Here is a 92,437-nt window from a genome sequence, read left to right as displayed (position 1 = left end):
GTGCCTGTGGTTCCGGCGCGGCGGGGGCCTCCGCCTGGCGCTGGCTCGGGCGCACGAACCGGGGAGCCGGACCGTCGGGTGCGGGGGCCTGCGCCGGCGGTGCCGACGGTGCCGGGGACGCCGCCGCCTGCGGAGCGGGCGCGGCCGGGGCGGCGCCGGCCGGGCGGCTCTCCAGAGCCTCGATGCGCTGCAGCAGCGCGGCCTGGGACTCGTCCGCGGCGGGCAGCAGCATGCGGGCGCACATGACCTCGAGCAACAGGCGCGGCGAGGTGGCGCCGCGCATCTCCGCGAGGGAGGCGTGCGTGACCTCGGCGCACCGGGTCAGGGTGGCGAGGCCCAGGCGGGAGGCCTCCCCACGCATCGTCTCCAGGACGTCGATCGGCACGTCTACGAGTCCGCGATCCGCGGCGTCGGGAACCGTGTGCAACAGGATCAGGTCGCGCAGGCGCTCGAGCAGGTCCGTGGCGAAGCGGCGCGGATCGTGGCCCGCCTCCATGACCCGCTCCACGGCCCCGAACAGGGCCGCACCGTCGGACGCCGCGAGGGCGTCGACCGCCGCGTCGATGAGTGCGGTGTCCGTGACGCCGAGCAGGCCGAGCGCGCGCTGGTAGGTGACGCCCTCCGCCCCGGCGCCCGCGAGCAACTGGTCCATGATCGACAGCGAGTCACGCGGTGACCCGCCGCCCGCCCGGATGACCAGCGGGTAGACCTGCGGTTCCACGGTGACGTGCTCCGCGCCCGTGATCTTCTCCAGCAGCGGGCGCATCACGTTGGGGGCGAGCAGCCGGAACGGGTAGTGGTGGGTGCGGGAGCGGATGGTGGTGAGCACCTTCTCCGGCTCCGTGGTGGCGAAGATGAAGATGAGGTGCTCCGGCGGCTCCTCGACGATCTTCAGCAGCGCGTTGAAGCCCTGCGGGGTGACCATGTGCGCCTCATCCACGATGAAGACGCGGTACCGCGATTCCGCCGGGGCGTAGAAGGCGCGGTCGCGGAGCTCGCGCGCATCGTCCACGCCGCCGTGGCTGGCCGCGTCCATCTCCGTGACGTCCAGGTTGCCCGGGCCGCCGGGCGCCAGGGCCAGGCACGAGTTGCACACGCCGCAGGGCGTGGAGGTGGGGCCCTGCTCGCAGTTGAGCGAACGGGCCAGGATGCGCGCCGACGACGTTTTACCGCAGCCGCGGGGGCCGGAGAACAGGTACGCGTGGTTGATCCTGCCCGAATCGAGCGCGGTGCTCAGCGGCTCGGTGACGTGCTCCTGCCCCACGACCTCGGCGAACGTCGCTGGACGGTACTTGCGGTAGAGAGCCACGGTCTCAGGCTACCGGTGCCCTGTGACACGTCCGCGAGACGGCCGTGTCCGTCATGAGCCGCTCGGCTGCTGCGGGAACGAGCCGGTGTCGTGCCCCTGCGCCGGGGGCTCGGCCGGGAACCGGCCCGCGGGGAATCCGCCGGGTCCGACGGTGCCTCCGGGCGGGGGAGGCACCGTCGGCGCCCCGCGCCCGACGGACAGCCGGTCCGCCAGCGCGAGGGCGAGGAGCATGCACAGGGCGACGAACAGCACCAGCACGTACGCGGGATGGACCTGCACCGCCACCAGGCCGACGGCCATGAGGACCGCCCACACGCAGCAGCTCGCGACGCGGGCCCCGAGCGACCCGCGGGCCACGAACACCGCGAGGCCCACCAGGGCGACGAGGGCGATCACCAGCATCACCGCGAGCGGCGCCAGCAGGTAGACGCCGATGAAATCGGTGTACGTGCCGCGGTACGCGTCCGCGGAGCCCTCGTAGGAGGCGTTGGCCATCCAGTAGATGACCGCACCCAGCAGCGTGAGGGCGGCGATCATCGCCTGGACGAGCGCGAGCGCCCGGTACAGGCGCGGGACGGGTGGCGCGTACGGGTACATGGCTTCCCCCAGAGTTTGCGATGTCGACGTCCACGCTAGCGGGCGGAACGTCGCCGGAGAAGGGGCGCGGCACCGCCCTACTGCTTCGCGCGATCCAGGCCCAGGGCGTCCTGATGGACGAACGGCCACACCGCCCTACTGCTTCGCGCGATCCAGGCCCAGGGCATCCGTGATGTAAAAGAACGGGTCCGTCTGGTCGGTGAGGCCGGTGACATTGGCGGCGCCGGGACCGTACGCGGCGATGCGCACCTGGCCTCCGGTGTGCTGCTCCTCGCCCGGCTCGAGCGACGTGCCGTAGTTGACGGTGAGCAGGCCGCCGTCCTTGGTGTTCAGCGTTCGGGTGAGACCCGGTGTCACGGAACCGGTCTCGACGATCTGACTGGTGTGGGCGTGATCGCCCGTGACGATCACCAGGGTGTCCTTGTCCTGCTTGGCGAACTCCAGCGCGGCGGTGACGGCGTCGGAGAGCTGCACGGTCTCGCCGATCTGGCCGCACGGATCGGCGTCGTGGTTGGCCTTGTCCACCGAGCCGGATTCGACCTGCAGGAAGAAGCCCTTGTCGCCCTTGAGCAGGTCGATCGCCTTCGTGGTGAGCGACTGGAGCTTCGGGGTGGCGCCGAACGCGGGGTTCGGCGCGCAGGTGACGGCCGGCTCCGCGCCGCCCTCCTTGGTGGCGGTGGCCTTGTCCCACAGGCGCGGCAGGTTGCCGTCGGCGAACACGCCCAGCACCGGCTTGTCCTGATTCGCCTCGGTGACCCCGTCGAGCTCGCCGCCCGACCGGACGATCTGGTAGCCGCGCTCCTTGGCCTGCACCTCGAGGGTCTTGCCGTTGTACTCGCCGGCGTCGGCCGTCTGCTGGAAGGTCTTCCAGCCGCCGCCCAGGGTCACGTCGGCGCGGGCGGCCAGGAGTTGCTCGGTGATCGAGCCGGGGCCGCCGTTGGACAGCGCGTCCGAGGCGCACTTCTCCTTGGTCTCGACGGGGCCGTAGCACTTGCGCTGGGCGACGTGCGCCACCTGCACGGCGGGGGTGGCGTCCTGCAGTTCGGTGGTGGTGACGTTGCCGGTATTGCGGCCGTTGGCCTTGGCGATCTCCAGGATCGAGCGCTGGGCCTTGCCGTTCACGTCGACGCCGACGGCGCCGTTGTAGGTCTTCGTGCCGGTGGCCCACGCGGAACCGGAGGCCGCCGAATCGGTGGTGTAGTCCGGCTTCTTGGTGTCCTTGTTCAGCGAGTAGGTGGTGTAGTCGCCGGAGAGCGGCAGCTGGTCGATGCCGGGGATCTGGCCGCCCGCGCCCCACTGGTAGTCGCGGGCCAGGGTGAGCTCCTGGTTGGCGGTGCCGTCGCCGATCACGAGGATGACGTTCTTCGCCTTCGACCGCTGGATCGAATCGGCGATCGCCCGCGTCTGATCGCCGTCCAGTCGGCGGGCGCCGCCGTTCGCGGTGATGTCGCCGGCCGCGTCGCGGTTGATCTCCACCTTCGCGGCGGTGTCGCCGTTCACGCCCGGGCCAGTGTCGTCGCCGCCGCACGCTGCCGCCAGGGCCAGCACGGACACCATGCTCAGGGCCGCCGCGACCCGCGTCTTCCTACCGTCGATTCCAGTCATTCATGCATGACAGCATATGTGTTTGAACATCTATCATTAGCCAGATGAACTTTTGATGCGGCGACGGAGATGCCGGTCACACCGGTCATTCCCGACGGGGGAGCCTGGTCGCGAGGGCCTGCGCCAGTGCCGACCCGAACAGCAGCCCCAGCGCCAGCGCGGAGATCACCGCGGCCACCTCCACCGCGGTCCGCGCGCCCTGCCCCGGATCGATCCCCAGCGAGGTGACCGACAGCAGGCCCAGGCTGCCCGGCACCAGCACCCAGAAGGCGGGCAGGAACACCACGAGTCGCGGGAGCGTGGGCCACACGTACGCGACCACCGAGGCGCCGAGGCTGCCGGCGATCGCGCCGAGGAAGCCGCCCAGCACGGGGCCGGACATCGCCTGCCCCGCGACCTGCGCCCCGAACGCCGCGGCCACGACGAACGAGATCGCGGGCAGCATGCGGAACGAGGCGCCCTCGTTGAAGCAGAGGCCCACGCAGATCAGCGCGAGCCCGACGGGCGGCCCCCACCAGCCGAGCTGGTTCACCCGCTCGTTCACCAGCAGGTCCGCGCCGACTCCGAGCAGCGTGGTCGCGGTGAGCACGCCGAGCGAGAAGAGCAGCAGCTGCACCACGCCGAAGGTGAGCCGCGCGGCACCCGCGACCATGGCGCCCGCTGCGAGCTCGGACATCCCGGTCACCATCAGCGCGCCGGGCAGCAGCACCGCCAGGGGCGCGAGGAGGGTGCGCAGCGGACCGTCGAGCCAGCCCGCCTGGGCGGCGGCGAAGACGCCCGTGGCCACGACGAACGCGGCGATCGTGGGCAGCAGCGTGGCCGCGAGGCGCACCCGCCCGGCCAGCGAGACCAGGAGCATCACGGCGACGCCGCCGACCGCGGCCGCGGCGATGTTCGGCCAGCCCGGCTGCAGCACCATCGCGATGCCCACCGCGATGATCGACCACGACGCGTCCTGCATCCAGCGCGGGAACCTGTGCGGCAGGGACCGCAACGAGCCGAGCGCGCCGAACGCCTCGTCGGGCGTGACGCGGCCGGAGACGAGGCCCCGTCGCACGTCGTTGACCACGGCCGACTGCTCGAGCCGCAGCGGACCGTCGACCGATTCGAACGTGGCGGGCCCGCCCGGCGTGAGCCCGAGCGTGAGGCCCGTGGGGGTGGCGCCGACCTGCGTCAGCGGGTGCCCGAGCGCGGTGGCGACGGACCGGACCTCGGACTCCACCTCGTGCACGGGCTGGCCGCCGGCGATCAGTGCGGCGCCGAGGTAGGCGAGCAGCCGGCGGTGCTCGGCCGCGGGATCGGACCCGGCGTCAGGCAGCACGGCGCGACCGGTCCGACCGCGCGAGGAAGGCCGCGCTCCCGACCAGGGTGGCCACGAAGATCCACACGTACACGCCGCTCGCGAGGACCTTGAGCACGGGATCGTCGACGGGCCGCAGGAAGATGCCGATGGCGTAGGTGTCGTGGACGTCGTCGACGCCGAGGGGCTGCAGGGTGGGGAAATAGGTGACCCAGATGAACGTCGCGGCCACGAGGGCCAGCGGCGCGATCATGCCGAGGAGGCGCCCCTGGAAGTCGGTGGCCACCAGTGCCGGCGTGAGCAGGACGAGGAGCAGCAGCACGATCCACACCCAGTGGTGCCCCCAGGAGAACGGGGAGACCGCGCACGCCGTCATGCCCACCACGGTGATCGCGAGGAGGACGTGTCCGCGGCGGTACGCCCAGGTGGCGATGCCGAGGCCCGCGAGCGCCGCGGGCACGGCCGCGAGCAGCCACAGCGCCGTCGACGGGTGCTCGGCGTGGGTGAGGAACGCGATGAGGCCGTTGATCGACTGGTTGCCCACCTGGTTCGGTTCGCCCACCCGGTTGGCGTCGAGGAAGGTGCCGGACCAGTACTGCCAGGACTGCTTCGGGATCACGATGAACCCGATCGCGACGGTCCCGGCCAGCGTGAGGAGGGCGTTGCGCGCCTCCCGCCACTGCCGCGTGGCCACGAGGTAGAAGAGGAAGAACGCCGGGGTCAGTTTGATGCCGGCCGCGATGCCGATGCTGAACCCCTTGAACCGGGCGCCCTTGGGCCGCCCCAGGTCCCACAGCAGGATCAGCATGAGGAACACGTTGATCTGGCCGAACCAGATGGTGGTGCGCACGGGCTCGAGGACGGTGGCGACGAGCGTCAGGCACACCGCGGCGAACCACACCCGCCCGTCGCGGGCGAACCCCAGCAGGCGGAAGCCGATCAGGAAGCAGGCCAGCAGGGCCAGCATGATCGCGATGGTCCACACCCACCGCAGCACGTCGGTGGACATCCAGCTCAGCGGCACGAACAGCACGCCCGCGAACGGGGTGTACGTGAACGGCAGGATGTCGTTGAGCAGCGGACCGTCGTACAGTCCGGCCCCGCCGTGCGCCACGATGTCGCCGCCCTTGCGGTACACCTCGGCGTCGATCTGGTTGTGGAACAGCCCGTACATGGGCGTGGAGAACGGGATGCGCACGAACTGCTGCCACACCGCGACGCCCGCCGCGAGCGCGAAGAGGCCCAGCACCCACCACTGGCGGGGGAACCGCCGGCTGATTTCGTCCGCCACCGGCGCGATCCTCCTGTTCGGACCTACTGCATCAGTTTTTCAGCAGAAGCCAAGAGTACACAGGTCGCAACACCGTCCATAGCCGTCTCCAGCTCGTCGATGCTGGGGAACGTGGGCGCGAGGCGGATGTTCCGGTCGTGCGGGTCCACCTTGTTCGGGAAGGTGGCGCCGGCGGCGGTGAGGGCGATGCCCGCCTCCTTGGCGAGTTCGACGGTGCGCTTGGCCGTCCCGTCGAGCACGTCGAGGCTGATGAAGTAGCCGCCGGCGGGTTCGCTCCACGACGCCACCTTCGCGCCGCCGAGGCGCTCCTCGAGGATCTCCAGGACGCGCGCGAACTTGGGCGCGATCAGGTCGCGGTGCTTGCGCATGTGGGCGCGCACGCCCTCGGCGTCGCCGAAGAAGCGGGCGTGCCGCAGCTGGTTCACCTTGTCCGGGCCGATCGAGGTGAGGCTCGCGTACTTGCCGTACCAGCCCAGGTTCTCGGTGGACGCGCCGAAGAAGCTCACGCGCGCCGGCGAAGGTGATCTTCGACGTGCTGGCCAGCACGTAGGGCCGGTTCGGGTGGCCGGCCTCGGCGGCCATGCCCAGGATGTCGTGGTCCGACGGTGCGTCGCCCACCAGGGGGTGCACGGCGTACGCGTCGTCCCAGAAGATGCGGAAGTCCGTCGCCGCGGTGGGCATCGACGCCAGCTCGCGGGTGACCTCCTCGGAGTACACCGACCCGGTGGGGTTGGAGTACTTCGGGACGGTCCAGATGCCCTTGATCGACGGGTCGTTCGCCACGAGCTCCTTGGCCACGGCCATGTCCGGCCCGTCGGGGTTGAGCGGCACCACGATCATCTCGATGCCCAGTTCCTCGGTGATCGCGAAGTGCCGGTCGTAGCCGGGCGCGGGGCAGAGGAACTTCACCCTCTCCTCGTCGCCCCAGGGACGCTCACCGTCGACGGTGCCGTGCAGCCAGGCGATGGTGATCAGGCGGTGCATGATCTCCAGGCTGGAGTTGTTCTGCGCGTAGAGGTTGTCGACGGGGATCCCCAGCAGCTCGGCGAAGATGCCGCGGAGCTCGGGCAGGCCGGCGAGGCCGCCGTAATTGCGGGTGTCTGTGCCGTCGGCGGCGCGGTAGTCGTCCTCGCCGGGCAGCGCGAGCAGCCCGTTGGACAGGTCCAGCTGGTCGGGCGCGGGCTTCCCCCGGGTGAGGTCCAGCTTCAGTCCCTTGGCCTTGAGCGTCTCGAACAGCTCCGTGAGCTTCGCGTGCACGTCGGCGAGCTCGGACGGACTCAGGGAGACATAGGGGGACATGGGGTGCGCCTTCCGGCAGGAAACGGGTCCGGACATAAAGGGGACTCCGCGCACCCGCCAGAGCCCGTTGACCCTTGCTGCGTTCCCGCCCTGGGGGAGTTCACAGGATGGACGCCGCGCGGAGTCCATCGACCACTATACGTGCTCGGCCGATTTCGGGTCGACGGGGGCCGTCGTCTACGATGGTCCACGGAGGATTCGCCTAGTGGCCTATGGCGCTCGCCTGGAACGCGGGTTGGGTTAATAGCCCTCAGGGGTTCAAATCCCCTATCCTCCGCCACGGCAACGGCCCGTGACCAGCACAGTTGGTCACGGGCCGTTGTCGTTCGACGGGTGGGTAGGCTTCGGACATCGATCCCGAGGACAGGAGTCACCGTGGCCAAGGGCTACTGGGTCAGCGTCTACCGCACGATCAACGATCCGGCGAAGGTCGCCGCGTACGACGCCCTCGCCGGCCCCGCCGTCCGGGACGCGGGCGGGCGGCTGCTCTCCCGCGGGAGCCGCGTCGAGGCGTACGACGCCGGGATCGCCGAGCGGACGATCCTCATCGAGTTCGACAGCTTCGAGCAGGCCGTCGCCGCCCGGGAGAGCGCCGCCTATCAGGAGGCGCTGGCGGTGCTGGGCGACGGCGTCGAGCGCGACTTCCGGATCGTCGAGGGCCTCGGCTGAGAGCCTGAGGCGCCTGCCGCGACGAGGGCGCCCTCGGATTCCGTCCGGTGCGGACAGCCCGCCCGCAGTGCCCGACGGTGCCCGCCGCCCGGGCTTCTCCCCCACGCACGGCCGTCTCCCCCCACGCACGGCCGTCTCCCCCACGCACGGTTTCGCCCCCACGAGAAGTCGTCCCTCTGGTCCGGTGCGCGGGTAGGCGTCACATGCGCGGCGAACACGGCGGATCGGCGCGGGACGGGGACAGAGCGGGTGGATTCGGTGAGAATGCGGTACATGGGAGAAGGAGTTGGGCAGGCAGTGGCATCGCCACGGCGGGACGCGGCACACCGAGGCAGTGCGGAGCACCGGGAGGGGATCGCATGACGCAGCCTCCGGAGCAGCCGTCCGGCCAGCCGCAACCGGGAGAATCGGGCACGCCCCCACAGCCCGCGCAACAGCCGCCGCACCCGGGCGCGGCCGGGCCGATGCCGATGGGGCCGACCCCGCAGTACGGCGCCCCGGGGTGGGCGCCCGCACAGGCGGCGCCGACGCGAGGCGCGGCGCCCGTGTCCAGCCGGGTATCGCTGGCCGTGGCCGCCGTGGCGATCGTGGTCGCGATCGTGGCGCTGGCCGTGGCCTTCACCCGCGCTCCCGCCGCGCCCGCGACCGAGGCCGCACCGACGTCGACGGAGTCCGCCTCCACCTCCCTCCCCGAAACCCTTTCCGTTGCACCGACTCCCACGGAAACCCCGGAGCAGGCGAAAGCCGCCCTCTGCGACGGCCCCTTCTTCGACCTTGTCGGTGAGCTCATCCGCGCGTGGCGAAGCGCGCCAACCGACGATCCACAGATTCGAATGACGATCTATAACGCAATCGAATCCGCCACGCAGAGACATTCGTCAGCTCCGCCCGAAGTGATCGATGCGCTGAGGTCGTACGCCGCGGGCGTGATCAACCCGAAGCGCACTGAATCGCAAGCATCTAGCGATCGGGTGAACCGCGCCTGTGGGCGCTGAGAACGCGTCGATCAGGGGAGCTGGATGCGGGCGGTGGCGGTCGCGGTGGCAAGGAGGGCGCCGGACGGATCGCGCAACTCACCGGCGAGGAAGGCGAGGGACCGGGTGCGGTGAACCACGCGGCCGGTGCCGACGAGACGCCCCGGCGACGCCGGCCGCAGGTACTGCACGTGCAGGTCCACGGTCGGCGCGAACCCGCCGGCGGGCAGCGTCGCCACGACGCAGGGCCCGAGAGTGTCGTCGAGCATCGCCGCGAGGAATCCGCCCTGCACGTTTCCCGCGGGGTTGAGCATGGACTCGTCCGCCGTGAACCGCACCTCGATCGTCCCGGCGTCGGGGTCCACGGCGATCAGGTCGAACCCCAGCGTGGCCGCCGCGGGCGGCGCCGGTACCCGCCCCTCCACGAAGTCCCAGAAGTGTCCGCCGCGCTCGCTCATGCCGGCAGTCGACCACGGACCACTGACAGGAACGCCGCCGGCGACCCGGCGACATGTCCGAAATGTGCGTTCGCTCACACGGGGTTGCCGCCGCCGTGCGGGGCCGTGGAACCCTCGCTAGCCTCGGGAGGCACCCGCCCCGACCGACGCACCGGAGGCAGAGATGCGCCGCACCGTGACCGGCTTCGCCGACGCCGTCGTGATGGCCCGCGGGTTGGGGACGACATGGTCCACGGCGCACGAACTCGTGGAAGTGGTTGCCGCGCACCGCGATCGGACCATCGAGATCGCCGAAGCGGATCTCACCGGGACCGGCATCACGGGGACGGTACTCAGCGGCGGGGACCGGGACACCATCGTCCACGCGACGGGCCTGCCGCCGTTCTTCGCCGAGCACGTGATCTTCCACGAGGTGAGCCACCTTCTGTGCGGACACCTCGACGGGGCACCCGCCACCGTCGGGCCGATGACGCACCGGCACCACGAGAACGCGCCCCACGAGCAGGAGGCGGAACTCCTCGCGACGGCGTTCGCGCACCTGCGTTCGGAGCGGGGGCGCACACCTCCCGGCGGCGCCGTCGCGGACGACGGGGGCCTCGCCGCGACGCTCGCACCGCACCTCCTGACGCGCTGACCCGCCATGACGCCGCCCATCGTCCTCGCGCTGAACGACGCGCTCTTCTCCACCGCGGCGGTCACCTGCGCGATCGCCGCGGCACTCATCGCGGTGACGTGCTTCGCCCCGGGGAGGACGGCGCGGGTGCGGCGGTGGGTGGCACTCTCTTTCGCGCTCAAGGCGATCGCCTTCGCCGCCGCCGCGCCGTGGATCGTGCGGCGGGTCAACGCGGCGTTCGCCGACTCGGTGTCGCTCCTCGTCGCGTACAGCACGTCGCCCCTGTGGTGCGCCTCGATGATCGTGGTCGCCCGCACGTGGCGAGGCGGCGCGATCACCCCCGCCTACGGGGCGGCGCTCGCCGCCGCGGCACTCGGCAGCGTCACCGCGATGGCCGTCCTGTGGTCCTCGACGTCCGGCACCGAGCTCACCGGGGCGATCAGCGCCGAGCTCGCCGAGCATCCGGCGGGGACCGCCCTGGTGCTCACCTACGCGGGCTCGCTGGCGGTGGGTCTCGTCGCGCTGTACGACGCCTGCCGTTTCCACATCGACCGCGACGCCCGCGGCCCCGATCCCACCATCCGCCGTGCCACGACGGTCATCTCCTGCGGAGTGGCGTTGTACCTGTGCTTCGCCGGCGTCCAGGGCGCCAAGGCGATGTCCAGCGCCGGCGGCACCCCGCTCATCGTCCTCGAATACCTCACGGCGCCCGTGGCCATCGCCGGGGCGGTGCTGCTCGCAGCGGGATTCGCGTATCCCGAGGCACGGCACCGGTGGGACGGGGCCACCCGGGCGACGACGGCCCGCCGCAGCTGCCGGACCCTGACCCCGCTCTGGGCGGACCTCAACGCCGCCCGCGGGGCCGCCGCGCCGCCGTGGCTCGCGGGCGCGGACCCCGAGATCCGGCTGTACCGCATGATGGTGGACATCCACGACGGCCTGCTGCACCTCGCCCCGCACCTCCCCGGCGCCGACGGGCGCGACGAGCAGTCGAGCGCCGATTTCGCCCGGGAGATCCACGGCGCGTTACGGAGACATGAATCCGCGGCGTCCCCGGAGGGCGAGTGCGGGTTCGGCGGGATCAGCCGCCGTCCGGACCTCCCCTTCGACCAGCAGATCTCCTGGCTCCGCGCGGTGGCCCGCGACTATCGGGCGTTAACGGTGCGTGAATAAGCCGCCGAAGTGATTCGCATCACTACCTAATTCTACTGTCAGTAGATTACGGTCGAATCAGACGGTCGCCGACGACGCCGAGCGTCGGCAGACGTCCGACCGAGGACATCCCCGACGACCGCGAGGTACTCGCCATGAACGAGAAGTCCGCAGCGCCCACCCGAACCGACACCTTCCGCCGCCCCGACGGCCGCCGCGTCGCCTACCGGTACACCCCGGCCCGGAGCTGCGTGGATCGCACGCCGATCATCCTGCTGCACGGCACCTTCCAGTCCGGCGCGGTCTGGCGATCGATCGGCGTCGCCGACGCGATGCACGGAGAGCGGCCCCTGGTCGAGGTCGATATGCTGGGTCACGGTGACAGCGATAAGCCCCGGGATCCGCACTCCTACCTCATCGACCGGATGGCCGGCGACGTACTCGGGATCGCCGACGACCTCGGCTTCGACCGCTTCCACACCGTCGGCTTCTCGCTGGGCGCCCGCACCTCCCTGCGGATCCCGTTCCTCGCGCCAGGACGCCTGGAATCCATGGTGTGCGTGGGCGGTTCGCACCGGCCCCAGCCGTCGATGGCCGACCGCGTCTTCTTCCCCGGCGCCCGCGCCGCCCTCGACGGCGGTTCGATGGAGGCGTTCATGGATCACTGGGACGCGCTTCGCGAGCGACCGCTCAGCGCCGCCGCCCGGGACCGACTCGGCCGCAACGACGCCCACGCACTCGCGGCGTTCTTCGATTCGCAAGAGCTGGATCCCGGACGCGAGATCGACGACTACGCAGCGGTGTTCACGCCCGCCCTGTTCATCGCGGGCGAGCACGACACCGATCGGCTGGCCGATTCCTGGCTACTGGCCGGGACCATGCCCGCCGCCTACTTCTCGGTGATCACCGGCGCGGGGCACTCGGCCTCGCTGCGCGAGGCGGCGCCGGAGATCCTGCGCCACTTCGATGCGATGGAGCTGCACGCAGCCGCGTGACGAGACGGCCGCGGCCATCCCCGGCGGAGCGGCGCTACGGCGCGGCATCCCCCGGTTCGGCGCCGTGGCCCCGAGCCGGCGCCGGGCCGGGCGGCTCGCCCGCGGCGGGAAGCCCCTCCAGCCTGCGCGCGTTGTCGATGATCGCCGCGATGCTCGCCAGGCTGGCCTCGCCGAGCCCGTGCGCGCGCAATGCGAGCGCACGGATCCCCTCCTCGCGCATCACCAGTTCAGCGGCGAGGGCGGCCTCTTCGTCCGTGTTCGGCGCCGTGAAGTGATCGACGGGGACCTCGAAGTACCCGGACAGGGCGCGCAGCAGTTCGATCGACGGATGCGCCCGGCCGCCGTTCCGCAGCGCGGACAGGTATCCGCCGGACACCCGCAGGCCGGGATTGCGATCCCGGAGTTCCTGTGCCAGCGCGTTGTTGGTGCGCGGCCTACCCGCGTGCGCCTCTCGCTCGATCAGCGCGTTGAGGCGCTGCGCGAGCAGCAGCTGCGCGCCCTCTGCTCCCCCGTCGGACATGGCAGGAATTCTACTACCAGTCGCTTTCCCGTACGAATCATTAATCGAATCCATGCCACTCCTCCTTCCTGCGCGGGGAGGCCCCGTCGGGCTCAGCGGGACCCGCGCGGGGCACCGGACCGCCGCCACCGCAGCACCTCGCGGACCGCGAGGAAGGCCATGAACGCGCCCAGCACCGCGGCGAGGCCCCGCTCGGGCAGCGCCAGCGCCAGGCTGACGCCCACCAGGGAGCCGGGCAGTGCAGCGGCTGCCAGCGGCCGGCCGACGCGGAGGTCGGCGCTGCCGTGCCGCACGTGGGTGACCGCGGCGACGATCGCGTTGGGCAGCATCACCAGCAGTGAGGTGCCGGCGGCGGTATGCAGGTTCGCACCGAACAGGACGGCCATGACGGGCACCACCAGCAGGCCGCCGCCCAGCCCCATGGCGGCCGAGTAGGCACCGACCAGGAGACCGGTCACCGTCGCGACCGAGACGATCGTCGCGGTCCCGTGGAACAGGTTCGCCGATCCCACTTGGACACCGACGGCCTGCAGCAGGAACTTGGCCGACGACAGCGCGAGGACCAAGACGAACAACGACCGCAGCACCGCCTCCGGAACTCTGGAGACCCACCGCGCGCCGACGTACGCGCCCACGACGCCGCCGATCATCAGGCCGATCCCGGGCACCGCGTCGACGTGCCCACCGCGGAGCGCGTACACGATCGATCCGACCAGGGCGGCGGAGACGTTCGCGAGCGTCGAGGTGCCGTGGACGACGTGCCGCGGCAGCGTCGAGTGCTTGTCCAGCGCCGGCACCGTCACCACGCCCGTCCCGCCGCCCAGCAGACCGCCGGAAACGCCGCCGAGGAAGCCGATGGAGGCGGACCGCCGGGTGCCCGGGATGCTCACGCCGGCGGGCGTTCCGCCACTCACCCGGTCGCGTGCCGAGGTCTGGGACATGACGCCTCCTCTGTAGCCGTACGAATCATCTCCAGTGTCATTCGCGATAGTCACGCAGCACAATGGCCACTTACGCAGGGTTATGATGCGAATATGCAGCAGTCGACGACCGCTCGGCTCTACGCCCTGGCCCCCGGTCTCACGGAGCTCGCGGCCGTCGTCCGCACCGGCAGCTTCGCCGGCGCGGCCGCCGACCTCGGCGTCACGCCCACGACGGTGAGCCGCGCGATCCACCGCCTCGAGGCGCGCCTCCGGCTCCCCCTGTTCCGGCCCGAGGGCCGCGGCGTGGTCCCCACGGGCGCTGCGCTCGAGCTCGCCCGGTACGGCGGGGAGGCGCTCGACCGGATCACGCTCGGCCTGCAGCGGGCCGATCTCGCGGCGACACCCGAACCCCTGCTCCGCCTCGGCTTCATCCGCACCCTGGGGGCCTCGTTCGTGCCCCGCGTCGTGGCCGGCTACCGGCGGCTCCGTCCCGACGTGCGGTTCGTGTTCGAGCAGGGCGCCACGGACGACCTACTCGACGCGGTGGAATCCGGCGCGGTCGACGCCGCCCTCGTCTCGCCGCCGCCGGACCGCGCCGGGCTCGCGGTCACGCCGCTGTTCAGCCAGCCCCTCGTGGCGGTCCCGCCGCCGGATTCGCCGCTCGCCTCCCGCGGCGAGGTGGACCTCCGGGAACTGGCAGACGCCGGTTTCATCCTGGCCCGCACCGGCTTGGGCACCCGTGCCGCGACCGACGAGCTGTTCGCGCACGCGGGATTCGAACCGCGCGTGCTGCTGGAGACCGAGGACATGACGATGGCGCGCGCGATGGCGCTGGAGGGCCTCGGCGTCGCGCTCGTCCCGGGCCCGGCGCCCGGCGACCCGGCGTTCCCGCACCCCGTCGTCCGGCTCACCGACGCCGCGGCCACCCGCTCGGTCGTCGTCGTCACCTCCCCGAGCGGGCCGGAGGGCGCGCCCGCGCCGGAGTTCGCCCACTTCCTCGCCGAGGAGTACGGCCCGCGGATGTGACGGTCGCGCGAGAAGTCGGTGAACTCTTCACGATTCGTCCGCGAACGCCGTGTGCGATCGTGAATGATGTGCAAGGCTACCGGTGATTTCGTTTCCTTCTCGCCGAAAGCTGAACGGACCATGCCCGAGTTCGTGTCGAAGATCCGCCTCCCGCGCCGCACGGCCACCGCACTGATCGCCCTCCTGGGTGCCATCGCCCTCGCCTTCACCTCGGCGGTCGCCTGGGCCGCGACGACGGTGCTCGTCGTCCCCGGCACCGGGACCAAGAACCCGTCGCTGGTGCCCGGGTACCAGGAGAACTCGATCGGCTACTACGTCCAGCCGACCGGCGCGTGCGACGCCGGCGGCTGCACCGCGACCCCGGTCCCCTACATCGCCGAGTTCTGGCCGATCCCGCTCGAGGGCTGGGGCGGTCTCGAGGGCGCGAAGTGGGACGACTCCGTGGCCAGCGGCGTCACGAGCCTGAACACCGCCTACGCGGACGCCGACAAGGATTCGCCGATCGTCATCTTCGGCTACTCGCAGGGCGGCACGGTGGTCAGCGCCGTGAAGAAGCAGCTCTCCGAGCAGCCCGGCGGGGTCCCGGACACCGTCTCGTTCGTGCTGATCGGCAACGCGAGCCGCCCGAACGGCGGCCTCTTCACCCGCCCCTCCTTCCTCGGGCACATCCCGATCCTCGACGTGACCTTCGGGCCCGGTACGCCGACGAACACGTCGACCACCGTGAACACGACCGACGTCGCCTTCCAGTACGACGGGGTCACGGACTTCCCGCGCTACCCGCTGAACCCGCTCGCCACAGCCAACGCGCTCGCCGGCTTCTGGTACGTGCACGGGAAGTACCTGGCGCCCAAGGGCGACGACCCCGCGACGGCGACACCGATCGGCTACACGCCGGACGAGATGCGGGCGGCCGTTGAGGCGGCCACCGCGAACTGCACCGCCGACACCTACTGCCAGGTGAGCGGCGACACCCGGTACGTGACGCTGCCGGCGAAGATCCTGCCGCTCGCCCTGCCACTGCTCGACCTCGGCGCGCAGACCGGCACCACGCCGCTGATCCGGCCGCTCATCGACCTCGCCTCCCCGGTCGCCCGGGTGCTCATCGAGACCGGCTACACCCGTGACGATTACGGCCGGCCCACGCCGTTCGGCATCGCCCCCGTGCTGAATCCGTTCACCCTGGGCCTGAACCTGATCGGCGCGACGGTGCAGGGCGTGCAGGCGGCCGTCACCGGCACGGGCGACGCGTCGAAGTACCTGGAGTCCACGAAGCCCGCTGCCACACCGACCACCACGAGCGGCGCCCCGACGGAGGCCGCCTCCACCGCGCCCGCGGCCGCGCTCGCGGTGGCCCGGTCGGCGCGGGAGTCCGTGGCGGCCAGCACCTCCACGAACGCGCCGACGGGCAGCGCGCCCACCGGGACGACCACCGCGGGGAGCACATCGACCGGCACGAGTACCGGCACGAGCACCGCGGGCACGAGCTCGGCCGGCGCGGCCGCCACCGGGACGTCGGGCGCACCGTCGGGCACCTCGGAGCCGGAGACGACCGCACCCGCGGGCACGAGTGAGGCGTCGGAGCCGTCGGGCACGGCGAGCGAGGAGAAGACGTCGGCCCCGACCACCGGGGACGCGACCGCCACGGCCACCGCGGACGCCCCGCCGGCAGCGGAGTCCGCCGCGGATTCGAGTGAGCCCGTGGAGGTCCCCGCCGCGGCGTGACGCGGATCGGGGGTCCGGTCAGCCCTCGGTGAAGAAGCGCGCGGACCGCTCGCTCTGCGCCCGCGCCCGTTCCTCCGGGACGCCCGTGGCGATCGACGCCTCGGCCCAGTCCCGCGCGGCCGAGGTGAGCAGCGTGCGGATCAGCGGGGACACGAAGAAGGGGTCCTCGTCGTCGGGCTTGATCCAGTCGGCGGTCAGGGATGCGGCGAGGCCGAAGAGGCCGAGGTCCCATCCCAAACCCGTTGCGCTGACGCCGAACTGCTCGTAGAAGTCCCGCGCATTCTCCCCCGAGTGGGTCAGCGTGAGCCGGGCGCCGTCGCCCTCCCGCTCGACGACGACCTCGACGTGGGACGTCGATCCGTCGTGCTCCCAGGTGGTCCGGTATCGCCGCGGCGGCTCGCACTCGAGGATCGTCCCGGCGGTGTAGCCGGCGAGGTCGAACCGGCCGCCGAGCGCGAGATCGCCGGTGACCTCGCCGAACCAGCGGGCGAGCCGCGACGGATCCGTGACCGCCTGCCACAGGTCGGCGACGTCGGTGCGGTACACCTGGCTCAGCGTCGCGGCGACGTACACGTCGCCCTCGCCGGGGTCCCGGACCTCGGCGCGACGGGTCACGGCGCCGGGCTGCGCCGCCGCGACGGCGTCGATGTCGTCGTTCATGACTTCTCCTGTCTCCGCGAGCGCCGCCCGCGAGCGATCTCGGTGTCCAGCGCCGCCAGCCGCGGCTGCCAGAACCGGCGGAAGGGGACCAGCCAGTCGTCCACCTCGCGCAGCGACTCCGGCTGCACCGCGTAGAGGCGCCGCGCCCCGTCGGGACGCACCGTGACGAAGCCCGCCTCGCGGAGGACCCGGAGGTGTTGCGAGACGGCGGGCTGGCTGATGCCGAAGCGTGCGCGCACGTCGTCGGCCAGCTGGCCGGCGGGGCGCTCCCCGTCGGCCAGCAGCTCGATCAGGCTCCGGCGGACCGGGTCACCGAGGATCTCGAAGGCGTGCACGACCGATGTATTTCAGTATCAACTTATATAAGTCAACACTGAATCGATCAGCCGACGGTGATCGTGATCGTGCGCTCCTCCGTGGGTTCCTTGAGGCGCGCGGTGTCGATCTTCAGCACCTCCAGGCTGTCCTGCAGGCCGTTGGCCAGGATCTTCGGCTTGAGCCGGAACGGCGGCCGCTCGCTCGCGCCGGCCAGGCCGAAGTCGCTGTCGTTCGCCACGTAGATCGTCTTGCCGCCGTCGGTGGACGCGAGCCCCTCCACCTTGTCGTGCCCGAAGAAGCGGCCCGCCGGGTTCACCTTGTCGAGCAGGCCCGAGAGATCGACGGCCACCTGCTTGCGCACGGGGGTGATCCCACTGGACTTGAGCGCGGATTCCGCTGCGGCGGCGGTGTTCACACCGGCGATCGACTCGGGGTTCTGCTCGCCGAGCGGTGTGGCGCCGTCGAGGCTGATCCGGTAGATCGACTTGTTCGCACCCGGGCCCGGCTTACCGTCGCGCTCGACCACGAGGAACTCGGTGTTCGAGATCGCCGTGATCTCCGAGGCGGCCTTCTTCGTGTCCTTGGGGTCGTCCAGCATGTAGGCGTACTGCTGCACGGCCTTGGTCTTGAGGTCCACCGACACGATCCGTGTCACCGGCACCTCCTTCGCGGTGCCGCCCAGTCCCCCGACGTTGAGCGCCGACTGCATGATCCCCACCAAGCGCGCACCGTCGGGCGTCACGGTCAGGCCCTCCATGCCCTGGTTGGGCGTGCGCTCCTTGAGCACCTCGGGGAGGCCCTTGCCGGGCGCGAGCCGGTCCAGCTCCTGGCCGTTGGCGTCGAAGTGCACGAGGAACGGCCCGTACTCGTCGGACACCCAGAACGAACCGTCGGGCAGGGCGACGAGGCCCTCCGAATCGATCCCGTGGTCGGTGGGCGGGATGTCCCGGCCGTCCATGTCGACGATCTTCTCGCCCGTCGGCGCGGCGGTGTCGGTCATGCCGTTGAACGGCCTCCCGTTGCGGCCCTTGAGGTCGATCACGCTCTGCAGCTCGGCGCTGCCGTCGACCAGCTTGAACCGGCCGATCTGCGGCGTGAAATCGGGGGTGACGGCGATCTTGGCGCCGTCCGGCCCGTCGACGTTGGGGCCGCGGTCGGTGAGCCCGTAGAACTCGCCGGGCGCGCCCGGCACCGGCACCCACGCCGAGCCGTAGCCGCTGCCGTCGATCGACGCGCCGCCCACCGTGGCGAGCGGCGGGATGTTCGACGAGAACAGCGAGACCGCCGGCGAGACCACGGCCTGCAGCTTGGTGGCGCCGGTGAAGCCCGCTTTCGGCGTGAACACGAGAGCGCCGCCCTTCGCGGCCGCCACAGTGCCGTCGGCGTTGGGCTTCACGTCCACCACGGCGCCGCCCTCCGCGAGCCCCGCGAGCTGGGCCGCCGTGATCGTGACGGGCGCGTTCGCGCCGGTCTTGAGGTCGAGCGTCGCCGGTGCCTTCTCGTCTCCCCCGGTCGAACATGCCCCCACGGTGGCGGCGCCCGCGAGGACGGCGGTGAGAGCGGCTGCGAGGTGACGGCGTGAACGCATGCCCCTGTGCTTACCAGACCGACATGACATCGTCAGGAATCAATGCGGTTGCCCTGCTCGTCCCAGTGCTCCGCGACCTTCTTGCTGGGCTGCACCCGCGGCGGCTCGCCCGGCATCTTCGGGTAGTCCGGGGGATAGTTCAGCTCGACGGGGTGTTCCTCCCACTTCTCGAGGAGCGGCGTGATGTCGTGCGCCGTGCGGTCCATGCCCGCCCACGGGTTCCCGTCGGCGAGGCGCTCGGGGACGGTGACGATGTTCAGCGTGTGGGGGTCCTTCAGCTCGGCGAGCGCATCCCATTCCAGCGGGGTGGAAACGGTGGCGCCCTGCACGGCGCGCAGGGACCACGCGGAGGCGATCGTGCGGTCGCGGCAGTTCTGGTTGTAGTCCACGAAGATCCGCTCCCCCCTCTCCTCCTTCCACCAGGCGGTCGTGACGCCGTCGTCGCGCTTCTCCAGCTCCCGGCCGAACGCGATGGCGGCGTGCCGCACGTCGGTGAAGTCCCAGCGCGGCTCGATCCGCACGAACACGTGAACGCCGCGGTTCCCGGAGGTCTTGCAGTAGGCGCGCATCCCGAGGTCGGCGAACAGCTCGCGCGCGACGGCGGCCACGCGTACCGCGTCCGCGAATCCCGTGCCGGGCTGCGGGTCCAGGTCGATCCGCAGCTCGTCCGGGTGGTCCACGTCGGCGCGACGCACGGGCCAGGGGTGGAAGGTGATGGTGCCCATCTGGGCGCACCACACCGGGATCGCCGGCTCGCTGGGGCAGAGCTCGTCCGCGGGGCGGCCGGACGGGAACGCGATCCGCACCGTCTCGGCGTACGACGGTGCGCCCTTCATCATGCGCTTCTGGTAGAAGCCGTCGGCGTCCTTGTCCATCGGGCCCTGCGCCAGCCGGCCGCCGGGATGCACACCGCCGGGCCGTCTCTCGAGCGCGGTGGGCCGGCCGCCGATCGCGGCCATGAGCGGCTCACCGACCGTCGCGAAGTACTGCGCCACCATGAGTTTGGTGACATCCGGCGTGAGATCGGTTGCAGGATAGATGATCCTGTCCGGACTCGACACACGCACGGCACGGTCACCGGCGGGACCGGGAACGACGACCTCGGCCGCCGGGGTCTTGGCCATCTACTTGCCCTCCTGCAGCACATCGTCGAGGTCGTAGTTGACCGGGGTGTCGAGCTGCTCGTACCCGCAACTCTCGGGGGTGCGATCCGGGCGCCAGCGGGTGAACTTCGCGGTGTGCCGCAGGCGCATCCCCTCCATCTGGTCGTAATCGAACTCCACGACCAGTTCGGGCCGCACGGGCACCCACTCCCCCGTCTTCTCCGGCGTGGCCCACCGGTTGGGCTCGCCCTGGACCGAATCCGCGGTGCGCATCGGCTGCAGCAGGTGGAAGTACTCCGCCCGCTTGGCCGCCGTGAACGCGCCGATACCGCCGATGGGCAACAACTGATCGCCCTGGTAGAGGCCGAGCAGCATGGAGCCGACGGCGTCCGGCTGCGACTTGTGCGGCCGGTAGCCGATCACCACGCCCTCGGCGGTGCGGGCGTGCTTGACCTTGATCATCTCCCGCTTGCCGGGGAGGTAGTGCCCGTCGATCCGCTTGGAGATCACCCCGTCGAGCCCGGCGCCCTCGAACCGCTCGAACCAGTCCTGCGCCGCGGCGGCGTCGGTGGTGACCCGGCTGATCTTGCAGGTTCCGGTTCCGGCGTAGGCGGTTTCGAGGACCTCGCGCCGAGTGGTGAACGGGCGGTCCATGAGGTTCACGTCCGCCATCGCGATCGCGTCGAAGCCGATGAAGATCGCGGGGGTCTCCTCCGCGAGTTTCGTGATCCGGGACTGCGCCGGGTGGATCCGCGCGGAGAGCGACTCCCAGTCGAGCCGCTTGCGGCCCTCCCGGTGCACGGCGACGGCGATCTCGCCGTCGAGAACGCAGCGGGCGGGCAGCTCCGCGCGGGCCGCGGCCACCACCTCGGGGAAGTAGCGGCCCAGATCCTTACCGCTGCGCGAGCCGATGAACACCTCGTCCCCGTCGCGGAAGATCAGGGCGCGGAAGCCGTCCCACTTGGGCTCGTGCGAGTACCCCTCGGCGGGGACGGCCTTGGCGGCCTTCGCGAGCATCGGATCCAGCGGCGGGTTCACGGGGAGGTCCACACCGACGATCGTAGGCGGGACCGCCGACACCGGGCCGGAACTCGCGAAGGCCCGCCCTCAGCCCATGCTCTTCTGGCCGTCGATCGTCTCGCGGATGATGTCGGCGTGGCCGGAGTGGTGCGCGGTCTCGCCGGCGATGTGCAGGAACACGCGGCGCACCGTCCAGAACACGCCCGGCGGCTGCCAGGGTGCCTCCGGCAGCTCGTACGCGGTGTCGAGGTCCAGGGTGCGGACCAGCTCGTCGGTGGCGGCCGCGGTCTTCTCGTGCTCGGCGAGGACGGACTCCAGGGTCTCGCCGTCGACGAACCGGAACCCGTTCTGGAACGCCGCGATCTGCTCCGGGGTGAGGTTGTCGAAATCCATGGCCTCGACGGGGTGCGCCTTGCCCAGCGCGAAGTCCTGCCAGCTCTTCTCGACGTCGGTCACGTGCTTGATCAGGCCGCCCACGGTGAGCTCGCTGGCGGTACTGCGGGTGGTGGCCTGCTCGTCCGTGAGGTTCTGCGCGGTGAATCGGAGGAAGTGCCGGCGCTCCGCGAGGAGGCTGAGGATGTCGGCGCGTTCTCCACTGACTTGCTGCTGTGTTTCGGTCATGGGATAAGACTATGGAGCATTAGTGTCAGTTTCTGTCCTCAATAGAAATCATCCTGGAAACATGGCGAACACGAGCTCACGAACACTGCGCCTGCTCTCGCTCCTGCAGACGCACCGGTACTGGCCGGGGGCGGAACTGGCGGACCGGCTCGAGGTGTCCGTCCGCACCCTGCGGCGCGACGTGGAGCGGCTGCGCGACCTGGGCTACCCGGTGACGGCGTCGCGCGGCGTGGACGGCGGCTACCAGCTGGCCGCGGGCGCCGCGCTCCCCCCGCTCGTGCTGGACGACGAGGAGGCCGTCGCGATCGCGGTGGGCCTGCAGGCCGCGGCGCAGGGCGGCGTGGCCGGTATCGCCGAGACCTCGGTGCGCGCACTGGGGAAGGTCGCGGCCGTGATGCCGCCGAAGCTGCGCAAGCGGGTGGAAGCACTGGGCGCCGTCACGCAGCCCGCCGCACTGGCGGGCGGGCCGGCCGTCGACTCCCGCATCCTCACTGCGCTCGCCGAGGCCTGCCGCGCGGAGGAGCGGATCGAGTTCGGCTACACCGCCGCCGACGGGGCGGTGACCGAGCGGCTCGCCGAACCGCTGCGGCTGGTGTCGCTGGGCCGGCGCTGGTACCTGGTGGCGTACGACCTGCACCGGCACGACTGGCGGAGTTTCCGGCTGGACCGGATCACCGCGCCCCGGCGCACGGGCGACCGGTTCCGGCCCCGCGAGCTCCCGGCCGAGGACGCGGCCGCCTACGTGCGCGCCGCCGTGGGCCAGCGCACCCCCGGCTTCACCATCGAGTTCGTGGTGTCCGCGCCGATCGACCGCGTGCGGGCCGCCATCGGTCGGTGGGCGCGGATCGAAGAGGACGGGGAGCGGACCGTCGTGCGGATGCAGGCGGACACCCTGGACTGGCCGGCGATGGCGATCGCCGTGCTGGGCGCCGACGTGACCGTCGTGCAGCCGCCCGAGCTCGCGGAGCACGTCCGCGGGTGGGCGCAGAACCTCGCGCGGGTCACCGGTCCCTGACCGGGCTTTCGTAGGCTGGAGCGGTGACAGCGGGACGATACGCGCCGAGCCCGTCGGGCGACCTCCACGTGGGCAACCTGCGCACCGCGCTGCTCGCCTGGCTGTTCGCGCGGTCGACGGGGCGGGAGTTCCTGCTGCGCGTCGAGGACCTGGACCGGGTGCAGGACGGCGCCGAGGCGCGGCAGCTGACGGACCTCGCCGCGATCGGCCTCGACTGGGACGGCCCCGTCGTGCGGCAGTCCGGCCGCGCCGGACTGTACGCCGACGCGTTGTCCCGGCTGGACGTGTACGAGTGCTACTGCACCCGAAGGGAGATCCTGTCCGCGCCGTCCGCCCCGCACGCGCCCGAGGGGGCCTACCCGGGCACGTGCCGGGACCTCACCGAGGCCGAACGGGAGGCGCGCCGCCGCGACCGGCCGGCCGCCCTCCGGCTGCGCTCGACGGTCCGCTCGTACACCGTGGCCGACGAGCTGCACGGCGAATACACCGGCGCCGTGGACGATGTCGTGCTTCGCCGCGGCGACGGGACCTACGCCTACAACCTGGCCGTGGTGGTGGACGACGCGGCGCAGGGCGTGGATCAGGTGGTCCGCGGCGACGACCTCCTCTCATCCGCACCGCGGCAGGCGTACCTCGCATCGCTCCTGGGCGCGGCGCCGCCGCGGTACGCGCACGTGCCGATGGTGCTGGGGCCCAACGGCGTCCGGCTGGCCAAGCGCGACGGCGCGGTCACCCTCGCCGAGCGCGGCGGCCCGTCCGTCGTGCTGCCGGAGCTCGCGGGCAGCCTGGGGCTGCGCGGCTCCACGCCCGCCGAGATGCTCGACGGTTTCGATCCGGCGGCGCTCCCCACGGAGCCCTGGACCCTGCCCCTCTGATCCGCGCGCGCCCGGTGACCGGGCGGCACGCGGCCCCCGTGGCGCACCGTGTTCGCCGCCGCGACACCGGCGAGGAACTCGCCGATCCAGGCGAAGATCGTTGCGGCGCCGCTCTTTTCCCTCTGCTGATTCGTCATGCTCCGAACGTACGGCGTGGGGAGCCGGTCGCCCAGCGGCCCAGATGCCGTCTATCGGTAAGATATGGCCATATCGCGGTTCACGCGGAAACGTTCGCGGTACGCGGTGGGGCTCAGGCCCGTCTGGCGCTTGAAGTGGTACCGCAGGGTCTCCTCCGCGTCGAACCCGGCGCGCGCCGCCACCGCCGTGACCGGCTCCTCGGTGGTCTCGAGAAGGCTCATCGCCCGGTACACCCGCTGCCGGGTGAGCCATTCCAGCGGGGCAGCACCCGTGTGCCGGCGGAACTGCCGGTGCAGGGTGCGGCGCGAGACGCCCGCCCGCTCCGCCATCTCATCGATCCCCGCGACGGACTCGATGCGGTGCGACAGGTCCTGCAGGTAGTCGGCGAAGCGCGCGTCCACGTCGGGACGGAGCGCGTCGATGGTGACGAACTGCGACTGATCGCCGTCCCGGTTCGGCGCCACCACCATCCGCCGGGCGATCTCGTTGGCCGCCGCCGGCCCGTGGTCCTCGCGGATCAGCGTGAAGCACAGGTCCAGTCCCGCCGCGGATCCCGCGCCCGTGGTGACGCCGCCGTCCCGCACGTACAGATCCGACGGCGTGACGCGCACGCGCGGGAACCGGTGTTGCAGCAGGCCCGCGTAGCGCCAGTGGGTGGTCGCCCGACGGCCGTCGAGCAGGCCCGCCTCGGCGAGCGCGAAGGCGCCGCTGCAGATGGAGACCATCCGGGCGCCGTTCGCGGCCGCGGCGCGGAGGTGCTCCGTCCACTCCGGGTTGGAGTCGCGGCGCGGGTCCGACACGGCCGTCACGATCACGGTGTCCGCGGTGTCGATGTCGTCCAGGCCGTAACCGGGCCGGAGCACCGCCCCGCCCACGGTGTGCACACCGCCCGCCGGCCCGCAGGCGCGCACGTCGTAATCGAGCGTGAGATCGCCCCAGGCGAATCCCAGAGCCTCTACCACGATGCCGTATTCGAACAGGGTCATCCCGTCGCAGACGGGTAGGGCGACGACGTGCGACATGGCCGTATCTTACCGTGCGGAGACTTCATGCCACCAGGGTGATCGACGTTCGCGGCTCCCTGGAGGCCGAAGTTCTGCCGCTGCCGCTAGTCGGACTTGGCGAGGTGCTGCTGGGTGCCCTTGTAGTAGCGCCCCAGGAACTCCTCCTTGAACTCCCAGTACGTCCCGTCGACCATCGACTGCCGGATACGCGCCACGAGCGAGACGATGAACTGCTCGTTGTGGATCGTCGCCAGCGTGGCGGCGAGCCCCTCCTTGGCCTTGAACAGGTGATGGATGTACGCCCGCGAGTACTGCGACGTGAAGTTCTCCGTCTCCGGGTCCAGGGGCCGGAAGTCCGTCTTGAACCGGGAGTTGGTCACGTTGTAACGGCCGTCCACCGAGTAGATCGCGCCGTTGCGCGCCACCCGCGACGGGGAGACGCAGTCGAACGTGTCCACGCCCTGCTCGATCGCGGCGAAGATGTCGTCCGGCTCGGAGATGCCCAGCAGGTGCTTGGGCTTGTCCTCCTCCAGCTCCTGGTTGACCCAGCGCACGATCGTCGACAGGTTCGCCTTCTCCAGCGCACCGCCGATGCCGTAGCCGCCGAAGCCGAGGCCGCCGGACAGCTGGTCCTCCTCGCTCAGCGCCCGCAGGTCCCGGGCCGCCTTGCGGCGCAGGTCCTCGTACTGCGCGCCCTGCACCACGCCCCACAGCGACGCGGCGTCGTGCCGCTGCGCCGTGAGCCAGTTGTGCTCGGACAGGCAGCGCCGCGCCCACAGCCGCGTGCGCTCCAGCGACGTCACCTGGTAGTCGCGGCTGTTGTGCAGCGTGGTCAGCTCGTCGAACGCGAAGATGATGTCGGCACCCAGCTGGTGCTGGATCTGCATCGAGCGCTCCGGGGTGAACCGGTGCTCCGTGCCGTCGAGGTGGCTGAGGAAGGTCACCCCGTCGTCGTCCACCCGCGACAGCCGGTCCTTGCCCTCGGCGATCGCGTCGTCGCCCAGCGGCTCCTCGCCAGAGCCGCCGGTCATGTCGATGACCTTCTTGAACCCGGATCCCAGCGACATCACCTGGAAGCCACCGGAATCGGTGAAGGTGGGGCCCTCCCAGTTCATGAACTTCGCGAGGCCGCCGGCCTGCTCCACGATCTCCGGGCCCGGCTGCAGGTACAGGTGGTAGGCGTTCGCCAGCACAGCCTGCGCGCCCAGGTCCGCCACGGCGTCCGGCATCACCGTCTTCACCGTGGCCTTGGTGCCCACCGGGATGAAGGCCGGCGTGAGGATCTCGCCGTGCGGGGTGAGCAGGCGCCCGGCGCGGCCCAGCGGGTCGCCCGGGCCCTCGAGGCGGGCCTCCACGTCGAATCGCGTGGGATCGCTGACGTGCTCGCTCTGCAGGCGGGTGCGGCTGGCCATCGACCGGTAGTCCGAGCGCAGCGCGCTGAGCTCGGCCGCGATCGCCCGGTTCTGCTCCCGCAGCTGCGCGATCTCGTCACGCGTGGTGCCGGGGCGGCTGCGCTCGCGGATCGGGCCCGTCGTGGCCTGCGCGGACGTCGGGGCGCCGGGCCGCGCGACCGGGTACTCGGCCGTGTCGGGTGCCGACGGCTCCGCGGCGGCCTCCGCCGCCTCATCCGCGGGAACCGCGTCCCGCGCGGGCTGCCCCGCATCGCCCTTCGCCGCATCGGCGTTCGCGGCGGGGACGGGCACCGTCGGCGCCTCCCCCGGACGGTCCGCGCCGTTGACCCCGTTGACCGGGGCACCGTTGCGGCCCGCGGGTCGGGCGAGCCCGACCTCGGCCGTGTCGTGCCGCTCCTCGGTGCTGCCGGCGATCGCCGCGGTCGCGGCCGCACCGGCGGCCGCCGCGCCCGCGCCGGCCGGAATCGGTGCGGTCGCCGCCGCGGGGACGCCGAAGTTCTCGGTGACGGAATCCGCGAGGATCGCGGTGGTCTTCGGGTCGCGCTCGGCGAGCCGCGCGACCAGCTTCTCGCCCTCGATGTCGGCGTTCGGCAGGATCCTGTCGAGCCACTTGGGCAGCCACCAGGCGTGCTTGCCCAGCAGCATCATGATCGACGGGATGATCACCATCCGCACCACGAAGGCGTCGAACAGCACGGCCATGGCGAGGCCGAAGCCGATCTCCTTGATGAACACCTGCTCGTTGAGGATGAACGAGGCGAACACGGAGATCATGATGATCGCCGCGGCGGTCACCACGCGGGCGCCGTACCGGACGCCGGTGACCACCGACTGCTTCGCGTCCCCCGTGTGCACGAACTCCTCGCGCATGCGGGACACCAGGAACACCTGGTAATCCATCGCGAGGCCGAACACGATGCCGATCATGAAGATCGGCAGGAACGAGACCAGCGGCTGGGTGTTGTCGATGAGCCCGAGCGCGCCGTCGGTGAAGATCGCGGAGGTCACGCCGAACGTGGCGACCACCGACAGCAGGAACCCCAGCGCCGCGGTGAGCGGCACGAGGATCGACCGGAAGGCGATGAGCAGCAACAGGAACGCCAGTCCCACGACGATCGCCAGGTACTTCGGCAGCGCCTCCTTGTTCAGCTTCTCCGAGATGTCCATCTCGATCGCCGTGGCGCCGGCCACGCCGAGGTCCGTGTTGAGCCGCGCCTCGGTGCCGTTGGGCCCGTTGGGAAGCGCGCGGAGCTTCTCGACCAGGTCCTTGGTGCCCTGCTCGTTGGGCCCCGTCTTGGACGTGACGATCACCTGGGCGGCGCGGTTGTCCGGGGCGAGCGCGGCGATCTGCGCGTTCGCGACGAGGGGTTTGAACACCGGATCCTGGTTGAGCCTCTCGACGATGTTGCCGTAGGTCCGCAGCCGCTGCTCCGGCAGCACCTTCGAACCGTCGATCGCCACCATGAGCGGCCCGTTGGCGCCCGCGCCCCAGCCGTCGGCGATGAGGTCGTACGCCTTGCGCTCCGACGTCGACTTCTCGCTCATGCCGGAGCCCGGCAGCGCGGTCTGCATGTCCTTCATCGGGATCGCGAGGATGCCGAGGACGGCGATACCCGCGACGAGCGTGACCACCGGGACCTTCTTGACCACGTTGGCCCAGCGCAGGCCGTTGGCGGTGCGGCCCTCGCCCTGGTCGGTGTCCTGCGGGTGCAGGCCCTTGACCCGGCCGGCGAACACCTTGCCGCCGAACAGGCCCAGCAGGGCGGGCAGCAGCGTGATCGCGACGATCACGGCCACGAGCACGCCCCACGCGGCGGCGACACCCATCTGGCCGAGGAAGTCCATGCCGATGAACGCGAGCGCGGCGAGCGCGATGATCACCGTCAGGCCGGCGAAGATGACGGCCGTGCCCGCGGTGCCCACGGCGATGCCCGCGGCCTCGGCGCGCTCCTCCCGAGACGAGGCGCTGAGCCTCCGCAACTCGTGCCGGTACCGCGAGACGATGAACAGCGCGTAGTCGATGGTCACGGCGAGGCCGATCATCGAGGTCAGCACCGTGGGGAAGGTGCCCAGCTCGATGAAGTGGGTCGCGATCATGACGCCGCACAGCGCGACCGGCACCGCGATGATCGCGTTGAGCAGGGGCAGGCCCCAGGCGACGAGCGACGCGAAGGTGATGATGAGGACCACCGCGGCCACCAGCATGCCGATCAGCTCGCTGGTCATGCCCATGTCTTCCATGCCCTTGGCGGCGGAACCGTCGGCCTCCACCTGGAGCGAGCCGCCGGAGGCGTCCTGGCCGGCCTCCCGGGCGTCCTTGATCTTCTCGGCGGTGTCCTTCGGCAGGTCCGTCACCTTGCCCACGAACTCGACCTTGAGCTGCGCGGTCTTCCCGTCGGGGCTGACCTTCGCCGTCGCGTCCGCGTCGGATTTCTTCTGCTCAGGCGACTTGGTGGACTCGATGTCCTTCTGCTGCGCCGCCATCGCCTCCAGCTTCTGGCGCTGCTCGGCCGAGAGCGTGTTCTGGTCCAGCTGGGCGGTGGGGTTGATCAGCAGCTGCGGATCCTTGACGAGTTCCTTGTCCCCGTCCTTCATCGCCTTGAGGTCGGCGATCGTCTTGTCGATGCCCTTGGCGTTGTCGGGATCGGTCAGCTTGCCCTGCGTGGCGTGGAAGACGAGCGTCGCCGACGCGCTGGTGAACGGGTCCTCGCCGCCTTCGCCGCCGAAGCCCTCGGAGACGATGTTCGTCGCCTTCTCGGAGGGCAGGCCGGGCAGGTTGAAGTTGTCGACGGTGGCCTTGCTGAGTGCGAAGGCGCCGAAGCCCATGCCGATGAACACCAGCAGCCAGACGGCGATGACCTTGAAGCGGTTCAGGTAGGCGAACTTGCCCAACCGGTACAGAAGCAGTGCCATGGGAGGAACTCCGGTTCGTCGGAAGGCGCACGGGCTGCCGCGCTGCGGTCTGCCCGCCAGTGTACCGATCGATTCAGAGTGCAAGTAACCCGCTGACCGGCAGTTTTGTGACGTCAATCACCGGTACGCCGGTAGGGTGGGGTGCATGAGCAACGCGCGCAGGCTAACAACACCAGTCACAACCGTCGCAGTAGCCGCTCTCGGGGGGCTCCTCCTCGCCGGCTGCGGCGGCGGTTCCGAATCCTCCTCCGGCGCCGAATCCGGCGCCGCCACCTCCACCGCGACGGCCGCCGAGTCCTCCGCGGCACAGGAGGTCACCCGCGGGCAGATGTGCGGCCAGACCCGCGGACCCGACGGTGCGCTGTACGTCCACGTCGTGGGCAGCGCGAAGGTCGACTGCGGTGAGGCCATGAAGGTGGCGAACGCCTTCGGCCCGATGATCGCGTCGGCGAAGCCCGCCACCGTCGAGGGCTGGAACTGCCACTTCACCGACACCCCGGGCATGCTGGCGCGGTGCGACAGCGCGCCGAAGTCGATCGGCTTCTTCAGCTCGCACTGAGCGCCCGCCTCACCCGCAGGGGTGAGGCGGAACGGCCCGCGCGGGTGATCCGCCCGCGCGGGCCCTCTTCCTACCGTCGCGGGCATGAAGAAGATGCTGATCGGCGCGCTGATCGTGGCGGTGTTCCTGGCGTACTCGCTGCCGCCGTACCTCACCGGGGGCAGTCGCGTCCCCCTCGACGACCAGCCGTCCTGGTACTACGCGCTCCTCGTCGGCCACATCATGCTGGGCTCCGTCGCGATGCTCGCCGGGTTGATCCAGCTGGGCCGCCGCTGGTTCGCCCGATACCACCGGATCGCCGGCCGGGTCTACGTCGCGTGCGCGATCCCCGGGGCGCTCGGCGCGATCGCCGTCGGCACCGTCTCCCCGTTCGGGCCCGTCAACGCGGTCTCCAACGTGACGCTCGGGACCCTCACCCTGCTGTTCACCGGCCTCGGCGTGCGCGCGATCCTGCGCGGCGACGTCCCGTCGCACCGCCGCTGGATGCTGCGCAGCGCGACGCTCATGTACTCCGTGATCATCAACCGCATCCTGGCCCCGGTGCTGGCGATCACGATCGGCGCGCTCGGGATCGACGGCCCGCTCGGGGACACCCTCGTCACGGGCCTCACCGCGTGGCTCAGCTGGATGATCGCGCTGGGACTGTGCGAGTGGTGGATCCGCCGCACCCCGCGCCGGCGGCGGCCGGCGGCGACAGGGTCGGGGCGACGCGACGCGGCCCGAAAAGCGAAGAACCCCCTCCGAACTCGGTCGGAGAGGGTTCCTCTCGGCGGTGGCGGAGGGATTTGAACCCTCGGTACGGGGTTACCGCACACAACATTTCGAGTGTTGCACCTTCGGCCGCTCGGACACGCCACCGTCGGAGTACTTTACCGGACACCCACCGGAGCGCCGAATCGGCAGGTCAGCCGCGGTGCGGGGCGAAGAACTCGGTGAGCAGCGCAGCGCACTCCGCCTCCCGGACGCCCGCGCGGACCGTCACCCGGTGCGCCACCCGCGGATCGCGCACCACGTCCCACACCGAGCCCACCGCGCCCGTCTTCGGCTCGAACGCCCCGAACACGAGATGGCCGATCCGCGCGGAGACCAGGGCGCCCGCGCACATCGCGCACGGCTCCAGGGTCACGGCCAGCGTGCAGCCACCGAGGCGCCACCCGTCGCCGAACAGCGCGGCGGCCTCGCGCAGCGCGAGCACCTCGGCGTGCGCGGTCGGGTCGCCCAGCGCCTCCCGCCGGTTCCCCGCCCGGGCGAGCACGGCACCGTCGGGCCCGAGGACGACGGCGCCCACGGGCACGTCGTCCGGGCCGGACAGGCGCGCGGCGTCGAGCGCGAGCCCCATCGCCGAACGCTCGGAGGCGAGGTGGGGCACGTCAGTTCAGGGCGTCGAGGATCGCGCCCAGCTCCCCGTCGAACCGGAGCCGCTCCGCGATCACCTGCAGTTGCTCATCGGGGTACAGATCGGGGTCGGCGAGGAGCACGCCGAGCTCCTGCTCCCCCAGCCCCAGGTCCGCGAGGATCGCGAGATCGCCCTCGGGCCACGGGTCGGTGTCCTCGATCTCGTCCGGATCGATGTCCGGTACCTCCACGTTGAGCCGGTCGAGGGCCTGCTCGGCGAGGTCGTCGAACACGGCCGCGGTCGCATCCGACAGCAGCAGCCGGGTGCCCGACGGGCCCGGGCGCACGATGACGAAGTACTCGTCGTCCACGTTGAGCAGGCCGAACAGGGCGCCCGCCGCGCGCAGGCCCTTGAGCTCCTGCTCGGCGTTGCCGATGGTCCGCAGCGCACCGGGGTCGAGCAGGGACACGGACCACGACGTCTCGTCGCGCACCACCGCGACGGCGTATCCGTCGGTGTCGTCATACTTCTCCGGCGAGGTCTGTGCGGCCATGGAAGAACCGTAACCGCAATCCGGGTGAAACGACACGCCTCGAGCGGCATCGCGCCCGCCCTGTGGAACGCTGGTGGCGTGTCCGCCCCGCGTACCCCCCGTTCCGCCGTCCCCGTCTGCGTCCTGGGCCTCGGCCTGATCGGCGGCTCGATCCTGCGCGCGCTCGACCGCGCGGGGCGACCCGCGTACGGGTGGAACAGGTCCGCGGCGGCCGCCGACGACGCCTCGGCCGCCGGTTTCGACGCGACGACGGACCTCGCCGCCACCCTGCGCCGGGCGAACGACGGCGGGCACGTGATCGTGGTGGCGGTCCCGGTGCCCGCGCTCGACGGGGTGCTCGCGGCCGTCGCCGACCACGCGCCCGGCGCGTGGCTGACCGACGCCGTCAGCGTCAAGGGCGACGTGGCCCGGCGGGTCGCCGCCGCGGGCCTGACGGGCCGCTACGCCGGCGGGCACCCCATGGCGGGGACGGCGTTCTCCGGCTGGGAGGCCACCGACGCCACCCTGTTCGACGGGGCGATGTGGGTCGTCACGGCCGACGACGACACCCCGTCGCGGGCCTGGCGGCTCGCCGCGTCCGTGGGGCTGGACTGCGGCGCCGTGATCGTTCCCGCGGGATCCGCGGAACACGATGCGGCCGTCGCCCGGATCTCGCACTCGGTGCACGTGGTGGCGGAGGCGGTGGCGATCGCAGCCGAGTCGGATCCGGCCGCGAAACAGCTGGCGCTCACGCTCGCGGCGAGCAGCTTCCGCGACGTGACGCGGGTGGCGGGCACGGCACCGTCACTGGTGAACGCCATGTGCGAGGCGAACGCCGGCGCCCTGTTGGACGCGCTGGACGACACCATCGCCGCGCTGAACGCGGCCCGCGCCGAGCTGGCCGAGCACGGCACCGTCGGGACGATCACCGAGCGCGGCTACGCGGCCCGCCGCAGGTACGAGAACGCCCGCCGCACCCCGTTCGCCCCCGTGCTGGACGGGGCGGGATGGCAGCGGGCGTTGCGGGAGGCCGGGCACGCCGGCGGCGTGGTGACGGCGCTCCCCGCGGAAGCGGATCAGTCGACGCGGCTCGACAGGCCCGGGTAGTCGAGGATGAAACCGTCCTCGTCGACCGAGACCTTCGAGCTGGAGACGGGCGAGATCACCGTGATGCCGTCGGCCGCGGCCGCGTAGTTGATCACGGTCTCCTTCACCTGCAGGCTGGGCAACTCGACGTACACGACCGGCACGTCGACCTCCTCGGTGTGCGTCTGCAGGTCGTACCGGCGGATGGTGAGGGCGTTGAAGAACGCCGACTTGAGCACGTCCACGCTCAGGGCGCCCGAGAAGAAGCCCCGCTCGGCGCCCTGCGCGCCCTGCACGAGCCAGTGGCTCTCGCCGTCGCGCGCGATCGTCACCTGCGACTCGCCGGCCGCGGTGAGGGCGTGCACCGAGAGGCGCTTGGTGACGCCCTCGTCGTCGGTCACCAGGTCGTACGACGCGTTGAACGCGGGGGTGTCGCCGGCCGGGGCGCCGATGATCCGCCCGTAGGCACGGATCCGATCACCGGTGACCTGCACGCGAACAGATTCGAGCAGGTTCCCGTCGTCGGACCGCCACGTGAGGATGCGGGGCCAGCTGCCCCCGGTGATCACGGTCGCGGGCGCGTCTGCGGAGGAAGGGGTACTCACGCCCTCTACCGTAAACCCTCGGCTTCCGCCGCCGACGACTCACCGCGCGAGCAGTGACGTACCGGCGGTCGACACCGGACATATGGCCGCGGTTACAGCGCGGCGACGGCCTCGAGCTCGACCACCTGATCGTCGTAGCGCAGCCGGGTGACGCCGACCACCGAGAGCGGCGGCAGCGCGTCCAACTCCTCCGCCAGGGTGTCCACCGCGACCTGCAGGTCGATCTGCAGCCGCTCGGCCACGTACACGGTCAGGCGGGCGACGTCGGCCAGGCCGGCGCCCCGCTCCGCCAGGATCACGTCGAGGTTCGCGACGGCCGCGCGGACCTGCCCCTGCACGTCGCCGGGGGCGATCGTGGTGCCGCCCTCGTCGAGCGGGGCGACGCCCGCGATGTGCAGGGTGGCACCGCCGGGAACCGTCGCGCTGTAGGCGTGCGGCACCGCGGTCGTCAGCTTCTCCGACCCGTTGAGCTGGACGTTCGCCATGATCAGGCCGCGTTCTTCTGGATCGCGGCGCCGACCCGCGGGAGGGCCGCCACGACGTTCTCCTTCGCCTTGCCGCGCAGGCTCTGGTACGCCTTGCGCAGGGCGGGCTGGGTGGTGGACTCGGCCTTGCGGTCGGTGACGGCGAGCAGCGCGTCGCCCGCCTCGTCGCCGCGCGAGGCGAGGTACTGGCCGAAGTCGCCGGGGCCCTGCGCCTGGAAGTCGGCCCAGAACGGGTCGAGGGCGGACGCGAACTCCGGAAGCAGCTTGGTCAGGGCCGATTCGATGACCGACGGCGAGACCTTCTTGACCGCGGAGTACGCCGCCTTGATCGCGGTGCCCGAGAGGCCGCTCTTCTCCTTGACCTCGGCGTCCACCACGGACGCGAAATCGGCCACCACCGCGGGCTGGCGCGCGGGATCGAGCAGCGAGGTGGTCAGCGACGTGGGCACGATGGATCCTCCGTGATTCGGGTGCGATTCGGGCGCTGTCAGCGCCTACCAGGCAGCTTATAGGCCGCGCGGGGGCGGCCGCAGGGGTGCGGGAGGACGGCGCTCCGCGGTGCACGGGGAGGACATCGTTCGGCCACGAAACGGCAACGATGCGGGATCCGGTTTTGTGAGGTGCGTCACCTGTGCTCTAGGTTGAACCTTGAACGAAGGGGTACTCGATGACGAGCAGCCAATCCGGTAGAGCGAATGCGCGCCTGGGTCGGTTCCCGCTGTGGGACCGGCACCGGTCGCTGCCCACGCCCGTCCGCGGGGAGCACCACCCGCGGGTGGACCACGCTCTGCCGCTCGGCGATCCCACCGGCGGTGCGGACGCCCGCGCCTGGCGGGAGGCCGTGGACGGCCGGCTCACGTACCCCCGGGTGCACATCGACCGGAACGTGGACATCCGGATGTCCGACGGTGTGCGGCTGCGCGCCACCGTCGTGCGACCGGCGGAGCGCGACGGCGAGCCGGTGACCACGCCGTACCCCGCGATCCTCAACATCAACCCGTACAACCGGGCGGTGGTCGACGCGATCGACGAGGCGACCCACGCGCCGTTCCTGGGCCCCGTGGTGAACACCGCGACGAAGACGTTGACCGGCAGCACCATCGACCCCACGGGCGGGATCCTGGAGGGCTTCGGCATCAACCGGCGCCTGGTGCGCAGCGGCTACGTGCAGGTGATCGTCGACGTGCGCGGTACGGGTACCTCGCACGGGGTGTGGCAGATCATGGGCGCACGCGAGCAGCAGGATTCGGTCGAGGTACTCGCCTGGGCGCGCGAACAGGACTGGTGCGACGGCGAACTGGGCATGGGCGGCTGGTCGTACTCGGCGATCAACTCCCTGCAGGCTGCGGGCCACAATCCGCCGGGGCTCGGCGCGGTGTTCGCGATCGAGGGCAGCGAGGACATCGTTCGCGACATCTACATCACGGGCGGCCTTCCCTCCGTGTTCATCCCGATCTGGCTGGGCGCGGTGAACGCGCTGAAGTGGCTCTACAACCCGCGCACGCTGTTGCGCGACACCGTGAACGGCAACACGTTTCGGTGGCTGCTCAGCCGTCTCGGGTCCCCGGCCACGGAGCTGGGCTCAGTGGCGTCCGGCGTCGTGACGGGGCGGGATCCGCGGGTCAACGACAACCCGTACTTCACGGAGCGGCACGCGAGGATCGAATCGATCGCGGCACCCACCTTCCTGTTCGGCGGCTGGCACGACCTGTTCGGCCGCAGCACGCCACGCACCTTCTCGCGGCTGAATCTTCCTGCGGGACAGAAGCAGATGGTGATCACCGACGGGTACCACTTCGACATGGGCGCCGGGTTCGGCGGCAGCCAGTCGCCGCCGCGGATCGACGTCCTGCAGCGGGCCTGGTACGACAAGTGGCTCAAGGGCATCGACAACGGCGTGGACGGCTACGGCCCCGTCACGCTCAAGCAGCAGGGCGGCGGATGGTCCGCGGGAGAGTCCTTCCCCCGCCAGGGCGCGCGCACCGCACGGCTCTACGCCACACCGGTGGCGTCCGGGACCGCGGCGCACGCCAAGTACGACGGGGGCCTCGCGCCCTTCCCCGCCCGGCAGCGGGCGTCCGCGTCCACACGGCTGGACCTGCGGGGAATGGTCTCGCCGGACCTCACGCAGGTGCTGGCCGGCCTGACCAAGACACTGCCCTTCCTCGACGACGCCGGGGCGCAGGAACGGGGCGCGATCTCCTTCACCTCGCCGCCGGCGGCCGTGCCGGTGCAACTGAGCGGCGCGATCAACGTGCACCTGGTGACGCAGTGCGAGGGCGACGAGGCGATCTGGACGGTGACCGTGAACGACGTGGCGCCCGACGGCACGTCGAGGGTGCTCTCCGGCGGCGCCCTCCTGGCGTCGAACCGCGCGGTAGACCCGGCGCGCAGCGAGTACGACGTGGACGGCGAGCTGCTGTCGGCGTTCCACCCGCTCACCTGGTCGGCGAAGCAGAAGGTGCCGCCCGGCGAGACCATCGAGCTGGACGTCGACGTGGTCCCCACCGACGCGCTCCTCGACGAGGGGCACCGCCTGCGGATCGACGTGTACGCGGGCAGCGTGCCGCGGTACCTGGCCACGCTGCCGGACCTGGCGCGCACCAGGCTCGGCAAGCAGACGGTGCTGCTCAGCCCGGATCAGCCGTCGTACGTGAGCTTGCAGTTCGTCGGCGACCCGGGCTGGTGAGCCCCGGTCGGCCCGGGCGCCGCTGCGACGGCGAACGGTGACGGCGAAGCGGCCTCCCGGCGGCGGGTTCGGCGCTATCTTCGGTAGCACGATGGTTGCAGGGTCCCTCGCCGCCACGTCGGCCTCGGCCGCCGCGCGGCTGCACAGCAAGTTCGTCGACGGTGCTGTCGACGACTCCGCCCTGCGCCGCTCCCAGCTGCGCGGACTGATCGCGGACAGTTGGCAGCGCAGCCGCGCCCTGGGCGTGAACCCGGACGGAGAGGCACCGTCGGGCGCCGCGGCGCTGGATCGGCTGCGCGCCCGCAACCCCCTGAGTTCCGTCATGCCGGTGGTGCGCCGCCTGCTGGTGGACGATTCCGCCGGCGCGATGGTCGCTGTCGGCGACCGCGACGGCACGCTGCTGTGGGTCGAGGGCGACGGTTCGACGGTGCGCCGCGCGGAGGCGATGAACTTCGCCCCGGGCGCGGACTGGAGCGAGACGGCGGCGGGCACGAACGCGCCGGGCACGGCGCTGGCCCTGGACACCGAAGTGCAGATCGCGGGGTCGGAGCACTTCGCCCGCCTCGCCCACACCTGGAACTGCACCGCGGTCCCGATCCACGATCCGGTGACCCGCACCCCGATCGGCGTGCTGGACGTGACCGGGGGTCCCGAGGTGACCACTCCGCAGGCGATGGCGCTGGTCCGCGCCGCGGCGCTCGCGGTCGAAGGGCAGCTCGCGGTGCTGCGGCTGGCCCCGCGGGATCCGGCACCGTCGGACCGCCTGCGCCTCCTGGCCGGGCCTCCGGTGCTGGAGCGCGACGGCGGGGAGGTGCGGCTCACGGGGCGGCACGCCGACATCCTAGCGCTGCTGTCGCGGCATCCCGAGGGCCTGACCGCGGACCACCTGGCGCTCCTGCTCGACGAGCGGGACCTCGACGTGGTCACCGTGCGCGCGGAGGTGTCCCGGCTGCGCAAGACGATCGGCGCCGAGTTCCTGGGCTCGCGCCCGTACCGGCTGCTGCGGCCGCTGGCCTCCGATGCGGAGGAGGTGGTCGCGGCGATCCGTGCCGGCCGGGTCGGGGACGCGCTGAGCGTGTATCGCGGTCCGCTGTTGCCGAATTCGTCGGCGCCGGGGGTCGCGCGGTTGCGTGCGGAGTTGGCCGGGAGCGTGCGGTCGGCGGTGCTGGCGAGCCGCGATCTGGGGTTGCTGCGGCGGTGGCTGGACCTCCCGGACGCCCGGGACGACGAGCAGGGCTGGCGCGTGCTGCGCACGCACGGGGACGCGCAGGCCCGCGCGGAGGCGGACGGCAGGCTCGCCGCGATCGCCGTCGACCTGGGCTGAGGAGCCTCCCGGCCACGACCGCCCCGCCCCCGCGGCGCCCCGAACAATGCCCCGAACAGTGCCCCGAGGCACGTGCAACGGTGTTGCAACGGTCCGCGCGTACCGTGGACTGTGACGCCCGTCACCCCTTTCTTTCGGAGGCACGACATGACCGTTTACGCACGTCCCGGGGCCGCAGGCTCCCTCATGAGCTACCAGTCGCGGTACGACAACCTGATCGGCGGGCAGTGGACGCCGCCGGTGAAGGGCCAGTACTTCGAGAACCCGTCGCCGGTCACGGGGCAGCCCTTCTGCGAGGTCGCGCGGTCGACCGCCGAGGACATCGAGCTGGCGCTGGACGCCGCGCACGCGGCCGCCCCGGCGTGGGGCAAGACCTCCTCGACGGTCCGCGCGAACATCCTCAACAAGATGGCCGACCGGATGGAGGAGAACCTGGAGGCCATCGCCGTCGCCGAGTCGTGGGAGAACGGCAAGCCCGTCCGCGAGACGCTCAACGCCGACATCCCGCTCGCGATCGACCACTTCCGCTACTTCGCGGCCTGCCTGCGCGCGCAGGAGGGCAGCCTCTCCGAGATCGACGAGAACACCGTCGCGTACCACTACCACGAGCCGCTCGGCGTTGTGGGACAGATCATTCCGTGGAACTTCCCCATCCTCATGGCGGTGTGGAAGCTGGCGCCGGCGCTGGCCGCGGGTAACGCGATCGTGCTCAAGCCGGCCGAACAGACGCCGGTCTCGGTGCTGTACCTGTTCTCGCTCATCGGCGACCTGCTGCCCGACGGCGTGGTGAACATCGTCAACGGTTTCGGCCTGGAGGCCGGTAAGCCGCTGGCGTCGTCGAAGCGCATCCGGAAGATCGCGTTCACCGGCGAGACCACCACGGGCAAGCTGATCGCCGGTTACGCGGCCGACAACCTGATTCCGGTCACGCTGGAGCTGGGCGGCAAGAGCCCGAACGTCTTCTTCAAGGACGTGATGGCCGACAACGACGACTACCAGGACAAGGCCCTCGAGGGCTTCACGATGTTCGCGCTGAACCAGGGCGAAGTATGCACGTGCCCGTCGCGCGCGCTGCTGGAGCGGCCGATCTTCGACGAGTTCCTGGAGCTCGGCTCGATCCGCACCAAGTCGATCCGCCAGGGCGATCCGCTCGACACCGACACGATGATCGGCGCCCAGGCGTCGAAGGAGCAGCTCGACAAGATCCTCTCCTACATCGATATCGGCAAGGAGGAGGGCGCCACGCTGGTGACCGGCGGCGAAGCGGCCGATCTGGGCGGCGACCTGTCCGGCGGCTACTACATGCAGCCGACGATCTTCAGCGGCACCAACGACATGCGGATCTTCCAGGAGGAGATCTTCGGCCCCGTGCTGGCGGTCACCTCGTTCGACGGCTACGACAACGCCATCGAGATCGCCAACGACACCCGCTACGGCCTGGGCGCCGGCGTGTGGTCGCGCAGCGGCGACGTCGCCTACCGCGCCGGCCGGGACATCCAGGCGGGCCGCGTGTGGACCAACACGTACCACCAGTACCCCGCGCACGCGGCGTTCGGCGGCTACAAGGATTCGGGCATCGGGCGTGAGAACCACAAGATGATGCTCGATCACTACCAGCAGACCAAGAACCTGCTGGTCTCCTACGCGCCGACCGCGCAGGGCTTCTTCTGAGCCCCGGCGTGACCGGCACCATGTGAGGGTGTCACGGCGCCGCCCCGATCCGTCGGGGCGGCGCCGCCGCCGTCTCCGGCCCCGCCGCCCGACGGTCCGCCTCACACCGTCTGGTACTTCGCCCCGACGGCCTCGTAGGTGGGAATCGCCCGACGGTCACGGGTCAGCAGCGGAACCTCGGCGTGGGCAGCAGTGGCTCCGACGAACGCGTCGTAGATCGCTCCGCCGCGAACACCTTTGGCACCCAGCCCCGCGACGAATGAGCGCATGTCGTTGGTCGGAAATCCAATCACCTGCAACCCGAAATCCTCGATCGTCTCCGAGGCCTCCGCCGGGGATATCCGGTGGGGCGAAGGTAGTCGCGTGAGCACGGAGAAGGTCTCAAGGAGAACGTGGGTCGGCAGAACGCTCTCCGACAGACGCACCGAACCCCGCAGCTCGTCGTGCGCCGGGTGCCATTTCATCAGCATCGGAAGCAGCACACTCGAGTCGAGGGCGTAGAAGGTCATCGTCGCGTGGCCTCGAGCGTCTCGCGGATGATGTCGTCAGTCAGTGGTGGCAGGTCTTCCGCCGCCCGAATGACCGGCAGAATCCCTCCCTTATCGATGTGCACCTTGGCCGGTGCGATCTCGATCTCGATGCGTCCGTCTGCCAATGTCACGTCCACCGCCCTCCCGGCATCCAGCCCCATCGCGTCCCGGATGGCCTTCGGCACCACGATCCGCCCCGCCCCATCGATGGTAGTTCTCATGCCATTTTTCTACCACCGTTCCTGCCATTCGTCTATGCATTCGCACACCTCACCGCGTCCGACGCCCGCGCCCGGTACGCCGCGGAGGACCGCCGCCTGCTCCCGCAGGTGGCCGCGCACCGGCGCACCTCCGCAGCGCCGATACGGCGTCCATGCGGATCGGGTCAATCCACCGGGATCGTGGTGGTGCCCAGGACGTCCCCGAGCTGCCACGGGTCGCGACCGTTCGCGGCGTTCATGTCGCAGCGCACCCGTCCGTAGCCCTCGGGCAGTCCGTCACCGTAGCCGCTGCCGTCGGTGTATTGGTGGATCACGTAGCGCCGCCCCAGTTCCGGGGCGTTCGCGAAGTCCGGCGGTGCGCCGTAGGAGGGCACCACGAACGGGATGTCGGGCAGCTTCTGCCAGATGCCGGCGTCGTTCGGGTTGAGGTAGCCGAGGCAGCGGGTGATCCGGGTTCCGGTGCCGCCGCGCCATTCCGAGGCGCCGCGGACGAAGCCGTTGAAGGCGTCGGAGTGGTCGCCCACGATCTGCCCGCCCCACGATTCCGCGTCGGCCATGGTGACCACGTCGGGCCTGTCCTCGCCCTGCATCTCGATGTGCACGTCCAGGCTGTCCTGCCAGTTGGGGCGGACGACGGCGTACACGATGGCGCCCACCAGGCGCCCGTCGTCGAGCATGCGGCGCACCGTGTCCCAGTTCTCGGCGAACCGCCGGTCCCGGTAGGTGCCGTCGTTGGAGCGGATCGCCACCCAGCGATACGGGTACTTGTCCGGTAACGCCGGCTGCCACTCGGAGACGTCCGCATACAGCGTGTCCGTACCCGACCTGCGCTTGCGAAGCCTCTTCCTCACCGCGGCACCTCCACACCGGCGACGCTACCCGCTCGGGCACACCGAGTTTGCGTCCTCGGGAAGGTGGTGCGTCAGGCGGCGGGCCGTCCGTCCGCGGTGCCCGACGATGCCCGGCGCCGCCAGGCGACGAGCGCGACGACCGCCCCGATCCCCAGCAGCGCGGTGGCCACCGCCGATCCCTCGAGCCCGAATCCGCCGCCGGTGAGCAGGTCGTTCGCGCCCTCGGCCGGCGAGAATCGGGTGAGCGAGGTGGTCACCTCGATGTTCGAGACGGTGCCGCCGGCCACGTTGGCGAGGCCCCAGTTCCACACGGCGTGGAACGCGCACACGCCCCACAGGCCGCGTTCGGCGAGCGCCCAGAAGCCCAGCATCACCGCGACGATCAGGAGGTTCGCGACGGCGAACAGGCTGACGTCGCCGTTGGCGCCGTGCAGGAACGCGAACACCATCGCCTGGACGACGATCGCCGCCCACACGCCCCACCGCCAGGCCACGGCCTGCACCAGGAAGCCGCGGGTCAGCACCTCCTCGGTCGATCCCTGCACCGCGAACCCCGCCAGCAGGATCAGCACGGGCACGAGGGAACCCCATGCGGGTGCGGAGAGCGTCGCCGCCCCGCTCGCGACGTTCACCAGGACGAGCAGCGCGATCATCGCCGCGGCGACGGCCGCGCCCCGCGCCACCTGGCTGCCCGCCGCGCCCGGGCGCAGGCCGCCGGGGAAGCCGACCGTGGCGAACCGTCGGCCCTCCCGGTACCGCACCCAGAGCGCGAGGAGTCCGAGCGTGCAGGCGAATCCGACGGTGAACACGGCCTGGAGGACGAACGTCATCCGCGTCGCCCCACCGCCGGCGATCGCGAGGCCGATCACCGACGGCGGCAGCTGCCCCAGCAGGAAGCAGACGAACACCACGAGCACTCCGAGCAACGGCCCGGTCCGGTTCGCGGCGAGCAACATTCCCGATTCCAGGGGTGCACGAACGTCCTGAGGCGTCACCAGGGGGACGCTACCCGGAACCGAGATCGACCTCCACCCAGCGCCCACCATCGGTTCACCCGCTCACGGGTTGCGAGACCATCTCTCGCGCGGGCGATCCGGGCTGATGCCCGCATAGCGCCCCTCGGCGCTCGGCGACGCCGTGGCGCTGACCGTCAGGCCTGCGGGACGGAGCAGGCGGCACCGTCGCCCGTGATCTCCACGCGGGACACGAACCGGTGCCCGGTGGAGCCCTCCAGCGAGAAGCCGGCGGCGCGGCCGGGCTCGAGGTCCAGGATGAGGCGGCTGTTCTCCCACACCCGGGCCTCCCCGTCGGAGACCCATACGGGTACCACGTCGCCGTTCCCCAGGTCGACGGTGCCGAGCCGCACGTTGGCATCGCCGACGCGGAACTCGTCCACCGTGAAGCACATCGGTGCGGACCCGTCGCAGCAGCCGCCGCTCTGATGGATCAGCAGCGGCCCGTTGCTGGCCCACAGCCGCCGCAGCATCTCCCGCGCCGGCTCGGTGGAATCCACGCGCTCAGTCATGCACACGCCCCTCTCGTCCCCGTCGACGGTAGTCTCGCGAAAGGCACCCGGCGGGCGGTTGACGAAGAACGACAACACCCGGACGACGGATGTCGACCGGGTGTTGTCCTGTGCGCCCGAAGGGATTCGAACCCCTGACCTTCTGATCCGTAGTCAGATGCTCTATCCACTGAGCTACGGGCGCATACCCATCTTCAATTGTCGCCGGTCCGAAGACCGACGTGGCGGAGGCGAGAGGATTTGAACCTCCGGTCCGGTGTTGGCCGGACAACTCATTAGCAGTGAGTCCCATTCGGCCGCTCTGGCACGCCTCCAAATCGGACGCGATGCGCGAGCGATCCTTACGGGTCACGCGCAACCGCCGAGCAGCTACTTTACACAACGCCTTCCCAACCCACAAAACCGCAGGCCACGCCTCGATCCCGCTCACGGCACCCGGGCGAGCGCGCGGACCGGCGCACCGTCGAACGGGCCCACGGCGAGAGGGTGGATCCCCACCTCGCACTCGGCGGGCAGGCCCGTGAGCCCGCACAGGTTCTCCACGATGAGCCCGTCCCGCCCGAGCACGAGGGCGTGCACGGGGAAGGTCGCGGAATCGATGGCGTCGGGGCTGTAGCAGTCGACGCCGAGCACCCGCATCCCCCGGTCCCACAACTCCCCCACCGCCTCCGGCGCGAGAGCGGAGTGTTCGCGGTACCGGGCCGTCCCGAACCAGCGGTCCCAGCCGGTGGCGATCAGGACGATCGCCGGGAGCCGCGCGGGGAGCGCCCCGAGATCCGAGGGCCGGATCGCGGCGCCGGCGGCCACGTCGACGGGGATCACGCGGGCGGGTCCGATCAGCTCCTCCGGCGGCACGTCGGCGACGGTCCGCCCTCCGGCCACGGTGTGGCACGGGGCGTCGACGTGGGTGCCGCTGTGCGTCGACAGCAGCAGCCGCGTGACGGCCACCCCGTCGTCGTCCAGCGTCAGCGCCGGCTCCGCGGCGATGGGCGGGTCGCCCGGGTACTCGGTCCCGGGCGTGAGCGGGTGGGTGAGATCGATCCAGCTCACGCGGTCACCGGCTCCTCCCGTTCGCCTTCGCGTCGTCCGCTGACGGCGACGCTCGCCGCCCAGTACAACCCGGCGCTCACGAGGAACGTGGGCACCGTGGCCCCGACGGGGCTCACCCACAGATACGTGATGGCCGAGGAGAACGCCACCCCCACGATCCACACCACGACGGCGATGGGGTTCCAGCCTCCGCGGTACCAGTACTCGCGGGAGTCCGCGGAGGCGAGCGAGGCCGCGTACCGCCCGCGGCGCAGCACGTAGAAGTCCACGACGATGATCGCGAACACGGGGATGAACACGATGCCGATGGCGGTGAGGAACGCGGTGAACTTGTCGAGCAGGGCGAGCCACGCCGATCCGGCGATGGAGATCACGCCGAGCCCCAATGCCGCGGGGAGGAAACGGATCCGGCCGGGTTCGGAGTTCACCAGCGACGTCACCATGCCGTAGACGGCCATGGTGTTGGTGGCCATCACGGAGAAGAACACCACGATCGCCAGGGGCACGCCGAACTCGTCCACGATCACCGTCGGGTCGAACGACGGGACGTTCTTGCCCTGCGCGAACAGGTAGGCGATCGCGGTGGCGCCCAGGGCCATCGCCGCCACCGTCGACCCGACGTAACCGAGCCCGGATCCCACGACGCCGCCGCGCGAGGTGCGGGCGAACCTGTTGATGTCGGCGGAGAGCACCGTCCAGGAGATGGCGGTCGCGACCACGATGTCGAAGATGCCGAGGCCGCTCAGCCCCTCCGGGTCGAGCGGCAGGGAGTCGAGGCGGGAGTAGCCGTCGCCCAGCATCATCGCGAACAGGTAGCCCATGATCGCGAGGATGACCACGGCGAGGATCGGCTCGACACGGGCGATGCCGGCGTGGCCGAAGATGGCCAGCGACACCACGATCACCTCGCAGAGCACCGAGAACAGCACGGGGTTGGAGTAGCCCGTCTGCGCCGCGATGACGTGGTTGACGGTGACGCCGGCGAGCATGGCCTGCACCCAGCTCCACCCCATGAGCACGGCGATGTTGGCGGCCACGGGGATCCGGCTGCCGCGCACGCCGAACGAGGCGCGGGTGAGGGCCATGGTGGGCAGCCCGGTGCGGGTGCCGACGTTGCCGACGGCCACCAGCACGAGGGCGCCCACGACCGTGCCGGCGACGATGAGCCACAGCGCGGTGGTGAGCGACACCGACGGCACGAACAGCGTGCCGGTGAGCATGGTGGTGACCACGAGATTGGCGGCGAGCCAGATGAATCCGATCCGGGGCCCGCTGAGATCGCCCGCCACGGGCTGTCCGTCGTCGGCACCGGCGTGCAGGTGCGCGTCGAGGCGGCGGTAGTAGCGCAGCATCATGCCTCCGAGAGGTGTTCGTGGACGGCGAGGAGCGCGCCGTCGTCGCGGGCGGCGAACACGATGGATTCGCGTTCGCGGGTCTCGGTACGCGTGCCGTCGGCGTCCTCGGTCACGGTGCGCACGCTGTGGCTGAACACCGCGGTCCGGTCGACCACGGTGACGGTCCGTTCGGAGCTGTCGCAGGAGACCACGCGCCAGCCGCTCTCCACCCAGCCCGCCCAGAGCCGCTCGTACTCGGCGCGGTCGCGGAGGGTGCGGGGTTCGCTGTGGAAGACGAACGTCGCCCGCGGGTCGAAGCCGGCGAAGTACGCCTCGGTGTCCGTCGCAGCGAAGGCCGCGATGATCCGGTCCGCTGCGGCCGTCACGTCCGAATCGGTGATGGTCTGGTTCACTGCGCCTCCTGACCTGGCAGTTCCTCTGCCTGAGGGCGCAACTGTAAGCCCGGTCACACGAGTCCGCAAGCAGTTCGAATACCCGCGACCGGCGCCGGTGACGCATATGCTCGACAGTGACGAGGCGTACGCGTCCAATCCGGCCGATCACGCACCACTTCACGCATGATCTGCGTGCACTGGCACGCCGAAACTGCCCGCACCGAATATCGGGAGGCGCGATGGACCAGGTCGATCAGCGGCTCGTGGACCTCTTGGGGCTCGACGGGCGCATGAGCCACCGGGATCTCGCTGCGGCCGCCGGCATCACCCGGGCGACCGTCGCCGCGCGGCTGCGCCGGCTTCTCGATGCGGGCGGCGTCACGGTGCAGGGCGTCGTCCATCCGTCGGTGATCGGCCGGGGCGAGATCTGCTACGCCCGGATCGCGGTCGACGGTGCCGCCACCCCCGTCGCCCTCGCGCTCGCCACGCTCCCGGACGTCGTCTACGTCTCGATCACCACCGGCCGGTTCGGGATCGCCGCCGAGATCCGCGCGGGCTCCGTCGCCGCGGTCGACGGCGCGCTCGCCCGGATCCGCGGGCTGCCCGGGGTGGCGCGGGTGGAGGCCCTCGCCTACCGGCGGATCCTGCGGGACGCGGTGGGCCCGGTCGGGGACGCCCGGGCGCAGCTCGACGCGGCCGACGTGGCCCTGTTGCGCACCCTCGAGCACGACGGGCGCGCCTCCTACGTGCGGCTCGGGGACGCCGCCGGCCTGTCCGCGGCCGCGGCGCGGCGGCGGGTGCTGCGACTCGTGGAGGAGTCGATCGTGCGGATCGGGCCGATCGTGAGCCGCGCCTCCGAGCACGCGATGGGAATGGGCATCCACGTGCGGGGCGACACCGCGGAGGCGGCGGCCGAGGTGGAGGCCGCGGCCGGGGTGTCCTTCCTGGCGCGCACATCCGGAGCCTTCGACCTGCTGGCGACGGTCCGCGCGCCGACGGCCGCCGCGCTGGCCGACGCGGCCGACGCCGTGCGGGGGCTGTCGTCCGTGGCCGGCGTGGAAACGTGGGCGCACCTGCGGTTCGTCAAGGAGTCGTACGCGTCGCTGGACGCGGGGCCCTGGTCGCACGGGGCGCCGGGCACCCGGACCGCGGAGGGGGACGGGCGCACCGTCGGACTACCCTGACGGGGTGGCCACGCAGAACCAGCCCCGTCCCGACGCGCTCGCCCTCCGCCCGGATCTCGACGCGCTGCCCGCGTACGTCCCGGGCAGGTCTGCGCCGGGGGCGATCAAGCTCGCGTCCAACGAGATCGTCGACGGTCCGCTGCCGTCCGTCGCCGCCGCCCTCTCCGACGTGCTGCGCAGCGCCAACCGCTACCCGGACAACGGCGCGGTCGCGCTGCGGGCCGAGCTGGCGAAGCTGACGGGCGTCACCGAGGACCGCGTGCACGCGGGCTGCGGTTCGGTGGCGCTGTGCCAGGACCTGGTGCAGGTGACGTGCCGCCCGGGCGACGAGGTGGTGTTCGCGTGGCGCAGCTTCGAGGCGTACCCGATCGTGACGAGGGTCGTCGGCGCGACGCCGGTCCAGGTGCCGCTCACCGACGGCCACGTGCACGACCTCGACGCCATGGCCGCCGCGATCACGGACCGCACCCGCCTGGTCTTCGTCTGCAACCCCAACAACCCCACCGGGACGACGGTGTCGGAGGAGCAGCTGGAGGCGTTCCTCGCGAAGGTGCCTCCGCACGTGATCGTGGCCCTCGACGAGGCCTACTACGAGTACCACCGGCCCAACGAGGAGTCCGGCGAGCGGATCGACGGTGCGGCGCTGATCTCCCGGCACCGCAACGTGATCGCGCTGCGCACCTTCTCCAAGGCGTACGGCCTCGCGGGGCTCCGGGTGGGATACGCGATCGCGGACCCCGAGCTCATCGCGGCGCTCACGAAGGTGCACCTGCCGTTCTCGGTGAGCGTCCCCGCGCAGGCGGCCGCGATCGCCTCGCTGCACGCCGGCGACGAGCTGCTGGCCCGCACCGACGCCGTGGTCGTGGAGCGGAACCGGGTGCGGGAGTCGTTGCGGGAGAACGGGTACGAGGTTCCGCCGACGCAGTCGAACTTCGTGTGGCTGCCGCTGGGCGCCGACGCGAGCCGGTTCACCGCCGACGCCGCGGAGGCCGGGCTGCTGGTCCGCGGGTTCGACGGCGACGGCGTCCGCGTCACGGTGACCAACCGGGAGGAGAACGACGCGTTCCTCGCGTTCGCGAAGGGGTGGGCGGAATGACCCTCGGCAAGCACGAGTTCGCGTTCACGGCGCACGTGCCGGTGCGCTGGTCGGACATGGACGCGCTGGGCCACGTGAACCACGCGCGTATGGTGACGCTGCTCGAGGAGGCCCGCATCCAGTGGCTGCTGTCCGCGGGTGAGAAGTACGCGCCGCTGATCAAGAGCGCGTTCATCGCGGATGTGGCGATCAAGTACAAGGCCCAGCTGTACCACGAGGATTCGCCCGTCCAGGTGGGGATGTACATCGCCGGGAACCGCAGCGTGGATTTCACGCTGGGCTACGAGGTGCGGGCGCGCGGCGCGGCACCGGAGTCGAAGCCCGCGATCCTCGCGACCACGCAGATGGCCGTGGTGAACATCGAGAAGCGCAGCCTGCGCCGCCTCACGGACGAGGAGAAGGGCTACCTGGCGTCCTGGTCACGCGCCTGATCCGGCGGCGGGCCCGCCGGGCCGCTACCCGGGAGCGCGGGGCGCGACGCCGAGCCGAGTTCGCCTCGGGCGCCGAGGATCTGCCCCGCCACGCGGGTGGCGCTCTGCGTGGAGATCTCGCGTTCGCCCGAGCGCAGCACCAGCTCGTGGATCTGCTGGTCGATGGATTCGATCGACATCCGCCGCGGCCGTTTGGAATCGGCCACGTCCACCAGGTCCCCCACGCGGGTGAGGGCGGTGACGCGCGCCAGCAGTTCCTCCCAGACCCGGTCCAGCTCGCCGGACCGCGTACCGTCGGCCAGTCCCGGGGCGTAGCGGAGCTGCCCCCACACGGCCCGCATCTGCGCGACGTCGGCGGAGATCTGCACCAGGTCGGTGGGCAGGTCCAGCTGGAGCAGTTGCTCGTCGAGATCGCCGGCGCTGACGGACCGTGAGTAGCTGACCTTGTCGTAGACGAGGCCGGCGAGGAACAGCAGCACGTCGTACCGGTCCTCGAACACCAGCAGCCGCTCGTCGGGAGCGCCGTGGCCGTCGACCCAGCCGGCGACCTGCGGAGCGAGCCGCAGCACGGGCCCGGCCACCCGGGCGACGGTGCGCGCGGCCACGGCGGCGGCCGACGGGGTCAGGGGCAGCGGGGTCCGGCACAGCGCGTCGAAGAGGGCGTCCCGCTCGTCGAGGTCGAGGTGCACCGCGTCCTTGCGGGCGCGGCGGACGGCCCGGACTCCCGCGGCGAAGGACAGCCGGTTGAGCGTGAACGCGTGCCGGAAACCGGCGAGCTTGCGACGGGCGTCGGCGGCGCGCAGGGCCTCGGCCGCCGTCTTGGCCTGCACGAAAGGGTTGGGTGGCAGATCCTCGGCGAGGGGCTCCGGCTCGGTCGCCTCGGCGATCCTGCTGAGCCTGCGCAGCTTGGAGTAGCCGCCGATGTCGGGAAAGGCGCGCTCGGTGTCGAACCGGTTGAGCACCACCTCGCGGGCGGCGGGCTCCAGGTGGCCCGCGGCGATGAGGAGGGCCGCCTCGTCGGAGAGCTCCCGGCGCGGCATCGGGATGGCCCGCGCCTCACACCACCGGCGTACCGGCGCGTCGATGTGCACCTCCGGATCCGGCTCCGTCATCGTCCACCCCCTTTCGCGGTCGGTCCCGGTCATTGTCCCCGAAGGGGAGGGCGGCGCGCAGCGCCCACGCGAGCGGGATCGTCACCAGGGTCGTCGTGACGAAGGCGATCGCGATGTTCCCGGTGAACGGCACCCAGTCGAACACGTCGAGCAGCAGCACGTCCATCACGATGAGGTGGATGAGGAAGAACTCGTAGGAGATGCCGCCGAGCCACACCATCGGCCGGCTGCCGAGCAGCCGGTGATAGAGGGCACCGCCGCGCGGCGCGAGGCCGAGCGGGGCGATGAGCGCGGCGGAGATCACCAGGTAGAGCGCGGACTTCATGATCGCCTCGACGGGGCTGCGGGGCACCATCGTGGGCGGCCCGCCGATCGCCGGGAGGGCGGAGACGACGAACGCGGCCACGGCGAGCGCGAGGCACGCCGGGGTGGCCCAGCGGGGCCACGCCCGCAGCGTCCGTGCCGCGACGGTGAGCGCCATCCCGGCGATGAACCACCACAGGTACGCCGGCGGCCACATCCGGGCGGTGAGCTCGATGTCCGGGGCCACCGTGATCCACGCCGGCGTGATCGCCGCCAGCGCGGCCAGCCCCGCGAACAGCCGGCCGGGCCGCCAGCGATAGCGGCACACCACCGCGGTGAGCAGCCAGCCGAGCAGCGGTAGCGCCAGGTAGAAGGCCATCTCCACGCACAGGCTCCACGCCTGGGTGAGTCCCACCCGCATGTGGCCGAACCCGTAGATCTGGAGAAAGCCCAGGTTGCGCAGGTACCCGTCGATGCCGCGTCCGGACGGGTTCGGCTCGAACCGGATGATCCCCAGCAGGTAGACCGCGCTCACCACCACCCAGTAGGCGGGCACCACCCGGCGGAAGCGGTGCCACGCGTAGCGCCGCAGGTCGGGCTGGCGCCCCGTCCCGTCGCACAGGAGCGCGACCCACGGCCGGAACAGGAGGAAGCCGGAGAGCGCGAAGAAGATGGGGACGCCGATCTCGAATCGCGCCCAGAAATGACCGACGAAATCGTCCGTGTAGTGGCCGGTGGAGAACGCGGCGTGCGTCAGGCAGACCGCGGCCGCGGCGACGGCGCGCAGTCCGGTGAGCGGAGCGATCCGACCCTGCATGCCTCCATGATGCCGTGGCGCGCTCAGGCGCCGACCGCCGGTCGGAACACCCGGCGGTAGCCGAGCGGGGTCATCCCGGTGTCGCGCCGCAGGTGCGCGCGCAGGCTCGCCCCGGTGCCGAATCCGGCGTCGCGGGCCACGGCGTCGACGGGGCGATCGGTGGCCTCCAGGAGCTCCCGGGCGTGATCGAGCCGGCGGCGCAGCACCCAGGCGCCGGGGGTCTGCCCGGTCTCCTCGCGGAACCGGCGGTTGAAGGTGCGCACGGACATGCCAGCCCTGCGGGCGAGGCGTTCCACGCCCAGGTTCTCGGCGAGGTTGCGCAGCGCCCAATCCCGGACGGCGACGGTGCTTCCCGGGCCTCGGGCCGGCACGGGTGCGTCCACGAACTGGGCCTGGGTGCCCTCGCGGCCGGGCGGGATCACGCAGTGCCGGGCCACCTTGTTGGCCACGGCGGCGCCGTGGTCCGTGCGGATCAGGTGCAGGCACAGGTCGAGGCCCGCGGCGAGACCGGCTGAGGTGAGCACGTCCCCGTCGTCGGTGAACAGGACGTGGTCCACGAGCCCGACGCGCGGGTAGAGCCGGCGCAGTTGGGCGCCGTACTTCCAGTGCGTGGTCACGTCGCGGCCGTCGAGGAAGCCAGCGGCGGCGAGGACGAACGCGCCGGTGCAGATGGACACCAGTCGGGTTCCGGGACGGATGGTGTCGAGCACGGCGCGCAGTTCCGCGGGCAGGGTGCCCTCGAACCGCGGACCGTCGATCTTGGTACCCGGCACGATCACGGTGTCCGCGTCGGCGAGCACCTCGGGTCCGGCCTCGGGCGTGATCGTGTAGCCGCCGATGGCGCGCACCGGGCCGCCGTCCGTGCTGCACGTGACGACCCGGTAGAGCGGGGCGTCCGCGTCGTCGGTGGCCTCGGAGAAGCACAGGGACGGGATGGCCGCGTCGAAGCCGACGATCGGTTCCACCAGGAGCACTGCCACCGTATGCATGGCATGATTCTTTCATATCTTGTCATTCATGCCACTGGTTCGGGCCGACCGTCGGCGGAATCCTGATCGGGTGACTACGACACTGCGGCGCGCGCGACGCGCTCACTACGCGTGGATCGTCCTCGGCGTGGCCTTCGTGACCATGCTCGGAGCGGCGGGATTCCGCTCCGTGCCCGGCGTCATGATGGACCCGCTGCACATGGAGTTCGGCTGGTCGCACGCGATGATCGGCGCGGCGATGTCGGTGAACATGGCGCTGTTCGGGCTCACCGCCCCGTTCTCGGCGGCGCTCATGGACAAGCTCGGCGTGCGGCCGGTGGTGGTCGGTGCGCTGTCGCTCGTGGCCGCCGGCACCGGCCTCGCGGTGTTCATGACGGCCTCGTGGCAGCTGATGCTGCTGTGGGGCGTGCTCGTCGGCCTCGGCACGGGCTCGCTCTCGACGGCGTTCGTCGCGACGATCGCCCAGCGCTGGTTCGTGGCCCGACGGGGCCTGGTGACCGGCGTGCTCACCGCCGCCGGCGCCACCGGGCAGCTGATCTTCCTGCCGATCGTCGCGGCGCTGTCGGAATCGTTGGGCTGGCGTGCCGCCACGCTCGTGGTGACCGCCGTGGCAGTGGCGGTGATCCCCGTCGCGGGCCTGCTGCTGCGCTCGTGGCCCGCCGACAAGGGGCTGCCGCCGTTCGGCGCCGACGAGGTGGCGCCGCCGCAGCCGGCCGGCGGCGGCGCCGTGAAGTCGGCGTTCGCCGGCCTGGTACTGGGCGCCCGCAGGCCCGCGTTCTGGTTGCTGGCAGCGAGCTTCGCGATCTGCGGCGCCACCACGAACGGGCTGCTGCAGACCCACTTCATCCCCGCCGCCGGCGATCACGGGATGCCCGCCACCGCGGCGGCCTCGCTCCTCGCCGTCATCGGGATCTTCGACGTGATCGGCACCATCGCCTCCGGCTGGCTGACCGACCGCGTGGATTCGCGCATCCTGCTGGTGGTCTACTACCTCGGTCGCGGTCTGGCGCTGGCGTTGCTGCCCTCGCTGCTCTCGCCGGAGGTGGCGCCCGGGTTGCTGGTGTTCGTGCTGTTCTACGGGCTCGACTGGGTGGCCACCGTGCCGCCCACGATGGCGCTGGCCCGGCAGCACTTCGGCGAATCGACGCCCGTCGTGTTCGGCTGGATCTTCGCCTCGCACCAGGTGGGCGCTGCGGTGGCCGCGTTCGGCGCGGGCTACATCCGCGACGCCTCGGGCGGCTACGACCCGGCGTTCTACACCGCCGGCGCGCTCTGCGTGGCGGCGGCGGTCATGTGCTGGGCCGTCCCTCGGGCCCGGGCGTCGACGGCGACGCCCGAGCCGGTGGCCGTCTAGTCCGAAGCGGCGCCCTCGGGGACGGCGTCCTTCGAGTCGACGAGGAGGCGGACCATGAGTTCGGCCGGCGGGTTACCGGGGTCGGGCTCAATGAACGCGGTGAACATCGCGCCCCCGCCGGAACTGTGCTCGAGCGTCGCACTGGCCTGCAGCACCTCACCGCCGACGGTGGCTGTGAGGCCGTCGAGAATCCCCTGCTTGACCATTCGCGGATCACCCAGGTCGACGTGGATCCGGCTTCCCACCTGAGGGATCCGCGCCCCGAAGCAGCCGGTCGGCCCGGTGATCATCAGGGTGCGGCGCTCCCGCTCCTCCGTCGCGAGCCGCGCGTCGACCTCGCCGGCGGTCGGTATCCGCAGCGCGGTCATCCGGATGCCCGCGACGACGCCGGTGGTCGCCCGGCCACCGTCCTCCAGCAGGTCGTCGGGCCACCGGGTGGCCTCCCGCACGGGAGTGTGGACGGCTGACTCCGGGGCGAACCGATACGACCGCTCGCCGGTCCGCAGGAACCTGCCGGTCTCCTCGTACAGGCGCTCGACCACGCCCGTCAGGACGGGGCGTACGTCGTGCTCGTGCCAGCTCAGCGCGAGGTGGAGCGGGCCGGTGGGATCGGCGAGGCCGTAGCCGAGCTGCGCCACCACCTCGCCCATGGTGACGAGCCCGCTGTGCGGGTCCCAGCCGGTGACTGCGGGGGCGAGATACGCCGGCACCTCGGCCGAGTGGACGGAGAGCGAGCCGGTGAGTTCGGCGCCGAGATGGGGCACCGTGCCGCAGCACTGGTACTGCCAGTTCGAGATACGAACGTGGACAAGGGAATCGTCGATTGACGACAGGTTGTTCACTGTGATCACCGGGCGGTGGAGGACCCGCGGCGCGAAGGCCCGGGAGCCCGATGTACCCGGACCGATGCTAGCGGATCAGCAGTAGCCGCAGATACCGGTTGCGGCGAGCTCGGTGAAGCAATTGGGGCACAGTTTCGGTTGCCGCGGTTCGGGCTTGGCGGGTGCGGCCTTCGTGGCCGACGGTGCCTTCCGCTCCCCCGGCGCCGTCGCGCGGGCCGCGCCGGAGCGCGGCGCGGCCGAGCGGGCCTTCACGACGCGTCCGGTCGACGGCCGGGACTTCGCGGCCTTCGCCGCCGCCGCGCGACGGGCCTCCTCCAGCTTGGGCGTGAGGCGGGGGCCGGCGCCGGAGGGGACGGCGGCACCGAAGTGCTGGTAGCAGGCGAAGCGCGCGGCCGCGGCGTGCTCGTCGAGGTTCCCGGGAACCGGGAGACCGGCGGCGGCGACCGCGTACGCGTAGCCCTCGCCGACCTTGTGGTCGTGACCGACCATCAGCGCCACGAGCGGGGGCTCGCCAGCGGCCTGGCAGAGGTCCGTGATCCGCCGCTGCAGGGCGGCGACCCAGAGGCGGACGGGCGCACGCGTGGCGATCCCGGCGTCCGCCTGGGCGCGAGCCGCGAGCTCCGCGTAACTGATGAAGAATCCGAAGCGTCCGGCGTCCTGGGCGAGCGCCGCGTGGGCGGCGTCGGCCCACCGGTCCAGCGCTTCGCTGAACGGGACGGACAGTTCGTTGGTGCTCCGCCACGCCTCGAGGTCGATCGGGTCTTCGGGGGCGCCACCGGCTTCGCTCACCCCGCCATTTTACGTCCAGCCATGGGCTACAACGCAAACCGTTCCGCTGTGCGTGAACCAGCTCACTGAGTCACTACGTCGAAACCGATCTTGCAGATGAACGCGGAGACCACCACGAGGAAGACGACCTTCACGAAACCGCTCCCCTTCGATACCGCGGTGCGCGCCCCGAGGTAGCCGCCCGCAACGTTGGCGCACGCCATGGCGAGGCCCAGCTTCCAGTAGCCGGCGCCCTGCGGGAGGAACACGACGAGCGAGGCGAGGTTGGTCGCGAAGTTCGCGACCTTCGCCTTGGCCGACGCCTCGAGGAAGGCGTAGCCCATGAGGCCGACCATCGCGAAGACGAGGAACGAGCCCGTGCCCGGGCCGAGCGCACCGTCGTACACCCCGATCGCGAACCCGGCGAGCCCGGCCGTCACCAGGTGCCTGTGCCCGCGGAACCGCAGGTTCGTGGCGTCGCCGAGGTCCGGCTGGCGCAGCGTGTAGACGAACACCACGATGAGCGCGAACAGGATGATCGGGTTGAAGGCCGAACGCGGGATGTGCGAGGCGATGAGCGAACCGGCGACGCCGCCCGCGAAGGCGGGGATCGCGAGGGCGACGGCGGTCCGGGCGTCGGGCCGGACGCGCCGCCAGTAGGTGATGCTGCTGGTGGCGGTCCCCGCGATCGACGCCATCTTGTTGGTGGCGAGCAGATGGATCGGCGCGGCGGTCGGGAACGCGATGAGCAGCGCGGGGAGCTGGATCAGGCCGCCCCCGCCCACGACGGAGTCCACCCACCCGGCGGCGAGGGCCGCGAGCAGGAGAAGGAGCAGCGTCGTTGTGGTGATGTCCGGCACGGGATAGATCGTGCTGTAATGGCCTTGTGCATATCAACCCTTACGGGTCGGCCCCGGTGCTACTCGCCGCCGACCTGGCGAACGACCCGCCGGCCGGCCTGGAGGAGCTCCTCCGACGGTGCGCCGACCACGACATGGTGGTCGAGCGCGCGGCACCGTCGGACTTCCCCGCCTGCCGCGCACTCGTGGACGCGTGGCTCACCGTGGTCGACGCGACCGGGCCGGCGGAGCGCGCCGAACGACTCAATTCTCTTTTGGCGCAGCATGTGTCGTATCCACGGGTGACCGACCATGCGGGCTCGGGGTGGCACGTGCACTACCGCGACTCCGACTCGTCGCTGCAGGCCCAGCTGGCGGTCCTGATCCTGGTGGGGACGGCGCTGCACCTCACCACGCAGGGAATGTCGCGGCTCGCGCGGTGCTCGTCGAGCGACTGCTCGCGCGTTTTCGCCGACGTCTCCCGCAACGGGACGCAGCGGTACTGTTCGCCGCGCTGCGGCAGCCGGGAGGCCGTCCGCCGGCACCGCGCGGGCTAATCTGTCCGAGCAACCGGACGGAGAGGGCGGCAGGACGGAACTGCAAAAGTCTTGGCGGAGAAGCGGTGCGGCCGCTCTGATCGCGGTGGGCGTGCTCGCGTTCGGCGGGTGCGCGAAGGCGGGCGGCGACACCACCTGCGAGAACTACCTGAAGATGTCCGACGGCGACCAGCGCGAGCAGGTCGGCAAGCTCTACAAGGACAAGCACGGTGAGGACCCGTCGGCGCTGGTGATCACCGGGCTCCAGCAGCAGGTGTCGGTGTGGTGCAAGACCGCCGGCAAGCCCGATTCGCCCATCAAGGAGATCCCCATCTCCTGATCTCGCACCCCCTTCGGCCCGCCGTTTCCAACCGGTCGGACCGAATGTTGGAGGTCCGCACAAGTCGTCGACGGGGTCGCCCCCGTACGTTCGACTGCATGTCGAACGATGTGGTGTCCCCCGAGGCTCTGTCCAAGGAAGAGATCAGCGCGCGGGCCGAGGCCGCCGTGGGATATCACTACGTGCACAAGGACACCTACCTCGTGGGCCGCGAGAAGATCCGCGAGTACGCGTGGGCGTCGCAGTTCACGGCCCCCGTTCACTACGACCTCGAGGTGGCGCGCGCCGCGGGCCACGACGATCTGGTGGCGCCGCCGATGCTGGTGAGCGTTGCCGGGATCGTGGCCAACCGGCACCTGTTCGACGACGGCGTGATCGGCTACGGCGCCAGCCAGTTGATGCAGGCCGACGAGTCGATGACCTACCACCGGCCCGTCGTCGCCGGCCACGAGCTGACCATGCACGTGCACGTGGACAAGTACCGCCAGGTGGGCGGCTACGACATGGTCACCATCCGCAACGAGATGTACTCGCAGGACGACGAGCACCTGGTGACGTTCTCCACCACGCTGATCGGCATGTCGCCCGACGAAGAGTCCGACTTCACCGACATCGCCGAGCGCATCGTGATGCACGGCGTGGTGACGGCCTGATCAGAGGCGCTCGATGATGGTGGCGTTGGCCATGCCGTTGCCCTCGCACATCGTCTGCAAACCGAAGCGACCGCCGCTCGATTCGAGGTGGTTCACGAGCGTCGCGAGGAGGCGAGTGCCCGAACCACCGAGCGGATGGCCGAGCGCGATGGCGCCGCCGCGCGGATTGAGCCGCTCGGGATCCACGTCGAACTCCGCCGCCCACGCCATGGGCACCGATGCGAACGCCTCGTTGACCTCGAACGCGTCGATCCGATCCGCGGTGAGGCCGGCCCGGTCGAGCGCCTTGTGCGTGGCGGGGATCGGGCCGCTGAGCATGATCTCCGGATCCGAGCCCACCACGGAGAACGAATGGAAACGGGCGCGGGGCGTGAGGCCGAGGGCGGCGGCCTTCTCGGCGCTCATGATGAGCGCGGCCGAGGCGCCGTCCGTCAGCGGCGACGAGTTGCCCGGCGTGATGGACCAGTCGATCTCGGGGTAGCGCTCGGCGAAAGCAGGGTCGGCGAACGCGGGCTTGAGGGCGCCGAGCCCCTCGGCGGTCGTGGTTGCGCGCACCGTCTCGTCGACCGAGTGCACCGTACCGTCGGGCAGGGCGACCGGAACGATCTCGGAGTCGAACGCCCCGGAGGCGTGCGCATTCGCTGCACGACGGTGTGATTCGGCTGCGAAGGAGTCCAGGCTCTCCCTGTCCAGTTTCCAGCGGGCGGCCATCAACTCGGCACCGATCCCCTGGTGGGGCAGGCTCGGGAAGCGGGCTGCGAGCGGCCCCATCGGCGCGCCGACGAGCGACGTCGAGCCCATGGGCACACGGCTCATGGACTCGACGCCACCCGCGATCACCACGTCGTACGCGCCGGCGATCACTCCCTGCGCAGCGAAATGCGCCGCCTGCTGGGAGGATCCGCACTGACGGTCGATCGTGGTTCCAGGCACCTCCACCGGCAGGCCCGCGGTCAGCCCCGCGATCCGCGCGATGTTGAGAGCCTGGTCCCCCACCTGGTGCACGCAACCTGCGATCACGTCGTCGATGACGGCGGGATCGATGTCGTTGCGCTGCACCAGGGCCGAGATCACGCCCGCGAACAGGTCGACGGGGTGAACGGGATGCAGTGCACCGCCCGGCTTCCCCTTGCCGGACGCGGTGCGGACGATGTCGACGATGACGGCGTCGGTCATGGTGGTTCCTTCGATCTGGTTGGGAGGGTATGACGGTGCGCTCAGCGCGGGGCCATGCGGATGGCGCCGTCGAGGCGGATCGTCTCGCCGTTGAGCATCGGATTGCCGACGATGGCCGCCACCAGATCCGCGTACTCCGACGGGCCGCCGAGGCGCGCGGGGTGCGGGACCTGCGCACCGAGCGCGGCGCGGACCTCCTCGGGCAAGGTGCCGAGGAGGGGCGTGTGGAACAGCCCGGGCGCGATGGTGACGACGCGGATCGCGACGGAGGCGAGGTCACGGGCGATCGGCAGGGTCATACCGACGATGCCGCCCTTGGACGCCGAGTAGGCGGCCTGCCCGATCTGGCCGTCGAACGCGGCGACCGAGGCCGTGTTGACGATGACGCCACGCTCCTCGCCGTCCTGCTCGTTCGCGGCGATCGCCGTGGCGGCCAGGCGGATCACGTTGAACGTGCCGATGAGATTGACGTTGACGACCTTCGTGAACGCGTCCAGCGGGAACGCGCCCTTCTTGCTGGTTGTCTTGATCGCGTTGCCGATACCGGCGCAGTTGACGACGATCGCGAGCGTGCCCTGATCGTTCGCCTGGTCCACCGCGGCCTGCACCGCTGCCTCGTCGGTGACGTCGGCGGGCGCGAAGCGGACGGCCTCGCCCAGCGCGTCGAGCGCGGTGGTGTCCGCACCCGGAAGGTCGATGGCGACCACGCGCGCACCGTCGGCGGCGAGCCGGGTGACCGTCGCGAGTCCGAGCCCGGAGGCACCCCCGGTCACCAGCGCGGTCTTGTTCTTCACATCCATCTTCGAAGCTCTCCTCGACAGGCGACACGGTCGCTCAGTTACAGAACAGTCATTAACTTCTAGCATGTGGACCGGAGCCTGGTCCAGCAGATGAGCAAACGAACCCTCCGCAGTACGCACCTTCTCTACCGTCTGGCGCCGCGATTCGAGTAGCCGTCTACTCGCGCGCTCCCGGCACGCGCCACACGACGATCGACGACACCGGCAGGTCACCAGCCCACATCGCTCGACCACCGACGCCGGCACCCGACAGCGCCGGCCCGATTCGGACAGGCGCACGACTGCAGGAGGACAACCATGGGGTACAGATTCACGGTCAGCAACGCTGAGAACGGACAGGCGACCTGGCGGCTCCACGCCGGTAATAACGAGATGGTGGCATGGGCAGGCGAGACGTTCGCGAGCTTCTCGAACGCCCGCCGAGCCGCCTCCGACTTCAAGACAGGCGCGAAGTACGCGACGTACGACGTCTACCTCGATGCCGGCAACGAGTGGCGATGGCGTGCCGTACGAGGCGGGCGCAAGGTTGCAGCCTCAGGAGAGTCCTTCGCCAACAGGGCGAATGCCGAGAGGGCTTCGGCGAACGTTCGCGACAACGCCGGGGGCGCGAAGCTCGACTGATTCCACGACGCGGCACCCGTTCAACGCGCGCCAACCGCGACGGCGCCCCGCGTACCGCCGGGGCGTCGTCAGCCGTCGGCGAAAGGGCTGAACTGGATGCCCGCGAGCCGCCACGCCCCGTCGTCGCGCACCCACGTCTGCGAGACGCGGGTGGCGATGCGGACGTCGTGCCCGGACGAGTCGGCGTGATTGCGCTGCACGGAGCGGACGATCGCCGCGTCGCGGAACACGCGCGCGTCGATCTCGTCGACGTCCAGCTCGTGATACCTGAAGAACTCGTGCCGGCCGATCCACTGCTCCTTGTCCAGCACGAACCCCTTCGGCCCGATCGACTGGAACTCCGGGTGCAACAGCTCGTTCAGCACCGCCCGGTCGTCACGCAGCTCGGCGTCGTCGAATCTGCTCTGCGCCTCGATCACCGTGTCGTGGTCACTCATTTTCCGTCTCCTCAGGGTCTGTGCCTCACCCACCAGCTATGTTAGAGTGACTCTAAGTTTCGAGCAACCATATTTTTGGAGTGATCATGGCACCGCCCGACGGACTCGGCCTGCGTGAGAGGAAGAAGCTGGAGACGCGGCAGCGGATCCAGCAGGTTGCGATCGACCTCTTCGGCGAACGGGGATTCGACGACGTGACCGTCACGGAGGTGGCGCGCGCCGCGAACGTCTCACAGGCCACCGTCTTCAACTACTTCCCCACCAAGGAGGACCTGGTCCTCCATGGGATGGCCGCGTACGGCGATCGACTCGTCGACACGCTGCGCGACCACCCCGGCGGCGTGCCCATGCTCCAGACTTTCCGCGCCGAGATCCTCGAACCCAGGGGCGTTCTGGCGCAGAATGATCCGTCAGCGATCGACGGCCTGGTGCGGGTACACGAGATCATCGCCGGTAGTCCGGCGCTCCGAGCCCGCCAACTCCTCATCGCGGAAGCCACGGCGGCTGACGTCGCCGAGCTGTTCGCCGGCGGCGCCCCCGACGCCGTGCACCCACGGTTCCTCGCCGCCGCCGTCGTCGGCATCACGCAGGCGATGACCAGCGAGATCCACCGCCTGGCCGCCGCCGGGCACTCCGGCACCGACATCGCCGAAATCGTTCTCCCGCAAGGCGCGCGCGCCGTCGACCTCCTGATCGCCGGCCTCGCCGCAGAGGACGCCAACACAAGGAGTGGACGATGAAAGTCAGTGTTTCCGTTACGAACCCATCCTTCGCCGACGGCCCCTTGCCCGGACTCGCGCGCGTCGCGGCTCTGGCCGATGGCGCCGGCTTCGACACCCTGTGGGTCGCCGACCACCTGGTGCAGATCGATCCGACCGCGCCGGAGGGTGATCACGACCATCTCGAGGCCTACACGACGCTGGGATACCTCGCCGCACGCACCGAGCGGATCCGCCTGGGCGCCATGGTCTCCCCCGCCACCTTCCGGCCGCCCGCGGTGCTCATCGCCGCCGTCACCACCCTCGCCCTACTGTCCGAGGGCCGAGCGTGGCTCGGGCTCGGCGCCGGCCACCACGGGGGCGAGGCCGCCGACCTCGGCCTGCCTTTCCCCGCGGATCGCGCGCGGCTCGACGCGGCCGAGGACACGGCGCGCCTGGCCCGCCGGGTCTGGTCCGGCGACGACCGTCCGTTCCGCGGTTCGACGGTGCGCCTCGACCGCCCGCGACTGGCCCCGTTGCCGGCCCACCGGCCGCCGATCCTGATCGGCGGCGCGGGAGAGAAGCGGACGCTCCGCATGGTGGCCGAGTACGCCGACGCCTGCAACGTGTTCGACATCCCCGACGAGGGACGAACCGTGCGCCGCAAGCTCGCCGTGCTCGCCGAGCACTGCGCCTCCGTCGCAAGGAATCCCGCCGAGATCGAGACCACTCTGAGCACGCGGCTCGGCCCTTCCGAGACCGCCGACGACCTCGCACGCAGGGCGCGGACCGCCGCGACGTGGGGGATCGATCACCTCGTCCTGGTCACCTCATCGCCGTGGACGACGGAGGCCATCGACACGGCCTCCGCAGCGGCGCAGCAGATCTCCGACCTGCCGTCGACCCCCTGGTACCCGGCGAGCGGATAGGGCCCGTTCGTGTTCTCGTCGCCCGGCCTAGTTTCCCCGCTCGTCTTCCACCATCGCCGTCAGGATCCGACGCGCGCGTACAGCGGCCCGGTCCGCCTTGACGTTGACGTAGCGCCGTGGGATCGGGTCCTCGTCGAGGCACCGCTGCATGGTCTCGAGCACGGCGGCGTCCCGGTCTGCCATCGCGCGGAAGACCGCGATCAACTGCTCGCCGATGTCGAGTGAGACCGAAGCGCCCCGCCACGAGATCTGTAGGAAGACATGGGTGACTCCGGACGACTGCGGTGTGAAACCGTGAGTCCGCACGAGCTCCAGCTCCGGGCCGGCCGTACCGATGATGCTGTAGGTCTGCTTGTGCAGGCCCGGCGTCACGAACGTGCCCGTCTCCGTCCGACCGAATGACGTTGCCACAGTGGCATCGTCGATCCCGGTGACCCCGGCTTCCCACGGAGCCAGCGGCGCCTCGGGCAGTTCTCGCCGGTAGGAGACCGAGACCTCGGACACCTCGACGTCCTCCAGCGGCGGCAGCGCCTCGATGCCGGGCGGCACCATCTCCGGGTGCATCGCGAAGACGTTGGAGAGGTCGAGGTAGTGCTCGTGCAGCAACTGCAGGCTGGCGGCCACCTCGCGCCGTTCCCCGACGCTCGACCAGCCGTCACCGTGTAACCACGGTGTCGTCGGCGGCGGCCGCAACCGCTCGCCGCCGGGCGTCCCAACCCAGATCCAGACGAAGGGTCCGCGCTCGACGACCGGGAAGGCTCGCACCCGCGCGGAGGGCGGGTTGTCCTGGGACGGCACGCTCACCCAGCGCCCGGTCGCGTCGTAGGTGCAGCCGTGGTAGCCGCACACGATGAAGTCGTCCTCGCGGTGTCCGGCCGACAGCGGGTAGGGCCGATGCGCGCAGCGGTCCTCCAGCGCGGCGACCGTGCCGTCGGAGAGGCGGAAGAGCACGACCGGTGTGTCGAGGACGCGCCGCGCGGTGAATCCGTATCCGACCTCGGCAACGGTGGCGACGACGTACCAGCAGTCCCTCGGATAGTCGACGGCGGGATGATTCCGGGCGGTGTCGTTCATACGTCCAGCACCAGCTTCTTCGACAGGGAACGGGAAACGCAGAGCATGATCGTGTCGCCACGTTCCTTCTCCGCCTTGGACAGGATCGAGTCACGGTGCTCCGGCGTGCCCTCGAGCACGTCGGCCTCACAGGTGCCGCAGATGCCTTCCATGCAGGATCCGAGCACGTCGACGCCGGCCTTCTCGACCGCGTCGAAGATCGTGGTGCCTTCCGGAACGGTCACCGTCACTCCCGAGCGCGAGCACACGACCTCGAACGAGTCGAGCGCATCCTCGGACGCCGCGACCTCCTTGGCCGCGAAGCGCTCGATGTGCAGGCTGCCGTCGGGCCACGGCGCGCACGCCTCCTCCACGGCGTCGAGGAAATTGCCTGGGCCGCAACAGTAGACCACCGTGTCCGGTGTGGGCGTTCCGAGCGTCGCAGCCAGGTCGATCCGACCGTTCTCGCTGCTCGGCCAGATCGTGACCCGCTCGGAGTCCTCGAATCGGTCCAGGAACGCCATCGACTCGCGGGAGCGGCCGCAGTAGAGCAGGCTCCATTTCGCCCCACGCGCCTCGGCGGCCTCGATCATCGGGAGGATCGGAGTGATCCCGATGCCGCCCGCGACGAATCGGTAGTTCGCGGAGGCGATCAAGGGGAAGTGATTGCGCGGACCACGCACGCGCACCGTCGCACCCTCCGTCAGCTTCTCGTGTACGAACGCCGAGCCACCCCGGCTGTCCGGGTCGCGAAGGACGCCGATCTTCCACGACGACTCGTCCGAGGCGCTGCCGCACAGCGAGTACTGCCGCGTCAGCGACGGCTCCAGGAGGAGGTCGATGTGCGCCCCGGCAGTCCACGACGGAAGCGGTGCACCCGCCGGGTCGCCGAGCGTGAGCTCGACGACCCCGTCCGCCACCTCGCGCCGGCCCGTGACCTGAACGTCGACTTCCGTCTCGGTGGTGGTGGTCGCTTCGCGGGAGCGACGAATCGGTTGACGAACGGGAGTCCGTGCCGCGGCGGGCTGCAGGGGCCGTTGGTCGCGGGGGCGAGGCTCCTGCCCGATCGGCGTCAACGTGACCATCATCTTCGTGTAACCCCGGATGAAGTTCGACTGGAGGTACTCCGGCTCGTCCACCACTTCGATGTCCGCGAACCGCGCGAGCAATTCCTCCCAGAGGATCCGCAGCTGCAGTTCGGCCACGCGACTGCCCATGCAGCGGTGCACGCCGATGCCGAACGAGAGGTGGTGGCGGGCGTTGTGCCGGTCGATGATGAAGTCGTCCGGGTTCTCGAAGGTGCGCTCGTCCCGGTTCGCCGAGGCGTACCACATGACGACCTTGTCGCCTTTGCGGATGAACTGACCGTTCAGGACGGTGTCCTTCTTGGCGATGCGCCGCATGTAGGCCAGCGGCGTCTGCCAGCGGATGTTCTCGTGGACGAACTTCGGGATCAGGCTGTGATCGGCTTTGAGACGATCGAATTGGTCCGGGAACAGGTTGAGGGCGTACACGCCGCCCGACATCGAGTTGCGAGTGGTGTCATTCCCGCCCACGACGAGCAGGATCAGATTGCCGAGGAATTCCATCGGCCTGTTGATCAGGTCCTTGGTGTCCTCGGACATCTGCATCAGGGTGATCAGGTCGTATCCCGGCTTCTCGCCCGCCTTGAGGCGCGCCGCCTTGTCGTGCCACAGGTCGCTGAAGCTCTTCGCCATCTCGGCGACACCCTGGTACATCTCGTCCATGTCGACGTCGCCGCCGGTGGCCGCGGCGCTGGCGCCTGCCAACTCGGTCCAGTGCACGAGCTTGCGCCGTTCCTCATAGGGGAAGTCGAGCAGGGTGGCGAGCATGCGGGATGTCAGCTCGATGCTGACCCTGTCCACCCAGTCGAACGGTTCGTTGACCGGCAGGTCGTCGAGGACTTCCTGGACGCGCGACCGGATCAGTCCCTGCATCTCCTCGAGATTCTGCGGTGCCACGACGCCCTGGACCGCCCCGCGCTGCACGTCATGGCGTGGCGGGTCCATCGCGATGAACATCTCGATGTCCAGGCCCTCTGGCGGTACGCCGATGACGATCTGCGGCTCGGCCGAGTAGGTCTCGAAGTCGCGGTCCACCGTGACGATGTCGTCGTACCGCGTGACCGACCAGTACGGACCGAATTCGCTCGACGCCCGGAAGTGAACCGGCGCCTCGTTGCGCAGGCGCTCGAAGTAGGGGAGCCACTGGCCCTGCCGCCACATGAACGGGTTACTCATGTCGATCTCTGTCAGCGTCACCGCGTCGACGTCGGGGATCTCCTCCTCGACGAAGTCCGGCTGCCGGTCACCCAGAGCCATCGTCTTGGCCTTCTGGAAGAGGTGCAAGCCCTGCACTTGCCGTTCCATCGGGATGGTTGCCTGGGCCTTGTTGATGACCCGTTCGAGAAAGCGCATGGTCCAACCGCCTTGCGAACGAAGATGTGTGGACGTACCCAAACTAAGCCGTCCGTCACGTCGCGCGGCCGGGTTTCTGGTATTCGATCGGCCGCCGGGCCGAAAATCGATCGAAGCCTCGCCCCATCGCCTCGCACCCTCGACGGCTGGCCGCACCATGCGATGGACGCCCCCGGAGCCAGCGGCTACCGGGTACACGACAAGAGGCACACGTCTGCCTCGCGCTCCGCGCTCCCCGAACTGGGCGGAAGTGGAGGGATTTGAACCCCCGGTGGTTTCACCCACGCTCGCTTTCAAGGCGAGTGCATTCGGCCGCTCTGCCACACTTCCCTGCGGCGAATCGTACCGGACGGGCGGCGGCACAGCGCCTGCGTATCCGGTGTGCTACCCATGAACCATGAAGGCGATCGGCGTCGACGAAACCAGTAAGGATCTGCAGCTCATCGACCTGCCCGTCCCCGAGCCGGGCCCCGGCGAGGTGCGGATCAAGGTTGCTGCGGCGGCGGTGAACCGCGCCGATCTGCACCAGCGCCGCGGCCACTACCCGCCGCCGCCCGGGGCCAGCGAGACGCTGGGCCTCGAGGTGTCGGGCACCGTCGACGCCGTCGGACCGGACACGACCGGCCCGCGCCCCGGCGACGAGGTGTGCGCTCTCCTCGCCGGCGGCGGCTACGCCGAGTACGCGATCGCGCCTGCCACACAATGCCTCCCGGTCCCGAAGGGCGTGAGCCTGGTAGATGCGGCGGGCCTCCCCGAGGTCGCGTGCACCGTGTACTCCAACGTGGTCACCGAGGGCGGGCTCCAAGCGGGCGAGACCCTGCTCCTGCACGGCGGCGGCAGCGGCATCGGCACGCACGCCATCCAGCTGGGGAAGGCGCTCGGAGCGACGGTGGCCGTGACCGTGGGCTCCGATTTCAAGGCGCAGCGCTGCCGCGAGCTGGGGGCCGACATCGTGATCAACTACCGCGAGCAGGACTTCGCCGAGGTCCTCGACGGCCGCGCGGACGTGATCCTCGACATCATGGGCGCGAAATACCTCCCCGGCAACGTCCGCGCGCTGGCGAAACAGGGCCGGCTCGTGATCATCGGCCTGCAGGGCGGCGCGGAGGGCGCCCTGAACATCGGCGCGCTGCTCGCCAAGCGCGGCCGGATCAGCGCCACCAACCTGCGGGGCCGACCGCTCGACGGGCCGCACGGCAAGGCCGCCGTCGTCGCCGGCGTCCGCAGGGACGTGTGGCCCCTGATCGAGGAGGGCCGGATCGCGCCCGTGATCTCCGCGCGCCTCCCGCTCGCCGAGGCGGAAGCCGCTCAGGGGCTACTGGATTCGCCGGAATCGATCGGGAAGGTGCTGCTGACCGTATGAGCGACGATCTCGCCTCCCGCCTCCTCGACGCCCAGGTCGAGTTCGCCAAACGCCAACTGCGCGATACGGAGTACCACTCCCTCGTGATCGACGAGGTGGATCACGCGCTCGCCGAGGCGTCGCGGATCACCCTCGCCGAGGCCGTGACCCCGGACATGATCAAGGCCGTCGCGGCGAAGTACGCCGTGCAGGTCCCCGTGGAGGGCGCCATCCCGGAACTGGTGGGCGAGATCGCGGGTCGCCTCTACCGGCACTCGGTCAACGACACCACGCGCCTCGCCGATGTGGTGGACACACGCAGTTTCGACGACCTGCTCACCGCCGTCATGCAGATGGAGGCCACGCAGCGGCTGATCCACGTGCTCGGCGAGAGCCCCGCGACCGCCGACGCGGTGACCTCGGTGCTGCACGCCGCGGCCTCCTCCGCCGCCGACGACGCGGCCCAGGCAGTCGCCCGGAACGCGGTGACCCGTACCGTGTTCGGCGCCGCCGCCAAGGCCCTCGGGCCTGCGCTCCCCGCGATCGGCGAGCGCGCCGACGAGGCCGCCCGGCGCGGCATCGGCGCCGTCCTGCGGCGCGCCACCGCCGAGGGCGACGACTCCCTGGCCGAGACGGTGCGCGACGTGTGGCGCCGCAACCGGCAGAAGTCGCTCGCCGCCTACCGCGACGTGGTCACCGACGCCGACATCGAGGACTTCGTGGTACTCATCTTCGAATTCTGGCGCACCTTCCGCGACACCGACTACTTCCGCGCCCTGCTCGACGAGGGCATCGACCACGTCTTCGACAAGTACGGCGACACCTCGCTGTACGAGCTGCTCGCCGAGCTCGGGGTGGGCCGCGAGGACATGATCGAAGAGGCGCTCCGGTTCGGTCCGCCGGTGATCGCCACCCTCGACGACCGCGGCACCCTGGACGCGTTGCTGCGCAGGCGGATCGCCCCGTTCTTCGAATCCGCGGAGTACCACGCGGCCGTCGGAGACCTCGCGTGAGGCGCGGCGCCGCGGCCTTCACGGCGGTGGCGCTCCTCCTCTGCGCCTGCGACACCGGTGCAACCGAACCGTCCGCCATCAGCACCCCGTCACCCGCGCCGGCGACCGGATCCGCAACCGCGACACCTTCCTCGGCCCCGGCGCCCGCAGGTCCACTCGCCGGGCCCGCGCACGGGTACTCACCGTCGCCCGTCTCGTCTCCCGGCGCGGGACCGGGCCGCGTACTCACCCTGCCGCAGCTCCGCGGCGGCGACCCCGCGGTGACGAACCGCTTCAACTCCGCCATGCGCGCCTCGCTCGCCGGCATGCCACAGCCGTCGCCGGAGACCTCCGTCGACGACGGCGCTCTCCCCGGAGGCCACCGGAGCGGCGTCACCCGCATCGGTGCGGGCGCGATCGCCGGGCGGCTCGTAGTGCTCTGGTACAGCAAAGGCGCCGCGCATCCGAACCAGAACCTCGGCACCGTCGTCATCGCGACCGGGACGGCGCAGCCGGTCACCGTCGACGACCTGTACCGAGACCGGGCCGCCGCGCTCGACCGGATCCGGAAACTGTTGCCGGAGTCCGATTCCAGTAAGCGCCTGGACCCGAGGGACGTCGACGACGACCGGATCCTCGACCACTGGCTCCCGACGGCGACGGGACTGGAGTTCTACATCGGCGTGCCGCACGCCGCCGGCGACTTCGTCTCCGTCCTGGTCCCGTGGGACCGGATCGCCGATCTGCTCCGCCCGGGCGTCCTCGACTTGCTGCGCGCCGACTGACGACCTACAGCACCGCGGCGAGGATCAGGATCACTCCGCACACCGCCACGATGAGGCCGCCGATCACCGAGAGCGTCTTCTGCATCCTGTCCGTCGACCGCGCCCGCAGCGCCGCGCCGATCGCGACGAGCACCACGCACCAACCGAACGACGCGATGCCCACGCCGATGGCGAACACCCCGGCCACCGGCCGCTGGTGCAGCGAATCACCCAGTCCCACAGAGATCGCCATGAAATACAGCAGCGGCATCGGGTTGACGATGGTGAGCCCGAAGAACATCGACGCCCGCGCGATGCCGTGCGCGGCGGCGGCCCGCGGACCGTCGGGCCTGGGCGCCGGGGGCTTGCCCCGATAGGCCCGGCGCAGCGTGAGCGCCGCGACCACCAGCAGCAGCACGCCGCCCACCGCGGCCGGCCACTTGCCCCAGGCCGTGATGAGCGGTGCCACCACGGATCCGGCGGCGAGCGCCACCACGCAGAACACGAAATCGGCGAACCCCACGCCCATCGCGGCGGGCGTGCCGTGCCGCCACCCGCGCTCGGTGCCCTCGCGCAGGAGCATCACGCCCATGGCGCCGATGGGCACCGTCGCACCGAGCCCGGCGATGATTCCGGCACCGAACGCCGCCGGCACCATCGAATAGTCCACGCGCCTACCCGAGCGAGGCGAGCGCCCGGATCAGCTGATCCACGTCGTACGGCGTGGAGTACTGACCGAGCCCGACGGTGACGGCGCCCCCGTACTCGGGCACGCCGAGGCCGGCGAAGAACTGGCTGGGCACGTTGGACAGCGCGCAGACGCCGTTGTCCGCCAAGCGCTTCGCCGCCTTGGCGGCGGGGACCCCCGGCATGGTGAAGGACACCGTGGGGATCCTGCGCTCGGCCCGCCCGATGATCGCCACCTGCGGCGTGGACGCGAGCGAGTTGAGCAAGTAGAACAGCAGCCGCTGCTGGTACTGGCGCAGGCCGAACATCGACTGCTCCAAACGATCCCGTCGGGTACCCACGGACGATTCGTCGAGCCCGGCGAGGTGATCGATCGAGGCGATCAGGCCGGCGAGCATGGCGTACTGGTGCTCACCCACCTCCAGCCGCTCCGGGCCCGCGGCGAAGGGGTCCGGGTTCACCGCCCGCATCCGGGCGAACACCGACGGGTCCCGGAAGGCCATCGCGGCCACCTGCGGGCCGCCCCACCGATTCGCGCTGACCACCATCACGTCGGCGCCGAGGCGCTCGATGTCGAGGAGCTCGTAGGGGGCGGCGCTGGTCGCGTCCACGACCAGGAGCGCGCCCACGCGGTGCGCCGCCTGCGCCGCGGCCGCCACGTCGACGACCGTCCCGATGGTCGACGAGGCCAGGGTGACGGCGACGACGGACGTCGCCGGGGAGACGAGCTCCTCGAACTGCCAGCCCGGTACCTCGCCCGTCTCGATGTCCGCCTCGGCCCACCGGACGTGGGCGCCGCCGCGGTCCGCGACCCGGAGCCACGGCACCTGGTTCGCCTCGTCGTCGAGCCGGCAGAGGACGACCTCGGAGCCGAGCCCGAGCCGGGCGCTCAGCGATTCCGCGAGCGAATTGAGCAGTTGTTCGCGGCTGGGGCCCAGCACGACGCCTTCGGGTTTCCCGTTGACCAGGTCCGATACCGCGACCCGCGCGGCGTTGACGATGCCCCGGGTGTGTGCGGCCGCAGCATAGACTCCGCCGGGGTTACTTACGAATCCGCGAAATGCATTCGCGACCGCCGAGGAGACAGCGCCGGGGATCTGGGCTCCCGCCTGCGTGTCGAAGTGGATCCACCCGTCTCCCAGGGCAGGGAAAAGCCCCCGGACTCGGGCTACGTCGAACGCCGAAACGGCAACCGACGTTGAGGCCCGACCGGGTGCACTCTGGCCGACCGAGAACGCGTTCACTGCGTCGCAGATTACACCCGGACGCCCATCAGTCGACCGACCGCCCGCGTCCTGCTGCCAGAATGGTGCTATGAGCGATCGCAACGAGGTGGAGATCATCCCCGCCGTGGGAGCGGGCACGACCGGCGACGGACAGGCCGACGGCGAGCAGCCCGAATCCGGCGCCGACGAGCTGCACACCATGGTGGAGCAGCCCGCGAAGGTGATGCGGATCGGCACCATGATCAAGCAGCTCCTGGAGGAGGTCCGCGCCGCTCCTCTCGACGAGGCCAGCCGGGCGCGCCTGAAGGAGATCCACCAATCCTCGATCAAGGAGCTCGAGGACGGGCTCTCCCCCGATCTGCAGGCCGAGCTGGAACGGCTCGCGCTCCCGTTCACGGAGGACTCGAACCCGTCGGACGCCGAGCTGCGGATCGCGCAGGCCCAGCTGGTCGGTTGGCTCGAGGGCCTGTTCCACGGCATCCAGACGGCCCTGTTCGCGCAGCAGATGGCCGCCCGGGCCCAGCTGGAGCAGATGCGCCAGGGCGCGCTGCCGCCGTCGATGAACCCCGGCCCGGAGTCGCAGACCGGACACGGCCAATACCTGTGACCGCCCGCAGGCCGACCTCCCGGAACGCCGCCGTGGCGGCGGGTACCCTTCACAATCGTGCCCGTCGATAGCCCCGCCGCCCCCCAGCCGGCGTCCATGCAGTCGGATTCGCGCTCCTTCCAGCGCGCGATCCGCGACCTGGTGGACGGCGCCACCGTGCACCGCGAGCTGTGGCTCGAGCTGGGCTGGCAGGACATCAAGCAGCGCTACCGCCGCTCGGTCATCGGCCCGTTCTGGATCACCATCGCCACCGGCGTCACCGCCAGCGCGCTGGCGCTGCTGTGGTCCGTGCTGCTCCAGGCCGACGTCAAGGTGCTGCTGCCGCAGCTCACCGTCGGGTTCGTGCTGTGGGCGTTCATCCAGAGCTCGATCATCGACGGCGCCGAGGTGTTCATCGCCAACGAGGGCCTGATCAAACAGTTACCCGCGCCGCTGTCGGTGCACGTCTACCGACTGGTGTGGCGGCACATGCTGTTCCTCGCCCACAACATGATCATCGTGGTGATCGTGCTCGCGATCTTCCCGCCGAAGCACTGGTCGTGGACGCAGCTCAGCCTGATCCCCGCCGTCGCCATGCTCGCGATCACGGGCGTCTGGGTGTCGATGTCCTTCGGCATCCTGGCCACCCGGTTCCGCGACATCGCGCCGCTGCTCACGGCCCTCACCCAGCTGCTGTTCTACGTGACGCCGGTGGTGTGGACGCTAGAGACCGTGCCCGGCGGCAACAGCGAGCGCGCCCAGCTGGTCAAGCTGAACCCGCTGTACCACTACCTGGAGCTGGTCCGGGGGCCGCTCACGGGCAAGCCGTTCGACCCGCAGCACTGGTACGTGGTGATCGGGTGCACCGTGGTCGGCTGCGCCGTGACGCTGGTGCTGATGAAGCAGTTCCGTTCCCGAGTCGCGTATTGGGTGTGAGATGAGCGTTTCGATCCGTACGCAGGACGCCTGCGTCGACTTCCCGGTGTTCGACGCGAAATCGCGCTCGCTCAAGCGCGCGGTGATGGGCTCGGCCGGCGGCAAGGTGATGGCCGACGACAACGTGGTGGTCGTCGAGGCGCTCCGGAACATCACCATGAGCCTCGACGAGGGCGACCGGGTGGGCCTGGTGGGCCACAACGGCGCGGGCAAGTCGACGCTGCTACGCCTGCTGTCCGGCATCTACGAGCCGACTCGCGGCACCGCCGTGGTCAAGGGCCGCGTGGCGCCCGTGTTCGACCTGGGCGTGGGCATGGACCCCGAGATCTCGGGCCTCGAGAACATCATCATCCGCGGACTGTTCCTGGGGCAGACCCGCAAGTCGATGCAGCGGAAGCTCGACGACATCGCCGAGTTCACCGAGCTCGGCGACTACCTCACGATGCCGCTGCGCACCTACTCGACCGGCATGCGGGTGCGTATCGCCCTCGGCGTGGTCACCTCGATCGATCCCGAGATCCTGCTGCTCGACGAGGGCATCGGCGCCGTCGACGCCGAGTTCCTGCGCAAGGCGCGTAAGCGCCTGCAGGCGCTCGTCGAGCGGTCCGGCATCCTCGTGTTCGCCTCGCACTCCAACGAGTTCCTCGCCCAGCTCTGCGACACGGCGATGTGGATCGACCACGGCCAGGTCCGCAAGGAGGGCGACATCGAGTCCGTGGTCACCGCCTACGAGGGCCCCGAGGCGGGCGAGCAGGTGCGCAAGGTGATCGAGAAGGTCCAGGCCGAGGACGACGCGGATGCCTGACGCCGGCGGAGGCGCCGCCCGCGCGGAGAGCATCGTCGCCGTCGTCGTCACGCACGACCGCGCCGAGCTGCTCGCGAAATCGCTGGAGGTCCTCAGCGCGCAGAGCCGCCCCGTCGACGCCATCGTCGTGGTGGACAACGCCGACCAGGCCGAGGTGGCCGAGCTCGTGGCCCGGCAGCCCGTCGAGACGGTGTACCTGCCGTCGAAGTACAACCTGGGCGGCGCCGGAGGATTCGCGCTCGGCATGCTGCACGCCCTCGCGATGGGTGCCGACTGGATCTGGCTCGCCGACGACGACGGCCGCCCCGAGGGGCCCGAGGTGCTCGCGACGCTGCGGGACTGCGCGCAGCGGCACGGCCTCGCCGAGGTCTCGCCCGTGGTGGCCACCATCGACGATCCCGAGACGCTCGCGTTCCCGTTGCGGCGCGGTCTCGTGTGGCGGCGTAAGCGGGCCGAGCTGATCGACCCGAGCGCACCGTCGGACGACCTGCTGCCCGGTATCGCCTCCCTGTTCAACGGGGCGCTGCTGCACAAGGACACCGTCGCGGCGGTCGGCGTGCCCGACCTGCGGCTGTTCATCCGCGGCGACGAGGTGGAGGTGCACCGGCGCCTGGTGCGCTCCGGGCTGCCGTTCGGCACCTGCCTCACCACCGCCTACCTGCATCCCAACGGCGCCGACGAGTTCCGGCCGATCCTCGGCGGGCGCATGCACACGCAGTACCCCGACAACGAGACCAAGCGCTTCTTCACCTACCGCAACCGCGGCTACCTGCAGTCCCAGCCCGGCATGCGCAAGCTGGTCCCGCAGGAGTGGGCCCGGTTCGGCTGGTTCTTCCTGGTGCAGCAGCGCGACGTGGCGGGCTTCAAGGAGTGGCTGCGGCTGCGCAAACTGGGCAGGGACGAGCACTTCACCCGCCCCTGAACCTCCGGGCACAGGTTCTTATTGAAGGCCCCTCAACAAACGGACGACGGTGCGCCTATCATCGTCCGCATGGGAACGAGCCTGGTCTCCGATCTGCTTCCGCAGGGCCACGCCCTGCTGCGCATGCTCCAGCGACGGGTCGTGGACCCGGTTCGTCCGGACGTCGCGCTCCGCGCCCTCGGCTACAACCGCCGGTACGGGCCGCAGGCGGCACTCGTCATCAAGGGCGCCGCGGAGAACCCCGACCGCGTGGCCATCGTCGACGAGCGCGGCAGCCTGACCTACGCGCAGTACGAGGCGCAGTCCAACGCGCTGGCCCGCGGCCTCCGCGCGTCCGGCCTCAAGTCCGGCGACGTGATCGCCGTGCTCGCCCGGGACCACCGCGGTCTGCTGCTCATCATCAGCGCGGCGGCCCGCGCCGGGATGCGCCTGGCCATGATGAACACCGGTTTCGCCAAGCCCCAGTTCTCCGAGGTCTGCGCCCGCGAGAAGGTGCAGGCGGTGTTCCACGACAGCGAGTTCACGGGCCTGCTGGACGCGCTGCCCGAGGACATGCCGCGCTACCTCACCTGGGTGGACGAGTCCGACCAACTGCCCGACGGCGCGCAGACCATCGACCAGCTGGCCGCCGGCCGCGACGCCAAGCGGGTGCCGCCGCCGGAGAAGCAGGGCGGCTTCATCATCCTCACGTCGGGCACCACGGGCCTGCCCAAGGGCGCGGCCCGCAGCAAGGTGCCGCCGCTCGCCACGGCGATGCTCGTGGACCGCATCCCGTTCCGGCGCCGCGGCACCATCGTGATCGCGTCGCCGATCTTCCACTCCACCGGCTTCGCCATGTGGTCCGCGGGGATGTCGGTGGGCTGTACGACGGTCACGATGCGCCGCTTCGACCCCGAGAACACGCTCAAGCTGATCGCCGACAACCGCGCCGACATGCTGGTCGCGGTGCCCACCATGCTGACCCGCATGCTGAACCTGCCCGCCGACGTGCTCGCGAAGTACGACACGAGCTGCCTGAAGTCCGTGGTGGTGGCCGGCTCCGCCGTCTCGCCGGAGCTGTCCGAGCGGTTCCAGGACACCTTCGGCGACGTGCTGCACAACGTGTACGGCTCCACCGAGGTCGCCGTGGCGACCGTCGCGAAGCCGGAGGACCTGCGCACGGCGCCCGGGACCGTGGGTAAGCCCCCGGTGCTGACCACCGTCCGGCTCTACGACGAGAACGATCGGCTGGTGGAGGGCACCGGCAGGCGCGGCCGGGTCTTCGTGCGCGCGGGTGCACCGTTCGAGGGCTACAGCGACGGCAAGACCAAGCAGATCATCGACGGGCACCTCTCGTCGGGCGACATGGGCCACTGGGACGAGCACGGACTGCTGCACATCGACGGCCGCGACGACGACATGATCGTCTCCGGCGGCGAGAACGTGTACCCGCTCGAGGTGGAGAACCTGCTCGCCACGCGCGACGACGTCATCGAGGCCGCCGTCATCGGCGTCCCCGACCCGGAGTTCGGGCAGCGCCTGCGGGCGTTCGTGGTGACCGCCGACGGCCCGCCCGCCTCGGACGAGGCGAGCGAGGCCCTGTCCGGCGAGATCCGGGACTTCGTGCGTGCCAACCTCGCCCGCTTCAAGGTGCCGCGCGACGTGGTGTTCCTGGAGAACCTGCCGCGCAACCCCACGGGCAAGATCGTCCGGCGCGAGCTCCCCAAGGACTGACGAAACTCCGGTCACGAACCCTCTGTTCTCCGGGGTTCAGTGACCGAAGTTCTGCCGCGCCGGAACCAAGGTCGCTCCTGCTGCGTCCAATGGGTATGTGGAAGCACGCTGCAGAGGTGTTCGCGGACCAGGACGGGGTCGCGACTCTCGCCCAATTGCGGGCGGTGGGCGTCACCGACCTCATGATCTCGTCGAGGCTCGCTTCCGGAGAACTGATCCGGGTCGCTCGCGGGCTGTTCCGCACGACCCATCATCCACACACCGATCGCACGGGCGTGCGGATCGGCGTGCTTCTCGCGGGCGGCGCCGCCGATCGACGCACCGCGCTGTTCTGGCACGGACTGCTCGACGAACCACCCGGCGAGATCACGGTCACGGTTCCCACGGAGCGCCGACTCCGCTCGTGCGCGGGCTACCGGATCGAGACGCGGCGGCGGTGGTTGGATCCCGCTGACGTGACCGAGGTCGGCGGATTGTCCGTCACCCGGAAGCCGCTCTCCGTCCTCGAGGTGTGCGACGCGCGGATCATGGACCGCGCTCTCCAGCAGCAGGCGGTCACGCTCGCCGATCTCGAGGCGGCCCTGGGCAGGAACGCGGGCGCGCGGGGGATCTGCCGGGCGCGCGAGGTGTTCGCCGTCGCGGCGGGCGACACCGAGTCCGAGGCCGAGCGCCTGTTCGTGGAGTTGCTGCGGCTCCACGGCATCACGGGATGGACCGCGCAGGCACCCTTCCGTGGGTGGTCGATCGATTTCGCGTTCCCGGAATCGCGTCTCGCGGTGGAGATCAACGGCTGGGCGTTCCACCGTTCCCGATCCCGCTGGATGCGGGACCAGGACAAGTCGAACGCACTGAGCTCCGCGGGCTGGTCGGTGTTGAACTTCTCCTGGCATCACCTGGCCGAGGATCCGGAGGGCGTGATCACCACACTCGCCGAGACGCTGGCAGGGCGAGCGGCCTGAACCACGAACTCCGGTCACGAACCCCGCCTTTCGCGGGGGTTCGTGACCGGAGATCGCGCGCAGCTGAACGAGCCTCCCGAATGCTGAACCGTTCCGCCCGGAATCTCAATTCCTTCCCTGACGTTATTAACGATCGACGCCGGTCTCGACCCGGAAGGCGGTATGGACACCCTCCTCAGCGGCTACGTCGCCGGGTTCGCGCTCGCCATGCCGCTGGGCCCGTTCGCAATCCTGCTGATCGGTATCGCGGCCCGGAGTTCGATCCGCACAGCGCTCTGGGGCGCACTGGGAGCGGCGGTCGCCGACGCGGTGTACGCGGCCGTCGCCGTGTTCGCAGGCGCCGCCGCGGCACGCGTGATCGCGCCGGTCGAGGGGCATCTGCGCATCGCCGCGGGTGCCGTCCTCATCGCGATGGCGCTCTACATCGCCGCCCGCGCTCTGCGCCCCGCAGAAGGCGACGGCGCAGAGGGCGGTACCGCGCTGACGCCGAGGCGTGTGTTCGTCAGCCTCTTCACCCTCACGATGGTCAACCCATGGCCGCTCCTGTATTTCACCGCGCTGGTTCTCGGAGGCGGAGTAGGGGCAGGGTCGGCATCCGCCAACCTCCTCTACATCGCCGCCGTCCTGCTCGGGTCCCTGACGTGGCAGGCGTTCATCGCGTCCGTGGGTGGGGTCGTGGGGCGCAGGATCCTCAGCGGCGCAGGCAGGAGGCTCTCCGGGCTCGTTTCCGCGGCCCTCATCGTCGCGTTGTCGTGCGCGATGATCGCGGGCTGATCGGCGTCACCAGTAGCGGTGGTGGGTGATGGGGAGGGGCTGCGGGTCGGGGCCCACGGCGGGCTCGGGTCGCACCAGCCGGACCACCTGCAGGATGTGGAACTGCTCCTGGTGCACCACCGCGAGGCCGCCGTAGTCCAGCGACACCTGCATGTCGGTCCCCATGAACTGCGACGGGCGGAAGGTCCACCACAGGTTCCCGTTCTCCTGCCGGAAGTCCTCGTCGGGGCGATCGGCGTCGGTGAGAACCCATGCGGCAGTGCAGTTGTCGGCCGCCCACGACGCCCACTGGTTGACGCCCTTCTCCCTGTCCCAGAGCTTGCCGTCGACGCGGCGGTCACCGTCGTTCCCCATGTCGCGCAGGCCGTCGAACATCCCCGGCAGCCCGTCGTGCGCGATCCGCAGCGACGGGTACGCCCAGCTCGGCTGCACCTGGAAGAACACGCAGTCCCCCGGCCGCGCGTTATCGCGGATGTACCGGGCCGCGTAGCTGAAATCGCTGCCGCCGGGCTTCGACAGCGGGCTGTGCTGCCACAGGTACCCCGGGATCGCGGTCACCGCGAGCACGGCCAGCACACCCGCAGCCACGAGCCGCGGGCGCGGGAGTGCGCGCGCCAGCGTGGTCACCGCCGCCGCGAGCACCAGCACCACACCGGGCACGGTGAAGCTGACGTACCGCCCCACGTACGACGGGGCCACCGTGGACACCAGCAGGATCACCGCGAGCGGCACGAGCGCCGCGGTCACGCCCCAGCGCAGCGCGGGCACCAGGTCCGACGGGACGCCGCGCCGCCACCACAGCACGCCGGCGGCCGCGAGCACGAGCCACGCCGCGACGGCGAAGGCGTAGGAGTGATCGAACCACTGGTCGACGAGGACGTTCTGGAAGATCATCCAGCCGGGCCACTGCAGCCACGACACCTGATCGCGCTGGGTGGCGGCGAGGACCGCGACGGGGCTTGCGATCAGCACCGCCGCCGCGGACGCGATGAGGGCCTGCTTCAGCCGCGCGCGGCGCTCATCGGTCGCCGTCCACGCGATCGCCACGACGACCGCGGCCGCCATCGTGGCCGAGTAGAGGAACAGCGCCGTCGCGAGCACGAGCGCGGCGCCGTAGCCGACCCAATCACGCCGGCGGCCCGACGCGGCCGCGCGGTGCGCGGCGATGAGCACGAGCGCCGCCGCGGCGATCACCCAGGAGTAGGAGCGCGCCTCCACGCCGGACCAGGTGATCCGCGGCAGGACCAGCGCGACGACTCCCGCGACCAGCGCGAGGGCGTCTCCGCCGAGCCGGCGCGCGAGCGCGTAGCACGCGGCCGTCGCGACGCCCACGCCCACGGCCGAGAACGCGCGCAGCGACGCCTCGTCGAGACCGAGCGGCAGGGTGAAGAGTTTCAGCGCGTAGTAGTAGAGGCCGTGCACCGCGTCGATGTGGCCGAGCATCCGCCACATCTCGCCGGGCGAGCGGTCCACCGCCGACCCCGTGGCCAGTTCGTCGAACCAGACCGACGGCCTGCCGCCGTGCCACAGCGACAGCAGGATTCCGAGAAGGGCGAGCGCCCAGGGTGCAGCGCGCCTCACATCAATCGGAAGATCACCGTGCGCTGCACGATGAAGTTGACGACCGTCGCCGTACCCTGCGCGAGCACGAACCCGATCAGGCGATTGACGTAGCTGCCGATGCCGTCCTCCGGCGGCGGGAACAGGTGGTAGAAGGCCATGTAGATGCCCAGCTGCACCCCGTACATGGCGATGTACAGCGCCCACACCGCGATGAGCCGCTTGGTCGACGGGGCCGCCTTGAACGTCCAGCGCCGGTTCAGCAGGTACGCCGTGGTGGTGCCGCAGATGAAGCCGATGGTCTTCGCGAGCGCTTCGTCGAGCCCCAGCCCCTTGCCCAGGATCAGCGTGATGCCGAAGTCGACGATCGCCGAGAACCCGCCCGTGAGCACGAACCGGATGAGCTGGGTCTTGAGATCGAGGTGTTCCCGATGCTCTCCCTGTTCCGGGGCGTCAGATGTGGTCACGGAGGTTCAGGGTACCCACCCGGGGCCCGTTACTCGAAGACGTCGTCGTCCTCGGCGGCGCGCGCGTCCTGCCGCTTCTCCCGGTGCTTCACCCACGCGGCCGCGCCGATCACCACCCCGATCCCGAAGGCGGCGCCCACGACGGCGCCGAACAGGCTGCTCGGGTCGGTGTCGAAGTAGTCGGCCCCCACCGCCATCGCCCCCAGCCACACGACGATGAGCGGGACCACGGTGGCGAGCACGATCAGCTTCCGGCGCCCTTTCGAGAACGCGGCGGTGAGCTGGGCGTACGCGACCCCGCGGCGCCGGCAGTAGCGGAACATCGCCAGGGTGATGACGCCCGGCAGGATCATCGCCGCGAGCGACGCCGCCGCGGCGCCCTGCAACGCCGCGATGATCGCCACCAGCACGAACGCGTAGGTGCACCAGAACTGGCCGATGGTGGCGGCGCGATAGTACTCGTCCCGGTTGCGCTCGTCGCCCCAGGCGGGGTCCGACGGGGCCAGGATGAACCCCTCCACGCGGTCCTCGACCGACATCTCACTCGACATGGCTCGCCTCCTCCAGCGGGAACAGTTCCTCGACCGTGGACTCCAACGCCCGCGCGATCCTCAGCGCGAGGTACACGCTGGGCGCGTAGTCGCCCTTCTCCACCGACACGACGGTCTGCCTGCTGACGCCGACCTCCCCGGCCAGGTCCGCCTGCGTGATCCGCCGTGCCCGGCGTCGCATGCGCACCGGATTCGCGTCGTCCTCCACAGCACGAAGTCAAGCATTCTTGACATCTTCTGTCAAGAGCCCTTGACATTCGTGCCCGCCATCCCCGTCGACCCGTCGAATGCGACACGTTCCTGCCCGAATCCGGGCAGGAAATTGACACCGACACCGCAGCACCGGAAGATCGACGTCGTGCCGGACAGCGACCTCGTCGACCACATCGCGCGCACCACGGGGCTCACCGCCGCCGAGGCCGTGCGCGTCATTGACGACGTCACCGCGTACTACTCCGAACCCGTCGAGGAGTTCGTGCGGCGCCGGCACCGTTCCCTGCAGGGCCGAGGGGCGAAGAACGCGGAGATCTTCGCGACCCTGACCGACGAGCTGCGCACGCGGCTCGTCGCCGCCCCCGACCTCACCGAGCGGCAGCTGCGCCGCCTCATCTACAGCTAGGAGCCACACGACACATGTGCGGAATCGTCGGTTACATCGGCGGCCAGACGGCCGTGGACATCCTCATCGACGGGCTCACCCAGCTCGAGTACCGGGGCTACGACTCGGCGGGCGTCGCCGTGCTCGGCCCGTCGGGCGCCCGCCGCGTCCGCAGCCTCGGTCGCGTCCGTGACCTCGAGGCGGCGCTGCCCAAGCGCCTGGCCGGCAAGACCGGCATCGGCCACACCCGGTGGGCGACGCACGGCGCGCCGTCGGAGGCCAACGCGCACCCGCACACCGACGCCACCGAGCGGATCTTCGTCGTGCACAACGGCATCATCGACAACGCCCGCGACCTGCGGGTCGAGCTCGAGGCCGACGGGGTGGAGCTCACCTCCGACACCGACACCGAGGCCGTGGCCCACCTGATCGCCCGCAGCGGCGCGGACACCCTGGAGGACGCCGTCCGCCAGACGCTGCACCGGCTCAGCGGCACCTACGCGCTCGCCGTCATCGACATCGAGCACCCCGACCGCATCGTGGTGGCCCGCAACGGCTCCCCCCTCATCATCGGCGTGGGCGACAAGGAGATGTTCGTGGCATCGGACATCTCCGCCGTGGTCCGGCACACCAGCCAGGTGGTGCACCTGGACGACGGGGAGTGCGCCACCGTCACGGCCTCCGGCTTCCGGATGTTCAGCGCCGACGACGCGCGTGCCGTCGCCAAATCCGCTACCACCGTGGACATCTCCCCCGACGAGCTGGAGCTCGGCAACCACAGCCACTTCATGCTCAAGGAGATCGCCGAGCAGCCGCAGTCGCTGGAACGCATGCTCTCCGGCCGGCTCGACGAGCGCTTCGCCACCGCGCGCCTGGACGGCCTCAACCTGGACGCACAGGCGCTGCGCCGGTTCAAGCGGGTCAAGATCCTGGGCTGCGGCAGCGCGTACTACATGGGCCAGATGGGCGCCGCGATGATCGAGGAGCTCGCCCGCATCCCTGCAGATGCGGAGCCCGCCAGCGAGTTCCGCTACCGGAACCCCATTGTCGAACCCGACACCCTGTACGTCGCGGTCAGCCAGTCCGGCGAGACCGCCGACACCGCGTTCGCGGTGCAGGAGGTCAAGCGCAAGGGCGGCACCATCGTCGGCCTGGTGAACGTGGTCGGCTCCACCATCGCCCGCGAGGTGTCCGGCGGCATCTACCTGCACGCCGGCCCCGAGGTGTCCGTCGCCTCCACCAAGGCCAACACTCACATGGCGGTGGGATTCGCCCTCATGGCGCTCGCCCTGGGCCGGGTCCGTGACCTCTCGATCACCGACGGGACGCGGATCGTCAAGGCGCTCAAGGCGCTCCCGGCACAGATCGCCGAGATCACCGCGATGCCGGAGGAGATCGACCGCGCCGCGAAGCTGCTGGCCGAGGCTCCCAGCCTGTTCTTCGTTGGCCGGGTGCGGGGCTACCCGACGGCCCGCGAGGGTGCGCAGAAGTTCAAGGAGATCAGCTACCGGCACGCCGAGGCGTACCAGACCTCCGAGCTCAAGCACGGCCCGCTGGCCCTGATCAGCCCCGAGCTCCCGACGGTCGCGATCGTGCCCGAGGACGAGCTGCTGGACCGCAACGTCGGTGCGCTGCACGAGATCGGGGCCCGCGGCGGCGAGATCGTGGCGATCACCAACCCCGGCGTCGACGTGCCCGAGGCCAAGGTGGTCCTCACCGTGCCCAAGAGCGAGCCTGAGTTGGACCCGATCCTGCTCATGATCCCCACGCAGCTGCTCGCCTACTACGCGGCGCTCAGCCTGGGCCTCAACATCGACCGCCCCCGCAACCTGGCGAAGTCGGTCACCGTCGAGTAGCGGGCGGTGTGGATCAGGCCCGCTTGGGCCCGATCCACACCTGCTGCGCGTTGACGAACTCGTGGATGCCGGCGCGGCCGAGTTCCCGGCCGTAGCCGGACCGCTTGATGCCGCCGCTCGGCAGCCGCGGGTCGGTCTTGACGATGCCGTTGACGCTCACCTGCCCGGCCTCGATCTCCCGCGCCAGCGCCTCACCCCGGTCCGCGGTCGTCCACACGCTGGCGGCGAGGCCGTACGGCGTGTTGTTGGCCAGGTCGAGGGCGTGGTCCACGTCGACCGCCGTCATCACCGCGGCGACCGGGCCGAAGGTCTCCTCCGCGCAGGCGGCCATACCGGGGCGCACGCCGGTGAGCAGCGTCGGCGGGTAGAAGTAGCCGGGACCGTCGGGCAGCTCGCCGCCCAGGACGCACGTGGCGCCCGCCTCCACGGTCTCGACCACCTGCCGATGCAGGTTGTCCCGCAGGTCCGCCCGCGCGATGGGGCCCACCTGGGTGGTCTCCTCTCGGGGATCGCCCATCCGCAGGGCGGCGAGCCGCTCCCGCACCTTCTCCACCAGCTCGTCGTGCACGGGCCGCTCCACGATGATCCGCTTCGCCGCGATGCACGACTGGCCGGCGTTGATGATCCGGGACAGCGCGATCACTTCGGCGGCGGCGTCGAGGTCGGCGTCCGCGAGCACGATGCACGGATCCGAACCGCCGAGTTCCAGGACGGCGGGCTTGATCTCGCTCGCCGCCGTCGCCGCGACCGCGGCCCCGGCCCGGTCGGATCCGGTGAAGGAGACCGCCCGGATGCGGCGGTCGCGGATCACACCCTCGACGTCCGGCGTCGCCGCCGGCAACGACGCGAACACCCCTTCGGGGGCGCCCACCGCACGGAAGGCACCGTTGATCGCGGCGGCGCAGCCGGGTACGTGCGGATCGTGTTTCATCACGCAGGTGTTCCCGGCCATGAGCGCCGGCGCACAGAACCGGAAGGCCAGCCAGAACGGCGCGTTCCACGGCAGCACGCCCAGCACGGGGCCCAGCGGCAGGTACTGCACGTAGCTCAGCGTGGCGTCCGATCCGACGGTGTCCGCAGCGAGGTACTCGGCGCCGTGTTCCGCGTAGTGCTCCGCGGCCCACGCCGCCTTCTCCACCTCGCCGAACGCCTCGGTGATGGGCTTGCCCATCTCCTCGGTCATCATCATCGCGTAATCGGCCCTGCCGCGGCGCAGCTCGGCCGCCACCTCGCGCAGCAGCCGGGCCCTGTCGGCGAACTCCGTGCGGCGCCAGCCGTCGAAGGCGGATTCGGCGCGGGCCAGGGTGGTCTCGATCTGTTCCGCGGTCGCCGCCGGAACCTCCCGCACGACCCGGCCGGTCGACGGGTCGGTCACGGTCAGCATCGTCGGTTCGGTCATTCGGGCACCTCCGTGGCGTCGTTCGGTTCCTGCTGCACTGCACCGCCCGGGATCACGGCGCCGGGCGGCGCCAGGGTGGCGTCGCCCCGGCCCTCGTGCACGGTGAAGTCCTCGTCCAGGGTGAAGAAGGACTCGCACCCGTTCTCGGTGATCCGGATGGTGTCGGAGATGCCGACGGTCTTGTCCCCGTCCACCCCCCACATCCACGGGATCACGTGGAACGTCATCCCCGGCTCCAGCGCCGTGAAGTCGCCCGGGTTCAGGCTGAGGATGTAGCCCTCGTCCCACGACGGGGGGAAGGCGATTCCGATCGAGTAGCCGGAGCGCGTGACCAGGCGCGCGCCCACCGTGTTGTCGGTGATGATCCGCCGCACCACGGAGTCCGCGTCGGACACCGTCATTCCCGGCCCCATCAGCGATTTCAGCTCCGACAGGGCGAGTTTCATCCGCTCCTGCGCCTCGTACATCGAATCGGTGAGGTCGCCGTTGACGGCGGTCCGCATGAGCGCGGCGTGGTAGCGGCGGTAGCAGCCGCCGACCTCGAGGAACACGTGCTCGCCCGGTTTGATCTCGCGGCCCTCCCAGGTCGCATGGCCGATCATCGACCGGGGGCCCGACGCGACGTACGGCATGACGGACGGGAATTCGCCGCCCGCGCGGAACATCGCGGCGCTGATCGCGGCCGCCACGTCGTTCTCCGTGTTGCCGGGTACCGCCGCCTCCAGGCCCGCGGCCATGCCCGCCTCGGCCGCGTGCGCGGCCTTGCGCATCACCTCGATCTCCGCGTCGGACTTGGTGGCCCGCCCCTCCTCGACGATCCCGAAGCAGTCCATGAGCACGCCGTGCTGGAACGAGGTGTGCACGCGGTCCTGCTGGTACGCGGGGAAGAAGTAGCTGTTGCGTTCGTAGCCCACACGTTTGGTGCCGAGCCCGGCCTGCTTGAGCGTGAGAACGAGCTCCTGGATCGCGTCGCCGGTGTCCGGGTAGGGGCGGGTCCTCTCGACCCAGGTGCGGGCGATGGCGTTGGACTCCTCCATCGCGCGGGTGATCATCACCGGCTCGTCGTCGAGCGGCACGACCAGCGCCTGGAAGAACGAGTACCCCGTGGTCTGGTAGTCCGTGAGGTACATCAGGTTCTCGGGGTCGGTGATGACCACCGCGTCGAGCTGCCGCTTCTCCATTCGCGCGCGCAGATCGTTCAGGCGCCGCTCGTACTCGGCGGTCGGGAAGGTCATGTCATCGCGAGCCCTCATCCCGCCGCCACCTCGCCGATGGCGCGCTCGAGGATGTCCAGCCCGGCGGTCAGATCCTCGGCGGGGATGGTCAGCGGCGGAATCAGTTTCAGCACCCGACCGCCGCTGCCGCACGGGCCGATGAGCAGGCCGGCGTTGAAACAGGCGGTCTGCACCGCCTTGGCGAACGCGCCGTCTCCGGTGTCCAGGGCCTGGATCATGCCCTTGCCGCGCACCTCCCAGTCGCGGTCCGGGTGGGCCGCGGCGATCGCGGCGAGTCGCTCGGCCATGAGGTCGCCGTGCGCTGCGACGTCCTTCATCAGCGCGTCGTCGGCGAAGTAGTCCAGGGCCACGGTGCCCGCCACCATCGACAGGCCCTGACCGCGGAACGTGCCGGTGTGCGCGCCGGGCGACCACTTCGCGTCGACCTCGGGCTTGTTGAGGTTCATGGCGATCGGCGTGCCGTATCCGCCGAGCCCCTTGGCGAGCGTGATCACGTCCGGGTCCAGGCCGTAGCCGTCGAAGCTGAAGTAGCTCCCGGTGCGGCCGCAGCCGGCCTGGATGTCGTCGATGATGAACAACGCGCCCACCTCGCGAGCGAGATCCTGCACGGCGTGCAGCCAGTCGGCGCTCGCCACGTTGACGCCGCCCTCGGCCTGGACCGCCTCCACCAGGAACGCGGCCGGCGGTGTGAGACCGCTCGACGGGTCCTTCAGTGCGGCCGCGTAGTCCGCGAGCGCGTCCTTCCCGCCGGGTGCCGTCTCGAAGGGCAGCCGCACCACATCGCGCAGGGGCACGCCCGCCCACTGCCGGAAGGCGTCGTTGGCGGTGGCGGCGAGCGCGCCGAGGGTCATGCCGTGGAAGCCGTGGCTGAACGCCACCACCTCGCGCCGGCCGGTGGCCAGGCGGGCCAGCTTGAGCGCGGCCTCCACCGCGTTGGTGCCCGTCGGTCCGGTGAACTGCATGCGGTGATCCATGCCCCGCGGCTCGAGGATCACCTCCCGGAAGCGGGTGATGAAATCCCGTTTGGTGGTGGTGTAGGTGTCCAGGCTGTGCGCCACCCCGTCCGCCTCGAGGAAATCGATCATGGCGCGCTTCATCTTCGGGTTGTTGTGCCCGAAGTTGAGCACTCCGGCCCCGGCGAAGAAGTCGATGTAGCTCGTGCCGTTCTCGTCGACCTGGCGAGCGCCGGAGGCCGAGGCGAAGACGGTGGGGAACGCGCGGCAGTACCCGCGAACCTCCGACTCCCAGTTCTCGAATGCTGTGGTGTCCATGCGAATCCTCTCGTTCCGTGTGTTCTCGCGGTCTGATCAGGTGGGTGGTTCCGGTGCGCCGGCCATGCCGACGAGGATGCGGGCGGCGGGGTCGAGCAGCCCGTCGTCGAAGTCGTAGTCGGCGCTGTGCAGCGGGGCGGTTCCGGCCGAGCCGAGCAGCGCGAAGGCCCCGGGCACGCGCTGCAGGTAGTAGGAGAAGTCCTCGGAGGCGAGCACCGGGGTGGGGGCCGAGGGTTGGGGCCAGGCCGGCCCGAGCACCGTCGACAGGCGGTCCCGGAGTTCGCCCGCGGGCCCGGGGTGGTTGACGGTGGCGCCGTACCGGATCGTGGTCGCGACATCGGCCTCCACGCCGTAGGCGGCGGCGGTGGCGTGCGCGATCTCGGTGATGGAGGCGAACACCCGCGTGCGCGCGGCGTCGTCGGCGGCGCGGATGCTGCCGCCCAGAACGGCCTCGCCCGGCGTGACCGTCGCGGCGCTCTCCGCGTTCAGGGACGTCACGGCGACGACCACCGACTCGTGCGGTGCCGTGCGCCGGGACACGATCTGCTGCAGCGCGAGCACGATCGCCGCCGCCGCCAGGACGGGGTCACGCGTGGCCTCCGGCTGGGAGGCGTGTCCGCCGCGCCCGCGCACGATCACCTCGAAGGTGCCGTTGGCGGACATGACCGCACCGTCGGGGCAGAGCGCGCGCCCGAACGGCAGTCCCGGCCAGTTGTGCCAACCGAACACGGCCTCGACGGGTCGCCCGGAACCGTCGAGACACCCGTCCTCGATCATCCCGCGAGCGCCGTGCCCTCCCTCCTCGGCGGGCTGGAAGAGCAGGGTCACGGGGCCGGGCAACCGGTCCTCGTACGCGCGCAGCCACCGCGCGGCGGCGACGAGCGCGGCGGTGTGCCCGTCGTGGCCGCACGCGTGCATGACGCCCGGCCGCTCGGAGGCGTAGGGCAGGCCGGTGGCCTCCGCGATGGGCATCGCGTCCAGGTCGGCACGCAGTGCGACGTGCCGGCCGGCGGCGTCCGGAGCGAGCAGGCCGACGGTGCCGGTGCCCGCGCAGGGCCGCCAGGGCACGCCGAGGGAATCGAGACGGTCACGCACCGCCGCGGCCGTATCGTGTTCGGACCAGCCGAGTTCCGGGGACCGGTGGAGCTCTCTCCTGAACTCCGCCGCCTCGGTCACGATCTGGGACCACTCGAGGTGCATAGGACCTCCTCGGATCGACAACCCGTCTCGGTCACCGCCAACCTACCGCCGAAACCGTGCTGATGCCTCCGTATTACACCGCGACTGCGCGCGTCGTGGGCCGCGCCGGAATCCGCCGATCGGCCGGTCGCGCGCTGCCCGCGCTCCCCTGGGGCGGAACGGCGTCCGTGGCGGACTCGCCGCCGTTGACGGCCGGGCAAGGACACCGGGCACGCGGGAATCGACAGCGCCCCGACCGGGGCCTCCGGTTCACCTCCGCCTCGAGACGGCCTCGGTGTCGCCGCGCTATGTACGCCGGGATCGGGAGCCGCCGCGACCACCGTCGTCGTCCGCAGCACCCGACCGCTGCCGACGGCGTTCGGCTGTCGCGGGCCGCGCCGCCCCGTCGATCACCCGGCGCCCGGCGGCTCCACCATCCGCACGGAGCCCGCCGACCGCCGCGTCCTCATCGCGCAAGCGCTTACATCGGGGCCGCCACGATGACGACATTGAGGCTCGATGACCTGATGAGTCGATGGAAGCAGCGGGGCCGGTAGGACGAGCTCGCGATCGGCGCCATGCGCACGCTGCGGCGGGCGGGCCTGGACATCCCCCGCCAGATGTCGGTGATCGCCGTCGACAACCACCCGATGAGTGAGCTGGTGGACCTCACGACCATCGCCCAGTCCGGTTTCGACCAGGGGCTGACCGCGGCCCGGACGATCGATTCGATGCTCTCCGGGGAACGCCCGGAATCCGTGCTCATACCCACCAAACTCATCGTCCGGCACACGACCGGCCAAGCCGCCTGACCACGCCGCGCACAGCGCGCACGGCCGGGCCCTCTACACCGAGAAGTCCGTTTCCGACGTTCGACCGACGAATCGGCGACGGATATCGGCCGAATGGAGGATGTGCGGGGCGGCCGGTCGCTCTTAGCGTGAGCTCATGACCGACAGTCGGCTGCGTGAGACGTCCGTGGATGCACGGATGTTCTCGGCGCTGCCGGCGGAGCTGTATCAGGTCCTCTACCTGCGGGTAGTGCGGCGGCTCACCGTTCACGAGGCGGCGCACCAACTGCGCATAACGCCGAACGCCGTGCGGGTCCGCCAGCACCGCGCGATGGAGGCGCTGCGCCGCCACACGGCCGCGTGAGCTGGGCCGAGATACAGCACACACCGTGTCACAACTCAGCATCGACTCAGGTACCGCGCGGTAATCTGATGGGCGATGTCCGAGACAACTCTTCCCTATCTGCCCATCTCGACGCGCAAGCTGGTGGGCTGGTCGCGCACCACGCCGATCGAGGGGCACGTGCTCTCCACCCCCGACGTGGAACAGATCGCCAAGGCGGTCGCCGTGGTCGCCGATGCGGAGGCCGATAAGCCCTCCTACCTGCGCCGCGGCGTCATCGCGCGCGGCCTGGGCCGTTCCTACAACGAGTCGGCGCAGAACTCCGGCGGCCTCACGATCGACATGACGCCGCTCAACGCGATCCACGACATCGACGCCGAGACGGCGATCGTGGACGTGGACGCCGGCGTCGACCTCGACACCCTGATGCAGGCCGCGCTGCCGTACGGCCTCTGGGTCCCGGTGCTGCCCGGCACCCGCCAGGTCACGATCGGCGGCGCGATCGCGCACGACATCCACGGCAAGAACCACCACAGCCAGGGCTCGTTCGGCAACCACGTCCTCGAGATGACGCTGCTCACGGCCGACGGGAAGGTGCTCACGCTCACCCCGAAGGGCTCGTCCGACGATCCCGACGGTGAGCTGTTCTGGGCCACCGTGGCCGGCGTCGGCATGACCGGGATCATCCTGCGGGCCAAGATCCAGATGAAGCGGACCGAGAGCGCCTTCTTCATCGCCGACACCGAGCGCACGGGCTCGCTGCAGGAGACCATCGACCTGCACCTGCAGGACGGCTTCGAGGACGGTTACGAGTACGCCTCCGGCTGGTTCGACGCGATCAGCGCGCCGCCCAAGCTGGGCCGCGGCACCTTCTCCCGCGGCAATCTGGCCACGCTCGACGAGCTGCCGGAGAAGTACCGCAAGGACCCGCTGAGCTTCAACAACAAGCCGCTGATCAGCTTCCCCGACATCTTCCCCAACGGGCTGGCGAACAAGTTCGACTTCTCGCTGGTCGGCGAGGCCTACTGGCGCGCCGGGCCTCCCAGCCAGGGCAAGGTGAAGAACCTCGCGGGCTTCTACCACATGCTCGACGTGTTCGGCGGCTGGAACAACGCCTACGGCCGCACCGGCGGATTCTGCCAGTACCAGTTCATCGTGCCCACCGGCAACGAGCCCGAGTTCATCAAACTCATCGAGGACATCCAGGCCTCCGGCCACGTCAGCTTCCTCAACGTGATCAAGCTGTTCGGCGACGGGAACCAGGCTCCGCTGAGCTTCCCGTTCAAGGGCTGGAACGTGTGCCTGGACTTCCCCGTCAAGCGCGGCCTCGCCGAGTTCCTCAACGAGCTCGACGTGCGCATCATGGCGATGGGCGGCCGCCTGTACACCGCGAAGGACTCGCGTACCACCGCGGAGCGCTTCCACGCCATGTACCCGCAGATCGACCAGTGGATCGCCACCCGCCGGCGGATCGACCCCACCGGGGTGTTCATCTCCGATCTGGGCCGCCGCCTGGAACTCGCCTGACCGCTGCCCACCAACGAAGGAAAGCTACTGATGATCAACGCCGTGGGCGTTCCCCAGTCCGTGCTGCTGCTCGGCGGCACCTCCGAGATCGGCCTCGCCATCGTCGAGGAGTACATCGCCAAGGGCACCTCCCGCGTGGTGCTCGCCGCGCTCCCGAACGACCCGCTGCGCGAGAAGTCCGTCGCCCAGGTCGAGGCCGCCGGCGCCACCTCGGTCGAGGTGATCGACTTCGACGCGACCGCGTTCGACGAGCACGAGAAGACCATCGACGCCGCCTTCGCGGGCGGCGACGTCGACGTCGCGATCGTCGCCTTCGCGCTCGACTTCGACGCCGAGGAACTGTGGCAGAACCAGCGCAAGGCCGTGCTGCTGGCGCAGGTCAACTACACCGGCGCAGTCTCGGTGGGCGTCCTGCTCGGCCAGAAGTTCAAGGAGCAGGGCCACGGCCGCATCATCGCGATGAGCTCGGTGGCCGGGCTGCGCCCGCGCCGCACCAACTTCGTCTACGGCTCCTCCAAGGCCGGCTTCGACGGCTTCTACCTCAACCTGGGCCAGGCCCTCGAGCCCTTCGGCGCGGGCGTCACCGTGGTCCGGCCGGGCATGGTGCGCACCAAGTTCTCGGCGCACGTCAAGGAGGCCCCGCTGACGATCGACAAGGACGTCATCGGGCGCCTCGCGGTGGACGCCGCGATCGCGGAGAAGCCGATCGTGTTCGCACCGGCGCCGTGGGCCTTCGTCAACTTCGGCCTGAAGAACATCCCCCAGCCGATCTTCCGGAAGCTCCCCATCTAGTGGGCTCCGTCGACCCGCGCGGCCACCGTCTAGTCTGACCGCGTGACTTCGCCGAGCTCCGCCCCCGCCCCCAGGGCCCGGGATCTCGCGCTCGACCTGGCCGCCGCCGTGATCATCGCGGCGGCGGTCGGCGTCGTCGGGTGGTACGCGATCCAATCCGTCGAATGGCCCGCGTACAGCAGCTCCAACGTGACGCGGTCGCTCGCGACCGTCGCCCAGGTGGGCGCGATCATCCTGCTCACGGTGTGCGCGTTCGTCGCGACCCGGGCCCGACGGTCCGCCGCTCGCGCGGCCCGGATCGTCTCCTACGTCGCCGTCGCCGGGTTCGTCACCGCCACGCTGGGCCTGCCGCTGGGCGGCACCAAGCTCTACCTGGGCGGCATCTCCGTCGACCAGCAGTTCCGCACCGAGTTCCTCACCCGGTTCACGTCCTCGCCGCGCCTCGCGGACATGACGTACGCCGATATGCCGCCGTTCTACTCGCCCGGCTGGTTCTGGCTGGGCGGCAGGTTCGCCCGGATCTTCGGCCTCGACGGCTGGGAGGCGTTCCAGCCCTGGTCGATCATCTCCCTCGCGGTCGCCGCCTCGGTGGCTCTGGCACTGTGGCTCGCCGTCGTGAGCCCCGCGCGGGCCATCGCGGCGACGCTCGCCACCACGATCGCGATGCTCCTCTACGGCTCCGCCGAGCCGTACGGCGCCGTCGTCACGGTTCTGCTGCCTCCGGTCCTCATCCTGGCGTGGCGCGGGCTGACCCGCGGGGACCGGTTCGCACTCGCTCTGACCGCGGTGTACCTGGGCCTCGCGGTCTGGTTCTACACCCTCTACCTGGGCGTCGCCGCGTTCACCGTGGTGCTCATGGGCGTCGTCGCGCTGGCCGCGCGGTGGTTGCGGGACAAGGCCTTCGACTGGCGGATCCCGGCCCGGGTCGCCGGCGTCGGCGTGGTCTCGATCGCGATCGGCCTCCCCGCGTACGCCCCGTACCTGTTGCGGATGCTCCGCGAGCCCAGCGATTCCAGCGGTTCGGCCCTGCACTACCTCCCCGAATCCGGATCGGTGCTGCCGATGCCGATGCTGCACGTCAGTCTCATCGGCGCGCTCGCGCTGATCGGCGTGATCTGGGTGCTGGTGAAGGCGCGCACGTGCGCCGACGCGCAGGCGCTGGGGATCGGCATCGTGGGCGTCTACCTGTGGGCGCTGCTGTCCATGGTGGTGACCGTCGCCGGAACGACCCTGCTCGGTTTCCGCACCGAACCGGTGCTGCACGTACTGCTCGCGGCCGCGGGCGCGCTGGGTGCCGTCACCCTCTCCGGATCGCTGGGTGGCGGCTATCCGCGGTACCGCGAGGCGGCCGTCGTCCTGGCCGCGGTGGCGGCGATCGGCGTCTCCCAGACGATCCCGGCGCAGCTCGCGGGCGAGATCGCGATCGCCTACTCCGACACCGACGGCAACGGCCAGCGCGGCGACCGCCGTCCCGCCGGCGCCGAGGCCTCCTACCGCGAGGTGGACGAGAAGATCCGCGCCACCACCGGCAAGGACCGCACCGACACGGTGGTGCTGACCGCCGACTACGGCTTCCTCGCCGTGTACCCGTACTGGGGCTTCCAGAACCTCACCTCGAACTACGCGAACCCGTTGGCGCAGTTCGGCGCCCGGTCGAAGGCGATCGAGGACTGGGCGAAGCTGTCCACCCCCGAGGAACTGCTGACCGCCCTCGACGAGACTCCGTGGCGCGCACCGTCGGCCTTCGTGTTCCGGCGGTCGTCCGACGGGCTCGCCCTGCGCCTGGCCGAGGACGTGTACCCCAACGACCCGAACGTGCGCCGGTACACGGTGACGTTCCCCGAGAAGCTCTTCGACGACCCCCGGTTCGTCGCCGGCGAGGTCGGCCCGTTCGTCGTGATCGTGAGGAAGTGACCGTGTCCGTTCGCCGCTCCGTCCAGGAACTCCTGCAACGCCGAAGCCTGCTGCCCGATGCGCTGGACGCGGCGTTGTCCGGCCGCGGCCGGACGCTGCACGGCCTGCGGATCGTGGTCACCGGGGCCTCGGCGGGCATCGGCCGCGAGGCCGCGCTGCTGCTCGCCGAGCGCGGCGCGCACGTGATCGCGGTGGCCCGCAGGGAATCCGAGCTCGAAGACCTGTGCCAGCTGACGGGCGGCGAGTACCGGGTGTGCGACCTGACGGACACCTCGTCGATCGACGGCCTACTCACCGACCTCGGCGAGGTGGACGTGCTGATCAACAACGCGGGGCACTCCATCCGCCGGACGATCGTGGATTCCACCGACCGGTTCCACGACTACCAGCGCACGATGAACCTCAATTACTTCGCCGCCGTGCAGCTCTCACTCGGGGTGCTGCCGGGGATGATCGAGCGGGGCCGCGGGCAGATCGTCAACGTGTGCACGTGGGGCCTGCTGGCGAACACCTTCC

General features: G+C 70.8%; 93 protein-coding genes, 5 tRNA genes, 1 other RNA gene and 2 pseudogenes (1 of these 101 only partly in view). 44 read left to right on the top strand and 57 right to left on the bottom strand.

What is annotated here, in order from left to right:
* The 7 genes and pseudogenes from BN39_RS07490 to ffs all read right to left on the bottom strand — a co-directional run.
* Window positions 1-1,309 (bottom strand): DNA polymerase III subunit gamma and tau (locus BN39_RS07490; protein WP_019201759.1); only part of this gene is annotated, 1,309 nt, incomplete at its 3' end.
* Between the two features lie 51 nt (window positions 1,310-1,360).
* Window positions 1,361-1,906 carry a hypothetical protein gene (locus tag BN39_RS07485; RefSeq protein WP_019201758.1) on the bottom strand — a complete coding sequence of 182 codons (546 nt, stop codon included), beginning with the start codon at window positions 1,904-1,906 and terminating at the stop codon, window positions 1,361-1,363.
* A 135-nt stretch (window positions 1,907-2,041) separates the two neighbouring features.
* Window positions 2,042-3,511 carry an alkaline phosphatase gene (gene phoA, locus BN39_RS07480; RefSeq protein ID WP_040765999.1) on the bottom strand — a complete coding sequence of 490 codons (1,470 nt, stop codon included), beginning with the start codon at window positions 3,509-3,511 and terminating at the stop codon, window positions 2,042-2,044.
* 85 nt (window positions 3,512-3,596) lie between these two features.
* Window positions 3,597-4,832, bottom strand: coding sequence for a threonine/serine exporter family protein (locus BN39_RS07475; protein ID WP_019201756.1), 1,236 nt, complete (start codon window positions 4,830-4,832; stop codon window positions 3,597-3,599).
* On the bottom strand, window positions 4,822-6,102 hold the full coding sequence (locus tag BN39_RS07470) for a glycosyltransferase 87 family protein (RefSeq protein WP_019201755.1): 1,281 nt from the start codon (window positions 6,100-6,102) through the stop codon (window positions 4,822-4,824). Before BN39_RS07470 ends, BN39_RS07475 begins: the two co-directional genes overlap by 11 nt.
* 23 nt (window positions 6,103-6,125) lie before the next feature.
* A pseudogene (locus BN39_RS07465) lies at window positions 6,126-7,401 on the bottom strand (aminotransferase class I/II-fold pyridoxal phosphate-dependent enzyme).
* Window positions 7,402-7,436: 35 nt separating this feature from the next.
* An RNA gene (ffs, locus tag BN39_RS22725) (signal recognition particle sRNA small type) lies at window positions 7,437-7,531 on the bottom strand.
* Window positions 7,532-7,592: 61 nt separating this feature from the next.
* Here ffs and BN39_RS07460 point away from each other — a divergent pair.
* From BN39_RS07460 to BN39_RS07450, 3 genes are all read left to right on the top strand, one after another.
* Window positions 7,593-7,681 (top strand) — tRNA-Ser (locus BN39_RS07460).
* A gap of 95 nt (window positions 7,682-7,776) precedes the next feature.
* Window positions 7,777-8,070 carry a DUF1330 domain-containing protein gene (locus tag BN39_RS07455; protein WP_019201752.1) on the top strand — a complete coding sequence of 98 codons (294 nt, stop codon included), beginning with the start codon at window positions 7,777-7,779 and terminating at the stop codon, window positions 8,068-8,070.
* Window positions 8,071-8,615: 545 nt separating this feature from the next.
* On the top strand, window positions 8,616-9,065 hold the full coding sequence (locus BN39_RS07450) for a hypothetical protein (protein WP_148281434.1): 450 nt from the start codon (window positions 8,616-8,618) through the stop codon (window positions 9,063-9,065).
* An 11-nt stretch (window positions 9,066-9,076) separates the two neighbouring features.
* On the opposite strand, the gene BN39_RS07445 is transcribed toward BN39_RS07450, so the two are convergent.
* Window positions 9,077-9,502 (bottom strand): PaaI family thioesterase, encoded by a 426-nt coding sequence (locus BN39_RS07445; RefSeq protein ID WP_019201750.1) that lies wholly within the window; start codon window positions 9,500-9,502, stop codon window positions 9,077-9,079.
* 163 nt (window positions 9,503-9,665) lie between these two features.
* On the opposite strand from BN39_RS07445, the gene BN39_RS07440 reads away from it, so the two are divergent.
* The 3 genes from BN39_RS07440 (at window position 9,666) to BN39_RS07430 (ending at window position 12,262) form a co-directional block, all read left to right on the top strand.
* Window positions 9,666-10,136, top strand: coding sequence for a hypothetical protein (locus tag BN39_RS07440; protein WP_019201749.1), 471 nt, complete (start codon window positions 9,666-9,668; stop codon window positions 10,134-10,136).
* A gap of 6 nt (window positions 10,137-10,142) precedes the next feature.
* Window positions 10,143-11,288, top strand: coding sequence for an MAB_1171c family putative transporter (locus BN39_RS07435; protein ID WP_019201748.1), 1,146 nt, complete (start codon window positions 10,143-10,145; stop codon window positions 11,286-11,288).
* 134 nt (window positions 11,289-11,422) lie between these two features.
* A complete protein-coding gene (locus BN39_RS07430) occupies window positions 11,423-12,262 on the top strand; it encodes an alpha/beta fold hydrolase (RefSeq protein WP_019201747.1) in 840 nt (279 codons plus the stop codon).
* Window positions 12,263-12,296: 34 nt separating this feature from the next.
* Here BN39_RS07430 and BN39_RS07425 read toward each other — a convergent pair whose 3' ends face one another.
* Window positions 12,297-12,782, bottom strand: coding sequence for a hypothetical protein (locus BN39_RS07425; RefSeq protein WP_019201746.1), 486 nt, complete (start codon window positions 12,780-12,782; stop codon window positions 12,297-12,299).
* Window positions 12,783-12,874: 92 nt separating this feature from the next.
* Window positions 12,875-13,723, bottom strand: coding sequence for a sulfite exporter TauE/SafE family protein (locus BN39_RS07420; protein WP_019201745.1), 849 nt, complete (start codon window positions 13,721-13,723; stop codon window positions 12,875-12,877).
* 93 nt (window positions 13,724-13,816) lie between these two features.
* Here BN39_RS07420 and BN39_RS07415 point away from each other — a divergent pair, with 93 nt between their 5' ends.
* Window positions 13,817-14,731: a LysR family transcriptional regulator gene (locus BN39_RS07415; RefSeq protein ID WP_019201744.1), complete on the top strand. Its 915-nt coding sequence runs from the start codon at window positions 13,817-13,819 to the stop codon at window positions 14,729-14,731.
* A 120-nt stretch (window positions 14,732-14,851) separates the two neighbouring features.
* Complete coding sequence (locus BN39_RS07410) at window positions 14,852-16,456, top strand: PE-PPE domain-containing protein (protein ID WP_019201743.1); 1,605 nt, start codon at window positions 14,852-14,854, stop codon at window positions 16,454-16,456.
* An 18-nt stretch (window positions 16,457-16,474) separates the two neighbouring features.
* Here the strand turns inward: BN39_RS07410 and BN39_RS07405 are convergent, their stop codons facing one another.
* The 6 genes from BN39_RS07405 to BN39_RS07380 are packed head-to-tail and all read right to left on the bottom strand — an operon-like array spanning window position 16,475 to window position 21,766.
* Window positions 16,475-17,116 (bottom strand): SRPBCC family protein, encoded by a 642-nt coding sequence (locus BN39_RS07405; protein WP_019201742.1) that lies wholly within the window; start codon window positions 17,114-17,116, stop codon window positions 16,475-16,477.
* On the bottom strand, window positions 17,113-17,451 hold the full coding sequence (locus BN39_RS07400) for a helix-turn-helix transcriptional regulator (protein ID WP_019201741.1): 339 nt from the start codon (window positions 17,449-17,451) through the stop codon (window positions 17,113-17,115). Before BN39_RS07400 ends, BN39_RS07405 begins: the two co-directional genes overlap by 4 nt.
* A 47-nt stretch (window positions 17,452-17,498) precedes the next feature.
* A complete protein-coding gene (locus BN39_RS07395) occupies window positions 17,499-19,022 on the bottom strand; it encodes an esterase-like activity of phytase family protein (RefSeq protein WP_019201740.1) in 1,524 nt (507 codons plus the stop codon).
* A 32-nt stretch (window positions 19,023-19,054) separates the two neighbouring features.
* Window positions 19,055-20,146: a DNA polymerase domain-containing protein gene (locus BN39_RS07390; protein WP_019201739.1), complete on the bottom strand. Its 1,092-nt coding sequence runs from the start codon at window positions 20,144-20,146 to the stop codon at window positions 19,055-19,057.
* Window positions 20,147-21,175: an ATP-dependent DNA ligase gene (locus BN39_RS07385; protein ID WP_019201738.1), complete on the bottom strand. Its 1,029-nt coding sequence runs from the start codon at window positions 21,173-21,175 to the stop codon at window positions 20,147-20,149. It lies immediately after the preceding gene.
* A 57-nt stretch (window positions 21,176-21,232) separates the two neighbouring features.
* Window positions 21,233-21,766, bottom strand: coding sequence for a DinB family protein (locus tag BN39_RS07380; RefSeq protein ID WP_019201737.1), 534 nt, complete (start codon window positions 21,764-21,766; stop codon window positions 21,233-21,235).
* A gap of 61 nt (window positions 21,767-21,827) precedes the next feature.
* Between BN39_RS07380 and BN39_RS07375 the strand changes: the two genes are divergently transcribed.
* Complete coding sequence (locus BN39_RS07375) at window positions 21,828-22,781, top strand: YafY family protein (RefSeq protein ID WP_019201736.1); 954 nt, start codon at window positions 21,828-21,830, stop codon at window positions 22,779-22,781.
* Window positions 22,782-22,804: 23 nt separating this feature from the next.
* Entirely contained in the window at window positions 22,805-23,656 is an 852-nt protein-coding gene (gluQRS, locus tag BN39_RS07370; RefSeq protein WP_040765996.1) for a tRNA glutamyl-Q(34) synthetase GluQRS, read from the top strand.
* A gap of 188 nt (window positions 23,657-23,844) precedes the next feature.
* Here the strand turns inward: gluQRS and BN39_RS07365 are convergent, their stop codons facing one another.
* From BN39_RS07365 to BN39_RS07360, 3 genes and pseudogenes are all read right to left on the bottom strand, one after another.
* Complete coding sequence (locus tag BN39_RS07365; RefSeq protein ID WP_019201734.1) at window positions 23,845-24,816, bottom strand: GlxA family transcriptional regulator; 972 nt, start codon at window positions 24,814-24,816, stop codon at window positions 23,845-23,847.
* Between the two features lie 86 nt (window positions 24,817-24,902).
* Window positions 24,903-26,210: a tRNA guanosine(34) transglycosylase Tgt gene (tgt, locus tag BN39_RS22720; protein WP_081586057.1), complete on the bottom strand. Its 1,308-nt coding sequence runs from the start codon at window positions 26,208-26,210 to the stop codon at window positions 24,903-24,905.
* Window positions 26,211-26,834: 624 nt separating this feature from the next.
* Window positions 26,835-29,036 (bottom strand): annotated as a pseudogene (locus tag BN39_RS07360) (MMPL family transporter); the annotation flags it as partial.
* A gap of 232 nt (window positions 29,037-29,268) precedes the next feature.
* On the opposite strand from BN39_RS07360, the gene BN39_RS23445 reads away from it, so the two are divergent.
* The gene (locus BN39_RS23445) at window positions 29,269-29,682 is read left to right on the top strand and encodes a hypothetical protein (protein ID WP_159103232.1); all 414 of its coding nucleotides are present in this window, start codon (window positions 29,269-29,271) and stop codon (window positions 29,680-29,682) included.
* An 84-nt stretch (window positions 29,683-29,766) separates the two neighbouring features.
* Entirely contained in the window at window positions 29,767-30,471 is a 705-nt protein-coding gene (locus BN39_RS22715; protein WP_081585953.1) for a DUF2306 domain-containing protein, read from the top strand.
* Here the strand turns inward: BN39_RS22715 and BN39_RS07345 are convergent.
* The 3 genes from BN39_RS07345 to BN39_RS07335 all read right to left on the bottom strand — a co-directional run bounded on the left by BN39_RS07345 (window position 30,453) and on the right by BN39_RS07335 (window position 31,571).
* Window positions 30,453-30,540, bottom strand: a tRNA-Ser gene (locus tag BN39_RS07345). The two genes, BN39_RS22715 and BN39_RS07345, sit on opposite strands and share 19 nt — an antisense overlap.
* Before the next feature lie 46 nt (window positions 30,541-30,586).
* Window positions 30,587-31,021, bottom strand: a complete 435-nt coding sequence (locus BN39_RS07340; RefSeq protein ID WP_019201731.1) for a nucleoside deaminase — start codon at window positions 31,019-31,021, stop codon at window positions 30,587-30,589.
* Between the two features lie 31 nt (window positions 31,022-31,052).
* On the bottom strand, window positions 31,053-31,571 hold the full coding sequence (locus BN39_RS07335) for a tRNA adenosine deaminase-associated protein (RefSeq protein ID WP_019201730.1): 519 nt from the start codon (window positions 31,569-31,571) through the stop codon (window positions 31,053-31,055).
* Window positions 31,572-31,649: 78 nt separating this feature from the next.
* Here BN39_RS07335 and BN39_RS07330 point away from each other — a divergent pair, with 78 nt between their 5' ends.
* Entirely contained in the window at window positions 31,650-32,657 is a 1,008-nt protein-coding gene (locus BN39_RS07330; RefSeq protein WP_019201729.1) for a prephenate dehydrogenase, read from the top strand.
* Here BN39_RS07330 and BN39_RS07325 read toward each other — a convergent pair.
* The 3 genes from BN39_RS07325 to BN39_RS07315 form a co-directional block, all read right to left on the bottom strand.
* Window positions 32,627-33,241 (bottom strand): putative glycolipid-binding domain-containing protein, encoded by a 615-nt coding sequence (locus BN39_RS07325; protein ID WP_237741630.1) that lies wholly within the window; start codon window positions 33,239-33,241, stop codon window positions 32,627-32,629. The two genes, BN39_RS07330 and BN39_RS07325, sit on opposite strands and share 31 nt — an antisense overlap.
* 92 nt (window positions 33,242-33,333) lie before the next feature.
* Window positions 33,334-33,726: a RidA family protein gene (locus BN39_RS07320; protein ID WP_019201727.1), complete on the bottom strand. Its 393-nt coding sequence runs from the start codon at window positions 33,724-33,726 to the stop codon at window positions 33,334-33,336.
* A 2-nt stretch (window positions 33,727-33,728) separates the two neighbouring features.
* Window positions 33,729-34,175, bottom strand: a complete 447-nt coding sequence (locus BN39_RS07315) for a hypothetical protein (protein ID WP_019201726.1) — start codon at window positions 34,173-34,175, stop codon at window positions 33,729-33,731.
* 218 nt (window positions 34,176-34,393) lie between these two features.
* On the opposite strand from BN39_RS07315, the gene BN39_RS07310 reads away from it, so the two are divergent.
* The 3 genes from BN39_RS07310 (at window position 34,394) to BN39_RS07300 (ending at window position 39,410) form a co-directional block, all read left to right on the top strand.
* Complete coding sequence (locus BN39_RS07310) at window positions 34,394-36,415, top strand: CocE/NonD family hydrolase (protein ID WP_019201725.1); 2,022 nt, start codon at window positions 34,394-34,396, stop codon at window positions 36,413-36,415.
* Window positions 36,416-36,506: 91 nt separating this feature from the next.
* Window positions 36,507-37,739: a GAF domain-containing protein gene (locus BN39_RS07305; RefSeq protein WP_081586056.1), complete on the top strand. Its 1,233-nt coding sequence runs from the start codon at window positions 36,507-36,509 to the stop codon at window positions 37,737-37,739.
* Between the two features lie 147 nt (window positions 37,740-37,886).
* Entirely contained in the window at window positions 37,887-39,410 is a 1,524-nt protein-coding gene (locus tag BN39_RS07300; protein ID WP_040765991.1) for an aldehyde dehydrogenase family protein, read from the top strand.
* A 101-nt stretch (window positions 39,411-39,511) separates the two neighbouring features.
* On the opposite strand, the gene BN39_RS07295 is transcribed toward BN39_RS07300, so the two are convergent.
* The 10 genes from BN39_RS07295 to BN39_RS07250 all read right to left on the bottom strand — a co-directional run bounded on the left by BN39_RS07295 (window position 39,512) and on the right by BN39_RS07250 (window position 45,334).
* On the bottom strand, window positions 39,512-39,919 hold the full coding sequence (locus BN39_RS07295) for a type II toxin-antitoxin system VapC family toxin (protein ID WP_019201722.1): 408 nt from the start codon (window positions 39,917-39,919) through the stop codon (window positions 39,512-39,514).
* Complete coding sequence (locus BN39_RS07290; RefSeq protein WP_019201721.1) at window positions 39,916-40,161, bottom strand: AbrB/MazE/SpoVT family DNA-binding domain-containing protein; 246 nt, start codon at window positions 40,159-40,161, stop codon at window positions 39,916-39,918. Before BN39_RS07290 ends, BN39_RS07295 begins: the two co-directional genes overlap by 4 nt.
* 164 nt (window positions 40,162-40,325) lie before the next feature.
* Complete coding sequence (locus tag BN39_RS07285) at window positions 40,326-41,012, bottom strand: hypothetical protein (RefSeq protein ID WP_051158848.1); 687 nt, start codon at window positions 41,010-41,012, stop codon at window positions 40,326-40,328.
* A gap of 71 nt (window positions 41,013-41,083) precedes the next feature.
* Complete coding sequence (locus BN39_RS07280; RefSeq protein ID WP_159103231.1) at window positions 41,084-42,007, bottom strand: CPBP family intramembrane glutamic endopeptidase; 924 nt, start codon at window positions 42,005-42,007, stop codon at window positions 41,084-41,086.
* Window positions 42,008-42,162: 155 nt separating this feature from the next.
* A complete protein-coding gene (locus BN39_RS07275) occupies window positions 42,163-42,537 on the bottom strand; it encodes a DUF779 domain-containing protein (RefSeq protein WP_040766822.1) in 375 nt (124 codons plus the stop codon).
* A gap of 111 nt (window positions 42,538-42,648) precedes the next feature.
* Window positions 42,649-42,721, bottom strand: a tRNA-Arg gene (locus tag BN39_RS07270).
* A gap of 38 nt (window positions 42,722-42,759) precedes the next feature.
* Window positions 42,760-42,851: transfer RNA gene (locus BN39_RS07265), tRNA-Ser, on the bottom strand.
* Between the two features lie 112 nt (window positions 42,852-42,963).
* Entirely contained in the window at window positions 42,964-43,587 is a 624-nt protein-coding gene (locus tag BN39_RS07260) for a cyclase family protein (protein WP_019201718.1), read from the bottom strand.
* A complete protein-coding gene (locus tag BN39_RS07255) occupies window positions 43,584-44,942 on the bottom strand; it encodes a cytosine permease (RefSeq protein WP_019201717.1) in 1,359 nt (452 codons plus the stop codon). The genes BN39_RS07260 and BN39_RS07255 overlap by 4 nt, the downstream gene beginning before the upstream one ends.
* Entirely contained in the window at window positions 44,939-45,334 is a 396-nt protein-coding gene (locus tag BN39_RS07250; protein ID WP_019201716.1) for a nuclear transport factor 2 family protein, read from the bottom strand. Before BN39_RS07250 ends, BN39_RS07255 begins: the two co-directional genes overlap by 4 nt.
* 221 nt (window positions 45,335-45,555) lie before the next feature.
* Between BN39_RS07250 and BN39_RS07245 the strand changes: the two genes are divergently transcribed.
* Genes BN39_RS07245 through BN39_RS07235 form a run of 3 tightly spaced genes read left to right on the top strand, consistent with a single transcriptional unit; the run spans window position 45,556 to window position 48,027 of the window.
* The gene (locus BN39_RS07245) at window positions 45,556-46,500 is read left to right on the top strand and encodes an Lrp/AsnC family transcriptional regulator (protein WP_019201715.1); all 945 of its coding nucleotides are present in this window, start codon (window positions 45,556-45,558) and stop codon (window positions 46,498-46,500) included.
* A gap of 4 nt (window positions 46,501-46,504) precedes the next feature.
* On the top strand, window positions 46,505-47,596 hold the full coding sequence (hisC, locus tag BN39_RS07240) for a histidinol-phosphate transaminase (protein WP_019201714.1): 1,092 nt from the start codon (window positions 46,505-46,507) through the stop codon (window positions 47,594-47,596).
* On the top strand, window positions 47,593-48,027 hold the full coding sequence (locus BN39_RS07235) for a thioesterase family protein (RefSeq protein ID WP_019201713.1): 435 nt from the start codon (window positions 47,593-47,595) through the stop codon (window positions 48,025-48,027). The genes hisC and BN39_RS07235 overlap by 4 nt, the downstream gene beginning before the upstream one ends.
* Here BN39_RS07235 and BN39_RS07230 read toward each other — a convergent pair.
* From BN39_RS07230 to BN39_RS07220, 3 genes are read right to left on the bottom strand one after another with little or no spacing between them, the layout of a single operon-like run.
* Complete coding sequence (locus BN39_RS07230; protein ID WP_019201712.1) at window positions 48,000-49,139, bottom strand: hypothetical protein; 1,140 nt, start codon at window positions 49,137-49,139, stop codon at window positions 48,000-48,002. The genes BN39_RS07235 and BN39_RS07230 overlap by 28 nt on opposite strands.
* A complete protein-coding gene (locus BN39_RS07225; RefSeq protein ID WP_019201711.1) occupies window positions 49,084-50,259 on the bottom strand; it encodes an acyltransferase in 1,176 nt (391 codons plus the stop codon). The genes BN39_RS07230 and BN39_RS07225 overlap by 56 nt, the downstream gene beginning before the upstream one ends.
* A 23-nt stretch (window positions 50,260-50,282) precedes the next feature.
* A complete protein-coding gene (locus tag BN39_RS07220) occupies window positions 50,283-51,248 on the bottom strand; it encodes a GlxA family transcriptional regulator (RefSeq protein ID WP_040765989.1) in 966 nt (321 codons plus the stop codon).
* A gap of 28 nt (window positions 51,249-51,276) precedes the next feature.
* On the opposite strand from BN39_RS07220, the gene BN39_RS07215 reads away from it, so the two are divergent.
* A complete protein-coding gene (locus tag BN39_RS07215) occupies window positions 51,277-52,602 on the top strand; it encodes an MFS transporter (protein ID WP_051158846.1) in 1,326 nt (441 codons plus the stop codon).
* Here BN39_RS07215 and BN39_RS22160 read toward each other — a convergent pair.
* From BN39_RS22160 to BN39_RS07200, 3 genes are all read right to left on the bottom strand, one after another.
* Window positions 52,599-53,453, bottom strand: a complete 855-nt coding sequence (locus BN39_RS22160) for a DUF6578 domain-containing protein (protein WP_148281432.1) — start codon at window positions 53,451-53,453, stop codon at window positions 52,599-52,601. The two genes, BN39_RS07215 and BN39_RS22160, sit on opposite strands and share 4 nt — an antisense overlap.
* A gap of 66 nt (window positions 53,454-53,519) precedes the next feature.
* Window positions 53,520-54,233: a hypothetical protein gene (locus BN39_RS07205; RefSeq protein ID WP_019201707.1), complete on the bottom strand. Its 714-nt coding sequence runs from the start codon at window positions 54,231-54,233 to the stop codon at window positions 53,520-53,522.
* A 62-nt stretch (window positions 54,234-54,295) separates the two neighbouring features.
* Window positions 54,296-55,072: a TSUP family transporter gene (locus tag BN39_RS07200; protein ID WP_019201706.1), complete on the bottom strand. Its 777-nt coding sequence runs from the start codon at window positions 55,070-55,072 to the stop codon at window positions 54,296-54,298.
* Window positions 55,073-55,098: 26 nt separating this feature from the next.
* On the opposite strand from BN39_RS07200, the gene BN39_RS07195 reads away from it, so the two are divergent.
* The 3 genes from BN39_RS07195 (at window position 55,099) to BN39_RS07185 (ending at window position 56,580) form a co-directional block, all read left to right on the top strand.
* On the top strand, window positions 55,099-55,608 hold the full coding sequence (locus tag BN39_RS07195; protein ID WP_040765985.1) for a CGNR zinc finger domain-containing protein: 510 nt from the start codon (window positions 55,099-55,101) through the stop codon (window positions 55,606-55,608).
* A gap of 85 nt (window positions 55,609-55,693) precedes the next feature.
* Entirely contained in the window at window positions 55,694-55,927 is a 234-nt protein-coding gene (locus BN39_RS07190) for a hypothetical protein (RefSeq protein ID WP_019201704.1), read from the top strand.
* Window positions 55,928-56,025: 98 nt separating this feature from the next.
* Window positions 56,026-56,580: a MaoC family dehydratase N-terminal domain-containing protein gene (locus BN39_RS07185; protein WP_019201703.1), complete on the top strand. Its 555-nt coding sequence runs from the start codon at window positions 56,026-56,028 to the stop codon at window positions 56,578-56,580.
* Here the strand turns inward: BN39_RS07185 and BN39_RS07180 are convergent, their stop codons facing one another.
* Together BN39_RS07180 and BN39_RS07175 are read right to left on the bottom strand one after the other, a co-directional pair.
* Window positions 56,581-57,756, bottom strand: coding sequence for a thiolase family protein (locus BN39_RS07180; protein ID WP_019201702.1), 1,176 nt, complete (start codon window positions 57,754-57,756; stop codon window positions 56,581-56,583). It abuts the gene before it with no gap.
* Between the two features lie 41 nt (window positions 57,757-57,797).
* On the bottom strand, window positions 57,798-58,556 hold the full coding sequence (locus BN39_RS07175; protein WP_040765981.1) for an SDR family NAD(P)-dependent oxidoreductase: 759 nt from the start codon (window positions 58,554-58,556) through the stop codon (window positions 57,798-57,800).
* A gap of 297 nt (window positions 58,557-58,853) precedes the next feature.
* Here BN39_RS07175 and BN39_RS07170 point away from each other — a divergent pair, with 297 nt between their 5' ends.
* Window positions 58,854-59,177: a DUF1508 domain-containing protein gene (locus tag BN39_RS07170; RefSeq protein ID WP_019201700.1), complete on the top strand. Its 324-nt coding sequence runs from the start codon at window positions 58,854-58,856 to the stop codon at window positions 59,175-59,177.
* Window positions 59,178-59,245: 68 nt separating this feature from the next.
* Here the strand turns inward: BN39_RS07170 and BN39_RS07165 are convergent, their stop codons facing one another.
* On the bottom strand, window positions 59,246-59,614 hold the full coding sequence (locus BN39_RS07165) for a nuclear transport factor 2 family protein (protein ID WP_019201699.1): 369 nt from the start codon (window positions 59,612-59,614) through the stop codon (window positions 59,246-59,248).
* Window positions 59,615-59,700: 86 nt separating this feature from the next.
* On the opposite strand from BN39_RS07165, the gene BN39_RS07160 reads away from it, so the two are divergent.
* On the top strand, window positions 59,701-60,354 hold the full coding sequence (locus BN39_RS07160; RefSeq protein ID WP_040766805.1) for a TetR family transcriptional regulator: 654 nt from the start codon (window positions 59,701-59,703) through the stop codon (window positions 60,352-60,354).
* A gap of 44 nt (window positions 60,355-60,398) precedes the next feature.
* Window positions 60,399-61,241, top strand: coding sequence for an LLM class flavin-dependent oxidoreductase (locus BN39_RS07155; protein ID WP_019201697.1), 843 nt, complete (start codon window positions 60,399-60,401; stop codon window positions 61,239-61,241).
* A 27-nt stretch (window positions 61,242-61,268) separates the two neighbouring features.
* On the opposite strand, the gene BN39_RS07150 is transcribed toward BN39_RS07155, so the two are convergent.
* The 3 genes from BN39_RS07150 to BN39_RS07140 form a co-directional block, all read right to left on the bottom strand.
* Window positions 61,269-62,315: an aromatic ring-hydroxylating dioxygenase subunit alpha gene (locus tag BN39_RS07150; RefSeq protein ID WP_019201696.1), complete on the bottom strand. Its 1,047-nt coding sequence runs from the start codon at window positions 62,313-62,315 to the stop codon at window positions 61,269-61,271.
* A complete protein-coding gene (locus BN39_RS07145; RefSeq protein ID WP_040765978.1) occupies window positions 62,312-64,732 on the bottom strand; it encodes a cytochrome P450/oxidoreductase in 2,421 nt (806 codons plus the stop codon). The genes BN39_RS07150 and BN39_RS07145 overlap by 4 nt, the downstream gene beginning before the upstream one ends.
* Window positions 64,733-64,977: 245 nt before the next feature.
* A tRNA-Ser gene (locus BN39_RS07140) sits at window positions 64,978-65,062 on the bottom strand.
* Window positions 65,063-65,129: 67 nt separating this feature from the next.
* Here BN39_RS07140 and BN39_RS07135 point away from each other — a divergent pair.
* Genes BN39_RS07135 through BN39_RS23860 form a run of 3 tightly spaced genes read left to right on the top strand, consistent with a single transcriptional unit; the run spans window position 65,130 to window position 67,851 of the window.
* Window positions 65,130-66,095, top strand: a complete 966-nt coding sequence (locus tag BN39_RS07135) for an NAD(P)H-quinone oxidoreductase (RefSeq protein WP_019201694.1) — start codon at window positions 65,130-65,132, stop codon at window positions 66,093-66,095.
* Window positions 66,092-67,087, top strand: coding sequence for a hypothetical protein (locus BN39_RS07130; RefSeq protein WP_019201693.1), 996 nt, complete (start codon window positions 66,092-66,094; stop codon window positions 67,085-67,087). The genes BN39_RS07135 and BN39_RS07130 overlap by 4 nt, the downstream gene beginning before the upstream one ends.
* Complete coding sequence (locus BN39_RS23860) at window positions 67,084-67,851, top strand: hypothetical protein (RefSeq protein ID WP_019201692.1); 768 nt, start codon at window positions 67,084-67,086, stop codon at window positions 67,849-67,851. The genes BN39_RS07130 and BN39_RS23860 overlap by 4 nt, the downstream gene beginning before the upstream one ends.
* Before the next feature lie 4 nt (window positions 67,852-67,855).
* Here the strand turns inward: BN39_RS23860 and BN39_RS07120 are convergent, their stop codons facing one another.
* On the bottom strand, window positions 67,856-68,500 hold the full coding sequence (locus BN39_RS07120) for a LysE family transporter (RefSeq protein WP_019201691.1): 645 nt from the start codon (window positions 68,498-68,500) through the stop codon (window positions 67,856-67,858).
* Window positions 68,501-68,504: 4 nt separating this feature from the next.
* Window positions 68,505-69,761, bottom strand: coding sequence for a cysteine desulfurase-like protein (locus tag BN39_RS07115; RefSeq protein WP_040765976.1), 1,257 nt, complete (start codon window positions 69,759-69,761; stop codon window positions 68,505-68,507).
* Between the two features lie 70 nt (window positions 69,762-69,831).
* Between BN39_RS07115 and BN39_RS07110 the strand changes: the two genes are divergently transcribed.
* The 7 genes from BN39_RS07110 to BN39_RS07080 all read left to right on the top strand — a co-directional run bounded on the left by BN39_RS07110 (window position 69,832) and on the right by BN39_RS07080 (window position 76,438).
* Window positions 69,832-70,350 carry a bacterial proteasome activator family protein gene (locus tag BN39_RS07110; RefSeq protein ID WP_019201689.1) on the top strand — a complete coding sequence of 173 codons (519 nt, stop codon included), beginning with the start codon at window positions 69,832-69,834 and terminating at the stop codon, window positions 70,348-70,350.
* Between the two features lie 96 nt (window positions 70,351-70,446).
* The gene (locus tag BN39_RS07105; protein ID WP_019201688.1) at window positions 70,447-71,265 is read left to right on the top strand and encodes an ABC transporter permease; all 819 of its coding nucleotides are present in this window, start codon (window positions 70,447-70,449) and stop codon (window positions 71,263-71,265) included.
* 1 nt (window position 71,266) lies between these two features.
* Window positions 71,267-72,070, top strand: coding sequence for an ABC transporter ATP-binding protein (locus BN39_RS07100; protein WP_019201687.1), 804 nt, complete (start codon window positions 71,267-71,269; stop codon window positions 72,068-72,070).
* Window positions 72,063-72,992 carry a glycosyltransferase gene (locus tag BN39_RS07095; RefSeq protein ID WP_019201686.1) on the top strand — a complete coding sequence of 310 codons (930 nt, stop codon included), beginning with the start codon at window positions 72,063-72,065 and terminating at the stop codon, window positions 72,990-72,992. The genes BN39_RS07100 and BN39_RS07095 overlap by 8 nt, the downstream gene beginning before the upstream one ends.
* Before the next feature lie 69 nt (window positions 72,993-73,061).
* Entirely contained in the window at window positions 73,062-74,705 is a 1,644-nt protein-coding gene (locus tag BN39_RS07090; RefSeq protein ID WP_019201685.1) for an acyl-CoA synthetase, read from the top strand.
* 95 nt (window positions 74,706-74,800) lie between these two features.
* Window positions 74,801-75,664 carry a type IV toxin-antitoxin system AbiEi family antitoxin domain-containing protein gene (locus tag BN39_RS07085; RefSeq protein ID WP_159103230.1) on the top strand — a complete coding sequence of 288 codons (864 nt, stop codon included), beginning with the start codon at window positions 74,801-74,803 and terminating at the stop codon, window positions 75,662-75,664.
* A 162-nt stretch (window positions 75,665-75,826) separates the two neighbouring features.
* On the top strand, window positions 75,827-76,438 hold the full coding sequence (locus BN39_RS07080; protein ID WP_019201683.1) for a LysE family transporter: 612 nt from the start codon (window positions 75,827-75,829) through the stop codon (window positions 76,436-76,438).
* 6 nt (window positions 76,439-76,444) lie between these two features.
* On the opposite strand, the gene BN39_RS07075 is transcribed toward BN39_RS07080, so the two are convergent.
* From BN39_RS07075 to BN39_RS07060, 4 genes are read right to left on the bottom strand one after another with little or no spacing between them, the layout of a single operon-like run.
* On the bottom strand, window positions 76,445-78,019 hold the full coding sequence (locus BN39_RS07075) for a glycosyltransferase family 39 protein (protein WP_019201682.1): 1,575 nt from the start codon (window positions 78,017-78,019) through the stop codon (window positions 76,445-76,447).
* Entirely contained in the window at window positions 78,016-78,465 is a 450-nt protein-coding gene (locus tag BN39_RS07070) for a GtrA family protein (RefSeq protein ID WP_019201681.1), read from the bottom strand. The genes BN39_RS07075 and BN39_RS07070 overlap by 4 nt, the downstream gene beginning before the upstream one ends.
* A gap of 29 nt (window positions 78,466-78,494) precedes the next feature.
* Entirely contained in the window at window positions 78,495-79,016 is a 522-nt protein-coding gene (locus BN39_RS07065) for a hypothetical protein (RefSeq protein ID WP_019201680.1), read from the bottom strand.
* Window positions 79,006-79,197, bottom strand: a complete 192-nt coding sequence (locus BN39_RS07060) for a helix-turn-helix transcriptional regulator (protein ID WP_051158975.1) — start codon at window positions 79,195-79,197, stop codon at window positions 79,006-79,008. The genes BN39_RS07065 and BN39_RS07060 overlap by 11 nt, the downstream gene beginning before the upstream one ends.
* 177 nt (window positions 79,198-79,374) lie before the next feature.
* Between BN39_RS07060 and BN39_RS07055 the strand changes: the two genes are divergently transcribed.
* Together BN39_RS07055 and glmS are read left to right on the top strand one after the other, a co-directional pair.
* A complete protein-coding gene (locus BN39_RS07055; RefSeq protein ID WP_081586054.1) occupies window positions 79,375-79,635 on the top strand; it encodes a hypothetical protein in 261 nt (86 codons plus the stop codon).
* A gap of 14 nt (window positions 79,636-79,649) precedes the next feature.
* On the top strand, window positions 79,650-81,470 hold the full coding sequence (gene glmS, locus BN39_RS07050; protein ID WP_019201677.1) for a glutamine--fructose-6-phosphate transaminase (isomerizing): 1,821 nt from the start codon (window positions 79,650-79,652) through the stop codon (window positions 81,468-81,470).
* Between the two features lie 13 nt (window positions 81,471-81,483).
* Here glmS and BN39_RS07045 read toward each other — a convergent pair whose 3' ends face one another.
* From BN39_RS07045 to doeB2, 4 genes are read right to left on the bottom strand one after another with little or no spacing between them, the layout of a single operon-like run.
* Window positions 81,484-82,869 carry an NAD-dependent succinate-semialdehyde dehydrogenase gene (locus BN39_RS07045; protein WP_019201676.1) on the bottom strand — a complete coding sequence of 462 codons (1,386 nt, stop codon included), beginning with the start codon at window positions 82,867-82,869 and terminating at the stop codon, window positions 81,484-81,486.
* Complete coding sequence (gene doeA, locus BN39_RS07040) at window positions 82,866-84,104, bottom strand: ectoine hydrolase (protein WP_019201675.1); 1,239 nt, start codon at window positions 84,102-84,104, stop codon at window positions 82,866-82,868. The genes BN39_RS07045 and doeA overlap by 4 nt, the downstream gene beginning before the upstream one ends.
* 14 nt (window positions 84,105-84,118) lie before the next feature.
* Window positions 84,119-85,375 (bottom strand): aspartate aminotransferase family protein, encoded by a 1,257-nt coding sequence (locus tag BN39_RS07035; protein WP_019201674.1) that lies wholly within the window; start codon window positions 85,373-85,375, stop codon window positions 84,119-84,121.
* Between the two features lie 36 nt (window positions 85,376-85,411).
* Entirely contained in the window at window positions 85,412-86,575 is a 1,164-nt protein-coding gene (doeB2, locus tag BN39_RS07030; protein ID WP_019201673.1) for a N(2)-acetyl-L-2,4-diaminobutanoate deacetylase DoeB2, read from the bottom strand.
* A 548-nt stretch (window positions 86,576-87,123) separates the two neighbouring features.
* Here doeB2 and BN39_RS07025 point away from each other — a divergent pair.
* From BN39_RS07025 to BN39_RS07000, 6 genes are all read left to right on the top strand, one after another.
* Window positions 87,124-87,366, top strand: a complete 243-nt coding sequence (locus BN39_RS07025) for a substrate-binding domain-containing protein (RefSeq protein WP_256378473.1) — start codon at window positions 87,124-87,126, stop codon at window positions 87,364-87,366.
* Between the two features lie 136 nt (window positions 87,367-87,502).
* Window positions 87,503-87,709: a sigma factor-like helix-turn-helix DNA-binding protein gene (locus BN39_RS07020; protein ID WP_019201671.1), complete on the top strand. Its 207-nt coding sequence runs from the start codon at window positions 87,503-87,505 to the stop codon at window positions 87,707-87,709.
* Between the two features lie 75 nt (window positions 87,710-87,784).
* Complete coding sequence (locus BN39_RS07015) at window positions 87,785-89,215, top strand: FAD-binding oxidoreductase (RefSeq protein WP_019201670.1); 1,431 nt, start codon at window positions 87,785-87,787, stop codon at window positions 89,213-89,215.
* Window positions 89,216-89,245: 30 nt separating this feature from the next.
* Complete coding sequence (locus BN39_RS07010) at window positions 89,246-90,007, top strand: decaprenylphospho-beta-D-erythro-pentofuranosid-2-ulose 2-reductase (RefSeq protein ID WP_019201669.1); 762 nt, start codon at window positions 89,246-89,248, stop codon at window positions 90,005-90,007.
* 42 nt (window positions 90,008-90,049) lie between these two features.
* Window positions 90,050-91,921: a galactan 5-O-arabinofuranosyltransferase gene (locus BN39_RS07005; RefSeq protein ID WP_019201668.1), complete on the top strand. Its 1,872-nt coding sequence runs from the start codon at window positions 90,050-90,052 to the stop codon at window positions 91,919-91,921.
* Window positions 91,922-91,923: 2 nt separating this feature from the next.
* Window positions 91,924-92,437 carry the 5' portion of an SDR family NAD(P)-dependent oxidoreductase gene (locus BN39_RS07000; RefSeq protein WP_040766798.1) on the top strand. Its footprint extends 314 nt past the window's final position, so only the first 514 of its 828 coding nucleotides appear in the window; its start codon is at window positions 91,924-91,926; the stop codon falls past the right edge of the window.

Source organism: Tsukamurella sp. 1534 (genome assembly GCF_000312385.1).
Taxonomy (GTDB): domain Bacteria; phylum Actinomycetota; class Actinomycetes; order Mycobacteriales; family Mycobacteriaceae; genus Tsukamurella.
This window is presented reverse-complemented; position numbering and strand designations above follow the sequence as displayed.

What these genes read in the sequence shown, in the direction of transcription:
- doeB2 (WP_019201673.1), bottom strand. Translation starts at nt 86,575, where the DNA reads ATGCACCTCGAGTGGTCCCAGATCGTGACCGAGGCGGCGGAGTTCAGG.
- BN39_RS07045 (WP_019201676.1), bottom strand. Translation starts at nt 82,869, where the DNA reads ATGACCGAACCGACGATGCTGACCGTGACCGACCCGTCGACCGGCCGG.
- BN39_RS07245 (WP_019201715.1), top strand. Translation starts at nt 45,556, where the DNA reads ATGGACCAGGTCGATCAGCGGCTCGTGGACCTCTTGGGGCTCGACGGG.
- BN39_RS07410 (WP_019201743.1), top strand. Translation starts at nt 14,852, where the DNA reads ATGCCCGAGTTCGTGTCGAAGATCCGCCTCCCGCGCCGCACGGCCACC.
- BN39_RS07035 (WP_019201674.1), bottom strand. Translation starts at nt 85,375, where the DNA reads ATGGACACCACAGCATTCGAGAACTGGGAGTCGGAGGTTCGCGGGTAC.
- BN39_RS07220 (WP_040765989.1), bottom strand. Translation starts at nt 51,248, where the DNA reads ATGCATACGGTGGCAGTGCTCCTGGTGGAACCGATCGTCGGCTTCGAC.
- BN39_RS07085 (WP_159103230.1), top strand. Translation starts at nt 74,801, where the DNA reads ATGTGGAAGCACGCTGCAGAGGTGTTCGCGGACCAGGACGGGGTCGCG.
- BN39_RS07170 (WP_019201700.1), top strand. Translation starts at nt 58,854, where the DNA reads ATGGGGTACAGATTCACGGTCAGCAACGCTGAGAACGGACAGGCGACC.
- BN39_RS07230 (WP_019201712.1), bottom strand. Translation starts at nt 49,139, where the DNA reads ATGACGGAGCCGGATCCGGAGGTGCACATCGACGCGCCGGTACGCCGG.
- BN39_RS07415 (WP_019201744.1), top strand. Translation starts at nt 13,817, where the DNA reads ATGCAGCAGTCGACGACCGCTCGGCTCTACGCCCTGGCCCCCGGTCTC.
- phoA (WP_040765999.1), bottom strand. Translation starts at nt 3,511, where the DNA reads ATGACTGGAATCGACGGTAGGAAGACGCGGGTCGCGGCGGCCCTGAGC.
- BN39_RS07305 (WP_081586056.1), top strand. Translation starts at nt 36,507, where the DNA reads ATGGTTGCAGGGTCCCTCGCCGCCACGTCGGCCTCGGCCGCCGCGCGG.
- BN39_RS07255 (WP_019201717.1), bottom strand. Translation starts at nt 44,942, where the DNA reads ATGATGCTGCGCTACTACCGCCGCCTCGACGCGCACCTGCACGCCGGT.
- BN39_RS07425 (WP_019201746.1), bottom strand. Translation starts at nt 12,782, where the DNA reads ATGTCCGACGGGGGAGCAGAGGGCGCGCAGCTGCTGCTCGCGCAGCGC.
- BN39_RS07405 (WP_019201742.1), bottom strand. Translation starts at nt 17,116, where the DNA reads ATGAACGACGACATCGACGCCGTCGCGGCGGCGCAGCCCGGCGCCGTG.
- BN39_RS07485 (WP_019201758.1), bottom strand. Translation starts at nt 1,906, where the DNA reads ATGTACCCGTACGCGCCACCCGTCCCGCGCCTGTACCGGGCGCTCGCG.
- BN39_RS07445 (WP_019201750.1), bottom strand. Translation starts at nt 9,502, where the DNA reads ATGAGCGAGCGCGGCGGACACTTCTGGGACTTCGTGGAGGGGCGGGTA.
- BN39_RS07430 (WP_019201747.1), top strand. Translation starts at nt 11,423, where the DNA reads ATGAACGAGAAGTCCGCAGCGCCCACCCGAACCGACACCTTCCGCCGC.
- glmS (WP_019201677.1), top strand. Translation starts at nt 79,650, where the DNA reads ATGTGCGGAATCGTCGGTTACATCGGCGGCCAGACGGCCGTGGACATC.
- BN39_RS07390 (WP_019201739.1), bottom strand. Translation starts at nt 20,146, where the DNA reads ATGGCCAAGACCCCGGCGGCCGAGGTCGTCGTTCCCGGTCCCGCCGGT.
- BN39_RS07080 (WP_019201683.1), top strand. Translation starts at nt 75,827, where the DNA reads ATGGACACCCTCCTCAGCGGCTACGTCGCCGGGTTCGCGCTCGCCATG.
- BN39_RS07435 (WP_019201748.1), top strand. Translation starts at nt 10,143, where the DNA reads ATGACGCCGCCCATCGTCCTCGCGCTGAACGACGCGCTCTTCTCCACC.
- BN39_RS07300 (WP_040765991.1), top strand. Translation starts at nt 37,887, where the DNA reads ATGACCGTTTACGCACGTCCCGGGGCCGCAGGCTCCCTCATGAGCTAC.
- BN39_RS07060 (WP_051158975.1), bottom strand. Translation starts at nt 79,197, where the DNA reads ATGCGACGCCGGGCACGGCGGATCACGCAGGCGGACCTGGCCGGGGAG.
- BN39_RS07335 (WP_019201730.1), bottom strand. Translation starts at nt 31,571, where the DNA reads ATGGCCGCACAGACCTCGCCGGAGAAGTATGACGACACCGACGGATAC.
- BN39_RS07110 (WP_019201689.1), top strand. Translation starts at nt 69,832, where the DNA reads ATGAGCGATCGCAACGAGGTGGAGATCATCCCCGCCGTGGGAGCGGGC.
- BN39_RS07440 (WP_019201749.1), top strand. Translation starts at nt 9,666, where the DNA reads ATGCGCCGCACCGTGACCGGCTTCGCCGACGCCGTCGTGATGGCCCGC.
- BN39_RS07175 (WP_040765981.1), bottom strand. Translation starts at nt 58,556, where the DNA reads ATGGATGTGAAGAACAAGACCGCGCTGGTGACCGGGGGTGCCTCCGGG.
- BN39_RS07235 (WP_019201713.1), top strand. Translation starts at nt 47,593, where the DNA reads ATGACCCTCGGCAAGCACGAGTTCGCGTTCACGGCGCACGTGCCGGTG.
- BN39_RS07215 (WP_051158846.1), top strand. Translation starts at nt 51,277, where the DNA reads ATGCCACTGGTTCGGGCCGACCGTCGGCGGAATCCTGATCGGGTGACT.
- BN39_RS07130 (WP_019201693.1), top strand. Translation starts at nt 66,092, where the DNA reads ATGAGCGACGATCTCGCCTCCCGCCTCCTCGACGCCCAGGTCGAGTTC.
- BN39_RS07180 (WP_019201702.1), bottom strand. Translation starts at nt 57,756, where the DNA reads ATGACCGACGCCGTCATCGTCGACATCGTCCGCACCGCGTCCGGCAAG.
- BN39_RS07015 (WP_019201670.1), top strand. Translation starts at nt 87,785, where the DNA reads ATGTCCGAGACAACTCTTCCCTATCTGCCCATCTCGACGCGCAAGCTG.
- BN39_RS07420 (WP_019201745.1), bottom strand. Translation starts at nt 13,723, where the DNA reads ATGTCCCAGACCTCGGCACGCGACCGGGTGAGTGGCGGAACGCCCGCC.
- BN39_RS23445 (WP_159103232.1), top strand. Translation starts at nt 29,269, where the DNA reads ATGAGCAACGCGCGCAGGCTAACAACACCAGTCACAACCGTCGCAGTA.
- BN39_RS07145 (WP_040765978.1), bottom strand. Translation starts at nt 64,732, where the DNA reads ATGCGCTTTCTCGAACGGGTCATCAACAAGGCCCAGGCAACCATCCCG.
- BN39_RS07020 (WP_019201671.1), top strand. Translation starts at nt 87,503, where the DNA reads ATGACCGACAGTCGGCTGCGTGAGACGTCCGTGGATGCACGGATGTTC.
- BN39_RS07290 (WP_019201721.1), bottom strand. Translation starts at nt 40,161, where the DNA reads ATGAGAACTACCATCGATGGGGCGGGGCGGATCGTGGTGCCGAAGGCC.
- BN39_RS07295 (WP_019201722.1), bottom strand. Translation starts at nt 39,919, where the DNA reads ATGACCTTCTACGCCCTCGACTCGAGTGTGCTGCTTCCGATGCTGATG.
- BN39_RS22715 (WP_081585953.1), top strand. Translation starts at nt 29,767, where the DNA reads ATGAAGAAGATGCTGATCGGCGCGCTGATCGTGGCGGTGTTCCTGGCG.
- BN39_RS07275 (WP_040766822.1), bottom strand. Translation starts at nt 42,537, where the DNA reads ATGACTGAGCGCGTGGATTCCACCGAGCCGGCGCGGGAGATGCTGCGG.
- BN39_RS07310 (WP_019201725.1), top strand. Translation starts at nt 34,394, where the DNA reads ATGACGAGCAGCCAATCCGGTAGAGCGAATGCGCGCCTGGGTCGGTTC.
- BN39_RS07135 (WP_019201694.1), top strand. Translation starts at nt 65,130, where the DNA reads ATGAAGGCGATCGGCGTCGACGAAACCAGTAAGGATCTGCAGCTCATC.
- BN39_RS07100 (WP_019201687.1), top strand. Translation starts at nt 71,267, where the DNA reads ATGAGCGTTTCGATCCGTACGCAGGACGCCTGCGTCGACTTCCCGGTG.
- BN39_RS07185 (WP_019201703.1), top strand. Translation starts at nt 56,026, where the DNA reads ATGTCGAACGATGTGGTGTCCCCCGAGGCTCTGTCCAAGGAAGAGATC.
- BN39_RS07010 (WP_019201669.1), top strand. Translation starts at nt 89,246, where the DNA reads ATGATCAACGCCGTGGGCGTTCCCCAGTCCGTGCTGCTGCTCGGCGGC.
- BN39_RS07225 (WP_019201711.1), bottom strand. Translation starts at nt 50,259, where the DNA reads ATGCAGGGTCGGATCGCTCCGCTCACCGGACTGCGCGCCGTCGCCGCG.
- BN39_RS07160 (WP_040766805.1), top strand. Translation starts at nt 59,701, where the DNA reads ATGGCACCGCCCGACGGACTCGGCCTGCGTGAGAGGAAGAAGCTGGAG.
- BN39_RS07105 (WP_019201688.1), top strand. Translation starts at nt 70,447, where the DNA reads ATGCAGTCGGATTCGCGCTCCTTCCAGCGCGCGATCCGCGACCTGGTG.
- BN39_RS07150 (WP_019201696.1), bottom strand. Translation starts at nt 62,315, where the DNA reads ATGAACGACACCGCCCGGAATCATCCCGCCGTCGACTATCCGAGGGAC.
- tgt (WP_081586057.1), bottom strand. Translation starts at nt 26,210, where the DNA reads ATGGCCAGCCGCACCCGCCTGCAGAGCGAGCACGTCAGCGATCCCACG.
- doeA (WP_019201675.1), bottom strand. Translation starts at nt 84,104, where the DNA reads ATGACCTTCCCGACCGCCGAGTACGAGCGGCGCCTGAACGATCTGCGC.
- BN39_RS07395 (WP_019201740.1), bottom strand. Translation starts at nt 19,022, where the DNA reads ATGCGTTCACGCCGTCACCTCGCAGCCGCTCTCACCGCCGTCCTCGCG.
- BN39_RS07380 (WP_019201737.1), bottom strand. Translation starts at nt 21,766, where the DNA reads ATGACCGAAACACAGCAGCAAGTCAGTGGAGAACGCGCCGACATCCTC.
- BN39_RS07095 (WP_019201686.1), top strand. Translation starts at nt 72,063, where the DNA reads ATGCCTGACGCCGGCGGAGGCGCCGCCCGCGCGGAGAGCATCGTCGCC.
- BN39_RS07090 (WP_019201685.1), top strand. Translation starts at nt 73,062, where the DNA reads ATGGGAACGAGCCTGGTCTCCGATCTGCTTCCGCAGGGCCACGCCCTG.
- BN39_RS07320 (WP_019201727.1), bottom strand. Translation starts at nt 33,726, where the DNA reads ATGGCGAACGTCCAGCTCAACGGGTCGGAGAAGCTGACGACCGCGGTG.
- BN39_RS07375 (WP_019201736.1), top strand. Translation starts at nt 21,828, where the DNA reads ATGGCGAACACGAGCTCACGAACACTGCGCCTGCTCTCGCTCCTGCAG.
- BN39_RS07165 (WP_019201699.1), bottom strand. Translation starts at nt 59,614, where the DNA reads ATGAGTGACCACGACACGGTGATCGAGGCGCAGAGCAGATTCGACGAC.
- BN39_RS07340 (WP_019201731.1), bottom strand. Translation starts at nt 31,021, where the DNA reads ATGGGGCTCGCGCTCGACGCCGCGCGCCTGTCCGGCCCGGACGACGTG.
- BN39_RS07065 (WP_019201680.1), bottom strand. Translation starts at nt 79,016, where the DNA reads ATGTCGAGTGAGATGTCGGTCGAGGACCGCGTGGAGGGGTTCATCCTG.
- BN39_RS07365 (WP_019201734.1), bottom strand. Translation starts at nt 24,816, where the DNA reads ATGTCGCACGTCGTCGCCCTACCCGTCTGCGACGGGATGACCCTGTTC.